General features: G+C 66.5%; 108 protein-coding genes, 2 tRNA genes and 3 pseudogenes (1 of these 113 only partly in view). 57 read left to right on the top strand and 56 right to left on the bottom strand.

Annotated features, from left to right (window positions below; all coding sequences use genetic code 11):
• Positions 1-803 carry the 5' portion of a CHASE3 domain-containing protein gene (locus AX767_RS05020; protein ID WP_082754827.1) on the bottom strand. 514 nt of this gene lie to the left of the window's left edge, so the window shows 803 of its 1317 coding nt (coding positions 1-803); its start codon is at positions 801-803; its stop codon lies beyond the left edge, outside the window.
• A gap of 131 nt (positions 804-934) precedes the next feature.
• Between AX767_RS05020 and AX767_RS05015 the strand changes: the two genes are divergently transcribed.
• Positions 935-1567: a response regulator gene (locus tag AX767_RS05015; protein ID WP_068633365.1), complete on the top strand. Its 633-nt coding sequence runs from the start codon at positions 935-937 to the stop codon at positions 1565-1567.
• Here the strand turns inward: AX767_RS05015 and AX767_RS05010 are convergent.
• Positions 1557-1961, bottom strand: a complete 405-nt coding sequence (locus AX767_RS05010; RefSeq protein ID WP_068629184.1) for a response regulator — start codon at positions 1959-1961, stop codon at positions 1557-1559. The two genes, AX767_RS05015 and AX767_RS05010, sit on opposite strands and share 11 nt — an antisense overlap.
• Positions 1962-2158: 197 nt before the next feature.
• Here AX767_RS05010 and AX767_RS05005 point away from each other — a divergent pair, with 197 nt between their 5' ends.
• The gene (locus tag AX767_RS05005; protein ID WP_068629182.1) at positions 2159-4201 is read left to right on the top strand and encodes an AsmA family protein; all 2043 of its coding nucleotides are present in this window, start codon (positions 2159-2161) and stop codon (positions 4199-4201) included.
• Here the strand turns inward: AX767_RS05005 and AX767_RS05000 are convergent, their stop codons facing one another.
• The 3 genes from AX767_RS05000 to gpmA all read right to left on the bottom strand — a co-directional run bounded on the left by AX767_RS05000 (position 4202) and on the right by gpmA (position 7268).
• Complete coding sequence (locus AX767_RS05000) at positions 4202-4957, bottom strand: HesA/MoeB/ThiF family protein (RefSeq protein ID WP_068629180.1); 756 nt, start codon at positions 4955-4957, stop codon at positions 4202-4204.
• A gap of 35 nt (positions 4958-4992) precedes the next feature.
• A complete protein-coding gene (locus AX767_RS04995) occupies positions 4993-6429 on the bottom strand; it encodes a S41 family peptidase (RefSeq protein WP_068629178.1) in 1437 nt (478 codons plus the stop codon).
• A 95-nt stretch (positions 6430-6524) separates the two neighbouring features.
• A complete protein-coding gene (gene gpmA, locus AX767_RS04990; RefSeq protein ID WP_068629175.1) occupies positions 6525-7268 on the bottom strand; it encodes a 2,3-diphosphoglycerate-dependent phosphoglycerate mutase in 744 nt (247 codons plus the stop codon).
• A 69-nt stretch (positions 7269-7337) separates the two neighbouring features.
• Here gpmA and AX767_RS04985 point away from each other — a divergent pair, with 69 nt between their 5' ends.
• From AX767_RS04985 to AX767_RS04965, 5 genes are all read left to right on the top strand, one after another.
• A complete protein-coding gene (locus AX767_RS04985) occupies positions 7338-7745 on the top strand; it encodes a rhodanese-like domain-containing protein (protein WP_068629173.1) in 408 nt (135 codons plus the stop codon).
• Positions 7746-7768: 23 nt separating this feature from the next.
• Entirely contained in the window at positions 7769-8029 is a 261-nt protein-coding gene (grxC, locus tag AX767_RS04980) for a glutaredoxin 3 (protein WP_068629171.1), read from the top strand.
• A 109-nt stretch (positions 8030-8138) separates the two neighbouring features.
• Positions 8139-8597, top strand: a complete 459-nt coding sequence (gene secB / locus AX767_RS04975) for a protein-export chaperone SecB (RefSeq protein WP_068629169.1) — start codon at positions 8139-8141, stop codon at positions 8595-8597.
• 25 nt (positions 8598-8622) lie between these two features.
• Complete coding sequence (locus AX767_RS04970; RefSeq protein ID WP_068629167.1) at positions 8623-9627, top strand: NAD(P)H-dependent glycerol-3-phosphate dehydrogenase; 1005 nt, start codon at positions 8623-8625, stop codon at positions 9625-9627.
• 65 nt (positions 9628-9692) lie between these two features.
• A complete protein-coding gene (locus AX767_RS04965) occupies positions 9693-10370 on the top strand; it encodes a hypothetical protein (protein ID WP_068633363.1) in 678 nt (225 codons plus the stop codon).
• Here AX767_RS04965 and AX767_RS04960 read toward each other — a convergent pair whose 3' ends face one another.
• Complete coding sequence (locus AX767_RS04960) at positions 10371-11171, bottom strand: segregation and condensation protein A (RefSeq protein WP_068633360.1); 801 nt, start codon at positions 11169-11171, stop codon at positions 10371-10373.
• 51 nt (positions 11172-11222) lie between these two features.
• Positions 11223-11429, bottom strand: coding sequence for a DUF3460 family protein (locus tag AX767_RS04955; protein WP_068629165.1), 207 nt, complete (start codon positions 11427-11429; stop codon positions 11223-11225).
• A 40-nt stretch (positions 11430-11469) separates the two neighbouring features.
• Here AX767_RS04955 and AX767_RS04950 point away from each other — a divergent pair, with 40 nt between their 5' ends.
• Positions 11470-11970 (top strand): hypothetical protein, encoded by a 501-nt coding sequence (locus AX767_RS04950; protein WP_068629163.1) that lies wholly within the window; start codon positions 11470-11472, stop codon positions 11968-11970.
• Positions 11971-12022: 52 nt separating this feature from the next.
• Here AX767_RS04950 and AX767_RS04945 read toward each other — a convergent pair whose 3' ends face one another.
• The 6 genes and pseudogenes from AX767_RS04945 to AX767_RS04925 all read right to left on the bottom strand — a co-directional run bounded on the left by AX767_RS04945 (position 12023) and on the right by AX767_RS04925 (position 16171).
• On the bottom strand, positions 12023-12400 hold the full coding sequence (locus AX767_RS04945; RefSeq protein WP_156480962.1) for a hypothetical protein: 378 nt from the start codon (positions 12398-12400) through the stop codon (positions 12023-12025).
• 137 nt (positions 12401-12537) lie between these two features.
• Positions 12538-12777: a hypothetical protein gene (locus tag AX767_RS04940; protein WP_068629159.1), complete on the bottom strand. Its 240-nt coding sequence runs from the start codon at positions 12775-12777 to the stop codon at positions 12538-12540.
• Between the two features lie 15 nt (positions 12778-12792).
• Positions 12793-13161 (bottom strand): 5-carboxymethyl-2-hydroxymuconate Delta-isomerase, encoded by a 369-nt coding sequence (locus AX767_RS04935; RefSeq protein WP_068629157.1) that lies wholly within the window; start codon positions 13159-13161, stop codon positions 12793-12795.
• Between the two features lie 25 nt (positions 13162-13186).
• A complete protein-coding gene (metG, locus tag AX767_RS04930) occupies positions 13187-15310 on the bottom strand; it encodes a methionine--tRNA ligase (protein WP_068629154.1) in 2124 nt (707 codons plus the stop codon).
• A gap of 236 nt (positions 15311-15546) precedes the next feature.
• Positions 15547-15678 (bottom strand): annotated as a pseudogene (locus AX767_RS21830) (IS3 family transposase); the annotation flags it as partial.
• A 43-nt stretch (positions 15679-15721) separates the two neighbouring features.
• Positions 15722-16171: a winged helix-turn-helix transcriptional regulator gene (locus AX767_RS04925; protein WP_068629153.1), complete on the bottom strand. Its 450-nt coding sequence runs from the start codon at positions 16169-16171 to the stop codon at positions 15722-15724.
• An 85-nt stretch (positions 16172-16256) separates the two neighbouring features.
• Between AX767_RS04925 and AX767_RS04920 the strand changes: the two genes are divergently transcribed.
• The 7 genes from AX767_RS04920 to AX767_RS04890 all read left to right on the top strand — a co-directional run bounded on the left by AX767_RS04920 (position 16257) and on the right by AX767_RS04890 (position 22496).
• A complete protein-coding gene (locus tag AX767_RS04920) occupies positions 16257-17804 on the top strand; it encodes a class I adenylate-forming enzyme family protein (protein WP_068629150.1) in 1548 nt (515 codons plus the stop codon).
• Complete coding sequence (locus AX767_RS04915; protein ID WP_068629148.1) at positions 17794-18546, top strand: SDR family NAD(P)-dependent oxidoreductase; 753 nt, start codon at positions 17794-17796, stop codon at positions 18544-18546. Before AX767_RS04920 ends, AX767_RS04915 begins: the two co-directional genes overlap by 11 nt.
• A 1-nt stretch (position 18547) precedes the next feature.
• Positions 18548-19174, top strand: coding sequence for a 2-hydroxychromene-2-carboxylate isomerase (locus AX767_RS04910; protein ID WP_068629146.1), 627 nt, complete (start codon positions 18548-18550; stop codon positions 19172-19174).
• 49 nt (positions 19175-19223) lie between these two features.
• A complete protein-coding gene (locus AX767_RS04905) occupies positions 19224-19814 on the top strand; it encodes a 2-hydroxychromene-2-carboxylate isomerase (RefSeq protein WP_068629143.1) in 591 nt (196 codons plus the stop codon).
• Entirely contained in the window at positions 19811-20512 is a 702-nt protein-coding gene (locus AX767_RS04900; RefSeq protein ID WP_068629141.1) for an SDR family NAD(P)-dependent oxidoreductase, read from the top strand. The genes AX767_RS04905 and AX767_RS04900 overlap by 4 nt, the downstream gene beginning before the upstream one ends.
• Positions 20513-20772: 260 nt before the next feature.
• Positions 20773-21804: an isocitrate/isopropylmalate dehydrogenase family protein gene (locus tag AX767_RS04895; protein WP_068629139.1), complete on the top strand. Its 1032-nt coding sequence runs from the start codon at positions 20773-20775 to the stop codon at positions 21802-21804.
• A gap of 5 nt (positions 21805-21809) precedes the next feature.
• Positions 21810-22496, top strand: a complete 687-nt coding sequence (locus AX767_RS04890) for a YceH family protein (protein ID WP_068629137.1) — start codon at positions 21810-21812, stop codon at positions 22494-22496.
• Between the two features lie 12 nt (positions 22497-22508).
• Here AX767_RS04890 and AX767_RS04885 read toward each other — a convergent pair whose 3' ends face one another.
• Positions 22509-23720: a patatin-like phospholipase family protein gene (locus AX767_RS04885; protein WP_068629135.1), complete on the bottom strand. Its 1212-nt coding sequence runs from the start codon at positions 23718-23720 to the stop codon at positions 22509-22511.
• Positions 23721-23761: 41 nt separating this feature from the next.
• Between AX767_RS04885 and apbC the strand changes: the two genes are divergently transcribed.
• From apbC to fdhD, 9 genes and pseudogenes are all read left to right on the top strand, one after another.
• Positions 23762-24853, top strand: coding sequence for an iron-sulfur cluster carrier protein ApbC (apbC, locus tag AX767_RS04880; RefSeq protein WP_068629133.1), 1092 nt, complete (start codon positions 23762-23764; stop codon positions 24851-24853).
• A gap of 16 nt (positions 24854-24869) precedes the next feature.
• The gene (locus tag AX767_RS04875) at positions 24870-25811 is read left to right on the top strand and encodes a LysR family transcriptional regulator (RefSeq protein ID WP_068629132.1); all 942 of its coding nucleotides are present in this window, start codon (positions 24870-24872) and stop codon (positions 25809-25811) included.
• Positions 25812-25949: 138 nt separating this feature from the next.
• Entirely contained in the window at positions 25950-27635 is a 1686-nt protein-coding gene (locus tag AX767_RS04870; RefSeq protein ID WP_068629130.1) for an OFA family MFS transporter, read from the top strand.
• Positions 27636-27774: 139 nt separating this feature from the next.
• On the top strand, positions 27775-30129 hold the full coding sequence (locus AX767_RS04865; RefSeq protein ID WP_068629128.1) for an FdhF/YdeP family oxidoreductase: 2355 nt from the start codon (positions 27775-27777) through the stop codon (positions 30127-30129).
• A 7-nt stretch (positions 30130-30136) separates the two neighbouring features.
• Positions 30137-30394, top strand: a complete 258-nt coding sequence (locus AX767_RS04860) for a hypothetical protein (protein ID WP_068629125.1) — start codon at positions 30137-30139, stop codon at positions 30392-30394.
• Between the two features lie 42 nt (positions 30395-30436).
• On the top strand, positions 30437-31243 hold the full coding sequence (locus AX767_RS04855; protein WP_068629123.1) for an SDR family NAD(P)-dependent oxidoreductase: 807 nt from the start codon (positions 30437-30439) through the stop codon (positions 31241-31243).
• 169 nt (positions 31244-31412) lie between these two features.
• The gene (locus tag AX767_RS04850; RefSeq protein WP_068629121.1) at positions 31413-32579 is read left to right on the top strand and encodes a serine hydrolase domain-containing protein; all 1167 of its coding nucleotides are present in this window, start codon (positions 31413-31415) and stop codon (positions 32577-32579) included.
• Positions 32580-32806: 227 nt separating this feature from the next.
• Positions 32807-33133: pseudogene (locus AX767_RS21825) on the top strand (HD domain-containing protein); the annotation flags it as partial.
• A gap of 246 nt (positions 33134-33379) precedes the next feature.
• Positions 33380-34243 carry a formate dehydrogenase accessory sulfurtransferase FdhD gene (gene fdhD, locus AX767_RS04845; protein WP_068633358.1) on the top strand — a complete coding sequence of 288 codons (864 nt, stop codon included), beginning with the start codon at positions 33380-33382 and terminating at the stop codon, positions 34241-34243.
• Positions 34244-34254: 11 nt separating this feature from the next.
• Here fdhD and mnmH read toward each other — a convergent pair whose 3' ends face one another.
• The 6 genes from mnmH to senA form a co-directional block, all read right to left on the bottom strand.
• Positions 34255-35328 carry a tRNA 2-selenouridine(34) synthase MnmH gene (gene mnmH, locus AX767_RS04840; RefSeq protein ID WP_068629119.1) on the bottom strand — a complete coding sequence of 358 codons (1074 nt, stop codon included), beginning with the start codon at positions 35326-35328 and terminating at the stop codon, positions 34255-34257.
• A complete protein-coding gene (gene phnE, locus AX767_RS04835; protein WP_068629117.1) occupies positions 35321-36115 on the bottom strand; it encodes a phosphonate ABC transporter, permease protein PhnE in 795 nt (264 codons plus the stop codon). Before phnE ends, mnmH begins: the two co-directional genes overlap by 8 nt.
• Entirely contained in the window at positions 36112-36936 is an 825-nt protein-coding gene (locus AX767_RS04830) for a PhnE/PtxC family ABC transporter permease (protein ID WP_068629115.1), read from the bottom strand. Before AX767_RS04830 ends, phnE begins: the two co-directional genes overlap by 4 nt.
• A complete protein-coding gene (locus tag AX767_RS04825) occupies positions 36933-37754 on the bottom strand; it encodes a phosphonate ABC transporter ATP-binding protein (protein WP_068629113.1) in 822 nt (273 codons plus the stop codon). Before AX767_RS04825 ends, AX767_RS04830 begins: the two co-directional genes overlap by 4 nt.
• Before the next feature lie 34 nt (positions 37755-37788).
• Complete coding sequence (locus AX767_RS04820) at positions 37789-38583, bottom strand: putative selenate ABC transporter substrate-binding protein (protein WP_237288625.1); 795 nt, start codon at positions 38581-38583, stop codon at positions 37789-37791.
• A gap of 155 nt (positions 38584-38738) precedes the next feature.
• On the bottom strand, positions 38739-39959 hold the full coding sequence (senA, locus tag AX767_RS04815) for a selenoneine synthase SenA (protein ID WP_168164803.1): 1221 nt from the start codon (positions 39957-39959) through the stop codon (positions 38739-38741).
• Positions 39960-40020: 61 nt separating this feature from the next.
• Here senA and senB point away from each other — a divergent pair, with 61 nt between their 5' ends.
• The 3 genes from senB to AX767_RS04800 all read left to right on the top strand — a co-directional run bounded on the left by senB (position 40021) and on the right by AX767_RS04800 (position 45145).
• Positions 40021-40995, top strand: coding sequence for a selenoneine biosynthesis selenosugar synthase SenB (gene senB, locus AX767_RS04810; protein ID WP_068629107.1), 975 nt, complete (start codon positions 40021-40023; stop codon positions 40993-40995).
• A complete protein-coding gene (gene selD, locus AX767_RS04805) occupies positions 40992-42065 on the top strand; it encodes a selenide, water dikinase SelD (protein WP_068629105.1) in 1074 nt (357 codons plus the stop codon). The genes senB and selD overlap by 4 nt, the downstream gene beginning before the upstream one ends.
• 257 nt (positions 42066-42322) lie before the next feature.
• Entirely contained in the window at positions 42323-45145 is a 2823-nt protein-coding gene (locus AX767_RS04800) for a YadA family autotransporter adhesin (protein ID WP_068629103.1), read from the top strand.
• Between the two features lie 21 nt (positions 45146-45166).
• On the opposite strand, the gene paoC is transcribed toward AX767_RS04800, so the two are convergent.
• Genes paoC through AX767_RS21520 form a run of 5 tightly spaced genes read right to left on the bottom strand, consistent with a single transcriptional unit; the run spans position 45167 to position 49520 of the window.
• On the bottom strand, positions 45167-47359 hold the full coding sequence (paoC, locus tag AX767_RS04795; RefSeq protein WP_068629101.1) for an aldehyde oxidoreductase molybdenum-binding subunit PaoC: 2193 nt from the start codon (positions 47357-47359) through the stop codon (positions 45167-45169).
• 4 nt (positions 47360-47363) lie between these two features.
• The gene (locus tag AX767_RS04790) at positions 47364-48308 is read right to left on the bottom strand and encodes an FAD binding domain-containing protein (RefSeq protein ID WP_068629099.1); all 945 of its coding nucleotides are present in this window, start codon (positions 48306-48308) and stop codon (positions 47364-47366) included.
• Positions 48305-48979 (bottom strand): aldehyde dehydrogenase iron-sulfur subunit PaoA, encoded by a 675-nt coding sequence (gene paoA / locus AX767_RS04785; RefSeq protein WP_068629097.1) that lies wholly within the window; start codon positions 48977-48979, stop codon positions 48305-48307. Before paoA ends, AX767_RS04790 begins: the two co-directional genes overlap by 4 nt.
• A gap of 32 nt (positions 48980-49011) precedes the next feature.
• Positions 49012-49209, bottom strand: a complete 198-nt coding sequence (locus AX767_RS04780; RefSeq protein WP_068629095.1) for a hypothetical protein — start codon at positions 49207-49209, stop codon at positions 49012-49014.
• Positions 49209-49520, bottom strand: coding sequence for a hypothetical protein (locus AX767_RS21520; protein ID WP_168164785.1), 312 nt, complete (start codon positions 49518-49520; stop codon positions 49209-49211). The genes AX767_RS04780 and AX767_RS21520 overlap by 1 nt, the downstream gene beginning before the upstream one ends.
• 33 nt (positions 49521-49553) lie before the next feature.
• Here AX767_RS21520 and AX767_RS04775 point away from each other — a divergent pair, with 33 nt between their 5' ends.
• Positions 49554-50069 carry a hypothetical protein gene (locus AX767_RS04775; protein WP_068629094.1) on the top strand — a complete coding sequence of 172 codons (516 nt, stop codon included), beginning with the start codon at positions 49554-49556 and terminating at the stop codon, positions 50067-50069.
• On the opposite strand, the gene AX767_RS20915 is transcribed toward AX767_RS04775, so the two are convergent.
• The 12 genes from AX767_RS20915 to AX767_RS04715 form a co-directional block, all read right to left on the bottom strand.
• Positions 50053-50289, bottom strand: coding sequence for a hypothetical protein (locus tag AX767_RS20915; protein WP_082754821.1), 237 nt, complete (start codon positions 50287-50289; stop codon positions 50053-50055). The genes AX767_RS04775 and AX767_RS20915 overlap by 17 nt on opposite strands.
• A 96-nt stretch (positions 50290-50385) precedes the next feature.
• Positions 50386-50478 (bottom strand) — tRNA-Sec (locus AX767_RS04770).
• A gap of 16 nt (positions 50479-50494) precedes the next feature.
• Positions 50495-52393 carry a selenocysteine-specific translation elongation factor gene (selB, locus tag AX767_RS04765; protein WP_068629092.1) on the bottom strand — a complete coding sequence of 633 codons (1899 nt, stop codon included), beginning with the start codon at positions 52391-52393 and terminating at the stop codon, positions 50495-50497.
• 16 nt (positions 52394-52409) lie between these two features.
• Positions 52410-53615: a ferritin-like domain-containing protein gene (locus AX767_RS04760; RefSeq protein WP_068629091.1), complete on the bottom strand. Its 1206-nt coding sequence runs from the start codon at positions 53613-53615 to the stop codon at positions 52410-52412.
• On the bottom strand, positions 53581-54444 hold the full coding sequence (locus AX767_RS04755) for a phosphate/phosphite/phosphonate ABC transporter substrate-binding protein (RefSeq protein ID WP_068629089.1): 864 nt from the start codon (positions 54442-54444) through the stop codon (positions 53581-53583). Before AX767_RS04755 ends, AX767_RS04760 begins: the two co-directional genes overlap by 35 nt.
• A 10-nt stretch (positions 54445-54454) precedes the next feature.
• The gene (locus AX767_RS04750) at positions 54455-55570 is read right to left on the bottom strand and encodes an acyl-CoA dehydrogenase family protein (protein WP_156480959.1); all 1116 of its coding nucleotides are present in this window, start codon (positions 55568-55570) and stop codon (positions 54455-54457) included.
• A 25-nt stretch (positions 55571-55595) separates the two neighbouring features.
• Positions 55596-57044, bottom strand: coding sequence for an L-seryl-tRNA(Sec) selenium transferase (gene selA / locus AX767_RS04745; protein WP_068629087.1), 1449 nt, complete (start codon positions 57042-57044; stop codon positions 55596-55598).
• Positions 57044-58075 carry a formate dehydrogenase accessory protein FdhE gene (fdhE, locus tag AX767_RS04740; protein WP_082754819.1) on the bottom strand — a complete coding sequence of 344 codons (1032 nt, stop codon included), beginning with the start codon at positions 58073-58075 and terminating at the stop codon, positions 57044-57046. The genes selA and fdhE overlap by 1 nt, the downstream gene beginning before the upstream one ends.
• A 10-nt stretch (positions 58076-58085) precedes the next feature.
• Positions 58086-58709: a formate dehydrogenase subunit gamma gene (locus tag AX767_RS04735; protein ID WP_068629083.1), complete on the bottom strand. Its 624-nt coding sequence runs from the start codon at positions 58707-58709 to the stop codon at positions 58086-58088.
• Positions 58706-59668: a formate dehydrogenase subunit beta gene (fdxH, locus tag AX767_RS04730; protein ID WP_068629081.1), complete on the bottom strand. Its 963-nt coding sequence runs from the start codon at positions 59666-59668 to the stop codon at positions 58706-58708. Before fdxH ends, AX767_RS04735 begins: the two co-directional genes overlap by 4 nt.
• Positions 59669-59671: 3 nt before the next feature.
• A complete protein-coding gene (gene fdnG, locus AX767_RS04725; protein WP_156480958.1) occupies positions 59672-62746 on the bottom strand; it encodes a formate dehydrogenase-N subunit alpha in 3075 nt (1024 codons plus the stop codon).
• Positions 62747-62842: 96 nt separating this feature from the next.
• Positions 62843-63196, bottom strand: coding sequence for a hypothetical protein (locus AX767_RS04715; protein ID WP_237288553.1), 354 nt, complete (start codon positions 63194-63196; stop codon positions 62843-62845).
• A gap of 98 nt (positions 63197-63294) precedes the next feature.
• Between AX767_RS04715 and AX767_RS04710 the strand changes: the two genes are divergently transcribed.
• The 6 genes from AX767_RS04710 to AX767_RS04685 are packed head-to-tail and all read left to right on the top strand — an operon-like array spanning position 63295 to position 69402.
• Positions 63295-65811 carry an ABC transporter permease gene (locus AX767_RS04710; protein WP_068629074.1) on the top strand — a complete coding sequence of 839 codons (2517 nt, stop codon included), beginning with the start codon at positions 63295-63297 and terminating at the stop codon, positions 65809-65811.
• A gap of 21 nt (positions 65812-65832) precedes the next feature.
• A complete protein-coding gene (locus tag AX767_RS04705; protein ID WP_068629072.1) occupies positions 65833-66252 on the top strand; it encodes a group II truncated hemoglobin in 420 nt (139 codons plus the stop codon).
• A 4-nt stretch (positions 66253-66256) separates the two neighbouring features.
• Positions 66257-67498, top strand: a complete 1242-nt coding sequence (locus tag AX767_RS04700) for an NAD(P)/FAD-dependent oxidoreductase (RefSeq protein ID WP_068629070.1) — start codon at positions 66257-66259, stop codon at positions 67496-67498.
• A complete protein-coding gene (locus AX767_RS04695) occupies positions 67495-68865 on the top strand; it encodes a hypothetical protein (protein WP_156480957.1) in 1371 nt (456 codons plus the stop codon). Before AX767_RS04700 ends, AX767_RS04695 begins: the two co-directional genes overlap by 4 nt.
• Positions 68866-68867: 2 nt before the next feature.
• A complete protein-coding gene (locus AX767_RS04690; protein ID WP_068629066.1) occupies positions 68868-69092 on the top strand; it encodes a hypothetical protein in 225 nt (74 codons plus the stop codon).
• Positions 69085-69402 carry a DNA methyltransferase gene (locus AX767_RS04685; RefSeq protein ID WP_068629064.1) on the top strand — a complete coding sequence of 106 codons (318 nt, stop codon included), beginning with the start codon at positions 69085-69087 and terminating at the stop codon, positions 69400-69402. Before AX767_RS04690 ends, AX767_RS04685 begins: the two co-directional genes overlap by 8 nt.
• A 26-nt stretch (positions 69403-69428) precedes the next feature.
• Here the strand turns inward: AX767_RS04685 and AX767_RS04680 are convergent, their stop codons facing one another.
• Both AX767_RS04680 and radC read right to left on the bottom strand, forming a co-directional pair.
• Complete coding sequence (locus AX767_RS04680) at positions 69429-70094, bottom strand: Smr/MutS family protein (protein WP_068629062.1); 666 nt, start codon at positions 70092-70094, stop codon at positions 69429-69431.
• Complete coding sequence (gene radC / locus AX767_RS04675; protein ID WP_068629060.1) at positions 70094-70771, bottom strand: RadC family protein; 678 nt, start codon at positions 70769-70771, stop codon at positions 70094-70096. The genes AX767_RS04680 and radC overlap by 1 nt, the downstream gene beginning before the upstream one ends.
• 89 nt (positions 70772-70860) lie before the next feature.
• On the opposite strand from radC, the gene AX767_RS04670 reads away from it, so the two are divergent.
• The 6 genes from AX767_RS04670 (at position 70861) to shkS (ending at position 76321) form a co-directional block, all read left to right on the top strand.
• A complete protein-coding gene (locus AX767_RS04670; RefSeq protein WP_443082767.1) occupies positions 70861-71319 on the top strand; it encodes an FKBP-type peptidyl-prolyl cis-trans isomerase in 459 nt (152 codons plus the stop codon).
• Entirely contained in the window at positions 71316-72293 is a 978-nt protein-coding gene (gene ispH / locus AX767_RS04665; protein WP_068629056.1) for a 4-hydroxy-3-methylbut-2-enyl diphosphate reductase, read from the top strand. Before AX767_RS04670 ends, ispH begins: the two co-directional genes overlap by 4 nt.
• 5 nt (positions 72294-72298) lie before the next feature.
• Complete coding sequence (locus tag AX767_RS04660) at positions 72299-73255, top strand: threonine/serine dehydratase (protein WP_443082776.1); 957 nt, start codon at positions 72299-72301, stop codon at positions 73253-73255.
• A gap of 71 nt (positions 73256-73326) precedes the next feature.
• Positions 73327-74658 (top strand): serine--tRNA ligase, encoded by a 1332-nt coding sequence (gene serS, locus AX767_RS04655; protein WP_068629054.1) that lies wholly within the window; start codon positions 73327-73329, stop codon positions 74656-74658.
• A 46-nt stretch (positions 74659-74704) separates the two neighbouring features.
• Positions 74705-74792 (top strand) — tRNA-Ser (locus AX767_RS04650).
• 92 nt (positions 74793-74884) lie between these two features.
• Positions 74885-76321, top strand: coding sequence for a surface-behavior sensor histidine kinase ShkS (gene shkS, locus AX767_RS04645; protein ID WP_237288552.1), 1437 nt, complete (start codon positions 74885-74887; stop codon positions 76319-76321).
• A gap of 20 nt (positions 76322-76341) precedes the next feature.
• Here shkS and AX767_RS04640 read toward each other — a convergent pair whose 3' ends face one another.
• The 7 genes from AX767_RS04640 to AX767_RS04610 all read right to left on the bottom strand — a co-directional run bounded on the left by AX767_RS04640 (position 76342) and on the right by AX767_RS04610 (position 82718).
• Positions 76342-76944 (bottom strand): response regulator transcription factor, encoded by a 603-nt coding sequence (locus AX767_RS04640; protein ID WP_068629052.1) that lies wholly within the window; start codon positions 76942-76944, stop codon positions 76342-76344.
• Between the two features lie 70 nt (positions 76945-77014).
• Entirely contained in the window at positions 77015-78343 is a 1329-nt protein-coding gene (locus AX767_RS04635) for a tryptophan--tRNA ligase (protein WP_068629050.1), read from the bottom strand.
• A 9-nt stretch (positions 78344-78352) separates the two neighbouring features.
• Positions 78353-79024, bottom strand: coding sequence for a site-2 protease family protein (locus AX767_RS04630; RefSeq protein ID WP_068629049.1), 672 nt, complete (start codon positions 79022-79024; stop codon positions 78353-78355).
• 51 nt (positions 79025-79075) lie between these two features.
• Complete coding sequence (locus AX767_RS04625) at positions 79076-79711, bottom strand: L-threonylcarbamoyladenylate synthase (protein WP_068629047.1); 636 nt, start codon at positions 79709-79711, stop codon at positions 79076-79078.
• Between the two features lie 13 nt (positions 79712-79724).
• Positions 79725-80654, bottom strand: coding sequence for a DMT family transporter (locus AX767_RS04620; protein WP_237288551.1), 930 nt, complete (start codon positions 80652-80654; stop codon positions 79725-79727).
• Positions 80651-81505, bottom strand: a complete 855-nt coding sequence (locus tag AX767_RS04615) for a 3',5'-nucleoside bisphosphate phosphatase (protein ID WP_068629042.1) — start codon at positions 81503-81505, stop codon at positions 80651-80653. The genes AX767_RS04620 and AX767_RS04615 overlap by 4 nt, the downstream gene beginning before the upstream one ends.
• Positions 81506-81605: 100 nt before the next feature.
• Entirely contained in the window at positions 81606-82718 is a 1113-nt protein-coding gene (locus AX767_RS04610; RefSeq protein WP_168164802.1) for a transporter, read from the bottom strand.
• Between the two features lie 8 nt (positions 82719-82726).
• On the opposite strand from AX767_RS04610, the gene ppk2 reads away from it, so the two are divergent.
• Positions 82727-83665 carry a polyphosphate kinase 2 gene (gene ppk2, locus AX767_RS04605; RefSeq protein WP_068629041.1) on the top strand — a complete coding sequence of 313 codons (939 nt, stop codon included), beginning with the start codon at positions 82727-82729 and terminating at the stop codon, positions 83663-83665.
• Positions 83666-83704: 39 nt separating this feature from the next.
• Complete coding sequence (locus AX767_RS04600; RefSeq protein ID WP_068629039.1) at positions 83705-84769, top strand: extracellular catalytic domain type 1 short-chain-length polyhydroxyalkanoate depolymerase; 1065 nt, start codon at positions 83705-83707, stop codon at positions 84767-84769.
• 62 nt (positions 84770-84831) lie between these two features.
• On the opposite strand, the gene AX767_RS04595 is transcribed toward AX767_RS04600, so the two are convergent.
• Positions 84832-85686: an endonuclease NucS domain-containing protein gene (locus AX767_RS04595; RefSeq protein WP_068629037.1), complete on the bottom strand. Its 855-nt coding sequence runs from the start codon at positions 85684-85686 to the stop codon at positions 84832-84834.
• 149 nt (positions 85687-85835) lie between these two features.
• On the opposite strand from AX767_RS04595, the gene urtA reads away from it, so the two are divergent.
• The 5 genes from urtA (at position 85836) to urtE (ending at position 92143) form a co-directional block, all read left to right on the top strand.
• Entirely contained in the window at positions 85836-87104 is a 1269-nt protein-coding gene (urtA, locus tag AX767_RS04590; RefSeq protein WP_068633346.1) for an urea ABC transporter substrate-binding protein, read from the top strand.
• Between the two features lie 216 nt (positions 87105-87320).
• A complete protein-coding gene (urtB, locus tag AX767_RS04585) occupies positions 87321-88862 on the top strand; it encodes an urea ABC transporter permease subunit UrtB (RefSeq protein WP_068633344.1) in 1542 nt (513 codons plus the stop codon).
• Positions 88859-90070, top strand: a complete 1212-nt coding sequence (urtC, locus tag AX767_RS04580) for an urea ABC transporter permease subunit UrtC (protein ID WP_068629035.1) — start codon at positions 88859-88861, stop codon at positions 90068-90070. Before urtB ends, urtC begins: the two co-directional genes overlap by 4 nt.
• The gene (gene urtD, locus AX767_RS04575) at positions 90067-90939 is read left to right on the top strand and encodes an urea ABC transporter ATP-binding protein UrtD (RefSeq protein WP_068629033.1); all 873 of its coding nucleotides are present in this window, start codon (positions 90067-90069) and stop codon (positions 90937-90939) included. Before urtC ends, urtD begins: the two co-directional genes overlap by 4 nt.
• Positions 90940-91450: 511 nt before the next feature.
• Positions 91451-92143 carry an urea ABC transporter ATP-binding subunit UrtE gene (gene urtE / locus AX767_RS04570; RefSeq protein ID WP_068629031.1) on the top strand — a complete coding sequence of 231 codons (693 nt, stop codon included), beginning with the start codon at positions 91451-91453 and terminating at the stop codon, positions 92141-92143.
• Between the two features lie 10 nt (positions 92144-92153).
• Here urtE and AX767_RS22110 read toward each other — a convergent pair whose 3' ends face one another.
• Entirely contained in the window at positions 92154-95120 is a 2967-nt protein-coding gene (locus tag AX767_RS22110; RefSeq protein WP_068629029.1) for an FAD-dependent oxidoreductase, read from the bottom strand.
• Positions 95121-95197: 77 nt separating this feature from the next.
• Here AX767_RS22110 and AX767_RS04560 point away from each other — a divergent pair, with 77 nt between their 5' ends.
• From AX767_RS04560 to AX767_RS04515, 9 genes are all read left to right on the top strand, one after another.
• Positions 95198-96094 (top strand): dihydrodipicolinate synthase family protein, encoded by an 897-nt coding sequence (locus AX767_RS04560; protein WP_068629027.1) that lies wholly within the window; start codon positions 95198-95200, stop codon positions 96092-96094.
• Between the two features lie 65 nt (positions 96095-96159).
• The gene (locus tag AX767_RS04555) at positions 96160-96990 is read left to right on the top strand and encodes an ABC transporter substrate-binding protein (protein ID WP_068629025.1); all 831 of its coding nucleotides are present in this window, start codon (positions 96160-96162) and stop codon (positions 96988-96990) included.
• Complete coding sequence (locus AX767_RS04550) at positions 96987-97703, top strand: amino acid ABC transporter permease (RefSeq protein ID WP_068629023.1); 717 nt, start codon at positions 96987-96989, stop codon at positions 97701-97703. Before AX767_RS04555 ends, AX767_RS04550 begins: the two co-directional genes overlap by 4 nt.
• A 22-nt stretch (positions 97704-97725) precedes the next feature.
• Positions 97726-99180: a dihydropyrimidinase gene (gene hydA, locus AX767_RS04545; RefSeq protein WP_068629021.1), complete on the top strand. Its 1455-nt coding sequence runs from the start codon at positions 97726-97728 to the stop codon at positions 99178-99180.
• A gap of 228 nt (positions 99181-99408) precedes the next feature.
• Positions 99409-99942, top strand: coding sequence for a GntR family transcriptional regulator (locus tag AX767_RS04540; RefSeq protein ID WP_237288550.1), 534 nt, complete (start codon positions 99409-99411; stop codon positions 99940-99942).
• Positions 99942-101126 (top strand): MFS transporter, encoded by a 1185-nt coding sequence (locus AX767_RS04535; RefSeq protein ID WP_082754809.1) that lies wholly within the window; start codon positions 99942-99944, stop codon positions 101124-101126. The genes AX767_RS04540 and AX767_RS04535 overlap by 1 nt, the downstream gene beginning before the upstream one ends.
• A 326-nt stretch (positions 101127-101452) precedes the next feature.
• Positions 101453-101896, top strand: a complete 444-nt coding sequence (locus AX767_RS04525; protein ID WP_068633343.1) for a CBS domain-containing protein — start codon at positions 101453-101455, stop codon at positions 101894-101896.
• Positions 101897-101961: 65 nt separating this feature from the next.
• Positions 101962-102396: an aldo/keto reductase gene (locus tag AX767_RS04520; RefSeq protein ID WP_237288549.1), complete on the top strand. Its 435-nt coding sequence runs from the start codon at positions 101962-101964 to the stop codon at positions 102394-102396.
• A 101-nt stretch (positions 102397-102497) separates the two neighbouring features.
• The gene (locus AX767_RS04515; protein ID WP_068629015.1) at positions 102498-102680 is read left to right on the top strand and encodes a hypothetical protein; all 183 of its coding nucleotides are present in this window, start codon (positions 102498-102500) and stop codon (positions 102678-102680) included.
• A 118-nt stretch (positions 102681-102798) separates the two neighbouring features.
• On the opposite strand, the gene AX767_RS04510 is transcribed toward AX767_RS04515, so the two are convergent.
• Positions 102799-103866 carry an NAD(P)-dependent alcohol dehydrogenase gene (locus AX767_RS04510; protein ID WP_068629012.1) on the bottom strand — a complete coding sequence of 356 codons (1068 nt, stop codon included), beginning with the start codon at positions 103864-103866 and terminating at the stop codon, positions 102799-102801.
• Between the two features lie 44 nt (positions 103867-103910).
• On the opposite strand from AX767_RS04510, the pseudogene AX767_RS20910 reads away from it, so the two are divergent.
• Positions 103911-104990: pseudogene (locus AX767_RS20910) on the top strand (MFS transporter); the annotation flags it as partial.
• A 189-nt stretch (positions 104991-105179) separates the two neighbouring features.
• On the opposite strand, the gene AX767_RS04495 reads toward AX767_RS20910, so the two are convergent.
• The 7 genes from AX767_RS04495 to AX767_RS04465 form a co-directional block, all read right to left on the bottom strand.
• The gene (locus AX767_RS04495; protein ID WP_068629004.1) at positions 105180-105770 is read right to left on the bottom strand and encodes an NADPH-dependent FMN reductase; all 591 of its coding nucleotides are present in this window, start codon (positions 105768-105770) and stop codon (positions 105180-105182) included.
• A 20-nt stretch (positions 105771-105790) separates the two neighbouring features.
• A complete protein-coding gene (locus AX767_RS04490; RefSeq protein WP_068629002.1) occupies positions 105791-106621 on the bottom strand; it encodes an urease accessory protein UreD in 831 nt (276 codons plus the stop codon).
• A gap of 175 nt (positions 106622-106796) precedes the next feature.
• Positions 106797-107732: an SMP-30/gluconolactonase/LRE family protein gene (locus tag AX767_RS04485; protein WP_068629001.1), complete on the bottom strand. Its 936-nt coding sequence runs from the start codon at positions 107730-107732 to the stop codon at positions 106797-106799.
• Between the two features lie 25 nt (positions 107733-107757).
• Positions 107758-108738 (bottom strand): ABC transporter permease, encoded by a 981-nt coding sequence (locus tag AX767_RS04480; protein WP_068628999.1) that lies wholly within the window; start codon positions 108736-108738, stop codon positions 107758-107760.
• The gene (locus AX767_RS04475; RefSeq protein WP_068628997.1) at positions 108735-109721 is read right to left on the bottom strand and encodes an ABC transporter permease; all 987 of its coding nucleotides are present in this window, start codon (positions 109719-109721) and stop codon (positions 108735-108737) included. Before AX767_RS04475 ends, AX767_RS04480 begins: the two co-directional genes overlap by 4 nt.
• The gene (locus tag AX767_RS04470) at positions 109718-111235 is read right to left on the bottom strand and encodes a sugar ABC transporter ATP-binding protein (protein ID WP_068628995.1); all 1518 of its coding nucleotides are present in this window, start codon (positions 111233-111235) and stop codon (positions 109718-109720) included. The genes AX767_RS04475 and AX767_RS04470 overlap by 4 nt, the downstream gene beginning before the upstream one ends.
• Positions 111236-111244: 9 nt before the next feature.
• A complete protein-coding gene (locus AX767_RS04465; protein ID WP_068628993.1) occupies positions 111245-112369 on the bottom strand; it encodes a sugar ABC transporter substrate-binding protein in 1125 nt (374 codons plus the stop codon).
• Between the last annotated feature and the right edge of the window lie 177 nt (positions 112370-112546).

The following is a 112546-nucleotide window of genomic DNA, read 5'->3' as shown; positions in this document are numbered from 1 at the left end:
AGGCGCGCCACGTCGAGCTTGGCCGCGGTGAGCAACGACCCCAGTTCGTCGTGCAGTTCGCGTGCGAGAAAACCGCGTTCGGTTTCACGCACGTTCTGCAAATGCGTGGCGAGCTCGGCGAGGGTCGTGGTGCGCTCCGTGACCTCGTCTTCAAGCGCGTTGCGCTCCCGCTGGAGCGTTTCCTGTTGGCGCTCGCCGACGATGCGCAGCGCGTGCGTCTGCCGCAGATAAAGATAGAAGGCAAGCAGCGCGGCCAGGGCAGTCACCGAAATGCCGATGCGCGCGGTTTGCAGCGAGCTGCCGATCTGCATCTGGCTGCGTTCCAATGCCGCGTTGCTCGTCTCGATCAACGCGCCGGTCTCGGTGCGGATGGCTTCCATTTCCTCGCGCCCGACATCGGTGGTCATGACGAACTTCCATGCCTCGTCGGCGCCGGTGGTGCGGAGCCGCACGCTCGTGTCCATCTCGCCTAGCTTGCGCGTCACGTGGCCAACGAGGCCGATCATGCGCTCCGACTGTGCGGGCTGGTCGCGGTAAAGGCGCTGCAACGCCTGTAGTTGGCCGTCGATTTTTTTGACTGCGGCGTCGTACGGTTCGCGGTAGCGCGCTTCGCCGGTCAGCAGATAGCCGCGCTGCCCGGTCTCGGCGTCCAGGACGGTTTGCAGGAGTTGGTTGAGAACCAGTCGCACCTGCTCCGCCTCGCCGATTTCGAACAGCGCCTTGTTCGACTGTCGGAAGCCGACTTCATTGATGCCGACCAGCACGCAGGCGGCAAGGGTTGCGAGTGTAAGACTCAACGCCATCTTCGGGAAAGCTGACCAACGCATGGGTTCTGTACGGAGTGATCCGGGGTTGATTTCGTCAATAATTGGTGCTGAACAGGGTTCGACACGCGGGGCGCATGGGCGCCGCGCTCTCAGCAAGAAAGTACAAGATGATCAAGATCGGGATTGTGGACGACCACGCCATCGTGCGCTCGGGTTTGCGCCAGTTCTTCTCGGAGCATGTCGATTTGCGGGTGGCCGGCGAAGCGGCCAGCGGTCGCGAAGCGATCGAGCTCGTGCGGACCACTGAGCTCGATGTGCTCGTGATGGATCTCTCCATGCCAGGGCAAAGCGGCATCGATGCCCTTGCGATGATTCGGGCCAAGGCACCCGATGTCGGCATCCTGATTTTGAGCGGCTACCCGGAAGAGCATTACGCGATGAATCTCATCCGTCAGGGCGCCAGCGGCTATCTCAACAAGGAATGCGATCCGATCGAGATCGTCAATGCGATCCGCACGGTCTCGCTTGGGCGCCGATACATCACGCCGGCTGTGGCCGAACTGCTCGCGCGCCAGCTCGACCGCAAGGACGACGCCGCCCCGCACGAGCAACTGTCCGAGCGCGAGTTCCAGGTGTTCTTGAAGCTTGCCAAGGGCGAGACGGCCGGCGACATCGCCAAGACGCTGTCGTTGTCGGTGAAGACGGTGAGCACCTATCGGACCCGCCTGATGGAAAAAATGAATCTGTCGTCCAACAGCGACCTCACGTACTACGCACTGAAGAACAAGCTCATCGATTGAACAAACGCGCTTGCTGGGCGGCGACCAGCGCGAGGCAGTAGTCGACAAGGCCTTCGATCTCGTTGGACTTGTCGAACACCACGTCTGCGCCCAGTCGCGCGCAGCGTTTGCGGATGTCGGGCGTGGCGTAGTTGGTCAGCACCACCACTTTTTGCGCCGGCTTCCGCGAAGACAGTGCCTGCACCACGCCCAGCCCGCTGCCTTGTCGCAGGAACAGGTCGACGATCGCGAGTTCCCATCCGTCGGGGTTTTTCGCGAACCAGGTGCGAGCGTCATCTTCGGTTTCTGCATGGCCGATGGCTGAAATGCGGGTGAGTTCTTCCAATGTCCCGACCAGGTTTTCGCGGATCGTGAGGTTGTCCTCGACGATGAAAGTCTTCAATCTGGCATCCATAGAAAAACTGCAGCTCCCTGCCGCCGAACTCTTCGGCGTCGGAGCGATGCTATTGGGCATGCAGCATTTTGTTTGCCAGCGTCGCGGGCGAACGGTCGTAGGCGTGCTCCCACGCGCCTCGGGCGTAGGCCTTGCCCCACGCAGACAGCGCCCGGCTGCCGACCTCCGCAACCTGTCGCGTTGCACTAACCTTTCGCATGATCAGTCGCCCCTCAGTCACAACGACCAGACGCCGTTCTCTATGGACGAAGTTGGGCATCGCACTCGCCGCGATGCTCGTGGTGCTGGTTCTCGTCGTCGTTCTCTTCCCGTGGGACGTCCTGCGCGAGCCGATCAATCGCTACGTCAGCGAAAAGACCGGGCGAAAGTTTGAAATCACCCGCCGGCTCGATGTCGGTCTGGGCCTGCGGACCGCCACCGTCAAGCTCGACGGCATCGAGTTCGCCAATCCGTCCTGGGCGCGCGACCCCTACCTGGTGAAAGCCGAGCGGGCCGAGTTCGATATTCGTCTCTGGCCATTGCTCACCAGCAAGATCGTGATTCCGCGCATCGCGCTGGTGTCACCGATCGTCGGCTTGCAGATGGAGGGCGATGGCCGCCGCACCTGGGCACTCGGCAAGGATTCCTCGGACGCCGGCACGGTGCCGACAATCGGCTCGGTGCAAATCGACAACGGGGCCATCGACTTCCTGGCGAGTTCTCTGGGCATCGACTTGCATGCCGACCTGACGTTCGACACGGCACGCGGCGACATGCCGCTCAGCTACAAGATCAAGGGCAAATACCAGAAGCAGCCGCTGGCCGCCGACGGGCGCGCCGGCAATGTGCTGCAGATCAACGCCGAGGGCCAACCGCCGTTCCCGCTTGAAATCAACGCGACCGCCGGCAACACGAAATTGACCGCGGCCGGCAGCGTCGCCGAACTCTCGACGCTCGACGGCGTCGATGCCAAGTTCAGCTTGAAAGGCCAGAACCTTGGCGACCTGTTTCCGTTGCTGGGCATCGCGCTGCCACAAACATCGCCCTATGCCCTGAGCGGCGAACTGCGCAAGAAATCCACGGTGTGGGAAGTGGCAGGCCTGAAAGGCAAGCTGGGTCTGTCGGACATCGGCGGCGACATGAAGTTCGACCAGGGCCAGAAAGTCCCGTTTCTCTCGGGCAGCCTGCGCTCGCGCGTGATGGACATGGACGACCTGGGTCCGTTGATCGGCCTGCCGCCCACGGCCCGCTCGGCCAATGCGGTGGAGGGCGTGGCACCGCCGCCGACCATCACCCAGGTCAAGAAGGCGAAGCGCGACCCGGGTACCAAGGTGTTGCCGACCGCGACGCTCGACTTCGAGCGTCTGCGCGCCATGAACGCCGACGTGACCTACGTTGCCGATCGCATCACCAACGTGCGCGAGCTGCCACTCGACCGGGGCAGCGTGCACGTGGTGCTGAAGGACAGCGTGCTGACGCTCGATCCGCTCGACCTCGGGATTGCGAGTGGCAAGGTTGCCGGCGCGATTCGCATCGATGCGGCGAGCAATCCCGCGGACATTCGCGCATCGCTCACCGTGCGTGCGATGCAGTTGAACCGACTCATTCCGAAGGTCGAAACCCTCAAGACCAGCTTCGGCAAGCTGGACGGGCGCGTGAATCTTTCCGGTCGCGGCAATTCGGTCGCGAGCTGGCTGGCAACGTCTTCCGGGGATGTCGCGGCCATGACGGGCCGCGGCGAATTCAGCAACCTGCTGCTCGAGTTCCTCGGGCTCGACGGCGGCGAGGTCATCAAGTTTCTCTTGAAGGGGGACCACAACGTGGTCTTGCGCTGCGGCGCCGTGGCCTTCGATGTGAACAAGGGACTGATGACGGGGCGCAGCGTGGTGTTCGACACCACGGACACGGTGTTCAATGCCACGGGCAACGCGAATCTGGCGAACGAGACACTCGACTTCGTGATCCGTGCGCAGCCCAAGGACGTGAGCATCCTGTCCTTGCGCACGCCACTCCTCGTGCGTGGCACATTCGGGTCGCCGTCGGCCGGCGTCGAAGTGGCCCCGCTCGCCACACGCGGCCTGGCGGCGTTGGCACTGAGCGCCATCAATCCGCTGCTCGCATTGGCCGCGACCATCGAAACCGGCCCGGGTCAGGATGCCGACTGCCGCGATGTGCTGGCGCAGGCAGAGAAGCCCAGCGCCGGTGCCGCGGCCGTCGGTGCAGCCAAGGCGAAAACGGCCAAGCAGCCGGTCACGAGGTAGTCAGTCGTCGCGACGACTGCACACAGGGCACTGCGGATCGCGCGCGATGTGCACGCGCTCGAAGCGCGTGTGTCGACCATCGAACATCAGCAACGTTCCGATGAGCGATGGTGAAATCCCCGAGAGCAGCTTGAGCGACTCGTGAGCCTGCAGCGTGCCGATGGTGCCGACCACGGGCGCGAAAACGCCCATCACCGCACAACGCGTTTCTTCGAAGACGGCGTTGGGCGGGAACACGCAGGCATAGCAAGGTGAATCGGCGTCGCGGGTGTCGTACACACTGAGCTGGCCGTCGAAGCGTATCGCCGCGCCCGCGACCAGCGGCTTGCGATGCGCCACGCAGGCGCGATTGACGGCTTGGCGCGTGGCGAAGTTGTCGCAGCAATCGATCACCAGATCCACGCCCGCGACCAGTTCCTGAAGCCGCGTACCGTCCAGCCGGAGACGGATCGGCTCGACGGTGACATCGGGGTTGATATCGCGCATCGCGATAGCTGCGGAATCGACTTTGAGTTGGCCGACGCGCGCCGTCGTGTGCGCGATTTGCCGGTGCAGGTTGGTGAGATCGACCTCGTCGTCGTCCACCAGCGTGAGGTGGCCGACACCGGCGGCGGCCAGGTACAGCGCCACTGGCGAGCCGAGACCGCCGACGCCGACTACGAGCACGCGGGCCGCGCTGACCCGCTCCTGCCCGTCGATGCCGAATTCTTCCAGCAGGATGTGCCGGGAATAGCGCAGCAGGTCGCCGTCGTCCATGGGCTGCGCAGACAAAAAGCCGGACCGCGTGTCGGTCAGTTTTCCTTCTTCTCTTCCTTGCGCTCGACCTGCGTCTTGCTCACCAGCACCGGCGTGCCTTTGAGCTGCGCCAGCGCCTGCATCAGCGGGAAGTCGTCGGCCGCACCGAACTCCGGCACCTTGCGGTCCTGCGGCGGCTTCTTTGCTTCTTCTTCGAGGCGCTTGCGGGCTTCGTCGCGGGCCTTCTCGCGTTCCGGATTCTTCGACTCGGGCCCTTGGCCGCTGGCCAGATGCTTCTCGAGGTCGGCTTCGCGGGTGCGCAGCGCGGCGTACGGGCTGCCTTCGGCGGTCTCGTCGACCAGCACGTTGGGCACGATGCCCTTGGCCTGAATCGACGTACCGCTCGGCGTGTAGTAGCGCGCAGTGGTGATCTTGAGGCCGGTGTCGGGGCCGAGCGGACGCACCGTTTGCACCGAACCCTTGCCGAAGGTCTGGCTGCCCATGATCGTGCCGCGCTTGTGGTCCTGCAAAGCGCCGGCCACAATTTCGCTGGCCGAGGCCGAGCCTTCGTTCACCAGCACCACCAGCGGGATCGACTTGAGGCTCGCGGGCAGGCCCTTGAGCGGGTCGCTGCCGGCACGGCGCTGGTAGAACTCCGGCGCCGCCTTGTAGATCGACTTGCTTTCGGCCAGTTGGCCGTCGGTCGTGACCACGGTGACGTTTTCAGGAAGGAAGGCGGCGGAGATCGCCACGGCCGCGTCGAGCAGGCCACCCGGGTCGTTGCGCAGGTCGAGCACCAGGCCCTTCATGTTCGGATCGGCCTTGTAGAGCTCTTCGACCTTCTTGACGAAATCGTCGACCGTGCGTTCCTGGAATTGCGACACGCGAATCCAGCCGTAGCCCGGATCGATGATCTTGCCGCGGACCGATTGCGTGCGGATTTCTTCGCGCGTGATCGTGACCGGGAAGGTGCGGTTCTCATCCTTGCGGAAGATGGTGAGCAGCACCTTGGTGCTGGCTTCTCCGCGCATGCGCTTCACGGCCTCGTTGAGACTCAGGCCGCGCACGGCGGTGTCGTCGATTTTGGTGATCAGGTCGTTGGGCTTCAGGCCCGCACGGAAAGCCGGGGAGCCTTCGATCGGCGAGACCACCTTGATGAGCCCGTCTTCCTGCGAGATCTCGATGCCGACACCGACGAAGCGACCCGTCGTGCCTTCGCGGAATTCCTTGAAAGACTTCTTGTCGAAGTACTGCGAATGCGGATCGAGCCCGGCGACCATGCCGGAGATCGCGTCGGAGATGAGTTTCTTCTCGTCGACAGGTTCGACGTAGTCGCTCTTCACCATGCCGAAAACGGCAGCGAGCTGTTGCAATTCTTCAAGCGGCAACGGGGCGAGAGAGCCCCGTGCGACCGTCTGCAGCGAGACGGTGGTCAAGACGCCGGCAACGGCGCCGGCGGCGACCCAGCCTGTGATCTTCAATTTGTGGCCCATGTGTTGTCCTTGTGGCTGGCTCAAACCAATATACACAGCTTGGAAGCAATTTGCCTGCCGGGGTTCCGCCCGTTTCGCAGTAAAGGGTTACTGATTCAACCCTTGCCCTGCGAGGCCACCGCAGCTGCTGCTTTGGCGGCCGCTTCGGGGTCGCCGAGGTAGTAGTGACGCAGCGGCTTCAGCGCGTCGTCCAGCTCGTAGACCAGCGGGATGCCGTTGGGGATGTTCAGCCCGACGATGTCGGAATCGGAAATGCCGTCGAGGTACTTGACCAGCGCCCGGATCGAGTTGCCGTGCGCCGCCACCACCAGGCGGCGGCCCGAGCGGATGGCCGGTGCCATCGACTCGTTCCAGAACGGCAGCACGCGAGCGACCGTGTCCTTCAGGCATTCGGTCAGCGGAATCTGCTCGGCGGCCAGCTTGGCGTAGCGCACGTCGCCGCGCTCGCTGCGCGGGTCGGTCGCTTCGAGCGGCGGCGGCGGCGTGTCGTAGCTGCGGCGCCAGACGAGCACCTGTTCATCGCCGTACTTCTTGGCGGTCTCCGCCTTGTTCAGGCCCTGCAAGCCGCCGTAGTGGCGTTCGTTCAGACGCCAGGAATGCACGACGGGCAGCCAGGTGCGGTCGAGCTCGTCGAGCGTGTGCCAGAGCGTGCGCGTCGCGCGCTTCAGCACGCTGGTGTAGGCCACGTCGAATTCGTAGCCTTCGGCCTTCAGTAGTCGGCCTGCCTGCTTGGCCTGTTCGACGCCGGTCGGCGTCAGGTCGACGTCGGTCCAGCCGGTGAAACGGTTTTCGAGATTCCAGGTTGATTCACCGTGGCGAATCAGTACCAGCTTGTGCATTTGGGGCCTTTGACGATCACTGCGAAACCCGACATTCTAAAATCCGGGGTTTGCCATTCAAGGAATACCGTGAAATTCATCGTCGACAACTGGATGCTGATCCTGATCGTGCTCAGCTCGGGTGCCATGCTCGCCTGGCCGTTGTTGCGCGGAGGCGGCGGTGGCGCGCTCACGGCGCAGGGCGCGGTGCAGCTCATCAACCGCCAGCGCGCGGTGGTGCTGGACGTGCGGGAACCCGAGGAGTTCGCGGCCGGCCACGCCACCGGTTCGCGCAACGTGCCGCTCGACCAGCTCGAGGCGAAGCTGCAGAGCACCATCAAGAACAAGACGCTGCCGGTGCTGATCATGTGCGCCACCGGCGCGCGCGCGCAGCGCGCCGTGGCCATCGCCAAGAAACTCGGTTACGAGCAGGCCCAAGCCGTGGCCGGCGGGCTCAAAGGCTGGAAAGACGCTAATCTGCCCATTGAAAAGGCCTGATCGGGTCTTCAGCTGGGAGCACCATGCAAGCCGTCAAGATGTACACCACTGCCGTTTGCCCTTACTGCATTCGCGCGAAGCAAATCCTCAAATCCAAGGGCGTCGAGCAGATCGAAGAGATCCGCATCGACACCGATCCGGCCGCCCGCGCGGCGATGATGGAAACAACGCAGCGCCGCACGGTGCCGCAGATCTTCATCGGCGACACCCATGTCGGTGGTTGCGACGAGCTGATGGCGCTCGACAGCCGCGGCGGTCTCGTGCCGCTGCTGCAAGCCGCCTGAGCGCCTGCAGGCCGACCCGCTTCACCGGCGATAATCGCCGGCTCCCTGAAGCCCGCCGCGGGACATCCTCCCTGGCGGGCATTGTTTTGATTTCCCCGAAAGTTCAGCCATGGCAGACATCCAAGAACCCGTGTTCCAGATCCAGCGCGTCTATCTCAAGGACCTGTCGCTCGAACAGCCCAATTCGCCCGGCATCCTGCTTGAGCAGGAGCAGCCGACCGTGGACATCCAGCTCGGCGTGGACGCCCAGCCCGTGACCGAAGGCATCTACGAGATCACCGTGTCGGCGACCGTGCAGACCAAGATCCAGGACAAGACCGTGTTCCTGGTCGAAGCCAAGCAGGCCGGCATCTTCGAGATCCGCAACCTGCCGGAAGACCAGATGGGTCCGATCCTCGGCATTGCCTGCCCGCAAATCGTGTATCCGTACCTGCGCGGCAACGTCGCCGACGTGATCCAGCGCGGCGGCTTCCCGCCGGTGCACCTCGCCGAAATCAATTTCCAGGCGATGTACGAGCAGCAGCAGGCGCAAGCCGCCGGCACTGCTGCACCGACCCTCGCGCAATAAGCGCAACCTCGCCGGGCTGCAGTTGATGAAGATCTGCGTGCTCGGCGCCGGTGCCTGGGGCACCGCGCTGGCCGTCAATGCGGCCGGGCGCCACAGCGTCACGCTGTGGGCGCGCGACGCCACCCAGGCGGCCGCCATGGCCGGTGCGCGTGAAAATGCGCGCTATCTCCCGGGCACTCCTTTCCCTCCCGCACTGACGATCGCCGATGGCAACGCGCAAGCGGCCGTCCATGGGGCCGATCTCGTCATCGTCGCGACGCCGATGGCCGCGCTGCGCCATCAACTCGAAGCGTTGCGCGGCACCACCGTCCCGGTGGCCTGGCTCTGCAAGGGCGTCGAGTCCGTGCAGCCGGGGAGCGCGGATGCGTTCGGACTGCTCGCACATGAAATCCAGGCCCACGTCGCGCCCGACCTCGTCTCGGGTGTGCTGAGCGGCCCCAGCTTTGCGCAGGAAGTCGCGCATCGGCAACCCACGGCGCTGGTCGCGGCCAGCACGCATCCGGTGGTGCGCGAAACTTTGGTCGATGCGTTCCATGGCCCGGCACTTCGCGTGTACGCCAATGACGACATCGTCGGCGTCGAGGTCGGCGGTGCGGTCAAGAACGTGCTGGCGATCGCGAACGGCCTGTGCGATGGCCTCGCGCTCGGCCTCAACGCGCGCGCGGCGCTCATCACGCGCGGACTCGCCGAGATGACGCGCTTCGGCCTGGCGCTGGGCGCACGCGCCGACACCTTCATGGGGCTGTCGGGCCTCGGCGACCTCGTGCTGACGGCCACCGGCGACCTGTCGCGCAACCGGAAGATCGGCTTGCTGCTCGCGCAAGGCCGCACGCTCGCGCAGGCCGTCGATTCGCTGGGCCACGTGGCCGAGGGCGTGTACTGCGCCCGCACAGTCGTCCAACGGGCGCGCCATCTCGGGATCGACATGCCGATCTCCGAAGGCGTGGTCGCACTGCTCGACGGGCAGCACAGCCCGGCCGAAGCCGTCGCCGCGCTGATGGAGCGCGAGCCGTCGGCCGAAACGGGCTGAACCGGATTGAAAAGCCTCGAGCGCCGGGTTACGGTAATGCTCCTTTTCTCATGCAGGAGCATTCCATGGCCCGTCGTCTCGTGTTCACCCTTGCCGCGGTGGCTGCCGCCACCCTCCTGATGACAGCCTGCAGCGCGATGGGTTCGTCCACGCCCGCGCGCGGCATGGGCTTCTTCGTGACCAGTGCGAATCCGGGCAAGGGCGCCGATTTCGGCGGTCTGGCCGGCGCTGATCGGTATTGCCAGGCGCTCGGCACCGCGGCCGGCGCCGGCGTGCGCAGCTGGCGCGCCTACCTGAGCACGACCGCTGCGGCCGGCCAGCCGGCGGTCAATGCGCGCGACCGCATCGGCAGCGGCCCGTGGACCAATTCGAAGGGCGTGATCGTCGCCAACAGCGTCGACCAGCTGCATGGCGCCAACATGCTCACCAAGCAGACCGCGCTCACCGAAAAAGGCGATGGCATCATGGGCCGCGGCGACGCGACCAACCTGCACGACATCCTGACCGGGTCGTCGCCCGACGGCCGCGCGGTGACGTCCGCGGACGGCAAGGACACCACCTGCGGCAACTGGACGAAGAGCGGCGACGGTTCTGCCATCGTCGGGCACCACGACAAGACGGGGCTCGACGAGTCGGCGCCCGCGAAGTCGTGGAATTCGTCGCACGCCACGCAGGGCTGCAGCCTGGAAGCGCTCAAGAAGACGGGTGGCGGCGGCTTGCTCTACTGCTTCGCCGCGAACTGATCAATCCGCTGGCGAATAGGCCAGCCGCACGTAGATCGGGGCAAACGCCTCGGCCTGCGTGATGTCGATCAGCGTTTCCTTGGCGAGCTCGAGCATCGCGATGAAGGTGACGATGAGCACCGGCGTGCCGCCCGTCACGTCGAACAGCTTCTCGAACTCGACGAAGCGCTGCCCCTGCAGGTGGCGCAGCACGATGCTCATGTGCTCCCGCACGCTCAATTCCTCGCGCGAGATCTTGTGGTGCTGCACGAGCTTGGCGCGCTTCAGGATGTCGGCCCACGCTTCGCGCAGGTCGACCACGTTCACGTCCGGAAAACGCGGCTTCAGCGACTGTTCGATGGCGACCTGCGCCCGCCAGAAATCGCGGCCGTACTGCGGCAGGGCGCTCAGGCTGGCAGCCTGCAACTTGGTCTGCTCGTATTCCATCAACCGGCGCACCAGCTCGGCGCGCGGGTCTTCGGCTTCCTCGCCGTCGGCCACCTTCTTGGGCGGCAGCAACATGCGCGACTTGATCTCGATCAGCATCGCGGCCATGAGCAAATACTCGGCCGCGAGCTCCAGGTTGGTCTGGCGGATTTCGTCGACGTAGGTGAGGTATTGCCGCGTCAGCCCCGCCATCGGGATGTCGAGGATGTTGAAGTTCTGCTTTCGGATCAGGTAAAGCAGCAGATCCAGCGGCCCCTCGAACGCTTCGAGGAACACCTGCAGCGCCTCGGGCGGGATGTACAGGTCCTTCGGCATCGCGAACAGCGGCTCGCCGTAGAGGCGAGCCAGTGCGACCTGGTCGACGACCTCCGGCATGGTCGCGACGAAATGCGCGCCTTCGTCGGGCGCTGAGGGCCGGATCTGCACTTACTTGACTTGCGTCTGGTACACGTAGGGTTGCTGCGGCGTGTGGCCTTCGGCGTACTCCACGGCCAGGCCGCGGTCGACGTTCTTGTCCCACAGCAAGGCGCGGCCGGCGCGTTGCTCGGCTTCGAGCGTGGGCTTCTTTGCCTTCAGCTCCTCGATGAAGTTCGTGACGTCGGAGGTGTAGTGGGGGCGATTGAAGATGGACATAGACTGGAACCTTGTTGGGCGAATTTTACGGGGGGATGCCATGCGCAAGCGAATTGGGGGCCAGCTTCTGGCCGCGGCCTGTCTCGGCACGCTGTTGTGGCTGACCGGTTGCGACAACCACGCCATCAGCGAGCTGGAAGAAGGCGTGTCGACCGAGGCCGATGTGCGGGCCCGTTTCGGCGAGCCTGAAAACGTGTGGGACGCGCCGAACGGGCGGGTGCTGGAGTTCAATCGGCAGCCCCAGGGACAGAAGAACTACATGATCACCATCGGCGCCGACGGCAAGATGAGCGCGTTGCGGCAGGTGCTCACGCCCGAGAACTTTGCCAGGGTGCAACCCGGCATGGCGATGGAAGACCTGCGCAAGCTGCTGGGCAAGCCCGCGAAAGTCACGCCCTACACGCTCAAGAACGAAACCGAATGGGACTGGCGCTGGATGCAGCCGCCGAATTCACCGATGGTGTTCACCGCCGTGCTGAACGACGACCAGCGCGTGGTGCGCAGCGGCTCGACGGCTGATCGCAGCGCTGAAAAGCAATAGTCCTCACCGGAGGTGCAGAGCCGTTGAGGTACAGCGGGTGCGACATCGGGTGTTATTCGGAAGGGCGCCGCGCCGGTGCGCGACAGGCGGTTGCCAGAAAAGCGATCTGCCATACCGACCAAAGCCCGATCCAGGCCCAGCCCGCGGCAAGCTCTCGCTGGAAAAACCGGACGCCTTGGCTGATCGTCGCGGCATAAAGTGCGAGATCAAGGCCGAGGGCCACGACCAGCATGAACAGGCTGCCGGCGCGCGCCCACTTTTTGCGGTTCGCCAGGTTGCAGAAGGCCAGCGGAAAGAGCGCCATTGACATGAGCCCAAAAGGCCATGCGGCCGTCCATCCTTCCCCAATCCCTCCCAGCACCAGACTTGCAATCGCGCACAAGGCGCCGAGACCCAGGCCGAGAACCACCAGAGCGATTTTGAGAAACATGCGGCCCCTCACGTTGTGGGACGCGCGCCGACAGCCAATGCAATCGTTGATGCGAACATGACGACTCCCTTTTCTTCAACGACTTTAACGCCGTCGCGCGGTGTGCCGTCGGCTGGCCCTGAGCGGGCCGAAAGGTGCTAATCGTTGCCCGGAAGCACCGCATCGGCCGCCGCGCCAACGGCCTTGCCGGTGATGCGTGCCGTGCCGATGACTGCGTCCGCGCCCAGGCCGACCACGCCGACCCCGACGCTCACGGCCGTGCTCGCCACACTGACCACGGCGCAGCCGCTGACGACGACGCTGGCGACCACGACGGCCGCCATGCGCGAGAGGGCCGTGGTTCGGACGCGACCCTTGGACCGATTTTTGTTCGGCATGGCGATGGCCGGCGCTCAGGCGAGCGGCAGCTTTTCCTTGACGTAGCTGCCACGGTCCATGTCGACCACTTCGACGCTGAGCTGCACCAGCATGCCGGCCGGGCGCGGCACGAACTGCCGCAGCACGACGGCGATGCGTTCGCTCAGGTCGTGCTTGGCCTCGGGCGTGCGGCCCGACAGCAGCCGCAACTGCGCATGCACGAAGCCGCGTGCACCGGCCTGATTGCCGACGCGAAACTGGTCGATCGTCACGAAGCGCGTTTTCAGGTCGGTCTCGTTCAGGATTTCCGGGCTGCCTGTCAGGCTTCGGTTGAGCGCCGGCAGCAGGTCGCCGAGCGGCAGCTCGCCCAGGTTGGCGGAATGTTCGACGATGAGATGGGGCATGAGGTGAGACTCCAGTGAAACGTGATCAACGCACCCGCATCCCCGGCGTCGCGCCCGGCCAGGGTTCGAGCACGTGGATGCCGGGGTTCGCCTTTTCATCGGCGTGGCTGGCCGCCAGCACCATGCCTTCGCTGATGCCGAACTTCATCTTGCGCGGCGCGAGGTTGGCGACCAGCACCGTGAGCTTGCCGACCAGTTGGTCCGGCTGGTAGGCCGAGGCGATGCCGCTGAAGACGTTGCGCTCGCGGCCTTCGCCGGCGTCGAGCGTCAGGCGCAGCAGCTTGGTCGAGCCTTCGACTTTTTCGCAGGCGACGATCTTCGCGAGGCGCAAATCGATCTTCACGAAATCATCGATCGTGATGGTGGGCGCGATCGCCTCGCCGCCAGGCAATGCGACGTCGGCAGTGGTCGGTTCGATGGCAGCTTGCGCAGCCAGTGCCGCCTCGCTCGGCTCGAACAATTGCGCGAGCACCTTGGGGTCGACGCGCTGCATCAGGTGCTTGTAGTCGCCGATCGTGTGGCCCGCGAAGAGGGCGGTGGCGGCATCGCTCCACTGGAGCGGCGCCACTTTCAGGAACGCCTCGACGTTCGCGGCCAGCACCGGCATCACCGGCTTCAGGTAGAGAGTGAGCAGGCGGAAGGCTTCGATGCACACGGTGCAGACATCGTGCAGCCGCGCTTCCATGCCCTCCTTCTTGGCGAGTTCCCACGGCTTGTTGGCATCGACGTACTCGTTCACGCGGTCGGCCAGCGCCATGGTTTCGCGCAGCGCGCGGGCGGTGTCGCGCGCTTCATACATCGCGCGAATGTTGTCGGCCTCGGCGCGCAGGTCGGCCAGCAGCGCAGCGCCGTCAGCCGTCACCGCACCGAGCTGGCCCGCGAAACGCTTGCCGATGAAGCCCGCTGCGCGGCTCGCGATGTTGATGTACTTGCCGACCAGGTCGCTGTTCACCCGCGCGACGAAATCGTCGGCGTTGAAGTCGATGTCCTCGTTCTTGCCGTTGAGCTTGGCGGCCAGGTAGTAGCGCAGCCATTCGGCATTGAGGCCGAGGCCGAGGTACTTGAGCGGGTCGAGGCCGGTGCCGCGGCTCTTGCTCATCTTCTCGCCATTGTTCACGGTGAGGAAGCCGTGCACGCAGATCTTGTCGGGCGTCTTTCGGCCGCTGAACTTGAGCATCGCGGGCCAGAACAGCGTGTGGAAGGTGACGATGTCCTTGCCGATGAAGTGCACCTGCTCCAATTCCGGGTCGGCCATGTACTCGGTGTACGAGATGCCATCGCCGCCCAGTTCGATGCAGCGCTTGTCCAGCAGGTTCTTGAGCGAGGCGAGGTAGCCCACCGGCGCATCGAGCCACACGTAGAAATACTTGCCCGGCGCATCGGGAATCTCGATGCCGAAGTAGGGCGCGTCACGGCTGATGTCCCAGTCGCCCAGGCCTTCGCTGGTGGTGCCGTCGGCGCTTTCGCGCGAGCCAAACCATTCCTTCACCTTGCGCGCCACCTCGGGCTGCACATGCTGGCCGTTCTGCGTCCACTCTTGCAGAAAACTCACGCAGCGCGGGTCCGACAGCTTGAAGAAAAAGTGCTCCGAGCTCTTCAGCACCGGCTGGGCGCCCGACAGCGCCGAGTAGGGGTTGATGAGGTCGGTCGGCGCGTAGACGGCGCCGCACACCTCGCAGTTGTCGCCGTACTGGTCCTTGCTGTGGCAGCGCGGGCACTGGCCCTTGATGAAGCGGTCGGGCAGGAACATCGACTTTTCAGGATCGAAGAACTGTTCGATCGTGCGCGTCTCGATCAGGTCGTTGGCCTTGAGGTCGCGGTAAATCTGCCGCGCCAGGTCGTGGTTCTCCGGTGCGTCGGTCGAATGCCAGTTGTCGAATGCGATGTGGAAGCCGTCGAGGTACGGCTTGCGGCCGGCGGCGATGTCCGCGACGAACTGCTGCGGCGTCTTGCCCGCTTTTTCGGCCGCGATCATGATCGGCGCGCCGTGCGCGTCGTCCGCGCCGACGAAGTTGACCTCCGCCCCGTTCATCCGCTGGAACCTCACCCAAATGTCGGCCTGGATGTATTCCATGATGTGGCCGATGTGGAAGTTGCCGTTGGCGTACGGCAGGGCGGTGGTGACGAAGAGCTTTCGCTGGGCGGACATGAGGAAGGGCGCTTTCAGGGAGAAGGGTCTCGCGGGCCGCGGGAAGGCGCGTGATCGGGCGAGCTGAAGGGCATTTTAGGTGGAGGAGGGCGCAGGCAACTGGCTGGGCGCAGGCCCGAATTCGATCCCTCTTGTGCATCCATCGCGGTTCGGCGCCGAAGAGAGGCTTGGCGAGCAGGCCATCTCGGCTTGCGGCGACTGCAGCAGTGACGGCACTGACTCGCGCGTCGACATGGGGTGCGGATGTAGGTGATGTCGGTCACCCAGTACGGATTGGGTCCGGCCACTGTGAACTGCTGCGGTAGGTGGTCGGGCGTGACGACGGCAGGCTTGCACACCCACGGGCGGTGTCGGTAGCGGGTCTGCGCACTCGTGTTGGGCCTCACCCGCCGCCAGCTTCTCTGCTGAGCGTTAGGCGCCCGGACCCCGCTCGACCTCTACATCCTTTGCCTTGACCGGCGCTAGGCATTCGGAGCAGACGGTGACGGGGTGGAAATGGTGGCCGCAGCCGACGTGCCTGTGCAGGAGCGGACGCCCCGACGTGCCCGCCATGTGAACGTCACCCCAGTGCACGACCGCCATCAAGATGGGGTGCAGGTCCATGCCCATCGGCGTCAAGCGGTACTCGTGGCGGGGCGGCGCATCCTGGTAGGCCACCTTCTTCAAAACACCGGCTTCGACCAGCTTGCGCAGCCGGTCTCCCAGCGTGGGCCGCGAGATGTCCAGCCGTTGCTGAAAGTCCTCGAAGCGCCGCACCCCGAGGAAGCAGTCGCGCAGCACCAGCAGCGTCCAACGGTCTCCGATGACTGACACGGTGCGTGCAACGGAGCAGCGCTCCTGATCCAGATCATTCCATTTCATACCGCGAATCTACTCTTGACGGGTTTAGATTTCAAACGTACTGTGGCGCCAGTCAGTTCAAATAATAAACTTAGGAGAGACCAGAATGCAGGCCCTTTCCGCAACCCTGGCCGATCGGATTCAATCCTTGCCGCCGCGCATGTCGCACGTGGTGCGCCCATGGGCGGATCGCACGCCGGACGCTCCCGCCCTGTTGGAAGGCGAACATTCCCTGACCTACGGAGAACTGGCGGAGGCGATCAGCGCCGTCGGTGAATGGCTGAGATCGCACGGCGTGCGCGCTGGCGACCGCGTCATGGTGGTCGGTGAGAACAGCATGGCGCTGGCCGTCCTGATCCTTTCGATCGGCGACATCGACGCCTGGCCCTTGGTGGCCAATGCACGGCTCAGCGCCCGCGAGGTCGATGCGATTCGTACGCACAGCGGTGCGCGCCTGCAGCTGTTCACCAGCGAGATCTCCGTCGAGGCCGCCGCGCATGCAGCGAGATGCGGCGCCTCAGTGCAGGGCCTGCCGTGGATCGGCACGCTGAGCGTCGGGCCGCTCGATGCCGATGCCAGCGTTGAGCCGGTATCCAGCGCCGGAACCCAACAGGTCGGCGCGCTGATCTACACCTCGGGCACGACCGGTGCACCGAAGGGGGTGATGCTGAGCCATCACAGCATCCTGTTCACGGCGGCCATCGGCGGCATGCTGCGAGATGTGCGTCCGGACGACCGGATCTATGGCGTGCTGCCCATGTCCCACATCGTCGGGTTCTCTTCCGTGCTGCTCGGCACCCTGATGTGCGGTGCCTCGCTGGATCTCGTTCCGCGGTTCGACGCGGCGGCCACACTGTCCGCGTTGAGCACGCGCGGCATCACCCGCCTGCAGGGGGTGCCCACGATGTACCAGCGCCTGCTGGAAGCATCGTCCGGGTCGGTGGCGTGCCCCGACCTGCGCACGATCGGCGTCGCCGGGGCGCCACTCGACGCCTCGTTGAAGACGGCGGTCGAAGCGGCCTTCGGCCTGCCGCTGGACAACGGTTATGGCATCACGGAATGCTCACCGACGATTGCCATCACGCGCTCCGACGATATTCGCCATGACACCACCGTGGGGCGGTGCATTCCAGGCGTCGAGGTTCGTCTTTGCGGACCCGATGGGACGCCGGTTGGCGACGATGGTGTCGGGGAGTTGCACGCGCGCGGACCGAACGTGATGCTGGGCTACTACAAAGCGCCGGAAATGACCGCCGCCGTGGTTGACGGCAGTGGCTGGTTCAACACCGGAGACCTGGCTCGCTTCGACGGACCCTACCTGCACATCGTCGGCCGGACGAAAGAACTGATCATCCGCTCCGGTTTCAACGTCTATCCCCCGGAGGTGGAAGCCGTCCTCACCTCGCACCCCGCCGTGGCCGTCTGTGCGGTCGTCGGCCGCAAGGTCCCCGGCAACGAGGAGGTCGTGGCCTTCGTGCAGTTGCGGGCGGGCGCAAGCGCGGGGGCGGACGACATCGCTGCCTTCGCCGCACAGCATCTGGCCCCCTACAAACGCCCCACCGAAGTCATCGTGCGGCAGACGCTGCCCGCGACATCGGCCGGAAAGATTCTCAAGCACCAACTCGCAAAGGAAGCCTCACACCATGAACAATGAAACAGGCGCTGCGGCGCACAAGGGCACCGTCGCCATCGTCGGCGCCGGCGACTACATCGGCGCGGCGATCGCACGCCGCTTCGCCGCAGGCGGCTACACGGTGGTCGCCGGGCGACGAAACGGCGAGAAGCTCGAGCCGCTGGTTCAGGAGATCGAGGCACGGGGCGGGCGCTGCATCGGCCGCTCGCTGGATGCTCGCAAGGAAGAAGATGTCACCGCCTTCCTGGCCGAGGCCGAGCGGATCGCCCCCCTGGCGGTCTGCGTCTTCAACATCGGTGCCAACGTCAACTTCCCGCTGCTCGAAACCAGCGAACGCGTGTTCCGCAAGGTCTGGGAGATGGCCTGCTACGCCGGATTCCTGACCACGCGAGAGGCGGCCCGGCTGATGGAGCCGCGGCAGCAGGGGGCCATCTTTCTCACTGGCGCGACGGCGGGACTGCGCGGCGGCGTGGGGTACTCGGCATTCGCCGCTGCCAAGTTCGGCCTGCGCGCCGTGGCCCAGAGCGCGGCCCGCGAACTGGGCCCGAAGAACATCCACGTCGCGCATCTGGTGATCGACTCCGGCGTCGATACCGAGTGGGTCCGGGCGCGTCGAAAGGAAAAAACCGGTGCCGAGGACTTCGCGCCCGACGACCTGATGCGGCCGGAGTCGATTGCCGAGACCTACTGGAATCTGCACTTGCAACCCCGCGACGCATGGACCCACGAGATGGACCTGCGCCCCTACGGCGAGAGGTGGTGACATGGCCCTGCGCGCAGAATTCCTTTTCGATTTCGGCAGCCCCAACGCCTATCTGAGCCACCGGGTGCTGCCACAGATCGAGCAAAGAACCGGCGTCCGCTTCGAGTACGTTCCCATCTTGCTGGGCGGACTCTTCAAGCTGGCCAACAACCGGTCCCCGGCCGAGGCCTTCGCCGGGATCGCCAACAAGCAGGCCTACGACGCGCTTGAAGTACGGCGCTTCATTGATCACCACGAACTGAGCCAGTTCCGTCGCAACCCGTACTTCCCGGTGAACACCTTGAAGATCATGCGCGGCGCCTGTGCCGCGCAGAAACTCGGTTGCTTCGCGCTCTATGTCGAAGCGGTTTACACGGGCATGTGGGAGCGCGAACTCGACATGGCCGACGACGCGGTCATTCACCACGTGCTGACCCAGGCGGGCCTTGATGCTGGGGGCTTGCTCGCTGCTTCCCAGGACGCGGAGATCAAGGCGCAACTGCTGACCCACACCCAGCACGCGTTTGAACGCGGTGCATTCGGGTCGCCAAGCTTCTTCATCGGGGATCAGTTGTTCTTCGGCAAGGACCGATTGGGCGCCGTCGAAGACGAGATCCTGCGTCAGCAAAAAGAAGGGCGCCAGGGATGACTCGCAACTTCGTTCGCAACCTTTTCTACGCCTCCAGAGACCCGCGCACATGACGCCATTCGACTTCTACTTTGACTACCGCAGTCCCTACAGCTACCTGGCCTTCACGCAGTTCCGTACTTTGGCGGGGCGCGCACGCTTCAAGCCATTCGACATCGTCGACGTGATGCAGCGCACAGGCAATGTGCCGACCTCGGTCGTCTGCGCCGCCAAGAACCGCTATGTGAGGACCGACCTGCTGCGCTGGGCGACACACTACCAAGTGCGGTTGGTACGCCATGCGCGGGCGGCCCACATCGACACGCGGCGCCTGCTGCGCGCCACCCTTGCAGCCGGTCTTGAGCGCGAACAAGGATCCGCGATCGCAGCTGAAGCCCTCTTCAACGCCTTCTGGCGCGACAACACGGCCCTTGAAGGGGTCGAGGATGTGGCAGCCGTGCTCGCGGCTGCAGGGCTCGACGGCCACGCCCTAGAGGGGCTGATGGACGACCCCGCCACCGATTCGGACTTGAATACACGCAGCGCCGAAGCGGCCGAGCTTGGCGTCTTCGGTGCACCTAGCTTCGTCGTTGGGGCAGCGATGTACTTCGGCAACGACCGGCTCGACTTCCTGCGTCAACACTTGGCGTCCAAGCCATGAGCAAGCCACTTGCAGTGATCACGGGCGTGGGCCCGGGAACAGGCACTGCGCTGGCGCACCGCTTCCACGCTGGGGGCTACAGGGTGGCCCTGCTCGCACGCAATGCCGAACGCCTGCGTGGCCTCGAAAAGGAGCTGCCGGCGTCTCTGGGCGTGCCGTGCGATGTGGCGGATCCGGCTGCGCTGGCTCAGGCGCTGGCAGACATCGAGGCGCGCGTGGGCATGCCTCAGGTGGTGATGCACAACGCCGTGGGCGGCGCATTCGGCAGTTTCCAGGACATAGACCCGACGGCTCTGCAACGCAACTTTCAGGTCAACGTCATGGCGTTCTTGCATCTGGCTAGGTGGGCCGCGCCGGGCATGGAGCGGGAAGGCAAGGGGACGATTCTGGCCACCGGCAACACGTCCGCGTTGCGCGGCAAGGCCAAGTTCGCGGGCTTCGCACCGACCAAGGCGGCGCAACGCATCCTGGCCGAGTCGATGGCGCGCGAGCTCGGCCCGAAGGGCGTGCACGTGGCCTATCTTCTGATCGACGCCGTCATCGATGTCCCTTGGACGCGTGAGCGCTATCCGCAAGCCAATGACAATTTCTTCATCCGCCCCCAGGACATCGCAGACGAGGCCTGGCACGTCGCCCATCAGCCGCGGTCGGCCTGGTCGTTCCTGACCGAGCTGCGCCCCTACGCCGAGAGCTGGTGAACGCCGCATGAAGCACGGTAGCGGCCGTCCTTTCCCCCTCGTTGCCGGACCGATCGGGTCATCAGCCTGAAGGAGAAGGCTCTGGACCTTCTCGAAGTCTTGGCCATCGATCCATTCCAGAATCCGCCCGCCTGCGAGAAACTCGAGGAGATCCCGCCAGAGGAAGAGCGACAAGGCGTTGCAGGCGCGGCGTATGCTTTCGGCTCCGGACGGCGCCACAAGCGCTGCGCCCCCTCGAAACCGACCACTCAAAGCTGCAGATGACCCCTCCCATTCCCGCAACCCTGATCCCCGGCGACGGCATCGGCCCCGAAATCGTCGACGCCACGCTGGCCGCGCTCGATGCACTGGAGGCGCCGTTCGAGTGGGATCGCAAGATCGCGGGGCTCGGCGGCGTGACGGCGTCGGGCGATCCGTTGCCGGCCGAAACGCTGGACAGCATTCGCCGCACGCGGCTCGCGCTGAAGGGTCCGCTCGAAACGCCATCGGGCGGAGGGTACCGGTCGTCGAACGTGCGGCTGCGCGAGGAATTCCAGCTCTACGCCAACCTGCGCCCGGCGCGCACGATCATTCCGGGCGGTCGCTTCGACAAGATCGACTTGATGATCGTGCGCGAGAACCTCGAAGGCCTCTACATCGGCCACGAGCACTACGTGCGCATCGACGACGATCCGCATGCCGTGGGCATGGCGACCGGCATCAACACGCGGCAGGGTTGCCGCCGCATCTGCGAATACGCGTTCGACACGGCGGTCGCGACCGGCCGCAAGAAGGTCACGCTGGTGCACAAGGCCAACATCATGAAGGTGCTGACCGGGCTGTTCCTGGAGACGGGCCTGCAGCTGTACGAAGAAAAGTACAAGGGCCAGTTCGAGCTGGACAGCATCATCGTGGACGCCTGCGCCATGAAGCTGGTGCTCAACCCCTGGCAGTTCGACATGCTGGTCACCACCAACCTGTTCGGCGACATCCTTTCGGACCTCGTGGCCGGCCTGGTCGGCGGGCTCGGCATGGCGCCCGGCGCCAACATCGGCACCGACGCCGCGATCTTCGAGGCCGTGCACGGCTCGGCGCCCGACATCGCGGGCAAGGGCATCGCCAACCCGATCGCGCTGATGCTCGCCGCGGCGCTGATGCTCGACCACGTCAAGCTGCAGGACAAGGCAACGCGCCTGCGCACCGCCATCGACCAGACGCTCAACCTCGACAAGGTGCGCACCGGCGATCTGGGCGGCACCGCGAACACCATGGCCTTCACCAAGGCACTGGTGAGCCGCATCCGGGGCGCCTGACCCGCATGAGCTTCGCCGCGCCGACGCTCCCCGCCCTGTCGCTGTTCGAAACCCGCGTGCTGGGCGTGCTGGCCGAAAAGCAGCGCACCGTGCCCGACAGCTATCCGCTGACGCTCAACGCGGTGGTGTCCGGCTGCAACCAGAAGACCAGCCGCTCGCCGGTGCTCGACGTGTCGGAGGCCGAGGCCCAGGCCGCGCTCGACAGCCTCAAGGGCTACAGCCTGGTCACCGAGAGCAGCGGCGGCCGTGCCTTTCGCTATGCGCACAACGCCGACCGCGTGCTGCATCTGCCCTCGCAATCGGTCATCCTGCTCACTGTGCTGATGCTGCGCGGCCCGCAAACCGCCGGCGAGCTGCGCATCGCCTGCGACCGCATGCACAACTTCGCGGACATCTCTTCGGTCGAAGGGTTCCTCAACGAAATGGCCGAGCGACCGGCGGGCGCGCTGGTGGTCCGTCTGGCGCGCCTTCCGGGCGCGCGCGAGAGCCGCTGGGCGCATCTGTTGAGCGGGGCGCCGGCCGAAGCGTTGGCGGGGCCCGACGCCGATGCACGCGGTGCCGACGTCTCGCTCGGCGAGGTGGCGGCGCTCAAGGCGAACTTGGCGCGACTCGAGGCGGAGGTTTCCGACCTGCGATCGCTGCTGGCGCGCGTGTGTTCGGAACTCGGCATCGTGCCCGCACAGGGCGGCTGAGAAGCTGGCAGCTCAGGCTGCAGGCCAACCGAAGAAGCGCAGCACCTCCGCGCGCCGGCTCAGCGTGTCGGCGCGTCCCAGTGCCATCAATTCGCGCGTGAAGCCGGTATCGAACAGCAGGTAGCTCGCGAACGCCGACGATTGCATCGCGCCCACCGCCGGCGCTGCGTGGCCGCCGAGCATGCGGCGCACCGCGCCCGGCAGCGCGCCGACGTGTCGCGACGCGATCACATCGATGCGCTCGGAGGGCGAAATCACCAGCAGCTCGACGGGCCGCAGATGCGTGTTGCGCAGCGCCTCGGGGGGTATCAGCGCCAGCGTCTGGTTGATGCGCCGCAGCCGCTCGACGTCGACGGCCAGCGCGTCCAGGAAGATGCTGGAGAGGGCGTGGCCGGCGATCTGCGCAAGGGTCGGGTAGCCCGTCAGCTTGTTCGGACCGGGCTCCGCGCGCGGTTCGCTCAGGCGCCCGGCGCCGACCACCAGCACCCGCGCAGCACCGAGATGGATGGCCGACGCGATCGGCGCGGACTGCCGCATCGAACCGTCGCCGAAGTATTCCGTGTGCGCGTTCATCGCGATGCCGGTCGCCGGGAACACGAAGGGAATGGCCGACGACGCGAGCAAATGGTCGTGGGTGATGCGGCCCGGCACCGCGATGCGTTGCGATCGCACCCACGGTTCCATCGGCAGGGCCGATTCGTAGAAAGTGAAGTGTTCGCCCGAGCTGTAGCTCGATGCGGTCACGGCCAAGGCCTGAACGTGGCCCGCGGCCATCAGGCCGGGCAGCCGGTCGAGCGGCACCAGGCGTTTCAGCAGGTCGGCGAGCGGGGCGTTGTCGAGCAGCGAGCGTGGCTGCTCGCGCCGCCATCGCGCAAAAAGGGATGCCAGGCCGAACAGCATGTGCCAGCGGCCGGGCGCGTCGAGGCGCGAGAGCGAATCGGCGCGGTAAACCTGATCGGTCCGGAAGCTTTGCCAGACGTCCGCGATGTCTCGCACGGTGGCATCGAAATCGTCGGCGCCGCAGGCCAGTGCGGCGGCGTTGATCGCGCCCGCCGAGGTGCCCGTGATGATGGGGAACGGATGGCCCTCGACGCCGGCGGCCCGTCGCAGATCGGCAATGGCTTCGAGCACGCCGACCTGGTAGGCGGCGCGGGCGCCACCGCCGGTGAGAAGCAGACCGGTCGGGCCTGTGGCGGGCAATGGGGCGGGGTCGACAGAGGACATGGGTGCCGCACTAGACTACCCGCGATTCAGGAGTTGTATCAATGGCAGTTACCCAAGAGGCCCTTCTCGCCGCGCTCGCGACGGTGCCGGACCCAAACACCGGCAAGGACTTCGTCGGCTCGAAGGCCATCCGGAACATCCACATCGCCGACGGCGACGTGGCCTTCGATCTCGAACTCGGCTACCCGGCGAAAAGCCAGCATCCGACGCTGCGCAAGGCGCTCGTCGCCGCCGCGAAAACGCTGCCGGGCGTGGAGAACGTGTCCGTCAACATCTCCACCAAGGTGGTGAGCCACGCGGTCCAGCGCGGCGTGCAATTGCTGCCCGGCGTGAAGAACATCGTGGCGATCGCTTCGGGCAAGGGCGGCGTGGGCAAGAGCACCACGGCCGTGAACCTGGCGCTCGCGCTGGCGTCGGAAGGCGCGACGGTCGGCATTCTCGACGCCGACATCTACGGCCCGAGCCAGCCCATGATGCTGGGCATCGAAGGCAAGCCGAAAAGCGCCGACGGCAAGACCATGGAGCCGATGGAAAACCACGGTGTGCAGGTGATGTCGATCGGCTTCCTGGTCGATGGCGATCAGGCCATGATCTGGCGCGGCCCGATGGTCACGCAGGCGCTCGAGCAGCTGCTGCGCCAGACCAACTGGCGTGAACTCGACTACCTCATCGTCGACATGCCGCCCGGCACCGGCGACATCCAGCTGACGCTGTCGCAGCGCGTGCCGGTCACCGGCGCGGTGATCGTCACCACGCCGCAGGACATCGCGCTGCTCGACGCGAAGAAGGGCATCAAGATGTTCGAGAAGGTCGGCGTGCCGATCCTCGGCATCGTCGAGAACATGGCGGTGCACATCTGCTCGAACTGCGGGCACGTGGAGCACATCTTCGGCGCCGACGGCGGCAAGAAGATGGCCGAGCAATACAACACGGACTACCTTGGGGCACTGCCGCTCGCGATGCAGATCCGCGAGCATGCCGACAGCGGCCAGCCGACCGTGGTCGCCGACCCGGACGGCGAGATCGCCGGCATCTACAAGGCGATCGCCCGGCGCGTGGCGGTGAGCATCGCCGAGAAGGCGAAGGACTTTTCCGCGAAGTTCCCGACCATCTCCATCAGCAAGAACACGTGACGCCGAGGCGCGCCGCATGAACCTGCTCGCGTCGATGCGCTACCTGGTCGCGCTCGACGAACACCGCCACTTCGGACGCGCCGCGCAGGCCTGCCACATCACGCAGCCGGCGCTCTCGAATGCGCTTCGTGCGCTGGAGCAGGAGTTCGGCGTCGTCATCGCCCGGCGCGGTCGTGCCTATGTAGGGCTCACGCAGGAAGGCGAGCGCGTGCTCGCAACTGCGCAGCGCATGCTGCGCGACAACGAGGTGCTGCAGCAGGACCTGCGCAGCGACATCGCCACCCCGCGCGGCAAGCTGCGCATGGCGGCGGTGCCGACGGCGATCCCGATGCTCGCGCGCTTCGCGGCCATGTTGCAGGAGCGGCATCCCGGCATCGTGCCGACCGTGCTGTCGATGAGTTCGCAGCAGCTCGAAACCGGGCTGGAGAACCTGTCGCTCGACCTCGCGCTGGGTTACACCGAGCGCATGGAACTGCGCGGCGTCAAGCTCACAGCCTGGCCGCAGAGCATCGAGCACTATTTCCTGCTGCGACGTGCGGCGCAGCCTGCCGATGCGTTGCAGATCGGCGCGCCGATGCGCTGGTCGCACGCCGGGGCGTTGCCGCTGTGTCTTCTCACGCCCGACATGCACAACCGCACGATCATCGATCAGGCCTTGGGCAGCGCCGGTGTGGCGGTCGCGCCCGCCATCGAAACCAATTCGGTGCTGGCGCTCGCACTCACAGTCATCGCAGGCCAGGTGTGCAGCGTGCTGCCTGGCGCCATGGTGGCTGCGGTGCGCGGGTACCGCGAGCTGGAAGCGCTGCCGCTCATCGAACCTGAAGTGCGAACCCCCATCGGCTTCATGACGCAGGCCGGCGTCCGGCCGTCGCGTGCACTGCAAGCGGGCCTCGACCTGCTGCAGACCTCCGAATGGACAACACAGGTCGACCTGCACAGCGGCGCGCTGGACGCCTAGCGCTTTCGATTTCATTTATTTTTTGAATCGATGCATGTGTCGATGCAATTGGACGCGTTTCTGAACAATTGTTCACACTCGCCGCGTTCAGGTGCCCATCAGGCCACCCCCGCTTTTTACTGAGGACTGAGGAGAAATATGTCGAACACCATCACCGGTACGCTGGAGGGCGTCGGTTCCGCGGGCGAGCGGCCAGGCTTCCTAGACAAGGAACGCATCATCGCGGGCCCCGGCTTCAATCGATGGCTCGTGCCACCGGCTGCGCTGGCCATTCACCTGTGCATCGGCATGGCCTACGGCTTTTCGGTGTTCTGGCTGCCGCTGTCGAAGATGCTGTCGGTCAACGGCACCGGCGCGCAGGCGTGTGCCAAGGACATGAGCTTTTTCGCCGAGCTGTTCGCGAGCGGCTGTGACTGGCGCATCGCCACGCTGGGCTGGATGTACACGCTCTTCTTCGTGTTCCTCGGCTGCTCGGCCGCGCTCTGGGGCGGCTGGCTCGAACGCGCCGGTCCGCGCAAGGCCGGCGTGGTCTCGGCCGTGTGCTGGTGTGGCGGCATGCTGATCTCGGCGCTGGGCATCTATCTGCACCAGTTCTGGCTGATGATCCTCGGTTCCGGCGTGATCGGCGGCATCGGCCTTGGGCTCGGCTACATCTCGCCGGTGTCGACGCTGATCAAGTGGTTCCCGGACCGCCGCGGCATGGCGACCGGCATGGCCATCATGGGCTTCGGTGGCGGCGCGCTGATCGGGTCGCCGCTGGCCGTCGAGCTCATGAAGAACTTCGCGACCCCCACGGATGTCGGCGTCATGCAGACCTTCGTCGTGATGGCGTTCGTCTATTTCGTCTTCATGATGGGCGGCGCACTCGGCTACCGCGTGCCGCCGACCGGCTGGAAGCCCGACGGCTGGACGCCCCTGGTGGCGAAAGCCGCCAACACCATGATCACGCAGCGCCACGTGCACGTGAAAAAGGTGTGGGGCATCCCGCAGTTCTGGCTCGTGTGGGTCGTGCTGTGCATGAACGTGTCGGCCGGCATCGGCGTGATCGGCATGGCCTCGCCCATGCTGCAGGAAGTGTTCGGCGGTGGCCTGATCGGCGTCGCCAAGAAGTTCGGCGAACTCGACAAGACCCAGCTGGCCGCCATCGCGGCCGTGGCCGGCGGTTTCACGGCGTTGCTGTCGCTCTTCAACATCGGTGGCCGCTTCGTGTGGGCCAGCCTGTCCGACAAGCTGGGCCGCAAGCTCACCTACACGATCTTCTTCGTGCTGGGTGGCCTGCTTTACGCGAGCCTGCCGGGCTCGGCCGCGGCCGGCAGCAAGCTGCTCTTCGTGGGTGCGGTCTGCCTCATCCTGTCGATGTACGGCGGCGGCTTCGCGACCGTGCCGGCCTACCTGGCCGACCTGTTCGGCACGCAGTTCGTCGGCGCCATCCACGGCCGCCTGCTCACCGCATGGGCCACGGCCGGTATCCTGGGTCCGGTCGTCGTGAACTACATGCGCGAATACCAGTTGGGCCTCGGCATCCCGCGTGAGCAGGTCTACAACCAGACGATGTACATCCTGGTCGGCATGCTGGTCATCGGCCTCATCGCCAACCTGATGGTGCGCCCGGTGGCCGACAAGCACTTCATGACCGATGCCGAACTGGCCGTCGAGAAGAAGCTGGCGCACGAGAAGGCCTCTGCGGCCGAAGTCGGCAGCGGTTCGGGCGGCGGCGGCACCGTGAGCCCGGCCGTGGTCGCCCTCGCGTGGCTGGCCGTCGGCCTGCCGCTGGCCTGGGGTGTCTACAAGACGCTGATCAGCGCGGCCAAGTTCTTCAACTGACGCACCGGGCTCGAGCCCGCGGACACGGCGCAGGTCCCCATGAAATTCATGGCGTCCTGCGCTTTTTCATTTCCGTTCCGAATCGGGCCATGCGCGAATGCAATTTGACCGCGGTGACCCGCACGACAACACTCACCCCATGACTGACCACCAGAAGATCGAGTTCTACAACGGCCCGGCGGGCGGCTGGGGCGCACTGCGCAGCGTGACGAACGCCTTGCTCAAGCAGGACATCGCCATCAAGGGCGCCAAGACCATGCTCTCGGCCAACCAGCCCGACGGCTTCGATTGCCCCGGCTGCGCCTGGCCCGACCGCAACCATGCCTCGACCTTCGAGTTCTGCGAGAACGGCGTGAAGGCGGTGGCCGCCGAAGCCACGGCACGCCGCGCCGGCCCCGAACTGTTCGCGAAGCACACGGTGGCCGAACTCGCGCAGCAAAGCGACTTCTGGCTCGAAGACCAGGGGCGCCTCACGCACCCGATGGTCTATGACGCGGCCAGCGATAAATATGTGCCGATCGAATGGGACGCGGCTTTCGCGCTGGTGGCCAGACACCTCAACGCGCTGCCAGACCCGAACCAGGCGATCTTCTACACCTCGGGTCGCGCCAGCAACGAGGCAGCCTTCCTGTACCAGCTCTTCGTACGCGAGTACGGCACCAACAATTTCCCCGACTGCTCGAACATGTGCCACGAGCCGAGTGGCAGCGGCATGCGGCCTCAGATCGGTGTGGGCAAGGGTACGGTCACGCTGGAAGACTTCGAGCTGGCCGATGCCATCTTCATCTTCGGCCAGAACCCCGGCACGAATCACCCGCGCATGCTGGGCGAGCTGCGCCAGGCGCACAAGCGCGGCGCGAAGATCGTGAGCTTCAATCCGCTGCGCGAGCGCGGGCTGGAGCGCTTTGCCGATCCGCAGGACAAACTGGAGATGGCGACGCTCAGCTCCACGCAGATCAGCACGCACTACTACCAGCTGCGTGTGGGTGGGGACTTGGCCTTGGTCAAGGGAATGATGAAGCACCTGCTTGAACGGCAGGACGCGGGCGAATCGTTGCTCGACCAGGCCTTCATCGCCGAGCACACCACCGGCTTCGATGCGCTCGCTGCCGATGTGCGCGCCGAATCGTGGGCGCTGCTGGTCGAAGAATCGGGCCTGCCCGAAGCGCAGATCCGTGCGGCGGCCGACGTGTATTGCGCATCGGAGCGCGCGATCTTCTGCTGGGGCATGGGCATCACGCAGCACCAGAACTCGGTCGCGACGATTCAGATGATGGTCAACCTGCTGCTGATGCGCGGAAACATCGGCCGGCCCGGCGCCGGCCCGTGCCCGGTGCGTGGCCACAGCAACGTGCAGGGCGACCGCACCATGGGCATCTGGGAGAAGCCGCCTGCGGCATTGCTCGACAGCCTGCGCGAAGTGTTCGGCTTCGAGCCACCGCGTGCCAACGGCTGGGACACCGTCGAGGCCATCCAGGCCATGATCGACGGCAAGGGCAAAGTGTTCTTCGCGCTCGGCGGCAACTTTGCTGCCGCCACGCCCGACACCTACGAAACCTGGAAGGGCCTGCGCCGCTGCGACCTCACGGTCCACGTCACCACCAAGCTCAACCGCAGCCACATCGTGCATGGGCGCGAGGCATTGATCCTGCCGTGCCTGGGCCGCACCGAGATCGACATCCAGGCCGAAGGGCCACAGGGCGTGACGGTCGAAGACTCGATGAGCATGGTGCACCTGTCGCACGGCATGAACGCACCGGCGTCCGAGCACCTGCTGTCGGAGCCCGCCATCGTCGCGCGGCTGGCCGAGGCCACCATCGGCGCTTCGGGCCGTGGCAGCAGCAAGACGCCCTGGCGCTGGTTGCTCGCCGACTACAACCGCATCCGCGACAAGATCGCCGCGGTGTTCGTCGACTTCAAGGATTTCAATCAGCGCGTAGCGGTGCCCGGCGGCTTCCGATTGCGCAACACGGCGAGCGAACGCGTGTGGAACACTGCGGCAAAGAAGGCCAGCTTCTACACGCACGCGGTGCCGGTTGACACGCCGTCGCACCGCGCCCGCGCGCGCTTCTCGAAGAAGACCGACACGGTCGTCTTCACGCTGTTGACCACGCGCTCGCACGACCAGTACAACACCACCATCTACGGCCACGACGACCGCTACCGCGGCGTGTTCGGCCAGCGCCGCGTGGTCTTCATCAACGCCGAGGACATCAAGACGCTCGGAATGAAGGACGGCGACTGGGTCGACATCAAGACCGTGTGGGACGACGGGCACGAGCGCCGCGCCGACAAGTTCAAGCTGGTCGCATACAACATCCCGCGCGGCAACCTCGCGGCCTACTACCCCGAGACGAATCCGCTGGTGCCGCTGGCGTCGGTGGCGCTGAACGCGGGCACGCCGGCATCGAAGTCGATCCCGGTGGTGCTAGTGCCGCATGCGCAGCCCACGACGGGTGCCGCAACGGCCGCGCCGGCGGCAGCGCTGGTTTGATCTTCGGATGACCGACACGCTGGCCGCAGCCATCCTGCGCGCGCTCGCAGCGGCGCCGGGCGAGGGCGGTGTCTCGCTGCCGCGCCTGGGCAAGCAACTGGGGCAGGGCGCGAGCGTGTTGATGCGCCAGCTCACGCTGATGGGCGATGCCGCGGTGGGCGGTGTCGCCGGGCCCGGCTGGGTGCGCGTGGTGCAGCTCGAAGACCGCTGGCTGGTGCACCTGACCGACGCCGGCCGCGCGGTGCTGGAAGATACGCAGCGCTGATCGGCGCTACGCTTCGTGCGCATCACACTGGAGCGCACCGTCATGACCTCAACTTTGTCCTCGTCCCTTCCCGTCGCCGTCGTGACGGGCGCCGCGCGCGGCATCGGCCTGGCCATCACGCACTGGTTTCTGGCCCACGGGCACCGCGTGCTCATGCTCGACGTCGACGAGGCCACGTTGACGGCCGCCGCCGCCGCGTTGAACGACGAAGCGCGCGTGCTGGCCTTGCCCTGCGACGTCTCGCAACCGGCGCAGGTGCAGGCAGTCGTCGATCGCGTGGTGCAGCAGTTCGGGCGCATCGACTGTCTCGTCAACAACGCGGGCATCGCGTCCTTCATGCCCATCGGCGCCACATCGTTCGAAGAGTGGCGGGCCGTCATGGCCGTCAACCTCGACGGCGCATTCCTGTGTTCGCAAGCCTGCGTGCCGGTGATGCTGAAAGCGGGCGGCGGCGCCATCGTGAACATCGCGTCCATCTCCGGCCTGCGCGCCAGCACGCTGCGCGTGGCCTACGGCACCAGCAAGGCGGCGCTGATCCATCTGACGCGCCAACAGGCGGTCGAGCTCGGCACCGTCGGCATCCGCGTCAACGCCATCGCGCCCGGCCCGGTCGAAACCGAGATGGCGAAGAAGGTGCATTCGGCCGCCATCCGCGCCGACTACCACGACGCCATTCCGCTCGGCCGCTACGGCACCATGGACGAAATCGCTTCGGCCGTCGGTTTCCTGTGCACCCCGGCGGCGAGCTATGTGAACGGGCAGGTGCTGGCGGTGGATGGGGGCTTCGAGGCGACGGGTGTGGGGCTGCCGACTTTGCGTCGGGATGCGGCACGGGGGGCTTCGGCGTGATGAGACCTCTTGCGTCGGCGGGACGGGCGCTGCAGACCGATTTGATCCAGATCGCTGGGCTGCGCTCCAGACGAGCCGAATCACGGCCACCTCGCATTCAGCAGCGCCACGGCAGATCCTCCGTATGTGCTGTTGGGCACGCCAAGGCTGCATGGCTACACTGACCCGGATGGAAACAACCCAGCACAACGGCTCGTCCCGCAGCGGGCGCTACCCCGAACTTTTCACACTGCCGAGCGATGCGCAGCGGCGTGCATTTGCCGACATGCGCGAGTTCTATCCCACTCGCACCATTGCCCGCGGCCCGCAGGTGCGCGAACTTCGTCTTGGCCAGCCCGTCGATTTTCATTACGAGGCTGACGGTCACAGCCTGGGCATCGACGATTTCATGAGGCGCGGCGGCAGCACCGGCCTGCTGATCCTCAAGCGGGGCCAAGTCGTCTGCGAGCGCTATGCGCACGGCCACACCGCGCAGACGCGCTGGCTCTCTTTTTCCATGGCCAAGTCAATCACGTCGACCCTGATCGGCGTCGCGATGCACGACGGCGTGATCGCCAGTCTCGAAGACCCGGTCACGCTCACCGTCCCGCAATTGATCGGTTCGGCCTATGACGGCGTGACGATTCGCCAAGTGCTTCAGATGACCTCGGGCGTGCGCTGGGTCGAAACCTATCTCGACCCCGAATCAGACCGCCGCAAGCTGATGGCCATCCAACAGCATGAAGAACCGGGCGGCGTGCTGAACTACCTGCGGACACTGCCGCGCGTCGCCGAGCCGGGCAGTCTCTTCAACTACAACACCGCGGAGACTTTCCTGCTCGGTGCGATCCTTCGAGGCGCGATCCAGCAACCCGTGAGCGACTACCTGTCGGCCAAGATCTGGCAACCGTGTGGCATGGAGAGCGACGCTTACTGGCAGCTGGAGAGCGAAGGCGGTCAGGAGTTCACCGGCAGCGGGCTGAACGCCACGCTGCGCGACTACGCGCGCTTCGGCGCCTTCGTGCTCGCCGATGGGGTGCTGGATGGCCAGCGCGTACTGCCCGAAGGCTGGATGGCGCAATCCACGGCGGTGGTCCCCGGGTCGATGCTGGAGCCGGGCCGTCTGACGGGTTTCGAGCCGCTGGGTTACGGCTACCAGTGGTGGACCTTTCCGTCGCGCGCAGGATCGCATGTTTTCGGTGCGCTGGGCATCTTCGGCCAGCAGATCTATGTCGATGTCGACGAACAACTGGTGATCGTGTTGCACAGCGTGTGGCCCGAGCCGGTGCACCTCGCGAGCCGGCTGGAGAGCTACAGTTTCTTCGCTGCCGCGACGCGTGCGCTGCAGAACGCTTGAGGCCAAGCTCGCAGAACCTAGCGTGCCCGAAATTCGTCAGCCCGTACCAACCCTGCGAATTCAGCCGATGGCATGGGCGTGCAGGCAAGTCGCCAATTGCGCAGGGCGTCGAGGATGGGTTGCTGGTTGCGCTTGGCGGCGGGGCTGGAGTGGAGCTCGGTCATGCCGTCCGGTAGCAGCGCGCAACGCCGCGCACGACCGCGCACCATGGGTCGCGCCCTTTGATAATGGGCGCCATGAACCCCACGCCGATGAACCCGACGGCCGCGCGCGACTACGCCATCGCCATGCACGGCGCGCAGCGCTACGGCGATCACCCTTACGTTCACCACCTCGACGCCGTCGTCGCGGTGCTCGCGCCCTTCGGTGCCGAGGCGCAGACCATCGGTTACCTGCACGACGTGGTGGAAGACACCGATGCCACGGTCGACGACGTGCGGCAGCGCTTCGGCGACTTGGCGGCTGCCTGCGTCGCGCTGCTCAGCGATGCGCCCGGTGCCACGCGCGAGGAGCGCAAGGCCAAGACGTACGCGACGCTCGCTGTCGTGTCGGGCCCCGAGGAACTGGCGCTGCTCGTGAAGGTGGCCGACCGGCTGTCGAACGTGCGCTCGTGCGTGGCCGATGGCATGGGCGACCTGTGGGAAACGTATCGGGGTGAACAGCAGGCGTTCAAGTCCGCGGCGTTTCGCGCGGGACAGTGCGACGCGCTGTGGTCGGAGCTCGACGGGTTGCTCGACGAGGCGCGTCGGCCGACCGATCGCGGCAATGACCTGACGATTCCCTCGCTGCAGCAGCGCACGGTGCGCGTGCTGGGCGAGCCCGACGCGCCACCAGAAGGACGGCTTCGCACCGACACCATGGCCGCCGAGGTGCCGGTGTCGCTCGTCTTCAACGGCATCGCGCACGCCGTGATGATGGCGACCCCGCAAGACCTGGAAGCCTTCGCGCTCGGCTTCGCGCTGAGCGAAGGCATCCTCGACGACGCGCGCGAGTGCTTCGACATCGAAGCGCGCACGCTGCGCGCGGCCGAGGCCGGGCTGCCCGAGGGTGTGGACGCCACCGAGGTCTCGCTGACGATTTCCACGCGCAGCTTCGAGCGCCTGAAGGGCCGTCGCCGCAACCTGTCGGGCCGCACCGGCTGCGGCGTGTGCGGCGTCGAAAGTTTCGCCGGGCTCGACCTCGACACGCCGCCCGTGCCCGCACGCGAGTGGATCGATCGCGTCGACCTGCCGACCGTGCTGCGCGCCTTCGAAGCGCTGCCCGCCCGCCAGCTGCTCAACGCCGAAGCCGGCGCCATCCACGCGGCGGGCTGGGCCACGCTCGACGGCGCGCTCACCGATGTGTTCGAAGACGTCGGCCGCCACAACGCGCTCGACAAGTTGATCGGCGCCATGGCGCGCGCAGGCCGTCTGGGCGAGCCCGGCTTCGTCGTGCTGACCAGCCGCGGCAGCCATGAGCTGGTGCGCAAGTGCGCGCGCCTCGGCATCGCCGCGCTGGCGACGATCTCGGCGCCGACCGCGATGGGCGTGCGCATGGCCGAGCTGGCCGGTGTGCGTTTCTGGGGGCTGTGCCGCGCACCGCGAGCGGTGCTTTATGCGCCGGGTGCCGCGCCATTTGCGCCCTCGAAAGAAGAGCTTTTTGAGCCAGCTGGACGGGCGCTCTAGCCCGATCCGGCTTAAATCGCGGGCCTGTGCGGCAGTGCGCGCACGGCGTCCGCCACCGCCTCGATCCCCGCGGCCGTCAGGTCCGCAGTCGGCACCGGTCGGCGCTGCGTCCATCCCTCGAAATGCTGTGCCTGCGAGCGCCCGTAATGCGGGTCGTAGTGCAGTGACATGAGTTCGGCGAAGAGTTGCCGCAGGTCGCCTTCGCGCGCCCACTGCTGCCAGCGTTGCACCGTCTCCTTGCCCTGCAACTCCTTGAGCTTGCCGAGCAGTTCAGCCAGCGCCTCGCGGTCGTCACCGAGGTAGGCGTAGTCGCGCAGCAGGTAGGCCAGCCGCGCATCGGCGCTGGCCTCGACCTCGATGCAGGGCGCGGCGCGCATGCGGGCCACCAGCGACAGCGGCAACGACAGGCGGCCGATGCGCGCGCTCTCGCCTTCGACGTAAAGCGGACGCGAAAGGTCGAACGTCTCCAGTTGTGTGGCGATGCTGGTCTCGAAATGCTTTTGCGAGGGCTGTGGCACGCCGGGCCAGGCGCCGAGCAGCGAACCCTTGTGCCGGGCCAGTTCTTCCAGGTCGAGCACCTGTTCGCCGCGCGCGGCCAGCGCCTGCAGCACGCGCGTCTTCGCGCTGCCGGTGGCGCCGCAGATCACCTGCAGTTGCAGTTGCGGCACCAGCACCTCGATCTGCGCGAGCACGTGATGGCGAAAGCTCTTGTAGCCGCCGGCGAGCTGTTGCGCGTCCCAGCCGACCAGCCGAAACCACTGCACCATCGAGCCGCTGCGCATGCCGCCGCGCCAGCAATACACGAGCGGTTTCCACTTGATCGGCTTGTCGGCCAGCGGGCCCTGAAGATGCTTCGCGAGGTTGGCCGCCACCATCGCGCCCCCGACGCGCCGGGCCTCGAAAGCGCCGGTCTGCTTGTAGATGGTGCCGACGATGCGGCGCTCGTCGTCGTCGAGCACCGGACAGTTGATCGCGCCCGGAATGTGGTCGAGTGCGAACTCGGCGGGCGAACGCGCGTCGATGATCGCGTCGAACGCGTGGCGGTCGCGCACGCGCGTCGGCGGGCGGTGTTTGTTGTCATGCATAGGCGGGCCCCATTGCTCGGCGCAGGCGCGCACTCGTGAGATCGACGAGCGCGACGAGGCCGAACATGGCGATCAGCACCGTCATGGCCTGCTGCTGCTGGAAGATCGAAAGGTGAAAGTAAAGGAGCTGGCCCAACCCGCCGCCACCGACGAAGCCAAGCACTGCCGCCATGCGGATGTTCATCTCCCAGCGGTACAGCGTGTAGGCCACCCACTGCGGCAGGGCAAGCGGCAGACTCGCGTAGCTGAAGGCCGTGATCGCGCCCGCACCCTGCAGCCGCAGCGCCTGTTCAGGCTCGCGCGGCGCGTTTTCCAGGCTTTCGGCGAAGAGTCGGCCGAGCACGCCGGTGGTGTGAAGTGCCAGCGCGAGCGCGCCTGCGAAGGGGCCGATGCCGGCGGCCAGGACCATCAGCGCCGCCCACACCAGTTCGGGCACGCTGCGCAGGAAGTTGAGGGCGAAGCGCGAGGCCTCGCGTGCCCATCCGCCGGCCCGGCCCGATGCGGGCAACGCCAACACCGCGCCGGCGGCCGCCGCCAGCAACGTGCCGAGGGCAGACACCGCCAGCGTCTGCAACGCACCCCAACCGGTCTTCGCGACGAAGTCGGGCGACAGGTCGGGCGGAAAGAATTCGGCGATGAACTTCGCCATGAAGCCCAGCGATTCGCCGGTGAAGAGTGCGCGGTAATCGATGGCCAGGTAGACGAAGCTCGCGACCACGGCGGCCAGCACGGCGGCGACGACCACCCAGCAGCGCACGCAGATCGAAGGGGCTTGCACGCCGGTCATTCCAGGAGCTTTCGGAGGGCATTGCTCAGCGCGTCGGCCAGCAAAACCAGCGCGAGGAACACCAGCAGGATGCTGCTGGCTTCGCCGCCGTTGAGCATCTTCATCGACTGGTCCATCAGCTGGCCGAGCCCGCCGGCGCCGACGAAGCCCATCACGACCGACGCGCGCACCGCGCATTCCCAGCGATACACGGTGTACGACGTGAGTTCCTGCGCGCAGTTGGGCAGCAAGCCGTAGAAGAGGGCGGCGACGCGGCCGCTGCCGGCCTCCAGCAGCGCGCGCGCGGGGCGGGTGTCGGTGGATTCGAGCACCTCCGCATACACCTTGCCGAGCATGCCTCCGTAGGTGATCGCGATCGCCAGCACGCCGGCAGCCGGCCCGAGCCCGAGGGCGCGCACGAACAGCAGCGCCCACACGATCTCGGGAATGGCGCGCAGCACCATCAGCAGCGAGCGGCTGGCCTGCCGAACGACCGAGCCCCGCATGTGGCCGGGTCCGGGGCCGATGCGCGACACCGACAGCGCGCGGGTAGTGACGAAACCCAGCGGCGCGCCGATCAGGAAGGCGAGTGCCGTTCCGGCGGTCGCCATCGCCAGCGTTTCGAGCGTGGCCTTGCCCAGCAGTGCGAGAAAGAACGCATCGGTGGCGGGCGGCCAGAAGCCGGCCAGGAAGCCGCCGATGACCGACAGGTTGCCCGGGGCGAACAGTGCCCACGGTTTGAATTCGGCCAGCTGCAGTATCGGCCAGGCGATCGCCAGTGCCGCCAGCGTCCACACCAGCCGGGCACGCGCATGCGGGTCGCGCAGGGCGGGTGCGGTCAATTGCAGCCCGGCCGGCGAGTGGGCGTGGCGTCGACCGTGGGCGACGGCGCGGATGCCGGGCCCTGCATCGGAAGATTGCCCTCGCTCGCGTACAGCGCGCCCAGCATCGATTCGGTCACGTCGCCGACGGCGGCATCGAACATCACTTCGCCCTGGCGCATGCCCACGATGCGGGGAAACCAGCGCAGCGCCAGGTCGACCGCATGCAGCGACGCGACGAAGGTGGCGCCGGTGCGCTCGCTCTGCGCCACCAGTTCGCCGAGCGCGGCGTCGGCCAGCGTCGGGTCGAGTGCCGACACCGGCTCGTCAGCCAGCAACAGCGCTGGGCGCTGGTACAGCGTGCGGGCGATGCCGACGCGCTGCAGCTGGCCACCCGAGAGACGGTCGCAGCGATCGAAAAGGCGGTCTTCCAGCGACAGCCGTGCAAGCACCGCGTGGGCGCCGGCCGTGTCGACCGGGCGCAGCAGCGATGCCAGCGCCCGTCCGGTCGACCATTCGCCGAGGCGTCCCGCCAGCACTGCCGTGACCACGCGCAGCCGCGGCGCGATCGGCGGCGACTGGTGCACGGTGCCGATGCGCGCACGCAGCTTGCGCAGCTGCGGAGCCGTCAGGCGCCAGGGCGACGCGCCGAGCGTTTGAACGTCGCCTTCACTGGGCTTCAGCGCTGCGCCGAGCACGCGCAGCATCGTGGTCTTGCCGGCGCCGGAGGGGCCGATGATGGCCAGCCGCTCGCCATCGCGCGCCGCCAGCGACACGGTCTGGAGCGCACGCTGGCCGTTGGGGTGGACCAGCCCGACGCGGTCGAGCAGAAAGCTCACCCGGCGAAACCTGCCGGTCGCAGGAACGCACGCATCATTTGATCAGGCCGGCCGACTTGCCTGCGGCTTCGATGCCGTCGTAGTTCGACGACTGGGTCGGGATGAACTTGCTGGCCCGCTGCAGCGCCATGATTTCCTTGTGCGCCGGGTTGGCCGGATCGAGCTTGAGGAAGGCGGCGGTCAGTTTTTTCTGCAAGGCCGGGTCCATGCCGGGGCGCACCGTCCAGTTGTAGTCGTAGTAGGTCGGCGTGGTCGCCAGCACGCGCACCTTGGCCGCGTTCGGGTTCTTCGACTCGACCAGCTTGTCCCAGACCGACGTGTTGAGCACGCCGGCTTCGGCGCGCGAGGCGGCCACGAAAGCGACGGTGGCGTCGTGCGCGCCCGAGAACGCGACCGTCTTGAAGTCTTTTTCAGGGTTGATGCCCGCCTGCAGCAGGAAGTAGCGCGGCATCAGGCTGCCCGAGGTGGAAGAGGGCGCGCCGAAGGCGAAGGTCTTGCCCTTCAGGTCGGCCAGCGTCTTGGCGGTGCTGTCGGTGGGGACGATGAACTTGCTGGTGAAGACTTCGTCCTCGGCCCGCTGCACGATTGGCACGGCACCGCCGTTGGTGCGGATGCGCGCCTGCACATAGGTGAAGCCACCGAGCCAGGCCATGTCGATCTTGTTCGTCGCCAGGCCTTCGACTACGGCGGCGTAGTCGGTCACGGGCGTGAATTGCACGTCCATGCCGGTTTCCTTCTTCAGGTAGTCGCCCAGCGGGGTGAACTTGCGCTGCAGCTCGGTCGGTGCCTCGTCGGGAATCGCGGAGACGCGCAACACCCCCTGGGCCATCGCGCCAGCGGCCGTGAAAGTCAGCGTGAGGGCGGCGGCCAGACGGCCGAAACGCGAAAGACGGGGAAATTGCAGCATCGAATGAGCCTCGGAATGGGGGGCAGGGAGAGGCCGCTATTGTAGAAAGCCACCGCGATCGGGCCGCGTTGCGAGGGCTATGGCGCGGCGCAGGACCGGAATCCCGCGAACACGTCGTTGCGCTCTGCCGTGAAGAAGTTGCGATAGCACGGATGCTTCAGGTAGGGCGCGGTCGCGAACGAGCCGCCGCGCAGGACGCGCCGGCCATCGAACCACGGCTGGGAGTAGTCGCGGTACGGATGCGCCTGAAAGCCGGGGTAGGGCGCGAAGGGGCTCGACGTCCACTCCCAGACTTCGCCCCATCTGAAGACCGAGTCGCCACGGGCTTGCGCATGCGCTGCGAGGTCTGCTGCGGTCTCCCATTCCATTTCCGTCGGCAGCCGGCGTCCCGCCCACCGGCACCAGGCGTCCGCTTCGTGCGCGGTCAGGTTCACAGCCGCTGCTGACGGATCGATGGGTGTCCAGCGACCGAACGCCGATTGCTCCCACTTCCCGTTTTCTCGTCGCAGATGCATCGGCCGGGTGGCGCGTGTGCGCTGCAGCCACTCGCGACCGGCCGCCGTCCAGACCGCCTCGTTGTCGTAGCCGCCGGCATCGGCAAAGGCAAGGAAGGCGGCCCATGTGACCGGCGCCGGGTCGATGCTGAAAGCAGGCACCTCGACTTCGTGCGGGCCCAGTTCGTTGTCGAACGCGAAGCCCGGACCGTCGAAGCCGATGCGCCGCAGTGCGCCGGGCACCCGCCACGCCGCTGCCGCGGGTGCATCGGTGGCTGGTGGCGCGGGCCTGCGCATCGCCGGGCCCAGGTCGATGCCCAGGCCCCGCGCCATGAAGTGCCAGGCCTCGCGGTGCATCGCCTCGTGGAACAGCACCAGCCGGAAGAAGTAGAGGTCGTCGTCGGTCGTGCCCCCGGCGTGCAGCAGCGCCAGCGTGGCCTGCCGCACTTCGGTCAAATAGGCGCGCGTCGCGTCAGCGTCGGGCAGCGCGAGTTGCCAGCGGCTGGCGTGCGCAACATTCGACGAGTCGTAGAGCGCATCGGCCCGGGGCAGCACCGAGGGCGTTCGCGGCAGGAGCGGATCGCACGTCGCGCCCACCGTCCGCCCCGGATGGCGCGACACCCAGAACTCCTCGAACCAGCCGATGTGGCCGAGTTCCCAGAGCGGCAGGTTCACGGCGGCGTCCTGCGCAATGCGCAGGCCATCGGGCCCGAGCGCGCGCTGGAATCCGTCGAACAGGCCGAACAGTTCGGCGCGACCGTCCGTCAGCGCCGCCTCGATCTGTGCCGGTCCGGCACGCCGCATCGACTCTCCAGGGGTGGCCTTGCCCGCACGGGGATCGGCGGACCCGGATATAAGCTCGTGCATGAGACGCCCTTCGATATGCATCGTGACGCCGGCGTTGGAAGATGCCAACAACGGCAACTGGCAGACGGCCAGCCGATGGTCGCAGATGCTGGGTGAGGATTATCGGATCGACCTCGTCGGTCGCTGGAACGGCGACCCTGCCGACGCGATGATCGCGTTGCACGCGCGGCGTTCGGCCGATTCGATTGCGCGCTGGAAAGCCGCCGCCGGGAAGGCGCCCGATCGTCCGCTCGCGGTCGTGCTGACCGGCACCGATCTCTACCGCGACATCGCCAGCGACCCCAGCGCCGAACGTTCGCTTGAACTGGCCGACCGGCTGGTCGTGCTCCACGAGCGGGCCATCGACGACGTGCCGGCCCTCTACCGCCACAAAGCCATCGCGTGCTTCCAGTCGACGCCTGCGCGCGCGGCCCGGCCGAAGTCGCAGCGGGGCCTCTGCGCACTCATGGTCGGCCACTTGCGCGCCGAGAAGGCGCCGCAAACCTATTTCGATGCCGCCCGGCAGCTCGCGGCGCGTGCCGACATCCTGCTCGACCACATCGGCGCAGCGCTCGACCCTGTGCTGGGTGCCCAGGCCAGGTCGCTTATGCAAGACTGCCCGTCGTACCGCTGGCTCGGCGCGCTGCCGCATGAGGAGGTGCTCCGCCGGATCGGCGAGTCCCACGTGCTGGTGCATTCCAGCGTCATGGAGGGTGGCGCCCATGTGGTGATGGAGGCGATCTGCAGCGGCACACCGGTGCTGGCCAGCCGCATCCCGGGAAATGTCGGCATGCTGGGCGCCGATTACGACGGCTACTTTGAACCGGGCGATGCCCAGGGTCTCGCGCGCCTCATCGCGCGTTGCCGCGACGACTCGACGATACTTTTCGGCCTCGCTGCGCAGTGCGCTGCGCGCGCCCCCTTGTTCGACCCTGCCCGTGAGCGCGCAACCCTGCTCGCCCTGATGGCCGAAATGCTGGAGACCAACCCATGAACACCCCCGTGACCCCACCCAACACCCAGAACGGCCCCCGCCTCACATCGCTCTCGCATGGTGGCGGCTGCGGCTGCAAGATCGCGCCTGGCGTGCTGTCGGAGATCCTGAAGAACAGCAGCGGCGGTGTCATTCCGCCCGAACTGATGGTCGGCATCGAGACCGCCGACGACGCTGCGGTCTACAGGCTGAACGACACGCAGGCGCTCATTGCCACCACAGATTTTTTCACGCCGATCGTCGATGACCCCTACGACTTCGGCCGCATTGCCGCCACCAACGCGATCAGCGACGTCTACGCGATGGGCGGCAAGCCGATCATGGCGCTCGCGCTGGTCGCGATGCCGATTGCGCAACTTTCGGTGGAAGTCATCGGCGAGATCGTGCGCGGCGGGCAAGACGTGTGCCGCGCCGCCGGCATCCCCATCGCGGGCGGCCACACCATCGATTCGGTCGAGCCGATCTACGGCCTGGTCGTGATGGGCCTGGTGCACCCCGACCGCGTGCGCCGGAACGCCGGCGCGAAGGTTGGCGACGTGCTCATCCTCGGCAAGCCGCTCGGGGTCGGTGTGCTGTCCGCTGCATTGAAGAAGGAGCAGTTGAGCGAAGTGGGCTATCGGCAACTCATCGACACCACCACCAAGCTCAACACGCCGGGCATCGCGCTGGCGCAACTGGACGGCGTGCATGCACTCACCGACGTGACCGGCTTCGGCCTGGCCGGCCACACGCTCGAACTGGCGCGCGGCGCCGGGCTCACGGCGGTGATCGAATGGTCGAAGGTGCCTTTGCTCGACGGCGTGGAGGCCATGGCGGCAGAAGGTTTCGTCACTGGCGCGTCGGGGCGCAATTGGCAGGGTTATGGGGCCGATGTCGAATTGGCCGTGGGGCTGCCTTTTACCGCGCAGAGTCTGTTGAGCGACCCGCAAACGTCGGGCGGCCTGTTGGTGAGCTGTGCACCAGAAGCTGTAGAGGCGGTGCTCGGTGCGTTCACGGCCGAAGGCATGGCGCATGCAGCCATCGTCGGCCGAATCGAAGCAGGCCCGCCCGGTCTCAAGGTCGCGGTCTGAGCCGTCGTTGTGGTTTTCGAGCATCGACCATCGGCTGGGTAGGGTATTTGCTATGTCAACCAATGGATTCATCGCGACCGAGCGGGGCAGTCAGGCATGAGCTGATCGAAAAACCAAACGACTAATGGCAGTTAGATGCGAAATTTTGAGTACGAAAGACTCATATTTCGATGAACGACAAATATTTACGATGGTTTCGGATTCGTTGCTGAACGGTTCCGAAATGCATCGTTGCCCCACGCGGGAAGGAGTCGTTCATGTCTTTGGTGTTTCAAGTTGGTTCCCGCCTCACCACAGGCCGATCGAAGTTCGGATCGCTCCCGATCCTGTCTGTCGCGATGCTCGCGGCCGGCCTGCTGGGCTCGGGGAGTGCCAGTGCCGCCGGCTTTCTGAATCCATGCACCGGCATCAGCCTGCCGCGCAGTTCCATCTTCAACTACCTCAATCCGGTGCTCGGGCCGATCGTCGGCTCGCCGCTGTTGAGCATCCTGGGACTTGGGACGATCTACAGCGGCTTGGCGACCGGACAACCCCTTTCGCTGAGCCTTCTGGACAACGACGGCGCGCTCCTGTCGCCGAGTGACGATTGCAAGCTTTCGACCGACGGGTACTCCCTGAACGTGGACCAAGGGGTTTCCATCGGCGGCAACGGCATCACCGGGCTCGGCACCAAGGGCGGTGCAGCCGCCTTGGCCGGGGCAAAAAACGCCATTGCGATCGGCGACGGCGCGACCACCGGCGCGTTGGCGCCCAATGCGCTGGCGCTGGGCAGCGGTGCCACCGTTGCCAACGTGGCGGTCGCCGCCGGCGCCGTGGCGCTGGGCGCGGGTTCACAGGCGACGGGCGTGCTCGCGGCGCCCTATGTCCCCGTCGGCGGCACTTACGCAGTCGCTGGCAATGGCGTGAACGCCAATCGGGAGTTGTCGATCGGCTCGGCAGGCAACGAGAGAAGAATCACCCACGTCGCGGCGGGCGGTGCGGACACCGATGCCGTCAACGTGAGCCAGCTCAAATCGGTGGTGAGCGCCGTGGGCGTGACGGCGGCGAACGCAGTGCAGTACGACGGCGCCGGCAAGACCGTCGTGACGCTGCAGGGCGCGACCTCGACCGATGGCGGTGCCACCAACGGCACCCGGATCGGCAACGTGGCGCAAGGCGCGCTGTCGGCGACCAGTGCGGATGCGGTGAATGGAGCGCAGCTCTTCGCCACCAACCAGAACGTCGGCACCAACACCACCAACCTCAACGCGCTGACCACCAATATCAACAACGGCACGGTCGGGCTGGTTCAGCAGGCGGGCGGTTCGCCAGGTGCAGGCGTGATTGCCGTCGGCGCTTCGACAGCCGGTACGTCGGTGAGCATCGCCGGCACGGGCGGCAATCGAGTGCTCGGCGGCGTCGCTGCTGGCACGGTGGCCACTGATGCAGTGAACCTCGGCCAACTGAACGCCGTCGGCGCGACCGCCGCCAACGCAGTGCAGTACGACGGCGCTGGCAAAGCGATCGTGACCTTGCAAGGCACGACATCGACCGACGGCGGCCTCACCAACGGCACCCGGATCGCCAACCTTTCTCAGGGCATGCTTGCGGCCACGAGCACCGACGCCGTGAACGGCGCGCAGCTCTTCGCCACCAACCAGAACGTCGGCACCAACACCACCAACCTCAACGCGCTCACCACAAACATCAACAACGGCAGCGTTGGACTGGTTCAGCAGGCGGGCGGCGCACCGGGCGCCGGCATCATCGCGGTCGGTGCATCGACGGGCGGCACGTCGGTGAGTTTGACCGGCACGGCCGGCGATCGGGTGCTCGGGGGCGTCGCGCCGGGCGTGCTCGCCAACGATGCGGTGAACGTGGGCCAGCTGACCGCCTTGGGCGCCGGCATCGCGAATGCGGTTTCCTACGACAGCGCCGCCCGCACGCAGATCACGCTGGGCGGGCCGCTGTCCACCGACGGCGGCGTCACGGGCGGCACGCGCATGGCGAATCTCTCGCGCGGCATTGTGTCGGCCACCAGCAGCCAGGCGGTGAACGGCGCACAGCTGTTCGCCACCAACCAGAACATTGCGTCGGTGGTCAATGTGTTCGGCGGGAACGCGATGATCAATTTCGACGGCACTGTCGTGGGGCCGACCTACACACTCTCGACCATCACGGCCGGCGGCGGCACCACGGTGGGCAACTACAGCACGGTCGGCGATGCGCTGAGCGCGTTGGGCAGCTCCGTGATCAATCTGAGCCAGACGGTCAGCAGCAACGCACCGGCGGGCAACGGCAGCAAATATGTCCAGGTCACCTCCGCGCTCGGCGGTGCGACCGCGACAGGCAACGACAGCACGGCGATCGGGCCGCAGGCCCTGGCCGCCGGTGCGTCGTCGATCGCGATCGGCACGACTGCGCAAGCAACAAGCACCGGCGCCGTGGCCCTCGGTGCCGGCGCGGTGGCATCGAGGGCCGGCATGGCGGGCCAGATCGAGGCGTTGTCGGGCGTGGCGGTCGCCTCGACGCAGGGCGCACTGTCGATCGGTGCGCCCGGGGCAGAGCGGCAGATCACGAACGTGGCGGGTGGCACGCAGGCGACCGATGCCGTGAATCTGCGCCAGCTGCAAGCGGTGCAGGCCGGCGGCGTGAACTACGCAACCGGCGCAGACGGCGTCGTCAACTACAACCAGATCACGTTAGGCAACGGCCAAGCGCCCGGTGGCACAGTGATTTCCAATGTGGCGCCTGGCGTGTCGCCTGCCGACGCCGTCAACGTGCAGCAGTTGAATTCGAGTGTTCAGGCAGCGCGGCAATACACCGACCTGCGCACGAACCAGCTGGTGCAGGGCATGCAAAACGTGGCGAGAAAGGCCTATGCCGGCGTGGCAGCAGCCATGGCCATGGAAAGCCCCCCCGTGGTGCCCGGCAAGCTGAGCTATTCCGCTGGGATGGGCTACTACGAAAGCGAAAGTGCCGTCGGCATTGCACTGCGACGCACCACCGTCAGTGGTCGCTGGAGCCTGAGCGGCGGTGTGTCCGCGACCGGCGCCGGCAGCGTCGCGGCGCGTGTGGGCGTCTCGGGATTCTTCGAATAGAACGCCGAGCGCTGCATTGCGCTAGGCCAACGACCGGATGATCTTGTCCAGCGTCAGCGGATAGTCCCGCACCCGCACGCCGCAGGCGTTGTAAACCGCATTGGCGATCGCTGCCGCACTGCCGCACAGGCCGAGCTCGCCGACGCCTTTGGCCTTCATGGGCGACGACTTGTCGTCCACTTCGTCCATGAAGAAAACGTCCTGCTTCGGCACGTCGGCATGCACGGGCACGTGGTATTCGGCCAGGTCGTGGTTCACGAAATAGCCGAAGCGCGTGTCGACGATCGACTCTTCCATCAATGCGGCGCCGAGGCCCATCGTCATCGCGCCGATCACCTGGCTGCGCGCGGTCTTCGGGTTCAGGATGCGGCCCGCCGCGAAGGCGCCGCTCATGCGCCGCACGCGCACCTCGCCGGTGGCCGAATCCACGCCGACTTCTGCGAAGTGCGCGCCGAAGGTGCCCTGCGCATAGGTCTTCGTGAGATCGCCGAACTCGATGCTGTCTTCCACCGTGATCCCCTGTCGACCTGCGACTTCCGCGAGCGTGAAGCTGCGGCTGCCCGAGATGACCTTGCCTTCGTCGAAACGCGCATCGCCCGCCATCAGGCCGGCCTTGCGTGCGATGGCTTCGCGCAGCTTCATGCACGCGGCATAGACGCCTGCCGTCGAACTGTTGCCGCCCCATTGGCCACCCGATCCGGCCGACACCGGAAAGTCGGAATCGCCGAGCCGCACGACCACCTGTTCGAGCGGCACGCCGAGCAACTCCGCGGCGGTCTGCGCAATGATGGTGTAGCTGCCCGTGCCGATGTCGGTCATGTCGGTCGAAATGGTGACCACGCCCTTGCCGTCGATCGACGCGCGCGCGCCCGATTTCATGGTGAGGTTGCCGCGGAACGCGCTGGCCATGCCCATGCCGACAAGCCAGCGCCCGTCGCGCACCTGGCCGGGCGTGGCGCGCCGCTGGTCCCAGCCGAAGCGCTGCGCACCGATGCTCAGGCAGCCGACGAAGTCGCGCTGCGAGAACGCGCGGCTCGGCTTCTCGGGATCGACCTGCGTGTCGTTGGCGATGCGCAGTGCGACCGGGTCCATCTTCAGGCTCTCGGCCAGTTCGTCCATCGCGATTTCGAGCGCCATCAGGCCCGGTGCCTCGCCGGGCGCGCGCATGGCGTTGCCCTCGGGCAGGTCGAGCGTGGCGAGCCGGTGGGAGGTGATCCGGTTCGCGCCGGCATAGAGCAGGCGCGTCTGCATGGCGGCGGTCTCGGGCTGACCGCCCGGCAGGTCGCCGGACCAGGTCTCGTGCGAGATGGCAGTCAGCTTGCCGTCGCTGCCGGCGCCCAGCCGGATGCGCTGGATCGTTGCCGGCCGATGGGTCGTGTTGTTGGCGATCTGTGGCCGCGCGAGTGCGACTTTCACCGGGCGACCGGCCACGCGCGAGGCCAGTGCGGCCATGACGGCATCGCTGCGAATCCACAGCTTCGAGCCGAAGCCGCCGCCGACATAGCTCGACACCACGCGGATGTTCGCGGGCTCGACGCCCAGCACTTCCGACAGGTCGCGCCTGGCCCAGGCGATCATCTGGTTGGAGGTCCACACGGTGAGCTTGCCGCCCTCCCACGACGCGATGGTCGCGAAAGGTTCCATCGCCGAATGGCTCTGGTTGGGCGTGGTGTAGGTCTGGTCGAGCTTGACCGCGGCCTTGGCAAATGCGTCGTCGAAGCTGCCGACGGCGGTGTCCGCCGGACCGTCCATCTTCGGCTTCACCGCCGAGGCTTTTTCTTTCGCGAGATCGAAGCGACCCTCTGCGCGGTCGTAGTCGACCGCGATGAGTTGCGCAGCGGCGCGCGCCTGCTCGAATGTCGCGGCCACCACGATGGCCACCGCCTGGTCGAAGTGATCGATGTTCGGCCCCGCCATCAGCTTGGCGGTGATGGCCTTGGCCTTGTTGACCGTGCCGGCGTTCTCGTGCGTGACCACGGCGATCACGCCGGGCGCGGCGCGGGCGGCGCTGGTGTCGAGGCGACGAATGCGTCCCTTGGCGATCGATGCGCCGAGGATGACGCCGTAGGCCTGGTTCGGCACCACGTCGTAACGCTCGTAGGCATAGGGCGCCTTGCCGCTGGTCTTCAACGGGCCGTCGATGCGGTCGTAGGGCTTGCCGACGACCTTCATGCGGTCGACCGGATTGCGCGTTGCGGGTTGATCGAACTTCATGGTGTCAGCTTCTCGATTCCGCCAGCACCGAAGCCAGCGTGCGTTCCACCAAAAGCGGCTTGAACGCGTTGTGTTCACTGGTGCGTGCACCGGCCAGCGTGACGCGCGCAATGGCCGCCGCGTCGGTCTGCGATTCGGCCGCTTCCACGCGCCACGGCTTGGGGGCCAGGCCGCCGTAGGCGAAGCGCCCGCGCCCGTCGGGCTGGACCACGGCCGCCACCGAAATCAGCGCGAAGGCATACGAGGCGCGGTCGCGCACCTTGCGGTAGATGTGCTTGCCGCCGAGCGGCGCGGGCAGCGTGACCGAAGTGATCATTTCGTCGCGCGCGAGCGCGTTCTCGACCTGCGGCGTGGTGCCGGGCGGCCGATGGAAATCGGCGATCGGGATCGCACGCTGCGAGCCGTCGGCGCGCACCGTTTCGACCGACGCGTCGAGCAGGCGCATGGCCACAGCCATGTCGCTCGGATGCGTGGCGATGCACTGGTCGCTGGTCGCCAGGATCGCCAGGTTGCGATCGAAGCCGCCGATCGCCGAGCAGCCCGTGCCGGACTGCCGCTTGTTGCAGGGTTTGGTCGTGTCGTAGAAGTAGGGGCAGCGCGTGCGTTGCAGCAGGTTGCCCGCGGTCGTCGCCTTGTTGCGCAGCTGGCCCGAGGCGCCCGACATCAGGGCCCGGCTCAGCACGGCGTAGTCGCTGCGCACGCGCGGATGCGCAGCGAGGTCGGTGTTGCGCACGAGGGCGCCGATGCGCAAGCCGCCGCCTTGCACGTCTTCGACCTGATTCAGGTTCAGCCGGTTGATATCGATGAGGTGCGTCGGCGTTTCGATCTGCAGCTTCATCAGGTCCAGCAGGTTGGTGCCGCCTGCGATCAGCTTGGCGCCCGGCGTGTGGGCCAGTGCAGCGGCAGCACCGGCGGGCGTCGTGGCCCGCTCGAAGGTGAACTGCTTCATGCCCTGTCTCCCGGAACGCCAGCGACTTCCTGGATGGCGTCGAGGATGTTGGCATAGGCGCCGCAGCGGCAGATGTTGCCGCTCATGCGCTCGCGGATTTCGTCCGGCGTGGCGCGCTGGATGGCCGTCACGTCGACACTCACATGACTGGGAATTCCGGCCTTGATTTCCTGTAGCGCGCCAACGGCGGAACAGATTTGCCCCGGCGTGCAGTAGCCGCACTGAAAGCCATCGTGCTTGACGAACGCCGCCTGCATCGGATGCAGCTGGTCCGGCGTGCCGAGGCCTTCGATCGTCGTGATCTCGTCGCCGTCGTGCAGCACCGCCAATGTGAGGCAGCTGTTGATGCGCCGTCCGTTGACCAGCACGGTGCAAGCACCGCACTGGCCGTGGTCGCACCCCTTCTTGGAGCCAGTCAACTGGATGTGCTCGCGCAGCGCGTCAAGCAAGGTCGTGCGTGTGTCGAGGTTCAGCGCGTGGGTGCGACCGTTGACCTTGAGCGCGACCGGCAGCATCGGCGTGGGGCCGGTGCCGCCGTTCGCAGGCGCGGTGGCGCCGGATGCCTGTGCGTGGCTGGACGCCGCTGGCAGAACGGTGCCTGCCGCGGTGGCCAGGCCACCGGCGAGCACGCCGCGTCGGCGGACTTCGAAAAAATTTGGGGGTGTCGACATCGTGGTTCCAGCGGTGGGGTCTGGTGGCTTGTTCAAGGCGCCTCTTCGGGCGCCTGTTCGGGGATCACGTCTTCGGGGCTCGGCGAGTTCTGGGCGCCTTCGGAGTTCACGGTGCCTTCTTCGGCATGCAGGGCGGCGATCTTTTCCTGGGCCTCGTGGCGCGCCTGTTCGATCAGCGCTTCGCTTTCCGGCCCTTCGGGCGCGGTGGGGGTCGTGGGCACGCTGGACATCAGGTGCCCTCGCCCTTGTCGTCGGCAGCGTCGTCCGCCTTTTCGCCGGAATGCTTGAGCGCCGGCTTCATGCCGGGCTGCGGTGCGTGTTCTGCGTCGGGTGCGACTTCCTCGCCGCGGTGTTTCTTCTCTTGTTGCACTTTCTTGTCGTGCGCGACATTTCTTGGATCGGTCATGCGCTCAGGTTGCATCGCCGCATTCCCGTCCCGCGTCGGACTGGACGCCGAGCGACCTGCCCGCAAAGCGCTACTGAAAATCAGAAAAATGGCCACATCCACCTGCGGTGTTGCCACGTAAACAATGCGGGTCACTTCCGCATCCCATTCATTTGCAGAGTCGTTTTCATGAACCCACCTTCACGCTCCGGCACCGCCAGAGCACTCACCGAGCGCGAGGCGTTTGCCGGCGTGCTCGCATCGCTGGTGCACCAGCGATGCATCGCCACGCAAACCCAGAAGACGTCGCGCACCGGGCTGCAATTGACGGTGCCGGTGAATGAGAGGCCCTACGTGCGCCGCGGCCTCGATGCGTTGATCGACCAAGGTGTGCTCGTGATGACCGGCGAAGACATCGGCTTCACGCCACAGGGCCATGTGCTGATGACCTTCATCGCCAACGTGCACGACCACCCGAACACCGTCGCAGAGGACGTCGCCGGGCATCCGGTGCTGACGCCACTCTTCAAGGCGATCGCACTGGACGAGCGACTGGAACCGCCCCGATCGATGGACGAAATCCGCACGCTGCCCGCGCGCCTCGAAAACTACCGCGGACGGCGCAAGACGAGCGGCGTGAAGCGCCTGGTGATGGTGCTCGGCGGTGCGGGCGTGGTGGCCGTCGGGTTCATGCTGATGCGTTGATGCCCGCGATGCGCCCGATGTCCTCGGCGCGTTTGTGAAGTCGCGGCAACAGGTCGAACAGATCGTTGTCGGCGGTATCGGCGCCGCGAAGCGACGCGATGGTGAGCACCGCGCGCGTGTGACCGCGCGCATGGCCCCCCGGCACGCTGAGGTCGCGTCCGCCGACGAAACGCGCGTTTTCCGCATCGCCCCAACCGTCGTCGCGCATCTTGGCGAGCATCGCCAGGTACGCACTGCGCTCGGTGGCGCTCTTGCGCTGGAATTCGGCGCGGCGCGAGAGCAGGTCGTCTATGTGAGCGCGCCCGCCGCGAAAGGGCGGAAGGGAGAGGGAGTCGAACCCTCCCGGCGACGCGTGGCGCCACCCACCGGGTTTGAAGCCCGGCCGCCCCACCAGGGACGATTCCCTCCCATGCATGCGTGCAAATTCATGGGAACAACACCGTGTCCGGCCGCAGCAGATGCTGGTCTTTCACGCGCCGCGTGAACCCGATGCGGTCGAAAAATTCCAGCAGCTGGATCGCGCGCTTGCGGCCGAGGCCGGTGGCGTCGCGAAAGCTCGCAGCCTGCAGCCCCTCGGGCTGCGCGACGCATTCGCGGGCCAGCGCGGCCAGCCGCGCGATCGTCACTGACGGATAGTACAAGTCCTTGACCACCTGCCAGGTCTGGCCGCGTCGCGCCAGGCTCGCGAGCGTCTGCCGCACCACGGGTTCGGTGGCACCGCTGCCCACGGCGAGATCGCGCACCCACGGCGGGTCGAAGCCGCCGTCGGCGAGCTGCGGCAAGAGCTTTTGCGCGAGCCGTTCTTCGGCGGCGCTCAGCACCGCGGCGTGGGCCGGCAGGTGCAGCCAGTGACCGCTTCGCGCGAGGGCGCCGGTGGCGAGGAGCGCCTCGACGGCGTGCTGCCACAGCGCATCGCCGACGCGCGGGCCGGCCAGGCGCTTGAGTCGCCGCAGATCGGGGCCGACCTCTTCGGGCGCGCTGCGATGAAAGGCGGTGAGCCGATCGGTGATCGACTGCTGCAACGCTGCCAGGTGCTGGCGCGCCACGGCGGCGTTGGCGAGGTGCACGGCGTCGGACGGCAACGGCAGCGCGGCGTCGGCGCGCAGCGCGAGCGCGCGGCGCGTGCGGTCTGTATCGAGGCCCAGCGGCGCGCCCACGAGCAGCGCTTCGAGGCGCGCGCTGCGGTCTTCCAATGCCCACGCCGCGCGAGCCTGCAGGCGCTCCGGCGTGCGGCGGTAGCGCGTGGGCGCGAAGGGGTCGAGCACGCGCACGCCGGCCAGCGTGCGCATGGCCGATGCGTCGCGCAGCACGCCGCGGTCGCCGTGCCAGGCGCTCAAGGACTCGCGCAGCACGAGTTGCGCGGGTGCGGTGTCGCCGGGTGCGAGCACGTTGCGGTCGAGCAGCGCGACCGACGCCATCACGTCGCTCGCGCCCAGGTGCGCGTGCACGGTGGTGCCGGAGCGCAGGGCGTTCGCCTCGCCGGGCCACAGCGTGAGTTGCACGTCGATGCGCGCCGTCGTCAGCGCAATGGTGGGTGCGCACAGCCACTGGCCGCGGTGCACGTCTTCCCTGGCGATGCCGGCGAGCGCCAAGGCGCAACGCTGGCCGGCTTCTGCCGACTCGGCCTGCTCGTTCTGCGCGTGGATGCCGCGCACGCGCACCTTGCGTTCGCCGGGCATGACGAGCAGTTCGTCGCCGATGCGGACGCTGCCGGCCATGACCGAGCCGGTGACGACCGTGCCCACGCCGGACAGGGTGAAGGCGCGATCGACCGGCAGGCGGAAGGCGAGCGCATCGTCGTAAAAACGCGCGGTGCGCGCTTCGGCGACGAGGTGATCGCGCAGCGCATCGACGCCTTCGCCGGTGGTGGCGGACACCGGAAAGACCGGCGCACCCGCGAGCGGCGTGCTGGCCAGCAGCGCATCGATCTCGGCCCGCACCTGCGCAATGCGGGCCGCGCGCTCGACCGTGTCGATGCGATCGACCTTGGTGATCGCGACGCTGCCGCGCTGCAGGCCCAGCAGCGCGACCACGGCGAGATGTTCGCGCGTCTGCGGCATCACGCCGTCGTCGGCGGCCACCACCAGCAGCGCGTGGTCGACGCCGGTGGCGCCGGCCAGCATGGTGTGCAACAGGCGCTCGTGGCCGGGCACGTCGACGAAGCCGAGCGAGGTGGCATCGGCCGCGCGAAGGTACGCGTAACCGAGCTCGATCGAGATGCCGCGGCGCTTCTCTTCAGGCAGCCGGTCGGTGTCGACGCCGGTGAGCGCGCGCACCAGCGTGGTCTTGCCGTGGTCGATGTGGCCGGCGGTGCCGATGATCATGGTCGCGGCTCCGGCCTCACATGAAGTTGCGCGTGTGCATGTCGGCCAGCCGGTCGGCTTCGGCACGTTCGAAGCCGAGGCGTCCCAGCCGGGCGCGGCGGCCGGACGCCATGTCGCGCTTGAGCTGTTGCACCGCCTCGTGTCCGCGCTTCACGGCGGGCAGCGTGAGCTCACCCGCGGCCAGCAGCACCAGCGCGTCGAACACCTCCTCGTTCAGGCCGGCGGTGTTGGCGAGCGCGTCGTAGCGCTGCTCGATCGCGTTGCGCAGGCGGATCTGATAGTCGGGTTCTTCGGCCAGCCGGTACTCGAGGTGCGCCATGCCGAAGGCGACATGCCGCGCCTCGTCGCGTGCTGCGAGTCGCGCGATCTGCCGCGTCACCGGATCGGGCGCATGCGCGTGCAGGAAGTTCAGCAGGTTGATGAAGCTGCCTTCGCCGAGCACCGACAGCAGGAAGGTGGCGATGGAGAAGTCGGGCGCGTCGAACAGCGATTGCAGGCTGGCCTGGCCGCCGGCGGTCGAGAGCGCCGGGCTCGCACCCCGCAGCGTCGCGCGGCGCGTGAACACCTCGATATGCCGTGCCTCGTCGGCGCATTGCAGCGCCAGCAGTTGCAGCACCTCGCGGTAGTGCGGATGCACCTGGCCGAGGTGGCGCGCCGGCACCAGCAGCGCAGCGTTCTCGTTCTCGATGAGGTAGGTCATGACCTGGACCACGGCGGCCTCGACCGGCGGCGGCAGGTCGAAGGGCGCGTTCCAGTCGACGGCGGTCGCCGGGTCCCACTGCGCGGCCGCGGCCTGCGCATAGAGCTCGCCGGCGGTGGCGGCCCAGAGTTCGTTGCGACGGTGCAGCGCGAAGGCGAAGGGCGGGCTGCCGGCTTCGACGGTCGCGCCGCGCGCGGCAAGGCCCCAGCCGGCGAGCGCGTCTTCGGCCGGGCCTTGCGCCGCATCGCCTGTCGTTTGCGCACCGTGCCAGCGACCTTCGGCGTGCAGCGCGCGCGTCAGGTGGGCTTGTGTCACGCCGGCTTCGCTGGTCGTGAAGCGCACGCCGTGGCCCTGCTGCCGGCACCACGCTTCGAGATGCAGATCCCACGCAGGCGCCGAGCCCTGCACGCACAGCGCACCGCCCGCGGGCTGTTCGGCCAGCGCGCGGCGGATGAGCAGCAGGGCGCCTTCTTCGAGGCCCAGCGACTCAATATCGATAGTCGGCGTTGAGGATGCGGCCATCGGGGCTGTAGAAACGTTCGTCGTCGACCGCGCGCTCGAGCTGCGCGTAGCCGCTGGTGCGGCCGGTGCGCCACTCGCGCAGGCCTTCGAGTTCGAGCAGCGGTCGCACGGCGGGATCGTCCCAGCGCATCGACAGCAGCAGCGTCACGAAGCGGTCGATGAGCCCTTCGGGCGCGCCGGGGCTGGTCGTGAAGTTGCAGTGGTCGAAGGGCGCGGTACTCGCGATGACGCGCGTGCTGCCGGCGGGCAGCGTGCCGTCGAGGCCGAAGGCCAAGTGGTTGCCGGCGATGAGGCAGCAGGCGTCGATCTCGCCGGCCATCAGCGCGCGGGCCGCATCGCGCTCGCCGCCGATGTGGTCGCCATGCTTGCCGCCGAGCACGTCGAAGTACTTCAGCGTGAAGTCGTCGCGCTGCACCAGGCCTTCTTCGGTGCGCAGGTGGTCCAGCGGAATCAGCGTGGCCTGCGGCGAATCGAGCGCGCCCGCGCCGACGGTCTTGCCGCGCAGGTCGGTGGGGATCTGGATGCCGCTGTCGGCGCGCACGACGATCACCGAGCGCAGGTCGATGTCGGTGTCGCGCATCGCGACCGAGTGCACCTGGAGACCCTTGCTGCGTGCGATGCGATCGGCGCGCACCCAGGCCAGCGGCGAGTTCCACGCAACGTGGATCGCGCCTTCGAACTGCGCCTCCACCTGGCGTTCGTAGTTCGAATACAGCACGTAGTCGAAGGGCAGGCCGTGCGCCACGAAGAAGGCCTTGAAGCCTTCCCAGATGGTGACGACCTTGGGCGCGTAGGCGACGGCGCCCATGATCAGTGTCGGTGGGGTCATGTGGTTTCTTTCAGAACAACGGCAGGCCGGTGATGGCCTTGCCGATGAAGTCGTAAAGCACGTCGGACGTGGGCGCCATCACGCTCGAGGCGCGCGCATCGCGGAACAGGCGCTCGATGCCGGCCTCCTTGCGGAAGGCCGCGCCGCCGCACACGCGCATCGCGATGTCGGTGACTTCGAGGGCAGTCTCGGCGGCGGCCGCCTTCACTTCGAGCACGCGCAGCAGGGTGTCGGGTCGACCGGCGCCGATGGCGGCAATGGTGTCGCCCAGCAGCGCCTGCGCCATGTCGGTCTTGATGCGTGCGCGGGCCAGGTAGGCGCGGATGGTCGGCAGGTCGGCCAGCGAACTGTCGAGGTGCACATGGCGCGTCTGGCCCACATGGCCGATCGCGCGCGACAGGGCGCCTTCCATCAGGCCGACCGAGCAGGCCGCGCTGAGCGTGGTGAACCACGGCAGCACCGTGCCCATCATCGTGTCGAAGCCCTTGCCGTCTTCGCACAGGCGATCGCCGGCCGCGACGCGCACGCCCTCGGCCGTGATCGGCGTCGACGCGTTGCCGCGCAGGCCGAGGCCGTCGAACTTGAAGGGTTGGGCCAGGCCCGTTGCCTTGGCGTCGACGAACCACAGCGTGCTCGTGCCTTCGGCGGCGAGCGGCTTGCTCGACCACACGTAGCTGTCTGCTTCGAAGGCCGAGGTGACCCAGCTCTTGCGTGCGTCGAGCACGACGCCGTCGCCTTCCGCGCGTGCGGTGCCGGTCGGCGCCCAGAAGTGGCTGCGCGAATCGGCTTCGGAGAAGGCGAGGGTGCTCAGGTGCCGGCCGCTCGCGATGGCCGTGCGCACGGCCTCGCTGCCCGACTGTTCGAGCACGGCGGTCGCGCAGTAGTGCATGCACACCACCATCGCCGTCGACGGGCAGCTCTGCGCGATGCCCGAGACGACCTGCGCCGCTTCGGCCAAGCCGTGGCCCATGCCGCCGACCGACGTTGCGGACACGAGCCCGAGCAGGCCGGCGTCGCCGAGGGCCTGGATCACCTCGCGCGGAAAGCGGCCCTCGGTGTCGGTGCGCTGGGCCAAGGGCGCCAGCGTGTCGGTCAGGAGGGGGGCGAGCAGATCGAGGTGGCGCATGGGCGTTTCCGAAGGAGGTAAAGAGTTATTGCAGGCGAGCGCGCAGCGCAGGCAGCTGGTCGACAAACGGCGCGCTGGCTTCGAGGCAGCGCAGGTCGAGCAGCAGACGATCATCCGCGATGCGGCCGATGACGGGCAGCGGCAGTTGGCGCAGCGCCGTCGCCAGCGCATCGAGCGCAGTGCCCAGCCCCTTTTTCGACGTGCCGGCCGGCACCAGCGCGAGGCCGGCCGACGGCAGGCGCTCGACGGGCAGCGAGCCCGAGCCGATCTGCCCGAGCAGCTCGACCACCTCGACCGTGAAGCGCGGCGCGACGGCTGCGGCCACCACCGGTTGCAGCGTGCGCGCGAGGTCGCGGATGGCGTTGGCCGGCCGCGTCAGCAGGCGCAGCGTCGGCAGGTCCTGCGCCAGGCGTTCCGGCCGCAGGTACAGCATCAGCGTGGCTTCCAGCGCAGCCAGCGGCAGCTTGCTCATCCGCAGCGCCCGCTTCATCGGGAATTGGCGGATGCGGCCGACGGCCGCCTTGCTGCCGACGATGAGGCCGGCCTGGGGGCCGCCCAGCAGCTTGTCGCCGGAAAAAGTGACCACGTCGCAACCGGCCGCGAGCATCTCCTGCGGCAGCGGCTCGCGCGGCAGGCCGTAGTGCGCCAGGTCGACCAGCGAGCCGCTGCCCAGGTCGGTGGCCAGCGGCACGCCGCGCGCATGGGCGATGCCGGCCAGCGTCTTCTCGTCGACCGCGGCGGTGAAGCCCTGCACCGCGTAGTTGCTGGTGTGCACCTTCATCACGAGGCCGGTGCGCTCGGTGATCGCGCGCTCGTAGTCGGCCGGGTGCGTGCGGTTGGTGGTGCCGACTTCGACCATGTGCGCGCCGGCACTGGCCATCACGTCGGGCATGCGGAAGGCGCCGCCGATCTCGACCAGCTCGCCGCGCGAGACGATCACCTCGCGGTCGCGTGCCAGCGCGGCGATGGTCAGCAGCACGGCGGCGGCGTTGTTGTTGACCACGGTCGCTGCCTCGGCGCCGGTGATCGTGCAGAGCAGGTCTTCGATGAGCGAATCGCGGTCGCCGCGGCCACCCGACACGAGGTCGTATTCGAGATTGTTCGGCGAGGTCATCACCGTGAGCAAGCGCTGCAGCGCCGCATCGGCCAGCACCGCACGGCCGAGATTGGTGTGGATGACGGTGCCCGTCAGGTTGAGCACGCCGCGCATGCGGGGCGCGAGGCGCTGGTCGATGCGCGATGCGAGTCCCGAGACGAGTGCGGCAACGTCCACCTCGGCCAGCGGCAAGGTGCCGGCGATCGCCCGTTGGCGCAAGCCGTCGAGCAACGCGCGCGCTTCGGTGACGACCAGCGTGCGACCGTGGGCGATGAGCAGGGTGGAGGCTGCGTCGCCGCGCAGCAGTTGATCGACAGAAGGCAGATCGGAGGGCCTTGCCGTCGAGCCGTGGACCACGGACTCTTCGGGCGCGGCCATCAGCCGCCTCCGCCGTCGTTGTCGGGTTCGGGGTCGCCGAACAGCAGCATCAGGTTGTGGCCGCTGCGGTCCATGCCGGCATCGGACACCAGCAGGTCGAGCGCCACGCTGGCGAGGTCGTCCGCCACCGGTTCGACCTCGGAATCTTTTTCCATCGACACCTGCTTGAGATAGTGGCTGCAGACGTCGCAGCACTCGGCCTTGATGGCGCCGGGGCGGGCGGCCGTGGCACGCGCTTCGGCATTGGCGTCGACGGGTGCCAGTTCCTCGAAGTGAATGCCCTTGGTGCTTTCGCAGTGCGTGCACTTGATGCGCACGTAGTGCCACTGCGTGCTGCACAGCGAGCAGTGCAGGTAGCGGAATCCGGCGTCTTCGGCGCCGATGCGCGTGATGCTCGCCGTCGGCACGCTGCCGCAGCAGGGACAGAGGGTGCCGGGTTCGGTGTGGCCGAACACGCGCTCGCCGTGGGCCGCCGCCGTGTGGATGGCCAACTGCGTCCAGTACACCTGCAGGCCGGCCGCGATCAGCGGTGCGGTCGCCAGGTCGAGGCCCAGCGTGATGCGGCGCGACAGCCGGTCGGCCTGGCTGTCGATCCAGTCGTCCGGCGCGGCGCGCAGGCGGTCGACGGTGTCCTTGACGGGGCCCGCCGCGAGCGTCGCGCCGAAGGTGTCGAGCAGCCGGCGCAGCTCGGCACGCCACACCGGGTCGCGCGACCAGCCGAATGCCGGGGTCGGCGGCTTCAGCGCCTTGGCTGCAGCCATGCACGCAGTCGGATCGGGAATGGCGATGTCCGGACAGTCCTTCAGCACGAGGTGCTGCGCAGCGGCCAGGTCGGCGACGAACAGCAGGTAGTCGCGCATCGGATGCGATGCGGCGAGCTGCCGCAGACGCAGCTGTCGATCGGAGAAAACGGCGGCGCGCACCGGCAGCCGCACAAACGGCATCTGCCGCCCGGCCTGCATGGCAATTTCTTCTGCCGAAAGAACGCGTGTGGTGCGAAGCGGCGCGGTGGTGTCGGGGCTGGGTGTCATCGAGCGCGCATTATTCACCGCGCGTCATTTTTTTGTGCCACAGCGGGTGGTTGAGCTTGGCCCAGCCTTCGGTCACGGTGCCGCGCGTCATGGCGCGAATGCTGCCCTTGACCCACAGCGCCGCGTAGATGTGCGTGATGACCGAGAGGATCAGCACCACCGCCGACGCGGCATGCACCACCACCGCGATGCGGCGCAACAGGATCGGGAAGAAGCCCACGAACCACGGGCTCCAGAACATGAAGCCGGTCACGAGCAGCAGCACCAGGCTGATGGCGAAGGCCCAGAACACGAGTTTCTGACCGGCGTTGTACTTGCCGACCGGCGGCATGTGCGACTTGTCGCCCTTGAGCATGGCCGGCGCGTTCGCGATCCAGTCCCGGTCGCTGCGGTCGAGCACGTTCTCCCGCCACATCGTGAAGAACAGGAAGGCGAAGCCGAGCACCATCGCCACGCCGAGGAACGGGTGCAGGATGCGCGTCCACGGACCGCCGCCGAACAGCGCGCTGAAAAAGAACAGCGACGGGTGGAAGAACGCGAGGCCGGAAAGCGCCGCAGCGAAGAACAGGATCGCCACGAACCAGTGGTTCAGGCGGGTGCTGTCGCGGTAGCGTCGAAGCAGTCTGGCAGTCATCGCGGTGTCTCCTTCGGTGCCTCGTGGGTCTGCGGCGGTTCTTCGATGATCACGGTGTTGCCATCGCCGTCGCCGTGTTCTCGGGGGTCGACTTCTTCCTTGGCCTCGATCGGGCCGACCTTCATGTAGTGGAAGAAGCTGCCCACGACCGCGCCCACCATCGCAAGCACCGCCAGTGGTTTGGCCGCGCCCTTCCAGAGCGAGACCAGCGGACTGATGTGCGGGTCTTTCGGGAGGTTGCTGTAGAGGCCGGGACGATCGGCATGCTGCAGCACGTACATCACGTGCGTGCCGCCGACGCCGGCCGGGTCGTACACGCCGGCATTCGCGAAGCCGCGTTCCTTCAGGTCGACGATGCGCTCCGAGGCGTACTCGTGCATGTCTTCCTTGGTGCCGAAGTGGATGGCGCCGGTCGGGCAGGCCTTGACGCAGGCCGGCTCCAGGCCCACGCCCACGCGGTCGGAGCACAACGAGCACTTGTAGGCCTTGTTGTCGCCCTGGCTGATGCGTGGCACGTCGAACGGGCAGCCGGTCACGCAGTTGCCGCAACCGACGCAGTGCTCGCTGATGAAGTCGACGATGCCGTTGCTGTACTTGACGATGGCGCCCGGCGCCGGGCATGCCTTCAGGCAGCCGGGGTCCTCGCAGTGCATGCAGCCGTCCTTGCGGATCAGCCATTCGAGCTTGCCAGGCTCGGGTTCGACCTCGGCGAAACGCATCACGGTCCAGGAGTCGGGCGTGAGGTCGTTCGGGTTGTTGTAGCTTCCGCCCACGTCACCGATCTCGTCGCGCAGATCGTTCCATTGCATGCACGCCACCTGGCATGCCTTGCAGCCGATGCAGGTCGATACGTCGATGAGCTTGGCGACCTGCTGCACCTGCGGGCGGTGCCGGATGTCGGGCGACGGCGTGGTGGTGGCCGAACGCGCCGCGATGTCGAGTGTTTGAAGGGATGACATCGCTCAGGCCTTTTCGATGTTGACGGTGAACGACTTGTATTCGGGCGTCTGCGTATTCGCATCCCCGACGAAAGGCGTCAGCGTGTTGACCAGATAGCCCGGCTTCGCGAGACCGATGAAGCCCCAGTGGTTCGGCAGGCCGACCGTGTGCACCGTGCGACCGTCGACCTGCAGCGCGTTGATGCGCTTGCTCACCAGCGCCACCGCCTTGATGAAGCCGCGCTTGCTGCTCACCTTGACCCAGCCGCCGTTCTCGATGCCCTTTTCCTTCGCCAGCTCTTCGCCGATTTCGACGAACTGCTGCGGTTGGATGATGGCCGAGGTGCGCACGTTCTTGGTCCAGTAATGGAAGTGCTCGGTGAGACGGTAGCTGGTCGCCACGTACGGAAAGTCTTTGGGCACGCCGAGTCGTTCGAGGTCGCCCTTGAAGATGCGCGCCGCGGGGTTGGCGCGTGCCACCTCGCTCTTCGGGTGCATCAGGTTGTTGACCAGCGGCGACTCGAAAGGCTCGTAGTGCTCGGGCAGCGGCCCCTCGGCCATGCCGGTCGGCGCGAACAGGCGCGCAACGCCTTCGGCCGTCATGATGAACGGCCGCACCGCGTCGGGGTCCATCGGATTGGCGTCGGGCCGGATGTCCGGAACGTCGGAGCCGATCCATGCCTTGCCGTCCCACTTGACCAGCGTGCGCTTGGGGATCCACGGTTGCCCGGTGGTCGGATTGACCGAGGCGCCGTTGTAGATGATCCGGCGGTTCGCCGGCCATGCCCAACTCCAGTTCAGGGCCTGGCCGATGCCGTACGGATCGGCGTTGTCGCGCCGCGCCATCTGGTTGCCGGCCTGCGTCCAGGCGCCGCTGTAGATCCAGCAGCCCGAGGCGGTGCTGCCGTCGTCGCGCAAGAGGCCGAAGCCCGACAACTGCTCGCCCGCCTTGGCGAGCACTTTGGTCGGATCTTTCGGATCGACCAGGTCGGCGAGCGCTTTCCCGCTGTATTCCATCGCCAGCTCCTGGGCCGACGGTGCATGCGGAATCTTGTAGGGCCAGGTGAGCTGGGTGATCGGTTCGGGGAACGCACCGCCTTCCTTCAGGTAGGCCGCACGGATGCGCGAGAAGATGCCCGCGACGATCTCGATGTCGCCCATCGCCTCGCCCGGGGGCTCCGCGCCCTTCCAGTGCCACTGCAGCCAGCGGCTGGAGTTGGTCAGCGAGCCCTCTTCCTCGGCGAAGCAAGTCGACGGCAGGCGGAACACGGTGGTCTGGATGTCCGCCGTCTTCACGTCGTTGAAGGCGCCGTAGTTCTTCCAGAACTCGCTGGTTTCGGTGACGAGCGGATCGATGGTGACCAGAAACTTTAGCTTGGAGAGGCCGTCGACGATCTTCTTCTTGTCGGGGAAGGATCCGACCGGGTTGAAGCCCTGGCAGATGTAGCCGTTGATCGCGCCCTTGTTCATGAGCTCGAACGCCTGCAGCACGTCGTACAGCTTGTCGATCTTGGGCAGGTAGTGAAAGGCCCACTCGTTCTCTGCGGTGGCCGCATTGCCCCACCACGACTTCTGCATGCTGACGAAGAACTTCGGGTAGTTCTGCCAGTAGCTCATCTGGTTCGGACGCAGCGGCTTGAGCGCGCGGGTCTTGTAGTACACGTCGAGCGACTGCTCGCCATCGCGCGCCAGCGACATGTAGCCCGGCAGCGAATTCGAGAGCAGGCCGAGGTCGGTCAGGCCCTGGATGTTGCTGTGCCCGCGCAGCGCGTTCATGCCGCCGCCGGCCACGCCGATGTTGCCCAGCAGCAGCTGCATGATGGCTGCGGTCCGGATCATCTGCGAGCCCGTGCTGTGCTGCGTCCAGCCGAGCGCATACATCACCGTCATCGTGCGGTTCGGCACGCTGGTGCTGGCGATGTAGTCGCAGACCTTCAGGAACTTGTCCTGCGGCGTGCCGGTGATGCGGCTCACCAGTTCCGGCGTGTAGCGCGAGAAGTGCCGCTTCATGACCTGCAGCACGCACTGCGGATCCTGCATGGTCATGTCGACCTTGGCCATGCCGGCGTCGTCGAGTGCGTAGCCCCACGACTTGGGGTCGTAGTTGCGCTTCTCGGCGTTGTAGCCGCTGAAGAGACCGTCTTCGAACTTGTAGTCAGGCCCGACGATGAACGGCGCGTTGGTGTAGTGGCGCACGTACTCGGTCTGGATCTTGTCGTTGCTCAGCAGGTAATTGAGCACACCCGACAGGAACGCGATGTCCGACCCTGCACGCACCGGCGCGTAGTAGTCGGCCATGGCGGCCGAGCGCGTGAAGCGCGGGTCGACCACCACCAGGCGGGCCTTGTTCTGCTTCTTGGCCTCGATCACCCACTTGAAACCGCACGGATGCGCTTCCGCGGCGTTGCCTCCCATGATCAGCACGACATCCGCGTTCTGGATGTCCTGCCAATGGTTGGTCATTGCGCCTCTGCCGAACGTCGGGGCCAGACTGGCCACCGTCGGTCCGTGTCAAACGCGTGCCTGGTTGTCGAAGACCAGCATCCCCATCGAGCGGAATGCCTTGTGGGTGATGTAGCCGGTCTCGTTGGACGATGCCGACGCGCACAACATGCCCGTGCTGGTCCAGCGATTGACCGTGGCACCGGCCGCGTTCGTGCGCTGGAAGTTGGCGTCGCGGTCGGCCTTCATGAGCTTGGCGATGCGGTCGAGTGCGCTGTCCCAGCTGATGCGCTTCCACTCATCGGTGCCCGCTTCGCGGACTTCGGGGTACTTGAGCCGGTTGGGGCTGTGCACGAAGTCCAGCAGTCCTGCCCCCTTCGGGCACAGCGTACCGCGGTTGACCGGATGGTCCGCGTCGCCCTCGATGTGGAGGATGGACGACACCACGTTCTTCGCCTTGTCGCCGAGGCTGTACATGATGACGCCGCAGCCTACCGAGCAGTACGGGCAGGTGTTGCGCGTCTCGGTGGTGCGGGCCAGCTTGAAGTTGCGCGTTTCCGCCAGCGCAGCGGTCGGCGAGAAGCCGAGCACGACCATGCTGGAGCCGACCAGGCCGGCACCGCTCACGCGGAAGAACTGACGGCGGCTCACGTCCATGACGGAACCTCCTGCGCGGTAAGAGTGGATTGTTTCATCGTGGTGGTTTTTTTAAGGGAGAACGAAACGGGTGATGCAGCGACGCGCCGGTTGCGCCTACTGCGACTGCGACGACGTCTTGCCATCGCCAGCCGTCGGCGCCGCAGCCCCGCCTGCGGGCGGCGCGCCGCCGGACTGCCCGGCGCTCATGCCGCCCACGGCCGCGCCGCCTTCGGAGGGGCCGCTGCTCGGCGTGGCGGAAGTGATGACGGTGTCGCCGGAGGCGGCGGGCTTGATCCCGGCCGGATAGGCGGAGGAGGGCGGTCCGCCCGAAGCGGCGGTCGGGCCTTCGCTGGACCCTGCCTTCGGTGTGGGCATCGACGGCTTGGCGTCGCACCCGAGCAGCACGGCCGAGACGAACAGCAGGCCTGCGAGGGGCACCGCGAGGAAGCGTGGGGATCGCGGGATCATGCTCGACTCCTTTGTGCGAAACAGTCTAGCAACGGAATGTGGGGCGTGCATCGGTGGCTGTCCTACGTGGAGGCGAATCGTCGGCTATCGTTTGCCCCATGAACGCATCCATTCGCCTCGGTTGGCGCACCCTCTGGCGCGACCTGCGCGCCGGCGAGCTCCGGCTTCTCATCGTCGCCGTCCTGCTGGCCGTCGCCGCACTCACCGCGGTCGGTTTCTTCGCCGACCGGCTCAAGGGTGGCCTGCAGCGCGATGCGCGCCAGCTGCTGGGCGGCGACGCCGTGATCGCCAGCGACAACCCGACGCCGCCGATGTTCGTGGAACGCGCGAAGGCGCTCGGCTTGCAGGCCGCCGGCACTTTCGGTTTTCCGACGATGGCGCGCGCGAGCGATGCGCAAGGCGGCGCCACCAAGCTCGTGGCGCTCAAAGCCGTCGAGACCGGCTACCCGCTGCGCGGCAGCGTGCTGACGGCGCCGGATTCGGAGACACCCGGCCAGATCACGCGCGACATCCCGAAGCCCGGCGAGGTCTGGGTCGATGGCCCGTTGCTCGAGTCGCTGGCGCTCAAAGTCGGAGACGCGCTTCTTCTCGGGGACACGAGTTTGCGCATCGGCCGCGTGATCACGCTGGAACCCGACCGCGGCGCCGGCTTCATGAGCTTCGCGCCGCGCGTGATGATGAACCAGGCCGACGTCGCACGCACGGCGCTCGTGCAGCCCGCCAGCCGCATCAACTACCGCTTCGCCGTGGCCGGCGAGGCGCCCGCCGTGAAGGCCTTCAGCGACTTCGCCGAAGCCACGCTCAAGAAGGGCGACGTGCGCGGCGCACGGCTCGATTCCTTCGAGACCGGCCGACCCGAAATGCGCCAGACGCTCGACCGTGCCGAGAAATTCCTGAACCTCGTCGCGCTGTTGTCGGCTTTGCTGAGCGCGGTCGCCGTCGCGCTCGCGGCGCGTGGATTCGCGGCCAGCCACCTCGACGACTGCGCGATGTTGCGCGTGCTCGGCCAGAGCCAGCGCACCATCGCGATGGCCTACGCCTTCGAGTTCGCGGTGATCGGTTTGGTGGCGAGCGGCATCGGGGTCGCCATCGGCTATGCGGTGCATTACGTCTTCGTGTTGCTGCTCGCCGGGCTGGTGGAAACCGCGCTGCCGGCCGCCACCTTGTGGCCGGTGGCCTTCGGTTTCGGCATGGGCCTCACGCTGCTGTTCGCCTTCGGTCTGCCGCCGGTGCTGCAACTCGCCAAGGTCCCGCCATTGCGCGTGATTCGGCGCGATGTCGGCGGACTCAAGCCGGCGTCCGTCGCGGTGCTCGCGCTGGGTGTTGCCGGCTTCGCGGCCTTGCTGCTCGCGGCCAGCAGCGACCTCAAGCTGGGGCTGATCGCAGTCGGTGGTTTTGCCGGCGCGGTCGCCGTGTTTGCGCTGCTGAGCTGGCTCGCGGTAAAGGTGCTGCGACGCAGCGTCAACGAGAGCACCGCGCCGCGTTGGCTGGTGCTCGCGACGCGGCAGATTTCCGCACGACCGATCTACGCCGTGGTGCAGGTCAGTGCGCTCGCGGTCGGCCTGCTCGCGCTCATCCTGCTGGTGCTGTTGCGCACCGACCTCGTCGCGAGCTGGCGCAAGGCCACGCCGCCCGATGCACCGAACCGCTTCGTCATCAACGTGATGCCCGACCAGAACACCGCCTTCCAGAAAACGCTGCGCGACGCGGGCGTCGGCAAGTTCGACTGGTACCCGATGATCCGCGGCCGACTGGTCGCGATCAACGGCAAGACCGTGTCGCCCGACGACTACGAAGAAGACCGCGCCAAGCGCTTGGTCGATCGCGAGTTCAACCTGAGCAACAGCGCCGAAGCGCCGCCGCACAACGTCGTCACGGCCGGGGCCTGGAAGCCGGATGCGGCTGGCGAGGTGAGCGTGGAAGAGGGCCTGGCCGAGACGCTGGGCCTGAAACTCGGTGACAGCCTGCGCTTCGACATCGGCGGTATCCCGACCGACGCGCGCATGACCTCGCTGCGCAAGGTCGACTGGGGTTCGCTGCACGCCAACTTCTTCGTGATGTACACGGTGGCGACGCTCGCCGACGTGCCGGTCACTTACATGGGCGCGTTCCGCGCGCCGGAGGTCAAGGGCTTCGACAACGCGCTGGTGCGCGCTTACCCCAACGTGACGAATGTCGACATGAGCGCGACCATCGCGCAAGTGCAGCGCGTGCTCGACCAGGTGATCCGCGCGGTTGAGTTCCTGTTCGGCTTCACCCTGGCCGCGGGGCTGGTGGTGCTGTTCGCCTCGGTGACGGCCACGCGCGAGGAGCGCGCCCGCGAGTTCGCGATCATGCGGGCAGTCGGCGCACGCGCGAGCCTATTGCGGCAGGTGCAGCGCGCCGAGCTCGTCGGCGTCGGCCTGCTGGCGGGATTGCTCGCGAGCCTCGTCGCGTCGGCCATTGGCTGGGCCCTGGCGCGCTACGTGTTCGAGTTCACCTGGACCGCGTCGCCGCTGGTGCCGATCGGCGGGGCGCTGGCCGGCGCGGTGCTGGCGCTCGCGGCGGGATGGTGGGGCCTGCGCGAGGTGCTGAACCGGCCGGTGGTCGACACCCTGCGGCGTGCCGCGGAATAACCGGCCCGTGCCGACAGCCTCATGCAGATTCAGGACAAACCCGCGTTCGACACGCCCTTCGAGTGGATCGGCGGCGAAGACAAGGTCCGCGCGCTGGTCGACCGCTTCTACGACCTGATGGAACTCGAGCCCGCGTATGCCGTGCTGCGTGCGGTGCACGGCAACACGCTCGAGAACGCGCGCCAACGACTCTTCTGGTTCCTGTGCGGCTGGCTCGGCGGACCGTCGTACTACACCGATCGCTTTGGCAACCCGATGCTGCGCGCGCGGCACCTGCCGCAAAGCATCGGTGGCCACAGCATTGGCATCCGGGAACGCGACCAGTGGCTGGCCTGCATGGACCAGGCGATGGGCGAGACCGGCGTGGACGAAGCGCTGCGCGCGCGTCTGCGCGATTCCTTTTTCAAAACAGCCGACTGGATGCGCAACCGCGGCGAATGACCCCATGAGCAACACCCACAACCATATCGTCATCATCGGCGGCGGCCATGCCGCAGCCCAGCTCTGCGTGGGCCTGGCCGAAGCCGGGCAGGGCGCGCGCGTGCACCTGGTGTGCGAAGAAGCTTGCGAGCCTTATCACCGACCGCCGCTGTCGAAGGCGTTCCTGAAGAATGCGGAGGAAGCCGCGCAGCCGCACAAGGCCGCCGACTGGTACCGCGAGGCCGGCATCACGCTGCATTTGGGCGATGCCGCGACCGCGATCGATCGCGCGGCGCGAACGGTCACGCTGCGCTCCGGCGCCGTGCTGCCCTACGAACGGCTGGTGCTGGCCACCGGCACCCGCGCGCGTCGTCTCGCAGGGTTGCCCGACGGCCTGGACAACGTCGCCATGTTGCGTGCCGCCGACGAGGCGCAGCGGCTGCGTGCCCGACTCATCGCCGCGCAGAACGTCACCGTATTGGGTGGTGGATTCATCGGACTCGAAGTGGCTGCGACCGCGCAGGCGCTCGGCAAGACGGTGCGCGTGATCGAGAGCGCTCCGCGCCTGCTGGGCCGCGCGGTGTCGCCCGAACTGTCGGCGCATGTGCTGGCGACGCACCGTGCGGCCGGCATTGACGTGGTGCTCGGCGCCCGGGTCGGCGCGTTCGAGATCGCGGGCGACCGGCTCGTGTCGATGGAAGTCGACGGCGTCGCGCAGCCGGTCGACCTGCTGTTGCTCGGCATCGGCGCCGTGCCGGAGACCGCGCTTGCAGAAGCGGCCGGACTCGAATGCGCCGACGGCATCGTGGTCGACCCGCACATGCAGACGAGCGATGCCGCGGTGCTGGCCATCGGCGATTGCACGCGCTTCACCGATCGTCGGGCCGCCGCGCCGCTGCGACTGGAGTCGGTGCAGAACGCCAACGACCAGGCCCGCACCGCGGTCGCCACGCTCACCGGTGCACCGAAGCCGCACGACGCGCTGCCGTGGTTCTGGTCGGAGCAGGGCGCGATGCGCCTGCAGATGGCGGGGCTGGTGCCGGCCGAAGGCACGCCGGCGCATGTCGTCGTGCGGCGCGCGGGGCCGGGCGCGAATCCCAACGCGTTCTCGCTGTTCCACTACGTCGCGGGTCAGCTGGTGTGCGTCGAATCGGCCAACGCACCCGTCGATCACATGATGAGCCGCAAGCTGTTGGAAGCAGGACGCAGCCCCGATGCGGCTGCGGTGGCCGACGTGGGGATGCCGCTGAAGAACCATCTCGCGTGAGCGCCGGGCCGTCGTCGATGTCGATCCAGATCAAGGGGCTCGTTTGCCCCCAGTGCGGCGCCACCGGCTCCAGCAAAGTCACAGGGACGCCCAACCTTTACGCCTGCAAGAATTGCCAGGCCGAATTCGTGCTGAGCGACAGCAACGCGCCCAAGAGCGTCCATGTGGTGCACAGCATGGCGCACGACCAGTTCGAGAAGCTGCGCAAGTTCAAGCTGGGGCTGGCGGTGGGCGCCGGAGTGTTCATGGTGCTGTTGCTGACACCCTTCCTCTTGGACCGCTTCAAGAAAGCGGGACCGCCGCCCGAACAACCAGGCCGGCTCGAGGCCTCGACCGTCTATGTCCCGGAAGGCGGCAAGACCGGCTTTGTGCGCGTGCTGGAGACCGGCGACGATCGCAGCGACCGCTACCGCATCGTTATCACCGATCTGGCTTCGGGCAAGAGCCTGGCGGAGCCGCAGACCATCGACTTTCAGCGCAACACCGGATCGAGACGGCCGGCGATCAAGCATTTTTCGGATGGCAGTATTTACCTGGTCCTCAACGCTCAGCGGCTGATGCGGCTGGAGCCTGCCGGCCCCCGTTTCGTCGACATGAACGAGGCGTTGATCAACCGCTATCCCCAGCAACTCGGCGTGGGCGTCGCCAAGCTGGAGCTCGCGATCAGTGCCTACCCCGACCTGCTCAAGGTGACCACCAACAGCGGCGAGAACTACAACGTCTACTGGCTGACCGGTGAGATCCTGCGAGAGGGCGAAAGCTACGACGATCTGCGCAAGCGCCCCTATGCCAGTTACACGGACACGGTCAAGCGCATTGCGGTCGCCAGCGCGAGCTCGGACCGCGACCGCGGGAGCAGCAACGACCCCGGCCTGCTGGTCAGTTACGAGCAAAAGGTCCGCCCGGGCGAGTACACGAATCGGCCCTACCTCGAGTTGCTCGATGCGGAGAATTCGGGACTGCGTTCGATGCCAGAACGCTATGCCGCAGTGACGCCGGAATGGATGGTCAACGCGCTCCGGCTGAAGGAGCTCGGCATCGTCAACCTGACGCTGCTGCCACCAGGACAAAAACGCTTTCGGGCCAACGTGCTGGCCGAGAACGCCACACGCGTACTGGTGGCCTACGCACCGACGCCCGTCACCGAGCAGGGCCGCATCCTCCAACTGATCGACAAGCTGACCCACGCAGTGGTGTGGAGCCGAACGGTGGACCAATTGCCGCAGATCACGCGCAACGGCACGTACTTGAGCGCCGATCCGCTGCCTTCGGGCTTCTACGTCACGTCGGACTCTTCCACCCCGTCGGTCCTGCTCGACAACAACGGGAACATCGCACACGACTTCCGGCCGTCGAAGCGGGACTAACCGTGCCAGACAATCGCCGCGACCCGGGCAAGAGCGCCGGGCCGACCGATCTGATCTTCATCGACCCGCCGCACAACACCGGCGACGAAGGCTCGCTCTACAGCGACGGCGTCAACTCGCCGACCATGAAAGAGTGGCTGAGCAGCAACCCGGTCGATGCCGAAGACATGCGTGCGCCACGCCAAATGGCTTTGCATGATGTGGCCGCGGCGGGTGTCATTGCGTGAACGACTGCTGCGCAAACTGCTGAGCGAGCGCGGCTCGCTCTGGATCACGCGGGATGGCAACGAGGTGCACCGGGCGCGGAGGGTGCTGGATGAGATTTTTGGGGAGGACGCGTTCATTGCAAACGTGGTTTGGCAGAAGAACTATTCGCCAAAGAATAGCGCTCAGTTCTTTAGTGAACACCACGACGACGTGATCGTGATTGCCAAAGATAAATCGCTGTGGCGCCCGAAATTGCTTGACCGTACCGAGCTGATGGAAGCGCGCTATACCAACGTGGACAGCGATTCGCGGGGCCTTGGAAGCCGGTAGACGTGTTCGCGGCGTCGTAGCGCCTCTCAACGCCCCACCGGCGCCAGCAGCACGACGAGCGCGCCCGCGCCGCCTTCGGCCGGCTTCGCCTGCACGAAGGCGAGCACCTCTTTTTTCTGGATCAACCAGCGCTGTGTCTTGGTCTTGAGCACCGGCAACTTGCCGGGGGATCCCAGCCCCTTGCCGTGCACCACGCGCACGCAGCGCACGCCCTGTTTGTGCGAGGTGCGAATGAAGGCGCCGAGCGCCTCGCGCGCTTCGTCGCTGCGCAGGCCGTGCAGGTCGACCTGCCGCTGGATCGACCACTCGCCCGCGCGCAGCTTGCGCGTCACGTCGGTGCCGATGCCGGGGCGGCGAAAGCTCATGGCATCGTCGACGTCGAGCAACGTCGTCACGTCGAACTCGTCGCTGATCGATTCGCGCAGAACGCGTTGTTCGTCCAGTTGATGCTGGAACGGGATGGGCGCCGGCGGCTCGGGCGCGAGCGGCACGGCGGCCACGCGGCGCAGTGGCTGCGTGGCGCCGATGGCGCGGCTGAACAGGTCTTTTTCGGCCAGCCGCTTTTTCTCCGCCGCGAGACGCGCGGCGGCTTCCGCGGCCTCTCGCGTGCGGGTGTCGGCCAGCGTTTTCTGGACGCTCTTCAAGTCGGCGAGCGACTTCAGGCCAGCAGGCTTTTTCGGTGTCGCGGCCATCAAACCAATCCTTTTTCGGCCATCGACAGCGTCTGGCCGGCGGCAACGATCACATGGTCGAGCACGCGCACGTCGACCAGCGCAAGCGCCGCCTTGAGCGTCTGCGTGAGCGATTCGTCGGCGCGCGACGGCTCGACGCCGCCGCTCGGGTGGTTGTGCGCCAGCACGACCGCGGCCGCGTGGTGGTGCAGTGCGCGGATCACGACTTCGCGCGGGTACACGCTGGTCTGGGTAAGCGTGCCGCGGAACAGTTCTTCGAGCGCGATCAGCCGGTGCTGCGCATCCAGGAACAGCGCTGCGAACACCTCGTGCGGGCGCGAGGCGATGTGCAACTGCAGGTAGTGCTTGACGGCCTCCGGCGAGTCGAAGATCGCGCGCTCCTTGAGGCGCTCGGCCATGGCCCGGCGAGCGAGTTCGAGCACGGCGGTGAGCTCGGCGCGCTTGGCGGTGCCGCCCAGCCCCTTGATCTTCTTCAGGTCGTCGACGCTGGTGTTCAGGAGGCCGGCGATGCCGCCGAAGGTGTCGAGCAGCTCCTGCGACATCTGCAGCACGTTCTTGCCTGCCACGCCGGTGCGCAGCAGCAGCGCAAGCAGTTCGGCGTCGCCGAGCGCGCTGGCGCCGCGCGCGATGAGTTTTTCGCGCGGACGGGCGTCGGCGGGGAGGTCCTTGAAGGCCATGGCGGGGAGATAAGACCCTGATCGGGCGGCGCAAACGAGGGGAAAGCGCCGCTCCTTAAAATGAGGCTCAGTTTATCGGGACCCCCATCTTGTCTTTGCCCACACCCGCCGCCGTCGTTTCGGCTGGCTCCTTCCTGACCCTGCACTACCGGCTTGCCGGGCCTGCGGGTGACATCATCAATACTTTCGCCGACAAGCCGGCGACGCTGTCGCTCGGCACGGGCGAGCTGTCGCCGGCCATGGAGCAGCGCCTCATCGGGCTCGAAGAAGGCACGCATACCACCTTCGAACTGCCGACCGGCGAGGCCTTCGGCGACCGCAATGCCGAGATGCTTCAGTGGGTGGCCAAGACGCTGCTCGCGAAGCTGGGCGACCCGGACGAGAAATACGCCGTCGGCGACGTGGTGCAGTTCCCGACGCCCGATGGCGCCGGCAGCTACGCCGGCGCGGTGACCGAGTCGAACGACACGGCGGTGCGTTTCGACTTCAACCATCCGCTCGCGGGCCAGCCCGTGACCTTCGAAGTGCAACTGATCGGCGTGCTGTGACGGCTGTCGTCAAAACGCTCGACGAAATCATCCTCGCGGAACCGCGTGGTTTCTGCGCCGGTGTGGATCGCGCCATCGAGATCGTCGAGCGCGCGCTGGCAAAGTTCGGCGCGCCGATCTACGTGCGCCACGAGATCGTGCACAACACCTACGTGGTGAACGAACTCAAGTCCAAGGGCGCGATCTTCATCGAAGAGCTCTCCGACGTGCCGCCCGGCGCCACGCTGGTGTTCAGCGCACATGGCGTGAGCAAGGCGATCCAGCAGGAAGCGCGCGCCCGCGGCTTCGACATTTTCGACGCGACCTGCCCGCTGGTGACCAAGGTGCATGTCGAGGTCGCGAAGCTCGCCAAAGAAGGCTACGAATTCATCATGATCGGCCACAAGGGTCACCCGGAAGTCGAAGGCACGATGGGCCAGCTTTCCAGCGGCATCCATCTGGTCGAGGACGTCGCGGACGTCGCCACGGTGCAACCCGCGCAGACCGACAAGCTCGCCGTCGTCACGCAGACCACGCTGAGCGTCGACGACGCCGCCGAAATCTCGGCGGCCGTGCGCGCGCGCTTCCCGAAAGTGCGAGAGCCCAAGCAACAGGACATCTGCTACGCCACGCAGAACCGCCAGGACGCGGTCAAGATCATGAGCCCGCAGGTCGACCTCGTGATTGTGGTGGGCAGCCCGACCAGTTCCAACAGCAACCGTCTGCGCGAACTCGCGCAGCGCCTGGGCACCGAAAGCTACATGGTCGATTCGGCCGCCGAGTTGCAACCGGCGTGGTTCGAAGGCAAAAGCCGCATTGGCCTCACCGCCGGTGCGTCGGCGCCGGAGGTGCTGGTGCGCGAGGTGATCGACCGCATCCGCGCGCTCGGTGCGGTGTCGGTACGCAAGATGGACGGCATCGAAGAGACCATCAAATTCCCGTTGCCCAAGGGCCTGAAGCTCGACGATATGGCGCCGCCGGGGCACATCTCGTGAGCGCCGTGCCCATTGACTGGCGCGATGAAATCGATCGCGCCGCACGCCGGCTCGACGGACATTCCGGGCATTTCATTCTCGAAACGCCGCTCTGGAAACTGCCCGCTGCCGCGCTCGGCCTGAACCTCGCCGATGGCGTCGAGGTCTGGCTCAAGCTCGAGCATCTGCAAACCGGCGGCAGCTTCAAGGCGCGCGGCATGATGAACCGCCTGCTGGCGAATCACATTCCCGCCAGTGGCGTGATCGTCGCGTCGGGCGGCAACGCAGGCATCGCCACGGCTGAGGCGGCACGTTCGCTTGGCGTGCGTTGCGAAGTGTTCCTGCCCGGCGCCTCACCCGAAGCCAAGCGCGCCAAGCTGCGCGCGTTGGGCGCCGAAGTGGTCGTGGTCGGCGACGCTTATTCGGATGCGCTGGCCGCGTGTCTTGCACGGCAGCAAGAGACCGGCGCGCTGCTCACGCACGCCTACGACCAGCCGGAAGTGGTGGCTGGCGCCGGCACGCTCGGGCGCGAGATCGAAGCGCAGGGCGGCTTGCCCGATGCCGTGCTCGTGAGCGTGGGCGGTGGCGGCCTCGTGGGTGGGTTGGCGGCGTGGTTCGAACAGCGCAGCCGGGTTGTCGCACTCGAGCCCGAGCGTGCGCCAACCCTGTTTCGCGCGCGCGAAGCAGGCGAGCCGGTCGATGTCGAGGTGGGCGGGGTGGCCGCCGATTCGCTCGGTGCCAAACGCATCGGTGCGCTCGCGTGGGGGATCACGCAGCAGCAGGTACGCGATGCGTTGCTGCTGCCGGACGAGGCGATCCGCGCCGCGCAACTTTGGCTGTGGAAAGCGCTGAAGCTCGCCGTCGAACCGGCGGCCGCCTTGCCGCTCGCGGCGCTGCAGACCGGCGTTTACGCACCTCGCCCCGGGGAGAGGGTGTGCCTGATCGTTTGCGGCGCGAACGTCGACCCGTCGACGCTGAATTGATCGTCGCGCGAAGCGACACGAAGCGCACGAAGGCGGGTGGCGAGCGCAGTCCCGCCGCCTAAAATCGGCTGATGCTCGATATCACCCTGTTACGCAAGGACCTGGCTTCGGCCGTGGCGCGTCTTGAAACACGCAAGAAAAACCAGACTTTCCTCGATGTGGAGGTCTTCAGCGCGCTCGAGGCGGAGCGCAAGACCTTGCAGACCCGCACCGAAGAATTGCAGGCGCGTCGCAACGCACTCAACAAGCAGATCGGCCCACTGAAGGCCAAAGGTGAATCCGCCGAGGCACTCATGACGGAGGTCAACGCGCTCAAGGCCGAGCAGGAAACGTCGGCCAAACGGCTGGAAGCCATCCAGCCCGAACTGCACGCGATGTTGCTCGCGGTGCCCAACCTCCCGCATGCCAGCGTGCCGGTCGGCGAAGACGAGCACGCGAACGTCGAAGTGCGCCGTTGGGCACCGGTCGGTGGCGCCGGTGCTGCTGCCACGCCGCTGGGCTTCGCGCCGAAAGACCATGTCGATCTCGGCGCGCCGCTCGGGCTCGATTTCGAGATGGGCGTCAAGCTGTCGGGCTCGCGCTTCAGCGTGATGAAGGGCCCGATCGCACGCCTGCATCGCGCGCTCGCGCAGTTCATGGTCGATCTGCAGACCGAGCAGCACGGCTACACCGAGTGCTACGTCCCCTACATCGTCAACGCGGCCTCGCTCAGCGGCACCGGCCAGTTGCCCAAGTTCGAGGGCGACCTGTTCGCCGCGAAGAAGGGCGGCCAGGACGGCGAGCCCGCACCCGATCATTCGGCGCTGTACCTCATCCCGACCAGTGAAGTGCCGCTCACGAACTTCGTGCGCGACGAGGTCGTGCCGGAAGCGGCCTTGCCGATCAAGCTCACCGCGCACACGCCATGCTTTCGCTCGGAGGCGGGCAGCGCCGGTCGCGACACGCGCGGCATGATTCGCCAGCATCAGTTCGACAAGGTCGAGATGGTGCAGATCACGCATCCTGACAAAAGCTATGACGCGCTCGAAGCCATGACGGGCCACGCCGAGGCCGTGTTGCAGGCGCTGGAGTTGCCGTATCGCGTGGTGCTGCTGTGCACCGGCGACATGGGTTTCGGTTCGACGAAAACCTACGACCTCGAGGTGTGGCTGCCGGCGCAGGACACCTACCGCGAGATCAGCTCCGTCTCGAATTGCGAAGCGTTCCAGGCACGTCGGCTGCAGGCGCGCTTCAAGAATGCACAAGGCAAGAACGAACTGGTGCACACGCTCAACGGATCGGGACTGGCCGTCGGCCGGGCGCTGGTCGCGGTGCTCGAAAATCACCAGAACGAAGACGGATCGGTCCGCGTGCCCGCCGCGCTTCGGCGCTACCTGGGCGGCATGGAAGTGCTGAAGGCGTGAAAAAACGCGTCCAGCCTCTGCTAGAATCTGAGGCTCGACAGCGACCGGAGAGGTGGCAGAGTGGTCGAATGTACCTGACTCGAAATCAGGCGTACGGTAACGTACCGAGGGTTCGAATCCCTCCCTCTCCTCCAGTGACGTTTTTCAGCGCGGCCTCGTGCCGCCTCCAGGGGCCCCTTTCGAGGGGCTTTTTTGTTGGCCTGTTCAGTGGGGTCCGATCAGTGCAATGAAGGGCAACTCTTCCTTCGCCGGCCTGGGCAACTCGTCCTTTGCCAGCCTGACGCCCGCCCCGGCTTCGGCCGACGAGGCCGAGCCGTGGGTTCGCGGCGAGCTCATCCGAAGTTTGATGCGCGCCTCGCGCGGCTCGCACCTGCTGGCCGCCGCGCTCATGCCGGCGATGGTGGGGCTGAGCTGGGGACACGTCCCGCTCTGGCAACTGATGGTGTGGCTGAGCGTCGGAATTTCCGCCACGGGCTGCCGCATCTGGGGCGAACGGCTCTACGCCCGCCGTTATGCCGACCGCGATTCGGAAGGCCAGCAACGCTTCGTCCAGAAATATTCCTACCTCTGGAGCGCCAGTGCCTTCGCATGGGGGATTTCGATCCTGATCTTTTTCGAGCGCGCGCCGCTCATCAACCAGTTCATGAGCTGGCTGATCGTGGCCGGCGTCGCGACGTTTCCGCTGAACGGACTGGCACTGCACCCGCCGTTGCTCAAGCGCTACGTCAACACGCTGTTCATCGCGATGCTTTCGTCGGTGCTGTTTCGCCTCACCGAGTTGGGCTTTTCCGAGTCGCACTTCAACGTCGGCTTCCTGTTGCTGCCGATGCTCCATTGGTGGCTTCTGCTGCGGGCCGGCCGGCGCATCCACGAGACGGCGCGCAACAGTTTCGAGCTGCTGTTCCATAACCACATCCTGATCGCGTCGCTCACGCAACAGCGCCAGGCGGCGGTGTCGGCGGTGGCCATGAAGAACCGCTTCCTGGCGAGCGCCGCGCACGACATGCGGCAACCGGTGCTCGCGCTGTCGCTCTACGCCGACTGGCTGCGCAACGAGCCGGAACTGGTCCAGGAAATCGCACCCAAGATCGTGCGAGCCACGCACGCCGTCAACGCGTTGTTCGACTCGCTGTTCGACCTCGCGCGCATCGATTCGGGACAGGTGCGCCTGCACATCGAACGGGTCGATGTGGGCCAGCTGCTGCACGACCTCGAGCTGCAATATCGGCCGGTCGCAGAAGCCAAGGGCCTCAAATTCAGCGTGCACCTCACGCGCGGAACCGTGCTGACCGACCCGATCCGGGTGCGTCGCATGATCGGCAACCTGCTCGCCAACGCCATCAAGTACACCACCGAAGGCGGCGTGCTGTTGGCCTCACGTCAAACGAAGGACGGCTTGCGTGTCGAGGTGTGGGACACGGGCATCGGCATCGCGCGGGAGCATTTGCGCGATGTGTTCCTCGAGTTCTACAAGGTGGCCGACCATGCGGGCACGTCGGATGGCTTCGGTCTCGGCCTGGCCATCGTGGCGCGGTTGTCGCATGCGCTTGGACATCCCGTGAGCGTCCGGTCGCGGCTGGGCAAGGGGAGCGTCTTCCGGGTGTTGCTGCACGATGCCGACGAATCCCAGGCGCAGGCACGCGTGAGTTCTGCCGTCGGCTGACAGCGCCCGGGGCGCCGGACTCAGCTGTTGGTCGAGAGCAGTCCGTTGGTGCGCGCGTAGTGCAACGCCTGGGTGCGGCTCTTGACGGCGAGGCGTCGGAACAGGCGCCACAGATGCACCTTGACCGTGTGCTCGCTGATCTCCAGCTCGGTCGCGATGTCGCGATTGCTCATGCCCTTGTCCAGCATGGCGATGAGCTGGGTCTGGCGCTTCGACAGCTTGCTGTTGCTGGCCAGGGCGGGCTCTTCGACGTCCGAATCGGCCATGAGCAAGCCGCGCAATGCGGCCGTCAGCTCAGCCGAGCTGGCCGATTTCTCAATGTAGGTGTCGGCACCTGCCTCGATGCACGCCTCTTCCATGTCGCTGGCGGGCGAGGCGGAATACACCGCGATGGGCACGGCCGGGTAGGCCTGTTTCACCGCCATGACGCCGGAACAGCCGGTGGTGTCCGGCAATTTCAGGTCCAGGCAGAAAAGGTCGGGTGCCCCATGCTGCTTCACTGCGCCGGCCAGCTTGTCGAGCCTTTCGAGCTCCACGATGTTTTCGGCGGGCCGAAGGCGTCGCAGCACCATCACGATGGCGTCGCGCATCAGGGGGTGGTCGTCGATTACGTAAATGCTCATGTCTTGCTTTAATGTTGCGCCGTAGTGCTTTTTACAGAGATTGCCGCTGTTTTGCTGGCAAATCTGTCTTTTACCTACCAGTGTCTGACTCGGCAAAGGTGCCAAGGGCTTCGGTCAGGGCGTCGAGCGCCACATTGTCGACCGGTTCGAGCTGATGCGCGAGTGCCGCCAGGGCCTCGCCCTGTTGCTGCTGGAGCGCCGCGATGGCGCGTCCCGCATCTTGCGGTGACTGGAAACCGCGACTCTGCAGCAGCGTCGCGTTGCCCCCGTCGAGCAGCTTGAAATAGAAGAGACCGTCGCGTTCGCGGTATTGCTTGAAGCTGGGCTTGGCGGATTTCACGGCTTTTCGACCGGCTGCCGCCTTGTGGCTGCCGAGGTCGGCGAGGCTGCGCAGGCCCACCGCCTGGCGCAGCGTCGCCATGAACGGACGCGAGGTCGCACGCGCCTTCTCGGCGCCGGCCAGCAGGATGCGTTCGATCTGCGCAGGGTCGTTGACGAGTGCTTCGTAGCGCTCGCGCAAAGGGCCGATCTCGCGGTCGATGCGTTCGAACACGCGTTGCTTGGCATCGCCCCAGCCGATCCCTTCGGCAAACGCCTGGCGCAGGTCCGCGGTCTCGTCGATATCGGCGAAGGCCTGGAAGATCTGGAACAGCGCGGAGCCCTCGGTGTTCTTGGGTTCGCCGGGGGCGCGCGAGTCGGTCAGGATGCCCCCAATCAGCTTTTGCAACTGCGCGCGTGGCGAGAAGAGCGGGATCGTGTTGTCGTAGCTCTTGCTCATCTTGCGGCCATCCAGGCCGGGCAGGGTTGCCACCGCGTCGTCGATGTCGGCTTCAGGCAGGAGGAAGTGATCGCCGTAGAGGTGGTTGAAGCGCTGCGCCATGTCGCGCGCCATCTCGATGTGCTGGATCTGGTCGCGCCCGACCGGCACCTTGTGGGCGTTGAACAGCAGGATGTCCGCACCCATCAGCACCGGATACATGAAAAGGCCGGCCGTCACATCGGCGTCGGGCTCTTCGTTCTTCGCGAGATTCTTGTCGAGCTGAGCCTTGTACGCATGGGCGCGGTTCAGGACGCCCTTGCCGGTCACGCAGGTCAGGAACCAGGTGAGCTCGGCGATCTCCGGGATGTCCGACTGCCGGTAGAAAGTGACGCGCTCCGGATCAAGGCCGCAGGCCAGCCAGCTCGCCGCGATCTCGAGCGTCGAGCGCTGGATCCGCGCCGGGTCGTCGATCTTGATCAGCGCGTGGTAATCGGCCAGGAAATAGAAGCTCTGCACCTCCGCGCGCTGGCTGGCACGCACCGAAGGTCGCACCGAACCGACGTAGTTGCCGAGGTGGGGCGTGCCGGAGGTCGTGATGCCGGTGAGGAAGCGCGTTGGCGCAGGCGAGGTGGAAGCCATGTCGGGGTCTCAGCGCAAGAGCGCCAGAAGGGGGGTGATCAGCAGGTTGATGCCCTGGTAGCCGAGCGCCATCAGCGGGCTCAGCCAATACTTGCTGACGATGCCCGCCAGCACGAGGGCCATGACGATGAAGAAGCCATAAGGCTCGATGCGCGCCAGGAAGGATTGCGCCGCGCCACGCGGCAGCAGGCCGGCGAGCACGCGCCCGCCGTCGAGCGGCGGCAGCGGGAACAGGTTGAAGGCCCACATGACGAGGTTCACCAGCACGCCACCTTGCGCCATCTTCAGGAAGAAGGTTTCGGTGACGTTGCCCGCCACCAGTGCGACGAACAGCAGCGCCCACAGGATGGCCTGGATGAAGTTCGAGGCCGGGCCCGCGAGCGCGACCCAGATCATGTCGCGCTTCGGATTGCGAAGCTGATTGAAGTTGACCGGCACCGGCTTGGCATAGCCGAACAGGAAGGCGCCCGAGGTGGCGAAGTACAGCATCAAAGGCATCAGGATCGTGCCGACCGGATCGATGTGCTTGATGGGGTTGAGCGTCACGCGGCCGAGCGTGTAGGCGGTGTTGTCGCCGAAGTGCCGCGCCACGTAGCCGTGGGCTGCTTCGTGCACGGTGATCGCGAAGACCACGGGCAGTGCGTAAATCAGGACGGTTTGAATCAGGTTGGAGAAATCCACTGGCTGGATTGTCTCAGACGGGCTGCCACTTCCGTGAGGAATACCAATGGCTTAAAGCCCCAGCAAGGCGAGTCCGCCGCGGCCCTGGCGCACCACCACCGGGTCGTCGCCTGCACCCATTGGCGTGAGGTCGACCACCGTCGTCGGCTCCGACGGACAGGCGCCCGCATCGATCACGGCGCCGATGAGCTTCTCGAAGCGTTCGCGAATTTCTTGCGCGTCGTTCATCGGCTCGGTTTCGCCGGGCGGGATCAACGTCGTCGCGAGCAGCGGTTCGCCGTGCAGCATCAGCAGTTCGTTGAGCACCTTGTGATCGGGCACGCGCAGGCCGATGGTCTTGCGCTGCGGATGGCTCACGCGGCGCGGCACCTCCTTCGTGGCCTCGAGCAGGAAGGTGTAAGGCCCCGGCGTCGCGGTCTTCAGCAAGCGGTACTGCTTGTTGTCGACGCGCGCGTAGTTCGCGAGCTCGCTCAGGTCGCGGCACAGCAGCGTGAGGTGGTGCTTGTCGTCGACCTGGCGGATGCGGCGCAACTGGTCGACTGCATCCTTGTCGTCGAGATGGCAAGCCAACGCGTAGCTGGAATCGGTCGGAACCGCGACGATCTGGCCGCGGCCGAGCAGTGCAACAGCCTGCTTGAGCAGGCGCTGCTGCGGGTTCTCGGGATGAACTTCGAAATACTGGGCCATAGGGTGTCTCCAATCAGGATTCTGCGGGTTCGATCGGCAAGCGGCGCTCGCGCACCGTGAGCCAGGCACCGGCCGCGCCGCACACCGCGATCAGCCCCATGCCGACCAGCGACACCGTGTCGGGCACATGCGAGAACATGAGCCAGCCGCCGAGCATCGCGAAGGCAATCTGCGCGTAGAGGAAGGGCGTGAGCGTGGAAGCGGGCGCGCGCTGGTACGCCAGGATCAGCATGAAATGGCCGACCGTGCCCATCGCGCCCATCAGGCACAGCAAGGCCCACGAATGCCACGACGGCAGCGTGGTCCACACGAAAGGCAGTGCACATGCCGCGAGCAGTGCGCCGACCCAGCCCGTGTAGAAATGCATCGTCAGCGGGTTCTCGGTTTGCGCCAGCTTGCTCGTGAGCACCTGGAACCACGCGTTGGTCATCACCAAGCCGATCGGCAGCAGGATCGCCCAGCTGAAGGCGCTGCCGCCCGGCCGCAGGATGACCAGCGTGCCGACGAAGCCGCCCGCCACCAGCGACCAGCGCAAGGCCGACACACGCTCCTTGAGCACCGTGGCCGCGAACAGCGTGATCACCAGGGGCGCAATCAGCACGACCGCGGTGAATTCGGCGAGCGGCATGTAGCGCAGGCTGAAGAACGCGAAAAGACTCGTCGTCAGCAGCAGGGCGCCGCGCAGCGCATGGAACTTCGGGTGCGCGGTGCGCAGGATCGACAGCCCCCGCGTTGGCAACAGCACCGCCGTGGTCGCGACCGCCTGGAACGCGTAGCGGAACCACACGCCCATAACGATGGGCACGGTGCTGACCGAAATCTTGGTGGCCGTGTCGAGCGTCGCGAAGCACGCGACGGCAAGGAGCACGAGGCCGATGCCGGCCAGGATGCGCTCGGACTCGAGGTCGCGTGCCCCGCGCGGCGGCGCCTGGACCTCGCTCACTGGATGCGGTGTTCGAGCAGTTCCCAGACCGGGGTGAGCTTGCCGGGCAGCAAGGGCAGCTTGCCGAGGTCCATGTGGCTCTCGTCGGGGCTGTGGAAGTCGCTGCCGCGCGACCCGGCAAAGCCGAACTCGATCGCCTTGTCCGCGTACTCGACATATTCGGCGGGCGTGTGGCTGCCGGTGACCACTTCGATCGCCCGGCCGCCGTGCGCCTGGAATTCAAGGAAGAGCGCGTACTCCTCGTTCGCGGTGAACTTGTAGCGGCCGGGATGCGCGATCACCGCGATGCCTTTGGCTTCGGTGATCCACTGGACCGCACTCTTGAGCGAGGCCCAGCGGTGCGGCACGTAACCCGGCTTGCCTTCGGTGAGGTACTTGCGAAACACCTCGTAGGTGTCCTTGCACACGCCGCTCTCCACCAGAAAGCGTGCGAAGTGCGTGCGCGAAATCAGTTCGGGATTACCGACAAACTTGAGTGCGCCTTCGTATGCGCCCGTGATGCCGACCTTCGCCAGACCTTCGGCCATTTCCTGCGCACGCTTGCCGCGGCCGCCACGCGTGTCGTAGAGGCCTTGCGTCATGGCGGCGTCGTCGGGATCGAAGCCGAGGCCGACGATGTGCACGGTTTCGTTCGCGAAGGTCACCGAGATTTCGGTGCCGGTGAGGTAGCGCATGCCGTTCTCGCGGGCTGCGGCGGCGGCGCGGTGCTGGCCGCCGACCTCGTCGTGATCGGTGAGCGCCCAGAGCTCGACGCCGTTGCCGGCAGCCCGCGCGGCGAGCGCTTCGGGCGTCAGGGTGCCGTCGGAAACCACGGAATGGCAGTGCAGGTCGGCGTTGAGATAGGTGGTCACGCCGCCATTCTATTTCGGATCGAATCCGCTTGCAGGGCGCGTGGATGCTGCGCGAGACGCTATTGATTCGATAGCAAAGAAGCGACGCCGGCCGGCCGCTTCAGCGCTTCTTGCGAAATGCAACCCACGCGGCCACGCCGGTGAACGTCGCGATGATCGCGACCACGATCCAGAAGCCGTGCTTGTGCTCCGCGAGCGGAATGCCACCGACGTTCATGCCGAACAGGCCGGCCAGGATGTTGATCGGCAAGGCCAGCACCGTCACCACCGTCAGCACGAACAGGCTGCGGTTGTTGTCTTCGTTGACGTTGGCGGCGACCTCTTCCTGCAGCAGCTTGATGCGCTCCTGCAGCGACTGCATGTCGCGCAGCACCACGGAGAACTCCTCGCTCGCGCTGCGCAGCGCCAGCGCGTCGTGCTCGGCCATCCACGCCGGCGGGCTTTGCAGCAGGCGAAAAAGGGCGGCAGGCTCTGGCGCGAGCAGGCGCTGCAAGCGAACCAGCAGCCGCCGCAGTGCGCCGAGCCGCGCGCGTTTGTGGTCGAGCCGGCCGGCCAGCAGTTCGTCCTCGATGCCGTCGATGCGCGCGGTGGCGTCGCGCACAATCGCCACCAGCACATCGGCCTGCGTGCGCAGCAGATGCTCCAGCAGTTCAGTGCTCGAACGCGGCGCATCGCCTGCGCGCACAGCGGTGCGCAGCGCATCGACCGAGCGCAGCGGCTTGGTGCGCGCCGTCACCACGAGGCGCGGGCCCACGTTGATCCACAGCGTGGAGATGTCTGACGGCTCGAAGCGGAACTCGAAATGCAGGTCGTTGATCACCGCGACCAGCGCATCGTCGGCACGCTCGATGCGCGTGGAATGCAGCTCGTCGCGCAGCACTTCGTAGAACGTGTCGGACAGCGCGGCATGGCGCAGCAGCCAGCGCTCGGCCTGCGTGTGGCTCAGGTTGAAGTGCAGCCACAGATAGGCGCCGCCGCCGGCCGGTGCCGCCGGGGTATCGGCCAGCCATGCCGCCGCCGCGGCAGAATCGACCGCGCACACGGGCGCCGGCGCCGTGGCGTCGAAAAGGTAGCCGCAGATGAGGCCGGCTTCGTCGCCACCGTAGGCGCCGGCAAGGAGTTCGGGTGCAAGAGGCAAGCCAGCGATGCTGCCGCGCGCACATGACAACGGCGTGACGGCCGTCACACAGCGGTCATGCAGCGGCGGCAGCATCCCGCCTCATGACGACCACGACCACGACCACGACCACTACGCTTCCCGGCCAGGACGACCTGATGCAACGCATTGCCCGCGACCTGATGGACAGCTACGACGAAGAGATCGAGCTGGAGATCGAGGACCGCATCATCGACGGCGAAGCCGGCGCTTCGCCCGTCGTCGGCGACAAGGCGGCGCGCCAGGCGTACTTCACCGAACTCTTCCGGCTGCAGGGCGAACTCGTCAAATTGCAGGACTGGGTGCAACACAGCAAGCAGAAGGTCGTCATTCTTTTCGAGGGGCGCGACGCGGCCGGCAAGGGCGGCGTCATCAAGCGCATCACGCAGCGCCTGAACCCGCGCGTGGCCCGGGTGGCCGCACTGCCGGCGCCCAATGACCGCGAACGCACGCAGTGGTATTTCCAGCGCTACATCTCGCACCTGCCGGCGGCCGGCGAGATGGTGCTGTTCGATCGCAGTTGGTACAACCGTGCCGGCGTCGAACGCGTCATGGGTTTTTGCACGGATGAGGAATACGACGAGTTCTTCCGCACGGTGCCGGAATTCGAAAAGATGCTGGTGCGCTCGGGCATCAAGCTCATCAAATACTGGTTCTCTATCACCGACGACGAGCAGCACATGCGCTTTCTCGGTCGCATCCACGATCCGCTCAAGCAGTGGAAGCTGAGTCCGATGGACCTGGAGAGCCGCCGCCGTTGGGAGGAGTACACCAAGGCGAAAGAGATCATGCTCGACCGCACCCACATCGCGGAGGCGCCGTGGTGGGTGGTGCAGGCGGACGACAAGAAGAAGGCGCGCCTGAACTGCATCGCGCACCTGCTTGACCAACTGCCGTACCACGAGGTGCCGCATGCACCCATCGCCTTGCCGGCACGCGAGCGGCACGCGGACTACTTGCGCCGGCCGGTGCCGGACACGATGGTGGTGCCCGAGCGCTATTGAGTTTTTTGCAGGTCCGTGGCTTCGGGTTCACACTGCACCATGGCCCGCCGCACCTCCACCTCTGCGCTCACACGCGCTTACCAGCGTGGCCTGAAGGCGCTGACCAAGGCGACGCTTACGACCACGAAGCGCATCACGGGCCAGGTCACCCGGCAGGTCACACGCGCCGCCGCCGAGCAACGCAAGCCGCCGCCGGGCGCGGGCGAGTGGATCGGCGGCATCGCGATCGGTCCCGGCGGCGCGCGCGGTTATCACCTCTACCGGCCACCGGGGCTGGTGCTGGCCGCCGGCGAAAAGCTGCCACTGTTGCTGATGCTGCACGGCTGCGGACAGACGGGTCGCGACTTCGCCGCCAGCACGCGCATGAACCGCATTGCCGCGCGCGAACGGTTCATGGTGCTCTACCCGGAGCAGGACCGCCTGCACCATCCGCAAGGTTGCTGGAACTGGTACGAGACGCGCTCCGGCAAGGCCGACCGCGAAGCCGCCACGTTGATGGCGGCGCTTGATCAGGTCATCGCGCTTTATCCGGTCGACCGCGCGCGCGTGGCCGTCGCCGGCCTCTCGGCCGGTGCCGGCATGGCGGCGCTGCTCGCCACCCGCTATGCGAACCGCTTCGCCGCCGTGGCCATGCATTCCGGCGTGGCACCCGGCGCTGCGCAGTCGACCGCGAGTGCGCTCGGGGCGATGGCCGGCCGGCGCGCGCCGGCGATGCCGACGACCGCGGTCGGCAAGGCGATCGGGGCCGCCGCGCTCGGCACCGTGCTGCCACCGTTGCTGGTGCTGCACGGCGATGCCGACACCGTGGTGGCGTCGAGCAATGCGGCGAGCGCCGCAGCGGTGTGGGCCGCCGCCACGGGAGCGCGTGCCGGCACCGAGCGCGTGGTGCAGCGCGGCCAGCGGCACCCGATGCGCGTGACCGATTTCAAGCGCGCCGGGCGCGTGCACGTCACGCTGGGGCAGATCGGTGGGCTCGGGCATGCTTGGAGCGGTGGCGCGGCGCGTTTCGCCTACACCGACGCCGCCGGGCCGGACGCGTCGAAGCTGGTGTGGGCCTTCGTCGCAAGGGCATTCAAGCTGGATGATGCGGCGCAGCGGAACTGACATGGGTTCACATCAACGCAGCCCTTGGCGAACCGCCTGGAGCCTGCAGGCAGTCGAAATTTTCAAGTTCCTGTGTTGGTGTCCGGCGCGAGTTGCCTCGATAGGCGGAGCGCAACCTTGAGGTCATATTCCATGAGAAAGATCCCTGTTGTCACGGACGCCGCATAGCGCAGCTTGTCCGAAATTTCGGCTGCGATGACCACACCATACACAGACTGATTGCCGGCTAGCTTGTGCTTTATCCATCCCATATAGCGAAGCGTCTGGCCTAGCGCTGCATCGGGACCGCGGCCGAGTTTGAGTTCGATCACGTACCAAGCGTCGTCGTGGCCTCGCGCCAAGATGTCGATGATCCCGACATCTGTGCGGTATTCGACGCCAGGCACCCCCGCGCCATCGGTGTACAGCGACAGGTGAGACGGCAGCCCGGCAATGCTCGCCAGATTCTGTGCAAGGTAGTCGCGAAGGTGCGCTTCGAGCGCAAAGCGGCCGCCACCCTCGCCGCTTGCTTCTGCGCTTGGTGTACCCGCAACCTCGCCCGATGGATCTGCGGCTGAAGTGACAGGCATGTCGGTTGCCTGTCGCACGCTGCGATTACCGTTCGCGTCTTGCGCCACTTCCCAAACACCATGGACCAGTGGGTCGTAGAACTCATAACTGCCGTCGCCACGACGAAATAATTTGTCGTAGCGATTGCCGGCGTCGGTTCGTCTGGCTTGCTTGCCACTGGCGTGGTGGATACGCGAATGTGCATTGACGGTCAACAGCGTCGCGTCGGGGCCGACATTGCTGATCTTTCGATCTGGAAAGTGCTCGCGGAAGTACGCCTCCAATTCGCATTGTGATGCACGCCCGCCCAACGCTTGCATAGCCTGGAGCACAAGTTGCCAGTTGGGTAGCGAAAGATCTTGGGTCATTTCGGATTTGGATTGGTGACGTCGGCGGCATCGTAGTGCCCCGTACGCCACCCGGCGTATTTGTCTGGCCGCGCGTCGTCCGCACACTCCGTCCATCGTCAGAAAAAGCGCTGACGACGGATTTCAACTACCACCGGAGAAGGATGCACATGCAACGTCGTTTCACACTCAAGGCGCTTACCGCCAGCGTCGCGCTTGCCGCCCTCGGCACCGCGCCCGCATTCGCTGCCGACACCATCAAGGTCGGCGTGCTGCACTCGCTCTCGGGCACCATGGCGATCTCGGAAACCGTGTTGAAAGACACCGTGCTGATGGCCATCGAGGACATCAACAAAAAGGGTGGCGTGATGGGCAAGCAGCTCGAGCCCGTGATCGTCGACCCGGCCTCCAACTGGCCGCTGTTCGCTGAAAAGACCAAGCAGCTGCTGGGCCAGGACAAGGTCTCGGTGATCTTCGGCTGCTGGACCTCGGTGTCGCGCAAGTCGGTGCTGCCGGTGGTCGAGGAAATGAACGGCCTGCTCTTCTACCCCGTGCAGTACGAAGGTGAAGAGCTGTCGAAGAACGTGTTCTACACGGGCGCAGCACCCAACCAGCAAGCCATTCCGGCGGTCGACTACCTGATGAGCAAGGAAGGCGGCGGCGCCAAGCGCTGGGTGCTGCTGGGCACCGACTACGTGTACCCGCGCACCACCAACAAGATCCTGCGCGCCTACCTCAAGAGCAAGGGCGTGGCCGACAAGGACATCGACGAGAAGTACACGCCCTTCGGCCACAGCGACTACCAGACCATCGTCGCCGACGTCAAGAAGTTCTCGGCCGGCGGCAAGACCGCCGTGGTGTCGACCATCAACGGCGACTCCAACGTGCCCTTCTACAAGGAACTGGGCAACGCGGGCCTGAAGGCGAAGGACGTGCCGGTCGTCGCCTTCTCGGTGGGCGAGGAAGAACTGCGCGGCGTGGACACCAAGCCGCTGGTGGGTCACCTGGCCGCATGGAACTACTTCATGTCGATCAAGAACCCGACCAACACCGCCTTCATCAAGCAGTGGAGCGATTACGCCAAGGCCAAGAAGATCCCGGGCCACATGGACAAGCCGCTGACCAACGACCCGATGGAAGCCACCTGGATCGGCATCCACATGTGGAAGCAGGCCGTCGAGAAGGCCAAGTCGACCGACACCGACAAGGTGATCGCCGCCATGGCCGGCCAGACCTTCAACGCACCGTCGGGCATCGTCTCGAAGATGGACGAGAAGAACCACCACCTGCACAAGAGCGTGTTCATCGGCGAGATCAAGGCCGACGGCCAGTTCAACGTGGTCTGGAAGACGCCGGGTCCGGTCAAGGCCAAGCCGTGGAGCCCGTACATCGAAGGCAACGACAAGAAGCCCGACCAGCCCGCCGGCAAGTCGATGTAACTTGGCTCGCCCCCAGGATGCGGCGCACTGCGTGTCGCCTTCTCCCACCCCCTACCGGGGGCAACACCAGCGGCCGGGCAAAGCCCGTTCCGCGGTGTTCAGCGATTTCTCAGGCCCGATCCTTGCTGGTCTCGATCGGGCCTTTCTTTTGCCGAGGATGATGTGAACAAGCACCTGCGCCGAACTTTCCATGCTGCGTTCGCCGCACTCTGTCTGATGGGGGCGTCGGCCCATGCACTGACGGCCGACGAAGCCCGGTCCATCGCCGCCGGCGACACCGAAGCGCGTGTCGCTGCACTGAACAAGGCGGTGCTCACCGCCGACGACAAGACCTCCGCGTTCATCCAGGCGATGTCCGACGACGCGGTCAAGGTCGCCGAAGACAAGGTCTTCGTGATGAAAGACGACAAGGGTTTCGACCCCGTCACCGGCGCCGAGCTGAAGGTGCCCGACACGGCCGAAGACGTGGTCAACAACAACCTCATGCGCGGCGCGCTCGATGCCGCGCAATCCGTGCTCAAGCTCACGAGCAGCAAGGACGAAGCGGTGCGCCTCGAAGCCGCCAACGCGCTCTTGAAGAACCCCGACGAGTCCCGCATCCCGCTGATCGAAAAAGCACTTGCTGCCGAGACCAGCGCCGGCATCAAGGTCCGGCTCGAACTCGTGCGTGCTGCGTCGTTGCTCAATAGCGGCGACTCCGCCAAACGCATCGCCGCGGCGAAGGCACTGGGCGAAAACAAGAGCCCCGACACCAAGCTGCTCCTGAACGAGCGCCTCACTGAAGAAACCGATGCGTCCGTCAAGACGGCGCTGGTCGCCGCGATCGCCAGCATCGACGGCGCGCTGGTGTGGGGCGACCGCATCAACGCGATCTTCAGCGGCATCAGCCTCGGTTCGGTGCTGCTGCTCGCCGCGCTCGGCCTGGCGATCACCTACGGCCTCATGGGCGTGATCAACATGGCGCACGGCGAGCTCATGATGATCGGCGCCTACGCCACCTACATGATGCAGGGGCTGTTCCAGCGCTACCTGCCCGAGTCGTGGTTCGGCGGCTACCTGATCGCTGCGATTCCGGTGTCGTTCCTCGCGTCAGCGCTGGTCGGCGCGATCCTCGAACGCGGCGTGATCCGCTTTCTCTACGGCCGGCCGCTCGAAACGCTGCTCGCCACCTGGGGCATCAGCCTGATGCTGCAACAACTGGTGCGCTCGCTGTTCGGTGCGCAGAACGTCGGCGTCGAAAACCCGGCCTGGATGAGCGGCGGTTTCACGATGCTCGGCAACGTCGCGCTGCCCTGGAACCGCATCGCCATCATCGTGTTCGCGGTGCTCGTGCTGCTGGCAATGGGCTGGCTGATCGGTCGCACGCGCCTTGGCCTCTTCGTGCGCGGTGTCACGCAGAACCGCCCGATCGCCTCGTGCATGGGCGTGAACACCGCGCGCATCGACACCTACGCCTTCGCGCTCGGTTCGGGCATTGCCGGCCTCGCGGGTTGCGCGCTGAGCCAGATCGGCAACGTCGGGCCCGACCTCGGCCAGAGCTACATCGTCGACTCGTTCATGGTGGTGGTGATGGGCGGCGTCGGCCAGCTCGCCGGCACGGTGTACGCGGCGCTCGGCCTCGGCATCCTGAACAAATTCATCGAAGGATGGGCCGGCGCCGTGCTCGCGAAGATCGCGGTGCTGGTGCTCCTCATCGTCTTCATCCAGAAGCGGCCGCAAGGCATCTTCGCCATCAAGGGCCGGAGTGCAGAAGCATGAGCAAAGTCGTACTTCCAACAAAGGGACCGCTGCTGAGCGGCAAGGGCTGGACCGTTTTCTTCGTCGCGCTGATCGTGGTGTGCGGGCTCGCGCCGGTGCTCAACATCGCGGTGCCGGCGGGCAGCCCGCTGCACATGAGCGACTACGCGGTGGCGCTGGTCGGCAAGATCATGTGCTACGCGATCTGCGCGCTGGCGATGGACCTCATCTGGGGCTACACCGGCATCCTGTCGCTCGGGCACGGACTCTTCTTCGCGCTGGGCGGCTACATGATGGGCATGTACCTCATGCGCCAGATCGGCCGCGACGGCAACTACAAGAGCGACCTGCCAGACTTCATGGTGTTCCTCGACTGGAAGACGCTGCCCTGGCACTGGACCTTCAGCGACAGCTTCATCGCGACGCTGGCGCTCATCGTCGCGGTGCCGGGCCTGATCGCTTTCGTGTTCGGCTATTTCGCCTTCCGATCGCGCATCAAGGGCGTGTATTTTTCCATCATCACGCAGGCCATGACCTTTGCGGCGCTGCTTCTGTTCTTCCGCAACGAGACGGGCTTCGGCGGCAACAACGGCTTCACCGACTTCAAGCGCATCCTGGGCATCCCGATCGCCACGCAAGAGATGCGCATGACGATCTTCGCGATGACGGGCGTCACGCTGCTGCTCTTCTTCCTGTTCGCCAAATGGCTCATCGGCAGCAAGTTCGGCCGCGTGCTGCAGGCCATCCGCGATGCCGAAACCCGCGTGATGTTCTCGGGCTACAACCCACTGCCGTACAAGCTCACGATCTGGGTCATCTCGGCCGTGATGTGCGGCGTGGCGGGCGCGCTGTACGTGCCGCAGGTCGGCATCATCAACCCCGGCGAAATGAGCACGGCCAACTCGATCGAGATCGCGATCTGGGCGGCGGTCGGTGGCCGCGCGACGTTGATCGGGCCGATCATCGGCGCCTTCATCGTGAACGGCGCGAAGAGCTGGCTCACGGTGGCGTACCCGGAATACTGGCTGTACTTTCTCGGCGCGATCTTCATCGCCGTCACGCTGTTCCTGCCGGACGGCATCGTCGGCCTGGTCAGGAAACTGCTGAAGCGCGATGGCGCGCCGACCGAAGGCCGCCTCGAGGCGCAACGCTCGCTGGCCGCGTCGGAAGGTGTGGAGCCCGCTGCACTGCCGCCCCTGGGCGCTGAAACCGGAGGCGCCCGCGCATGACACCCGATCTGATGGAAGAGGGCGCGCACCGCGCCGCCAAGCTGCATGGCATCGAGCCGGGCATGACCGAGTCCGGCGGCCGCGAGGCCGGCTACGGCCGCGTCGGCACGCCGGGCGAAGTGGACGTGACGCACGGCCGCATCCTGTACCTGGAAGACGTGAGCGTGAGCTTCGACGGCTTCAAGGCGATCAACAAGCTGAGCCTGGACATCGCGCCCGGCGAGCTGCGCTGCATCATCGGCCCGAACGGTGCCGGCAAGACGACGATGATGGACATCATCACCGGCAAGACGCGGCCCGATTCGGGCACCGTTTTCTTCGGCAGCACCATCGACTTGCTGCGCCACAAGGAAGCCGACATCGCGCAGCTGGGCATCGGCCGCAAGTTCCAGAAACCGACGGTGTTCGAACACCTCACCGTGTTCGAGAACCTCGAGCTCGCGCTGAAGACGAACAAGGGCGTGAAGCACTCGATGTTCTTCAAGCTCGACTCGGCACAGAGCGATCGCCTCGCCGAAATCCTCGAGACGATCCACCTGTCCGACAGCGTGAGCCGCATGGCCGGCAACCTGAGCCACGGCCAGAAGCAGTGGCTGGAGATCGGCATGTTGCTGATGCAGGACCCGAAGCTGCTGCTGCTCGACGAGCCCGTCGCCGGCATGACCGACGAGGAAACCGCGCGCACCGCCGAGCTGTTCCTCACGCTCAAGGGCAAGCATTCGCTGATGGTGGTCGAGCACGACATGAGCTTTATCCGCACCATCTCCGAGATCGTCACGGTGCTGTGCGACGGCTCGGTGCTGGCGCAGGGCACGCTCGATGAAGTGCAGGCGGATGAGCGGGTCATCGAGGTTTATCTTGGGCGCTGAGTCTCACTCGTTTGGGGTGGCGTCGGCGGGTGGCAAGCCTGCGGGCGGCTGGCGCCTGCGGTCCTTCGGACTTCGCTGCTGCTCCTCGCGAAAGACGGGGTCCGCGCAAACTCGCTGCGCTCAAACACGCGCGGCCCTGATCCGCCTTTCGCTGCGGTGCTCGCCGCAGGCTGACGCTCGCCCGCAGGCTTGCCACCCGCCGACGCTGGACGCGAACGTTGGGCATTCGGCCCTCACCCCGGCCCTCTCCCACGGGGAGAGGGAGAAGGAACACCCCCGAGCCCGGCATGCGGTGCGGGCTGGGCGGTTCCCCTGTGCGCGGCTGAGGAACGCAGTGCAGGGCGGATCAGGGCTGCAGCTGTTTGAGCGAAGCGAGTTCTGCAGACCCCGCCCGGAGCGAGTACCGCAAGGAAGCCCGAAGGGCCCGCGCAGTGGGGTCGCACAGACTGCACCGCATGCCGGGCGGCCCGTCGAGAGCCAACGTAACCAGAGCTGACCAGAGGCCACAAAAATGCTCACAGTCAAAAACATCCATCAGTACTACGGCGGCTCCCACATCCTGCGCGACGTCAGCTTCACCGCCACGCTGGGCAAAGTCACCGTGCTGCTGGGCCGCAACGGCGTGGGCAAAACCACGTTGCTCAAGAGTCTGATGGGCCTCGTGCCGATCAAGAGCGGCAGCATCGAGTTCGACGGCAAGGCCATCCACAAGCAGACGCCCTACGAACGCGCCCGCGCCGGCATGGGCTTCGTGCCGCAGGGCCGCGAGATCTTCGCGCGGCTCACGGTCGAGGAAAACCTGCGCATGGGCTTGGCCTACAAGAGCGGCAGCACGCCGATTCCGGCCGAGTTGTTCGAGCTGTTCCCGATCCTGAAGCAGTTCATGAATCGCCGCGGCGGCGACCTGTCGGGCGGGCAGCAGCAGCAGCTCGCCATCGCGCGGGCGCTGGCGCCGGGCCCCAAACTGCTCATCCTCGACGAGCCGACCGAAGGCATCCAGCCGTCGATCATCAAGGACATCGGCCGCGTCATCCGCATGCTGGCCGACCGCGGCGACATGGCGATCGTGCTGTGCGAGCAGTACTACGACTTCGCGCAGGAACTGGCCGACGACTACCTCGTGATGGAGCGCGGCGAAGTCATCGCGCGCGGACTCGGCAAGGACATGGAAGCCAACGGCGTGCGTCAGCTCGTCGCGATCTGACGACGCGCCACTACATGAAGCGGTCGATGCGGAACGGCGTGATGTCCACGTCGGTGCGGCCACGCACGAGAAGGTCGGTCACCAGCTTTGCGGCGATCGGCGCCAGCGTGTAGCCGTTCGACGTCACGGCGTTGAAGAATCCCGGCACGCCGGGCACGTCGCCGAGGATCGGCGCGCCGTCGATGTTCACGTTCATGCCGGCCCAGCAGCGCACCATGTGCAGTCCGCTCACCGCCGGCAGCGTGCGGCGCGCCACCCAGAGGCTGCCCTCGATGCTGGCGCGCTCGACGCGGTTCAGGCGCATGCCTTCGTGAAACGCCGCGGTCCAGCCGCCGCCGATGATGAGACCGCCGGTCGCGGCCTGCTTCAGGCTCAGGTGCCGGTCGGCATGCGCGATCAGGTGATCGACCAGCGGCGGTGCGGGTTCGGTCACGATCATCTGCAGCGGCGCGCCCTTGACCGGGATGCGCACGCCGAGCATGTCGCCCACGGTGCTCGACCAGGCGCCGCTCGCGTTGACGATGCGGCCGGCGCGGATCACGCCGCGCGAGGTGTGCACGAGAAAGCCCGCGCCGTCGCCGGGCAGCCGTTCGATGGCGCTCACGTTGCAGCCGCGCAGGAAGCGGGCGCCTTGTTGCGTCGCGCGTGCCGCCACGGCGTAGGTGGCGCGCAGCGGGTTGATCTTGCCTTCCATCGGGCACAGCTCGGCGCCGAGCAGGTCGGGAGACAGGGCAGGGGAGAGGCGGCGCAGCTCGGCGCCGTCGATCACCTGTGCATCGACGCCGTGGCGGCGTTCCAGTGCGGCCTTGGCTTCGATGAAACGCATGCCCGCTTCGCTGTCGGCCACCATCAGGCCGCCAGTGATCTTGATCTCCATGTCTTCGCCGCACGCGGCTTCGAGTTCCTGCCAGAGCCGCACCGACATCGGGCCGAGCGGCAGCGTGGCGGCTGCCGGGCCACCGCCGGCCTCCGCCTTGGCACCGAAGTCGAAGGACAGCAGCTGCACGTGCAGGCTGCCCGCATTGGCGCCCGAGGCCTGCAGGTTGAGGTCGTCGCGGTCGACCACCATCACGTCCTGGCCGGCCAGCGAGAGGTAGTAGGCCAGGCACGCACCGAGCACGCCGGCGCCGATCACCAGCACGTCGGCCTGCATCGGCGGCAGCGTGTCGTGCGCGACCGGTCGCGCCAGGTTGGGCGTGATGGCGGGCTTGTGACCGCCCCATTCGGGTTTCTCGAAACCGAGGGCGCCGGCCGGCACTGGCTTGGCCGGCAGGCGCGGCGCGAAGTACTGCTCGGGTTCGGCCGCGCGGCCCGTCGTTTCCTTGACCAGACGCGCCGCCGTGTTGGCGCAGTAGCGGCCCTGGCAGCGGCCCATGCCGAGCCGCGTGTTGCGCTTGAGCGCGGCGAGCGTGTCGCGGCCGGCGCGGATCTGCGCGCGCACCGAGCCGAAGGTGATTTCTTCGCAGCGGCACAGCACCGTGTCGTCGCTTACCGAGGCCAGCGACACGGGCGGCGCGGCGTAGAGCGACCACAGTGCCTGCTGGAATTGCAATGCGCGTTCGAGTTGTCGCTGCGTGTCTTCCGGAACCTGGGGTGACAGCCCGAGTCGGCGTGCCGCCGCAGCACCGGCGAGCGCGCCGCGCGCGAGCGCCACGCGGGAGCCGCCCAGGTCGGCGCCGTCGCCCACCACGAACACGCCCGGCACGCTGGTCGCGCCGTCTTCGGCGGTGACGGTCGCCAGGTAGCCGAGGTGCCGATCGACCAGGCGGTGTTCGCAACCCAGCATGCGCGCCAGTTCGGTGGAGGGCACGAAGCCGTAGCCGAGGCACAGCGTGTCGGCGTCGAAAAACACCGCGCCGTCGGGGCCTGACGCGGCGATGCGTCGAACGCGCGGGGCGCCTTGATCGCCTTCCGCGGCGGTGACCGTGTGCTGCCACAGCACCGGCACCTGGTGGCGGCGCAGTTGGCGCAGGTAGCGCGCGCCTTGCCAGAGCAGATCGGGCGCTGTGCGGGCTGCGCGCCACAGCGACCGGGCCTGCGCCAGCGACGGCTTGGCCGCGGACTCGAGCACGGCCACCACCGTCGCGCCACCGGCCAGCAGTTCGGCGGCCAGCTGCAGGTTCAACGGGCCGTTGCCCGCGATCAGCACGCGCTGCCCCGGCGCGACGCGGTAGGCGCGCGCCAGCGTCTGCGCCGCGCCGGTGGTCATCACGCCGGGCAAGGTCCAGCCCGGGAAAGGGGCGGGGCGTTCGTAGGCACCGGGCGCGATCACCAATTGCTTGCAGGTGACCACGGTCGAGCGCCCATCGATGAGCGCGCCGACCTCGGTGGCCGAGAAAGCGGCCCACACCTGCGCGCCCTGATGCACCTCGACGCCGGCCGCCTGCACGGCGTGCGTCAAGGCCAGGCCGTCGGCGAACTGGCGATCCGGGGCGGACACGGCCGCGTGCGACGGCGCCAGCGGCTTGTAGAACTGGCCGCCGCTCTGGGGCCGCTCGTCGAGCAGCAGCACGCTGGCGCCGGCCTTGCGTGCGGCCAGCGCGGCACGCAGACCGGCCGGTCCGCCGCCGATCACGAGCACGTCGGTGCTGAGCTGTACAGGCTCGGCGCCGGGTTCGGGTGCCAGCGGCTGCAAGGGGTCGTCCGGTGTGCCGGCTGGCATCGCGGAGCGCACCTGCTGGCCGTCGGCTGCCTTGGTCAGGCAGGCGCGCTGGCTGGCCTGGCCATCGACTGTCACGAGGCAATCGAAGCAGGCGCCCATGCCGCAATAGAGACCGCGCGGCTGGCCGCTGCGCGTCTGGCGCAGCGCGGCGATGCCCGCGGCGGACAACGCCGCGGCGATCGTTTCGCCTTCGAGGCCGTCCACTGGCTGGCCGTCGTACCAGAAGCGGATCGGCTGGCCGGCGGATTGGATGGCGGGGTGCGAGAGGCGGTTTGCTCGCGAGGCGAGGTCGACAGGAAAAAGGCGATCGGTCACAGTTGACTTTGTATTCGGTATACGTATACTAATCGTATACCGAATACTTTGCACCGTTTTTCAGCCCAAGGACCGACATGACCGCGTTTCGAGGCACCTATACGGTGCTCATCACCCCCTTCACCGCCGATGGCAAATCGGTGGATGTGCCGGCCCTGAAGAAGCTCGTGAACTGGCAGATCGAAGAGGGGATTCACGGGCTGATCCCGCTCGGCAGCACGGGTGAATTCCTGTCCATGACGCCCGATGAGCGGCAGCTCGTCATCGAGACCTGCATCGACACTGCAGCAAAACGCGTGCCCGTGCTGATCGGCACCGGCGCCGAATGGACCGACGAGTGCGTCCGCCTCAGCCGCGAGGCCGAAACGATGGGCGCCGATGGCGTGATGATCATTCCGCCGTTCTACAGCTCGCCGACCGACGACGAGCTCTTCACGCACTACAAGAAGGTGGGCGAGTCGATCGGCATTCCGATCATGGTCTACAACAATCCGGCCACGGCCAACGTCGACCTGAAGCCCGAACTGGTGGCGCGCCTCTCGCGCATCGACAACTGCCGCTACATCAAGGAATCGACGCTGGAGGTCACGCGGGTGCGCGACATCATCGAGCTGTGCGGCGACCGCATGACGGTGTTCGCCGGCATCCTGGGCTACGAGTCGTTCTGGCTCGGTGCCCAGGGGTGGGTGGCCGTGTGCTCCAACCTGATTCCGAGGAAGTCGGCGCAACTCTTCGAACTGGTCGCCGACAAGCAAGACATGCCGGCCGCGCTCGCGCTCTACAAGGAGATCCTGGAGATCGTGCGCTGGGTCGGCGGTCATCGCTACGTCGCTGCCTCGAAGGACGGCCTCGGGATGATGGGCCTGCCCGTGGGCCAGCCGCGCGCGCCGCGCCTGCCGTTGCCCGAAGCCGATGCACGCGACCTGCGCGTCGCACTCGACAAGCTCGGCCTGCTCGATTCGATCCCGGTCTGAACGCCACCCGTTTTCTTCCTTTCTCTTCCTCGTTTCGTCCATTCACCTTCTCGAAGGATTGCCCCGTGAAATTGCTTCCCGCCATTGCTTCCGTCGCCGCGCTCTTCGTTTTCTGCACCGCCGGCGCGCACGCCCAGGCCTGCAAGTCGCCGGTGCCCGATTCGGCGCTGGTCAAGAAAGGCACGCTCACCATGTCGGTCAACCCGACGTTGCCGCCGATGCAGTTCGTGGATTCGACCGGCACGCTCAAGGGCATGCGCGTCGAGCTGGGCGAGATGATCGCCAAGCGCCTGTGCCTCACGCCCGAGTACGTGCGCATCGAGTTCTCCGCCATGATCCCGGGCCTGCAGGCGGGCCGCTGGGACGTCATCAACACCGGCATCTTCTATACCGAAGAGCGCGCCAAGCTCATGCAGATGCTGCAGTACGAAGACCAGGCCATCAGCATCAGCACCGCCAAGGGCAACCCGCTCAAGATCGCCAAGCCCGAAGACCTGTCGGGCAAGACGATCGGCGTGGAAATCGGCGGCTTCGAGGAGCGCAAGACGCGCGAGCTCGACAAGCAGCTCACCGACAAGGGCATGAAGGGCATGAACATCCGCACCTTCGAGAACTTCGCGATGTCGTTCCAGTCGCTGCGCGCGGGCCAGGTCGAGGTCGCGCTGTCGATCGACTCCACCGCCGCCGAATACCAGAAGCGCGGCGACTTCGAGCGCGTGCTGAACGGCCTGTTCCCGACGCCGGTCGCCTTCGCTGCCAAGAACAAGGACCTGGCCGCCGCCATGGCCAAGGCGCTCAATGACATGAAGGCCGACGGCAGCTTCCAGAAGTTGTTCGACCAGTACGGCGTGAAGCCGATCGACGGCGCGGTCACGGTCAAGGGGCCAGCGGCTTGAGCGGGGCGGGCTTTCTCGAATACCTGTTCAACCCGTACATCCTGGGCGGCGCGCTCACCACGCTGTGGCTGACGCTGGCGGCCATCGCGGGCGGGTTGGTGGTGGGGTGCGCACTGGCGTTTGCGCGGCTGTCGCCCCTGCGCTGGCTGTCGGGCCCGGCGCACCTCTACATCTGGGTGTTCCGCGGCACGCCGCTGCTGGTGCAGCTCATCATCATCTACACCGGGTTGCCGCAGCTGGGCATCAAGTTGTCGGTGATCGAATCGGCGTTGCTCGGGCTCATCCTCAACGAAGCGGCCTACCTCGCCGAGATCGTGCGCGGCGGCATCCAGTCGATCTCGGTCGGGCAGACCAACGCGGCGCGCGCGATGGGCTTCACCGCCCCGCAGGCGATGCGCTATGTCGTCATGCCGCAGGTGATGCGGATGATCGTCCCGACGCTCGGCAACAGCGTCAACGGGCTGCTCAAGACCACCTCGGTGACCTCCGTGATCTCGATGGAAGAACTGCTGCGGCGCACGCAGGTGCTGATCCAGGAAAAGTTCATGGTGCTCGAGCTCTTTCTCGTGGCCGCCCTCTACTACCTGCTGATGACCACGGCGTGGGACTTCATCCAGCGGCGCATCGAACGCCACTACGCCCGTGCCTACAGCCCCGGTGGCAGCGGCAAGACGACGGCGCCGCCACCTGACATCGCGCTCGAGCAGCGCTAGCCAACTCTTCCCGACCCATGCCATGACCCACTACGACCTGATCCTGCGCAACGCCGACATCGCCACCGTGGGCGACCGCTACACGGCCGACATCGGCGTGCGCGGCGGCCGCATCGTCGCCATCGCACAGGCGCTGGAAGGCGAGGCGAGCGAGACCCTTGATGCGGCGGGCCGGCTGGTCACGCCCGGCGGCGTCGACGGCCATGTGCACCTCGACCAGCCCACCAGCGACGGATCGAAATTCGCCGACGATTTCTTTACCGGCACCCGCTCCGCAGCCTGCGGCGGAACGACCACCGTGCTGCCCTTCGCGCTGCAGTTCAAGGGCCACAGCCTGCAGGAAGCGGTCGACGACTACCACCGGCGCGCCGAGGGCAAGGCGGTGATCGACTACGCCTTCCACCTGATCGTGTCCGACCCGACCAAGGACGTGACGCAACGCGAACTGCCCGCGCTGATCGAGCAGGGCTACACCTCGATCAAGGTCTACATGACCTACGACGACCTGAAGCTCGGCGACCGCCAGATCATCGAAGTGCTGGCGGCGGCGCGCAAGCACGGCGCCATGACCATGATCCACGCCGAGAACAGCGACTGCATCGCCTGGCTCACCGAGCAGCTGCTCGAAGCCGGCCTCACGGCGCCGCGCTATCACTCGTCGTCGCGCCCGATGGCGGTGGAGCGCGAAGCCACGCACCGCGCCATCGCGCTGGCGGAACTGCTCGACACGCCGATCCTGATCGTCCACGTGTCGGGCCGCGAAGCCATCGAGCAGATCCACTGGGCGCGCGGGCGCGGCCTGCCGGTGTTCGCCGAGACCTGTCCGCAGTACCTGTTCCTGAGCGCCGAAGACCTCGGCATCGACCCGGACCACCCGATGAAGGGCGCGGGCTGCATTTGCAGCCCGCCACCGCGCGACAAGGCGAACCAGCAGTTCGTGTGGAACGGGCTGTCGAGCGGTCTCTTCACCATCGTCTCGTCCGACCATGCGCCGTTCTCGATGGGCGGCGAGGGCGGCAAGCTCGCGGGCGGCGAGGAAGCGTCGTTCGACCGCATCCCCAACGGCGTGCCCGGCATCGAGACCCGGCTGCCGCTCCTGATGAGCGAAGGCGTACTCGCAGGGCGCATCGACATCCACCGCTTCGTCGAGCTCACGAGCACGCATCCGGCGCGCCTGTACGGGCTGTATCCGCGCAAGGGCACCATCGCGGTGGGCAGCGATGCCGACCTGGTGGTGTGGGACGTGTTCGAGCCCGGCCAGGCGCGCACGCTCACCAACACCATGCTGCACCACGCGGTCGACTACACGCCGTACGAAGGCATGCAGCTGCGCGCGTGGCCGGCGATCACGCTGTCGCGCGGGCGCACCGTGTGGGCGAACGGCGTCTTCGATGCGGCGCCGGGCTCGGGCGAGTTCCTGCCGTGCCTGCGGCCGCAAGTGCCGCGCAATGCGAGCCCGATCGGCAAATGGCTGTGAGCACGCAACGATGCAGGGTGTGCGCCTGCTAAGCTTTTTGCTTCCTCTCGCGCCACCGCTCCTCCGCATGCCCAGCCTCCCCAGTCCGGCCCAACCCGCCACCATCACCATCGCGCCGCTGGAGGTCCGTTCGGCCAGCCTGGCCGAACAAGCCTACGAGCGACTCCGTGGCCTTATCCTCGATCGCAAGATTCCGGCGGCAGCCCGCTGCAGGAAGGCAAGCTGGCCGTGGACCTGGGCATCTCTCGCACGCCGATGCGCGAGGCGCTCGTGCGGCTCGCCGGCGAAGGCCTGCTGGTGCGACGCACGCGACGCGCGCTCCTACGCGGTGCGCGCGCTCGCACGCGCGAGTATTTCGACTGCATGCGCGCACGCGAGGTGATCGAGTGCGAAGCCATCGCGCTGGCCGCCCCGAAGATCAGCGAAAGCGATCTCGACGCGCTGGCCGCCGAGATCGAGGCGCTCAACACCGGCGAACACGACGAACTCGAACACTGGCATTTCGACGACAAGCTGCACGTGATGATCGCCGCCGCCAGCGGCAACGTGGTGTTCCCGCGGCTGGTGGAAGAACTGCGCGTCAACGCGCGCCTGTTCCGGCTGCACAGCCCGCTTCATCGCAAGCAGGAAAACCACGACGAGCACGGCGAGATCGTGCGCGCGCTGCGTGCGCGCGATCCGGGCGCCGCCAGCAGCGCGATGCGCGAGCACCTGCGCCGGCTGCAGGACGACGTGAAGCGCTCGATCATGGGAGGCGAGTGATGGCGCCCGTGAACTTTCGCCGCGCGATGCTCGCGCTCGGCGTGGGCGGCTTCGCCATCGGCACCGGCGAGTTCGTGATCATGGGCTTGCTGCCCGAGGTCGCGAACGACATCGCCGTGAGCATTCCGCAGGCGGGCCACGTGATCAGCGCGTACGCACTCGGTGTTGTCATCGGCGCGCCGGTGCTCGCGGTGCTGGCCGCGGGCTGGCATCGTCGCGCGCTGCTCGTCGCGCTGATGGCCGTGTTCGCGACGGGCAACTTCGCGAGCGCGCTGGCGCCGGGCTATCTGTCGTTGAACGTGTTGCGCTTCATGACCGGGCTGCCGCATGGCACCTACTTCGGCGTGGCGGCGCTGGTCGCAGCCGCGCTGGCGCCGCCCGATCGGCGGGCGCGGGCCGTGGGGCTGGTCATGCTCGGGCTCACCGGCGCCACGCTCGTCGGCGTGCCGATCGCGGCATGGCTCGGCCAGCTCTTCGGCTGGCGCGCGGCCTTCGTCTTCGTCGGTGTCATCGCGCTGATCGCGGTCGTGCTGCTTCGGCGCGACATCCCCGACATGCCGGCCGCCGCCGGTGCCAGCCCGTGGCGCGAGCTCGGCGCGCTCAAGCGCAAGCAGGTGTGGTTCACGCTCGGCATCGGTGCCATCGGTTTCGGCGGCATGTTCTCGGTGTTCAGCTACATCAAGCCCACCTTGATCGAGGTGGCGGGCCTGCCGATCGGCGGCGTGCCGATCGTGCTGGCGCTGTTCGGCGTCGGCATGGTGGCGGGCAATCTGGTCGGCGCGCGCCTGGCCGACAAGTCGCTGACGCGCACGATCGGCGGGTTGCTCGTGTGGTCGATGCTGGTGCTGTCGGTGTTCACGTTCGCGGCGCACCACATCGTCACCGCGGCGATCAACGTGTTTCTCATCGGCACCATCGTCGCCATCGCGCCGGCGTTGCAGATTCGCCTGATGGACGTGGCGGGCGATGCGCAGACACTCGCCGCCGCACTCAACCATTCGGCCTTCAACATGGCCAACGCGCTGGGCGCCTGGCTCGGCGGTGTCGCGATCAGCGCGGGCCTCGGCTGGACGTCGACCGGCTGGGTCGGCGCGTTGCTCGCGATCGCGGGGCTCGGCGTGTTCGGCGCCTCGTTGCTGAGTGCGCGGGCCGATGCCAGCGCGCGGCGCGGCGCCATTGCATGACGGCCGACGGTCGCTCGCCCCACTGGCTTGGGGGCTGCCGCATCGGCGCGCGGGCGAGTGGGCGAGGAGGGCATGCCGATCTTCGCGCGCGCACGCACCTGGTCAGGGAAGCCGCGATCCGCGCGGGCAGTGCGGCCGGGCAGGTCGACCCGGAACGTTTCGACGCGGTCTTGCGGGCGAAGGGCTTGCCGGTGTGAGACTGCGGGCACGTTTCGCCAGCGCTGACTAAGATGGCCCGCTCACCCACAGCGAGCCTTCTTCATGACCATCCCAACCACCCGTCTGGCCGCACCGGCCTCACCGTGTCGAGGCTCGCACTCGGCACCATGACCTTCAAGGGCAACACCCTTTTCACCGTCACGCCCGATGAGCCTTTGTCGACCGCGGTGTCGGCCATGGCCGAAAAAGACATCGGCTCGCTCGTCGTCATGGAGCATGGCGACCTCGTTGGCATGCTGACTTTTCGCGAGGTGATCCTGGCGATCGTCGCCAACGGCGGCCAGCTCGGCGGTACCCAGGTGCGCAAGGCGATGGACGATGCGCCGGTCACCTGCACCGTCGAAACCGAGCTCGACGAAATCCGCCGCATCATGCTCGCGCGCCACGCCCGCTACATGCCGGTGATGGACCAGCGGATGTTGATGGGCGTGATCAGTTTCTACGACGTCGCCAAGGCGGTGGTCGACAGCCAGAATTTCGAGAACAAGATGCTCAAGGCCTACATCCGCGACTGGCCGGCCGAAGAAGAAGACACACCCGGCAAGAAGTAGCGACAGCGAAATCGAAAAAAAGGGCGCCGAACGGCGCCCTTTTCGCGTTCAGAGCGCCAGCAAGCTTGCTGTTCCGCGAGATCGAGCGCGAGCTGTTGCCGCTGGCCGATGAAGAGGGGCTCGGTGTGATTCCGTACAACCCGCTGGCCGGCGGCCTGCTGACCGGCAAGTACGCGGCCGGCGCGAAGCCCGAAGACAACACGCGCTTCACGCTCGGCACCGCCGGCAACATGTACCAGGACCGCTACTGGAACGACCGCAGCTTCGCCACCGTGACGCAGCTGCACAAGCTGGCCGACGAGGCCGGCGTGCCGCTCGCCACGCTGGCGGTCGCATGGGTCATGGCCAATCCGCTGATCACCGCGCCGCTGCTCGGCGCGAGCCGTCCCGAGCAACTCGACGCGACGCTGGCCGCCGCCGACTACACGCTCGATGCCGATCTGAAGAAACAGCTCGACGAGCTCACCGCCGAGTACCGCAAGGGTGACGCGCCGCGCTGAGGGCGCGCGTGGGCGTGCGCTGACAGGGCCTTGCGCCCTTTGCCGTACAGCGCGGCGAACGGCTCCGGCCACGCTGCAGGCAACCACAGGAGGCCTCGACCATGAACAGCAACCCCACCACTCCCGCGCCGTCGCAAGACGGCCGTGCCCAGGACGAGCCCGACATCACGCGCGAGGAATCCGTGCCGTCCGACGGCCAGGATCATGACGGCGAAAAAATGATGGAAGAGCTGGGCCGCGACAAGCCGGGCCAGCCCCTCGCGCCCATCGATGAGAAAGGTTGACGCCATGGCCACGCAACCTTCAGCCCCGCCAGAGCCCGTCGATCCGCTCAATCCGCCGCCCGTGCCGGTGACCGATCCGTCACCGGCACCGCTGCCGATGCGTTGAGCGGGCGGGCGCTCAGGCGGAGTGCGCCGCCTTCAGCGTCCCCATGTCGATCACGAAGCGGTACTTCACGTCGCTCTTCAACATGCGCTCATACGCGGTTTCGATCTGGTCGATCGCGATGGTTTCGATGTCCGCGAGGATCTGGTGCTCGGCGCAGAAGTCGAGCATTTCCTGCGTCTCTGCGATACCGCCGATGAGCGATCCGGCGAGGCGGCGGCGCTTCATGATGAGACCGAACACTGTCGGTGAGGGGTGCGGCGAAGCCGGCGCGCCGACGAGTGTCATGGTGCCGTCGAGCTTCAGCAGTTGCAGAAACGGATCGAGGTTGTGCGGCGCGGCCACGGTGTTGAGGATGAAGTCGAAGCTGTTGCGATGCGCTTTCATCTCGTCCGGGTTCTTCGAAACGACGACTTCCTTCGCGCCGAGCTTGAGCGCGTCGTCGCGCTTGCCCGGCGAGGTGGTGAAGAGCACCACGTGCGCGCCCATCGCGGCGGCGATCTTCACGCCCATGTGGCCCAGGCCGCCGAGCCCGACCACGCCGACCTTCTGGCCCGGACCCACGTCCCACTGGCGAAACGGCGAGTAGGTGGTGATGCCCGCACACAGCAGCGGCGCGACGGCAGCGAGGTCGGCCTCGGCGTGCGACACGCGCAGCACGAACTTCTCGTGCACCACGATGTGGTCGGAATAGCCGCCGAGGGTGTTGGCCTTGCCTTGCTGCTCGCGGCCGTTGTAGGTGTCGGTCATGCCGTTGTCGCAGTATTGCTCCAGGCCGTCGGCGCAGGGTTGGCAATGCTGGCAGCTGTCGACCATGCAGCCGACGCCGACGAAGTCGCCCACCTTGAACTTCGACACGCCGTCGCCGATGGCCGTGACGCGCCCGACGATCTCGTGGCCCGGCACGCAGGGGAACACCGTGTGGCCCCATTCGCCGCGCGCGGTGTGCAGGTCGGAGTGGCACACGCCGCAATGCAGGATGTCGATGGCCACGTCGCGCGCGAGTGGCGCGCGGCGTTCGAACGTGAAGGGCACCAGTGGTGTGGTGGCGGAATGGGCGGCGTAGGCGCGGGCCTGAGTCATGGCGGGTTCCCCTGTGAAAGCATGAATGAGGTCCACATGCTAAGGTGCCCGCGGCTCGGGTCGACCCGCACGCCCTTGCGAACGCCCTGTTCGCCTCACCCGAGACGCCTGCCGTGCCCCTTCCCCAAGCTCCTTCTCCCCGTGGCCTGACCACGGGCCTCACGCTCGTCTTCGCCGTGGCCTGCGGCCTGTGCGTCGCCAACATCTATTACGCGCAGCCGCTGATCGGTCCGATTTCTGCCGAACTCGGGCTGCACGCCGGCCTGGCCGGCTTGATCATGACTTTGACGCAGCTCGGCTACGGCGCTGGGCTGCTCCTGCTCGTGCCACTGGCCGACGTGGTGGAGAACCGGCGGCTGGTGGTCGGCGCGCTGGTCGGTGCGGTGTTGGGGCTGGTGGGCATCGCGCTCTCCGGGTCGGCCGTCACCTTCATGGCAGCCTCGTTCGTGGTGGGTCTGTGCGCCGTCGCGGCGCAGGTGCTGGTGCCCTTTGCGTCCCACCTGGCGCCGGAGGCGACGCGGGGCAAGGTGGTCGGCAACATCATGGCCGGGCTGGTCGGCGGGATCATGCTGGCGCGGCCGTTCTCGAGCCTCGTCGCGGCCGGCCTCGGCTGGCGCGCGGTGTTCTGGATTTCGGCGCTGATCATGGCCAGCCTGATCGTCGTGCTGTGGCGTGCCTTGCCGGACCGTCAGCCACACGGCTCCATCGGCTACGTGCGCACCATGGCTTCGTTGCCGGGGATGGTCTGGCGCACGCCTGTGCTGCGCCGCCGCGCGTTCTATCAGGGCACGATGTTCGCGGGCTTTCAGGCTTTCTGGACAGCGGTGCCGCTCGCGCTGGTGCACGAGTTCGGCTTGGGCCAGGGCGGCATCGCCGTGTTTGCGCTCGCGGGCGCCGCCGGTGCGTTGGCCGCGCCCTGGGCCGGCCGGCTGGCCGACCGCGGCCTCACGCGGCCCGCGACCGGCGCGGCGATGGTGATCGCCATCCTGTCGTTCGCGATCGGCGCGGTGTCGGTGCACTTCCACTCGCTGGCCGGCCTGGTGGTCGCGGGTGTGTTGCTCGATGCCGCGGTGCAGCTGGGCCAGGTGCTGAGCATCCGCAGCCTCTTCATGCTGGCGCCCGAACTGCGCGGCCGGCTGAACGGGCTCTACATGACCTTCGTGTTCCTCTGCGCAGCCGTAGCGTCTGGCCTGGCCGCGCGGTGTACGCGTTTCACGGATGGACCGCCCTCAGCTTGCTGGGCGGCGGCTTCATCGCGCTTGGCTTGCTGCTGTACTCACCGAATTTCGCGGGCGCACGGCGCTCGCGGCCGCTCAGTAGGGCGGTGCCCGGCGCGCGCGTTGGGCGCGTGCGGCTTCGGTCCACCAGGCCAGGTCGTCGGCGAATCGGCCGAACGACTTGTCGAGCGATTGGCCCGGTGCGCCGACCGGCTGCGCCTGGTCGTCGAGCGTTTGCGAAATCGGGCCGACCGCGAGGGTGCTCGACACCACGACCATGCCCATCTCCGAAAGGATCGAATGCCACGCCGTGCCGGAGCGCACGCCCGAGAAACGGCCTGCGGAATAGCTGGCGATCGCGGCGGGCCGCCAGAACCACTCTTCGAGAAAGTGGTCGGTCAGGTTCTTCAGGCCCGGTTGCGGTCCCCAGTTGTATTCCCCGGTGATGAAGACGAACGCGTCGGCACCGATGATTTTTTGCGCCAACGCCTCCATCGCCGCGGGCGCGGTGCCCTTGGGATATTCCTTGTACATGCGGTCGAGCATCGGCAGGTCGACGGCCTTGGCGTCGACCAGTTCCGCCTCGGCGCCGCGCGCCTTCAGGCCCGCGACGACGTAGTCGGCGAGCCGCACGCCCATCCGGTCGGACCGGTACGAGCCGTAGAAAACCAGAATCTTGTCGCTCATGTTTGTTCCTTTGCTTTGATCTACATGGCCCAGATGCGCGGTGGCGCCGCGCTCAGTGACCACAGTTCGGCACGCCATGCGGTCCACACCTGCCGCAGCAACTGCATCGCGGGCTCGACCACGGGCGCCAGCACGCGCAGCACGATCACTTCGGGTTGCGGACTGGTCGCGCCTGCGCTCTCGCACAGCGCGTGCGCTTCGAGCAAGCCACGCGCGATGTCGAGCAGTGCATCGCGCCGCGCCTTTGCGATCGGCGAGCCCGCCACGAAGAAGAGCGACGCAATGCAGCGTTGGCCCGCCAGACCGATCGGGCTTTGCAGCAAACGATGGTCGGCGGCGTCGATGCGTCCGCGCTCCAGCCACACGCCCGGCACCTCGATGTGCTGCAGCAGCGTGCCGCGCTCGAAGGGCAGGTTGGCGTTGGGCAGACCCAGCGCCGTGATGTCCCAGCCGATGAGTTCGGCGCCGGGCTCGGCGTGGACCGTGATGCGGTTCTCGGCCAGACATCCGCTGTAGCAGATGGCTTCGAGCGGCAGCCACTCGAGCCGCGCACCGGCCGCCAGCCGGATCTTCGTGCGCTGCAGCGCGAGTTCGCCTTCGGAGCGATAGAAGCGCGAGGCGCCGGGCGTCGTGACGAGGCCATGGCTTCCGGCGGCGGCTTCGATGGCGATGTCGAGCGTGTCGCCGCCGACCAGGCCGCCCGGCGGATGCACCAGCACGTTGTGGCAGACCGCATCGCCCTCGGGATAAAGGCTCTGCAGGATGCGCAGCGGCCCGTCGTGCTTGAAGCGTGCGACGGTGCGGTCGGATTCGTTTTGATAGGCGAGGTGAAGGCGTGCGTGCCAGGGCATTCTGCAAGTGTAAGGACTGAGTCACCCCGGGATTCGAGGATGCCGCCTGGTTCAAGTCATGCCGCCGTCGTGGCGGACTGACTGGCGAATTGCCGCTAAGCGGTTGCCTCAGCTTCTCCAGGCGGGATGGAGTCGATGGGTTTGAGCGGTGCGATTCGACAACTCGTTTGGCCGATCACATGAACCGGGATCGGGAAGCTGCGCGTGCATTGAGATACACCGAATAGAGCGACGTCGTCGCACAGATGAACAGGCGGTTGCTCTTCGCTCCCCCGAAACAAACATTCGCGGCGGCCTCGGGTAAGAGAATCTTTCCAATCAATCGCCCCTGGGGAGTCACGCAGTGGACGCCATCTCCGGCACTCGTCCAGATATTGCCCGACGCGTCAATGCGAAATCCGTCGAACAAGCCGTTGCTGGACTCGACAAAGACTTCTCCACCATCGAGTCCGCGTCCATCGGCTCGAACGTTGAATCTGCGGATATGCCGCGGGCCGTTGGGCACGTGAGTCGCGCCGGTATCGGCCACGTAGAGCAATTGCTCGTCCGGGGAGAACGCCAAGCCGTTGGGTTGTATGAAGCCGTCGGCCACCAAGGCGACATGGCTGTTTTCGGGATCGATCCGATACAGGCATCGCGCATAGATCTCAGTGGGAGCAGCATCGCCTTCGTAGTCGCTATCGATGCCGTAGCTGGGGTCGGTGAACCAGATGCTTCCGTCGGATTTGACCACCACATCGTTTGGTGAGTTGAGTCGTTTGCCGTCGTAGTGCGAAGCCAGGATGGTGCGGCTGCCATCGTGCTCGGTACGCGATACGCACCGTCCGCGATGCTCGCACGACACCAGCCGACCCTGCAGATCGACCGTGTTCCCGTTGGCATTCAGCGCGGGCTGTCGAAAGACCGACACCGACCCGTCCGTTTCGTCCCAGCGCAAGATGCGATCGTTCGGTATATCCGACCACACCAGATATCGCCCCGCCGCGAACCACGCCGGCCCTTCGGCCCACCGGCAGCCCGTATAGAGCTTCTCTACATTGACATTCGGAAAGACCAGGCCACGAAAAATTGGATCGATTACCTCGAAAGAAGATGTCAGTTGCAGCGTCATCCCATGCTCCGGTTGTCTGATGCGTTCATGCCGAGTGGTGCCGATCGCGACCGTAGACGAGCAACATTGCAATGATCACCACGCCGTAGGTGACTTGGCGTCCCATCTCCGAGATCTGCATGACCGAGAGGATCGATTGCAGCAGTGTGATCATGACGACACCCACCACAGTCCCCAGATAGGCTCCCTTCCCGCCGAGGATGCGCGTACCTCCCAATACCACGGCCGCGATCGCAGGAAGCTGATATGCGTCGCCCATGGCTTGGTAAGCCTTGGTGGAATAGCCAGTGAGCAGAACGCCTGCGGCGGCCGAGCAGGCGCCGGCAATCACGAAGCAAAGCAACGTGATCCGTCGCGTATCGACACCGGACAGATAAGCGGCGCGCTCACGGTTGCCGATGGCGTACACCGAACGTCCGAACGTGGTGCGGTGCAGCAGGAAGAAAGTCGCTGCACCGATCGCCGCCCAGACCCACAGTGCATTCGGTATGCCGAACACGGCACGGCCGGTTGCCAGCAAATGCATTGCGGGCGTCGCCCGGTCCTGCGGCGCAAAACCGCCAGTCTGGAGAACGATCAATCCCTGCGCGACGGCGTTGATTCCTAGCGTAAAGATCATGGACGGCACGCGAAGATAAGCCACGCCGATGCCATTCACAAGGCCCAGCGCAGCGCCACAAAGGATGCCAAAGGGAATTGCGAACCATGCGCCAGTTTCGCCCCACCATCCGGCAGCAGCAGCAGACATCATGCCGCCGACAGTGACAAGCCAGGGCACCGAGAGATCGATGGCTCCGAGCAGGATGACGAGCATGGCGCCCGTTGCAATCACGCCGAGGAACGAGGCGATCTGCAACTGCATGAGCAGGTAGTCGGCGGAGAGAAAGTTTTTCGAATAGAGACTGCCGACCAGAAGCATCGCTACCGTGCAGACTGCACCTGCCGCGACCGGGAAGTGGTCCGAACTCCGCAGCCGACTTGAAAGGGTTGTCACGGCGGCGGTCATTTGTAGATCTCCAGGCGATTGCGCAGTTTGAACAGCCCGAACGCGCCGAAGCTGACGGCGGCCAGCAGGACCAGGCCCTGGAATAGCGGTTGCCAAAGAGGTTCGAGGTCGAAGACGAACAGAAGGTCGCCAATGGTGCGCAGCGCGAAGGCGCCGAAGATCGAACCTACAGCGCTGCCGCTGCCGCCCGCCAGAACCGCGCCTCCAATGACCACGGCTGCGATGGAATTCAACGTGTAGACGCTGCCGATCGCTGATGATGCTTCGCCTGAGTACGTCACGAAAGTCAGCAGCACGCCACCCGTCGCGGCCAACAGTCCTGCCAGCGAATAGGTCACGATTCTGGTACGTCCGACAGAGACGCCCGACATGTATGTCGCGGCCTCCGATGAGCCGACGGCGAGCGCCGACCGACCCAGTGCCGATCTTCGATACGGCACCCAGACCACGAGCACGACGACAAGCAGCACGACCAGCATGGAAGGCACCCCACCTGGAAGCGTGCCTGTGAGTGCATCGGCGACGTCAGGTTGAACTTCGCCGCCCGGTACCGGCCGCAGTCCGAGCGCCAGACCGTAGTAGATGCTGCCGGTGGCAAGCGTGGCGATGATGGGCTGCAGTCGTCCGTAAACGATGATCGCACCATTGATGAATCCGCACAGCGCACCCATCATCAGCACACCCACCGCGCCAAGCGCAGCCTGCGCCGGTGTTCCCACGACCCAGTGCGATGACAGGCAGTTCGCAAGAACGAACACCATGCCCACCGAGAGGTCGATGCCGCCCGTCAGAACGACCAGTGTCTGTGCCATCGCCACAACCGCGAGCAACACGCCTTTGTTCGCGGCGGTCGTGAGGACCGCCGAAGTCCATCCCATCTGGTGCTTGCCGATATAGATTGCAAAGATGACAACGAAGAGACCCGCGGCCACCAACGTCGCGCGATGCTCTCTCAGCAAGTAGTACGCATCACTCTGTTTCATACGGTTTCCTCGGAAAGGTTGAGGGCGCTTGACACGAGCGCCCGCTCGGTCAGTTGCTCGCCCGCGAGCCAGCGCACTACGCGCCCATCGAAGAACACGGCGACACGGTCGCAGCAGCCGATCAGTTCGGCATAGTCGGTCGAATACAAAAGGATGGCGGTGCCCGCGTCGGCAAGTTGACGCAGCAGCAGATAGATCTCCTGCTTGGTGCCGACGTCGATGCCGCGTGTAGGGTCACTCAATAACAGGACACGCGGCGCGTTCAGAAGCCACTTTCCGATCACGACCTTCTGCTGGTTTCCTCCCGACAGCGTGCCGACGGGTACCGAGGAATTCGACACCTTGATCGATAGTCGCTTCACCATCGTGGCCACGGCTGCGGATTCCTTGTCGCGGTCCAACACGCCCCTCCGGCTGAACCGCTTCAGCGATGCATAGCCCAGGTTGTCACCCACCGACATGGGGAGCATCAGGCCGTCGGTTTTGCGATCTTCCGGCACGAGAGCGATGGCAAGTTCATCGCATTTCGCGTGCCCCGGATTGCGAATGGAAACCGGCTTCCCGTCCACGAGAATCTGGCCCTCCACGCCACGCAGAACACCGAACAACGCCAGAAAAAACTCACGCTGCCCTTGACCGTCGAGGCCGCCCAGGCCCACGATCTCGCCCGGACTGACCGAAAGATCGACGCCGTGAAGCCGATTGTTCCAGCTGAGGCCGCGCGTTTCGAGTGCGGGCCGGCGCAGCGCATCGGGCGTCGGCGTGGTCTTGGGCGGATACACATGCTTGATGTCGCGGCCAATCATCATCTCTACCATCTGCGCGTTGCTGCACGTCCCGGCTTCAAAAGTCGCGACATGACTTCCATTGCGAAATACCGAACAGTCGTCGGCCAGTTCCGCGATTTCATTCATGCGGTGCGAGATGTAGACGATGGCCATGCCTTCATTGCGAAGTCGCTTGAGCAACTCGAAGACGCGCAATACGTCGGCCGCAGTCAGTGCCGATGTCGCTTCGTCGAGGATCAGGATCTTGGGCTTTCGCGCCAACGCCTTCGCGATCTCCACCATCTGCCGCCGCGACAACGTCAGGTCCCCGACCGGCGCCATGGGGTGAATGTCCTCCGCCCCAGCTCGCGCGAGCGCCTCTTCGGCAATCCGCCGTTGCGCGACGCGATCGACAAGCCCGAACCGTGTCGGTGGATCGGTGATGCAGATGTTGTCGGCGACGCTCAAACTCGGCATCAACGAAAGCTCCTGAAATATGCAGGCGATACCTGCTGCCACCGCTTCCTTGGGATGGCCAAACTGGCGGTCACGGCCTTCCAGCACGATACGACCGGCGTCTGGCTGCACCACGCCGGTCATGATCTTGATCAGCGTGGACTTGCCGGCCCCGTTTTCTCCGAGCAGTGCATGGATGCGACCCGCCGCGCAGGAGAACTGAGCGCGCTCCAGCGCGCGGACGCCCCCGTATTTCTTGGCAATATCGACGAGTTGAAGGATGGGTGACATGCCGCCCTTTCAATTGTTCTTCTCGTCCTTGGACATGATGTCCTTGGCCGTCAGGGTCACGTCACAGGCCGGAAATTCGTTGGCGGTGAAGAAGTTGTCGGTCAGATCAGGGTAGTAGTTCTCGCCTGCCTTGAAGTTCGGGTGACTGACCTGGGGAATCGGCACCGAGATCATCTGCGGCATCACCTTGCCCTGCAGTGCAGAAATGGCGGCCTTCATCGAAATGGCAACCAGTCCCGGCGACTGACCGATCGAAGCACAAAGCAGTCCGTCCTTGGCGTTGGCAACGCAGAGCTTTCGGAAACCGTTCTCATCGGCTCCGGCGACTGGAATCATCGGGTGCTTGGCATCGATCAGCGCACGCACGGCGCCGGTCGAACCCGCCTGGACGAACATGCCATCGAATTTCTTGTGCACCGAGACGGCATCGGCCACCGCCTTTTGCGCGGTTCCGTCGTCCCAGTTGCCGACGACCTCCACGACTTCGAACTTGTTGCCCGGTGCCTCCACCACTGTGCGGAATCCATCGTGTCGATCCCGATCCACCGAGTTGCCCGCGAGTCCACGCACCTCCAGAAGCTTGCCGCTCTTGCCCTTGAGGTTATTCGTCAACCACTCCCCTGACAGTGTGCCGATGCGGTGCTGGTCTTCGTTGACCATCATGACCTGATCCGTGTCGAGCACGTTGTCGAAAGGCACAACCACGATGCCGGCTGCGTTGGCGCGCCGGATGACTGGCGCGAAAGCAGCGGGATTGACGGCCAGCGTGACGATCGCGTCGTAGCCCGAATTGATGAAGTTGTCCATCGCAGCGATTTGTGCGGCCACGTCGGTACCCGTCGAGACGATCTTGAACTCCTTGATCTGGGACTTCATCTCGGGAGTTGCTGCATAGGCTTTGGCCATTTTGATCATCTGGATGCGCCAGGTGTTTCCAACGAAGCCATTGGCAAGTGCAATGCGATACGGACCTTTTTTGGCCGGCCACTGAAAGTATTTGGTCTTGGCGTCCCAGGGCTTGAAGCAGCCCGGGTTTTCGCCGGGACCGTTGACGACTGCGGGACCGGCGGCATGTACTGCGAATGAACTCGCAAGGGCGATAGCGGCTGCAGCGATGTGGAAATGACGGGTCATGATGTCTCCTGGTTTGAATTGATTCTGAGAAAGTCACTACGAGAAGGGGTCTTGCTAACCGCGCCTTACCCCTGCATCAGGCGCATGTGGTTGTTGCAGGTCGCGATCGCACATTGACCTTTGGTGCGTGCATCCGTTTTGAGCTTGCTGATCGGGTGGGAGACTGCTTGTGTTGTC

Origin of the sequence: Variovorax sp. PAMC 28711 (genome assembly GCF_001577265.1) — a bacterium.
Classification (GTDB): Bacteria; Pseudomonadota; Gammaproteobacteria; order Burkholderiales; family Burkholderiaceae_C; genus Variovorax.
The sequence above is the reverse complement of the archived record's forward strand: the minus strand, read 5'-3'. Positions and strand labels throughout refer to the sequence as shown.

What these genes read in the sequence shown, in the direction of transcription:
- AX767_RS05015 (WP_068633365.1), top strand. Translation starts at nt 935, where the DNA reads ATGATCAAGATCGGGATTGTGGACGACCACGCCATCGTGCGCTCGGGT.
- AX767_RS05010 (WP_068629184.1), bottom strand. Translation starts at nt 1,961, where the DNA reads ATGGATGCCAGATTGAAGACTTTCATCGTCGAGGACAACCTCACGATC.
- AX767_RS05005 (WP_068629182.1), top strand. Translation starts at nt 2,159, where the DNA reads ATGATCAGTCGCCCCTCAGTCACAACGACCAGACGCCGTTCTCTATGG.
- AX767_RS05000 (WP_068629180.1), bottom strand. Translation starts at nt 4,957, where the DNA reads ATGGACGACGGCGACCTGCTGCGCTATTCCCGGCACATCCTGCTGGAA.
- AX767_RS04995 (WP_068629178.1), bottom strand. Translation starts at nt 6,429, where the DNA reads ATGGGCCACAAATTGAAGATCACAGGCTGGGTCGCCGCCGGCGCCGTT.
- gpmA (WP_068629175.1), bottom strand. Translation starts at nt 7,268, where the DNA reads ATGCACAAGCTGGTACTGATTCGCCACGGTGAATCAACCTGGAATCTC.
- grxC (WP_068629171.1), top strand. Translation starts at nt 7,769, where the DNA reads ATGCAAGCCGTCAAGATGTACACCACTGCCGTTTGCCCTTACTGCATT.
- secB (WP_068629169.1), top strand. Translation starts at nt 8,139, where the DNA reads ATGGCAGACATCCAAGAACCCGTGTTCCAGATCCAGCGCGTCTATCTC.
- AX767_RS04970 (WP_068629167.1), top strand. Translation starts at nt 8,623, where the DNA reads ATGAAGATCTGCGTGCTCGGCGCCGGTGCCTGGGGCACCGCGCTGGCC.
- AX767_RS04965 (WP_068633363.1), top strand. Translation starts at nt 9,693, where the DNA reads ATGGCCCGTCGTCTCGTGTTCACCCTTGCCGCGGTGGCTGCCGCCACC.
- AX767_RS04960 (WP_068633360.1), bottom strand. Translation starts at nt 11,171, where the DNA reads ATGCCGGAGGTCGTCGACCAGGTCGCACTGGCTCGCCTCTACGGCGAG.
- AX767_RS04955 (WP_068629165.1), bottom strand. Translation starts at nt 11,429, where the DNA reads ATGTCCATCTTCAATCGCCCCCACTACACCTCCGACGTCACGAACTTC.
- AX767_RS04950 (WP_068629163.1), top strand. Translation starts at nt 11,470, where the DNA reads ATGCGCAAGCGAATTGGGGGCCAGCTTCTGGCCGCGGCCTGTCTCGGC.
- AX767_RS04945 (WP_156480962.1), bottom strand. Translation starts at nt 12,400, where the DNA reads ATGTTTCTCAAAATCGCTCTGGTGGTTCTCGGCCTGGGTCTCGGCGCC.
- AX767_RS04940 (WP_068629159.1), bottom strand. Translation starts at nt 12,777, where the DNA reads ATGCCGAACAAAAATCGGTCCAAGGGTCGCGTCCGAACCACGGCCCTC.
- AX767_RS04935 (WP_068629157.1), bottom strand. Translation starts at nt 13,161, where the DNA reads ATGCCCCATCTCATCGTCGAACATTCCGCCAACCTGGGCGAGCTGCCG.
- metG (WP_068629154.1), bottom strand. Translation starts at nt 15,310, where the DNA reads ATGTCCGCCCAGCGAAAGCTCTTCGTCACCACCGCCCTGCCGTACGCC.
- AX767_RS04925 (WP_068629153.1), bottom strand. Translation starts at nt 16,171, where the DNA reads ATGAAATGGAATGATCTGGATCAGGAGCGCTGCTCCGTTGCACGCACC.
- AX767_RS04920 (WP_068629150.1), top strand. Translation starts at nt 16,257, where the DNA reads ATGCAGGCCCTTTCCGCAACCCTGGCCGATCGGATTCAATCCTTGCCG.
- AX767_RS04915 (WP_068629148.1), top strand. Translation starts at nt 17,794, where the DNA reads ATGAACAATGAAACAGGCGCTGCGGCGCACAAGGGCACCGTCGCCATC.
- AX767_RS04910 (WP_068629146.1), top strand. Translation starts at nt 18,548, where the DNA reads ATGGCCCTGCGCGCAGAATTCCTTTTCGATTTCGGCAGCCCCAACGCC.
- AX767_RS04905 (WP_068629143.1), top strand. Translation starts at nt 19,224, where the DNA reads ATGACGCCATTCGACTTCTACTTTGACTACCGCAGTCCCTACAGCTAC.
- AX767_RS04900 (WP_068629141.1), top strand. Translation starts at nt 19,811, where the DNA reads ATGAGCAAGCCACTTGCAGTGATCACGGGCGTGGGCCCGGGAACAGGC.
- AX767_RS04895 (WP_068629139.1), top strand. Translation starts at nt 20,773, where the DNA reads ATGACCCCTCCCATTCCCGCAACCCTGATCCCCGGCGACGGCATCGGC.
- AX767_RS04890 (WP_068629137.1), top strand. Translation starts at nt 21,810, where the DNA reads ATGAGCTTCGCCGCGCCGACGCTCCCCGCCCTGTCGCTGTTCGAAACC.
- AX767_RS04885 (WP_068629135.1), bottom strand. Translation starts at nt 23,720, where the DNA reads ATGTCCTCTGTCGACCCCGCCCCATTGCCCGCCACAGGCCCGACCGGT.
- apbC (WP_068629133.1), top strand. Translation starts at nt 23,762, where the DNA reads ATGGCAGTTACCCAAGAGGCCCTTCTCGCCGCGCTCGCGACGGTGCCG.
- AX767_RS04875 (WP_068629132.1), top strand. Translation starts at nt 24,870, where the DNA reads ATGAACCTGCTCGCGTCGATGCGCTACCTGGTCGCGCTCGACGAACAC.
- AX767_RS04870 (WP_068629130.1), top strand. Translation starts at nt 25,950, where the DNA reads ATGTCGAACACCATCACCGGTACGCTGGAGGGCGTCGGTTCCGCGGGC.
- AX767_RS04865 (WP_068629128.1), top strand. Translation starts at nt 27,775, where the DNA reads ATGACTGACCACCAGAAGATCGAGTTCTACAACGGCCCGGCGGGCGGC.
- AX767_RS04860 (WP_068629125.1), top strand. Translation starts at nt 30,137, where the DNA reads ATGACCGACACGCTGGCCGCAGCCATCCTGCGCGCGCTCGCAGCGGCG.
- AX767_RS04855 (WP_068629123.1), top strand. Translation starts at nt 30,437, where the DNA reads ATGACCTCAACTTTGTCCTCGTCCCTTCCCGTCGCCGTCGTGACGGGC.
- AX767_RS04850 (WP_068629121.1), top strand. Translation starts at nt 31,413, where the DNA reads ATGGAAACAACCCAGCACAACGGCTCGTCCCGCAGCGGGCGCTACCCC.
- mnmH (WP_068629119.1), bottom strand. Translation starts at nt 35,328, where the DNA reads ATGCATGACAACAAACACCGCCCGCCGACGCGCGTGCGCGACCGCCAC.
- phnE (WP_068629117.1), bottom strand. Translation starts at nt 36,115, where the DNA reads ATGACCGGCGTGCAAGCCCCTTCGATCTGCGTGCGCTGCTGGGTGGTC.
- AX767_RS04820 (WP_237288625.1), bottom strand. Translation starts at nt 38,583, where the DNA reads ATGGCCCAGGGGGTGTTGCGCGTCTCCGCGATTCCCGACGAGGCACCG.
- senA (WP_168164803.1), bottom strand. Translation starts at nt 39,959, where the DNA reads ATGCGGCGTGCCGGACCGGCACAGATCGAGGCGGCGCTGACGGACGGT.
- senB (WP_068629107.1), top strand. Translation starts at nt 40,021, where the DNA reads ATGAGACGCCCTTCGATATGCATCGTGACGCCGGCGTTGGAAGATGCC.
- selD (WP_068629105.1), top strand. Translation starts at nt 40,992, where the DNA reads ATGAACACCCCCGTGACCCCACCCAACACCCAGAACGGCCCCCGCCTC.
- AX767_RS04800 (WP_068629103.1), top strand. Translation starts at nt 42,323, where the DNA reads ATGTCTTTGGTGTTTCAAGTTGGTTCCCGCCTCACCACAGGCCGATCG.
- paoC (WP_068629101.1), bottom strand. Translation starts at nt 47,359, where the DNA reads ATGAAGTTCGATCAACCCGCAACGCGCAATCCGGTCGACCGCATGAAG.
- AX767_RS04790 (WP_068629099.1), bottom strand. Translation starts at nt 48,308, where the DNA reads ATGAAGCAGTTCACCTTCGAGCGGGCCACGACGCCCGCCGGTGCTGCC.
- paoA (WP_068629097.1), bottom strand. Translation starts at nt 48,979, where the DNA reads ATGTCGACACCCCCAAATTTTTTCGAAGTCCGCCGACGCGGCGTGCTC.
- AX767_RS04780 (WP_068629095.1), bottom strand. Translation starts at nt 49,209, where the DNA reads ATGTCCAGCGTGCCCACGACCCCCACCGCGCCCGAAGGGCCGGAAAGC.
- AX767_RS04775 (WP_068629094.1), top strand. Translation starts at nt 49,554, where the DNA reads ATGAACCCACCTTCACGCTCCGGCACCGCCAGAGCACTCACCGAGCGC.
- AX767_RS20915 (WP_082754821.1), bottom strand. Translation starts at nt 50,289, where the DNA reads ATGCTCGCCAAGATGCGCGACGACGGTTGGGGCGATGCGGAAAACGCG.
- selB (WP_068629092.1), bottom strand. Translation starts at nt 52,393, where the DNA reads ATGATCATCGGCACCGCCGGCCACATCGACCACGGCAAGACCACGCTG.
- AX767_RS04760 (WP_068629091.1), bottom strand. Translation starts at nt 53,615, where the DNA reads ATGGCCGCATCCTCAACGCCGACTATCGATATTGAGTCGCTGGGCCTC.
- AX767_RS04755 (WP_068629089.1), bottom strand. Translation starts at nt 54,444, where the DNA reads ATGACCCCACCGACACTGATCATGGGCGCCGTCGCCTACGCGCCCAAG.
- AX767_RS04750 (WP_156480959.1), bottom strand. Translation starts at nt 55,570, where the DNA reads ATGCGCCACCTCGATCTGCTCGCCCCCCTCCTGACCGACACGCTGGCG.
- selA (WP_068629087.1), bottom strand. Translation starts at nt 57,044, where the DNA reads ATGGCCGCGCCCGAAGAGTCCGTGGTCCACGGCTCGACGGCAAGGCCC.
- fdhE (WP_082754819.1), bottom strand. Translation starts at nt 58,075, where the DNA reads ATGACACCCAGCCCCGACACCACCGCGCCGCTTCGCACCACACGCGTT.
- AX767_RS04735 (WP_068629083.1), bottom strand. Translation starts at nt 58,709, where the DNA reads ATGACTGCCAGACTGCTTCGACGCTACCGCGACAGCACCCGCCTGAAC.
- fdxH (WP_068629081.1), bottom strand. Translation starts at nt 59,668, where the DNA reads ATGTCATCCCTTCAAACACTCGACATCGCGGCGCGTTCGGCCACCACC.
- AX767_RS04715 (WP_237288553.1), bottom strand. Translation starts at nt 63,196, where the DNA reads ATGATCCCGCGATCCCCACGCTTCCTCGCGGTGCCCCTCGCAGGCCTG.
- AX767_RS04710 (WP_068629074.1), top strand. Translation starts at nt 63,295, where the DNA reads ATGAACGCATCCATTCGCCTCGGTTGGCGCACCCTCTGGCGCGACCTG.
- AX767_RS04705 (WP_068629072.1), top strand. Translation starts at nt 65,833, where the DNA reads ATGCAGATTCAGGACAAACCCGCGTTCGACACGCCCTTCGAGTGGATC.
- AX767_RS04700 (WP_068629070.1), top strand. Translation starts at nt 66,257, where the DNA reads ATGAGCAACACCCACAACCATATCGTCATCATCGGCGGCGGCCATGCC.
- AX767_RS04680 (WP_068629062.1), bottom strand. Translation starts at nt 70,094, where the DNA reads ATGGCCGCGACACCGAAAAAGCCTGCTGGCCTGAAGTCGCTCGCCGAC.
- radC (WP_068629060.1), bottom strand. Translation starts at nt 70,771, where the DNA reads ATGGCCTTCAAGGACCTCCCCGCCGACGCCCGTCCGCGCGAAAAACTC.
- serS (WP_068629054.1), top strand. Translation starts at nt 73,327, where the DNA reads ATGCTCGATATCACCCTGTTACGCAAGGACCTGGCTTCGGCCGTGGCG.
- shkS (WP_237288552.1), top strand. Translation starts at nt 74,885, where the DNA reads ATGAAGGGCAACTCTTCCTTCGCCGGCCTGGGCAACTCGTCCTTTGCC.
- AX767_RS04640 (WP_068629052.1), bottom strand. Translation starts at nt 76,944, where the DNA reads ATGAGCATTTACGTAATCGACGACCACCCCCTGATGCGCGACGCCATC.
- AX767_RS04635 (WP_068629050.1), bottom strand. Translation starts at nt 78,343, where the DNA reads ATGGCTTCCACCTCGCCTGCGCCAACGCGCTTCCTCACCGGCATCACG.
- AX767_RS04625 (WP_068629047.1), bottom strand. Translation starts at nt 79,711, where the DNA reads ATGGCCCAGTATTTCGAAGTTCATCCCGAGAACCCGCAGCAGCGCCTG.
- AX767_RS04610 (WP_168164802.1), bottom strand. Translation starts at nt 82,718, where the DNA reads ATGCTGCCGCCGCTGCATGACCGCTGTGTGACGGCCGTCACGCCGTTG.
- ppk2 (WP_068629041.1), top strand. Translation starts at nt 82,727, where the DNA reads ATGACGACCACGACCACGACCACGACCACTACGCTTCCCGGCCAGGAC.
- AX767_RS04600 (WP_068629039.1), top strand. Translation starts at nt 83,705, where the DNA reads ATGGCCCGCCGCACCTCCACCTCTGCGCTCACACGCGCTTACCAGCGT.
- AX767_RS04595 (WP_068629037.1), bottom strand. Translation starts at nt 85,686, where the DNA reads ATGACCCAAGATCTTTCGCTACCCAACTGGCAACTTGTGCTCCAGGCT.
- urtA (WP_068633346.1), top strand. Translation starts at nt 85,836, where the DNA reads ATGCAACGTCGTTTCACACTCAAGGCGCTTACCGCCAGCGTCGCGCTT.
- urtB (WP_068633344.1), top strand. Translation starts at nt 87,321, where the DNA reads ATGGGGGCGTCGGCCCATGCACTGACGGCCGACGAAGCCCGGTCCATC.
- urtC (WP_068629035.1), top strand. Translation starts at nt 88,859, where the DNA reads ATGAGCAAAGTCGTACTTCCAACAAAGGGACCGCTGCTGAGCGGCAAG.
- urtD (WP_068629033.1), top strand. Translation starts at nt 90,067, where the DNA reads ATGACACCCGATCTGATGGAAGAGGGCGCGCACCGCGCCGCCAAGCTG.
- urtE (WP_068629031.1), top strand. Translation starts at nt 91,451, where the DNA reads ATGCTCACAGTCAAAAACATCCATCAGTACTACGGCGGCTCCCACATC.
- AX767_RS04560 (WP_068629027.1), top strand. Translation starts at nt 95,198, where the DNA reads ATGACCGCGTTTCGAGGCACCTATACGGTGCTCATCACCCCCTTCACC.
- hydA (WP_068629021.1), top strand. Translation starts at nt 97,726, where the DNA reads ATGACCCACTACGACCTGATCCTGCGCAACGCCGACATCGCCACCGTG.
- AX767_RS04535 (WP_082754809.1), top strand. Translation starts at nt 99,942, where the DNA reads ATGGCGCCCGTGAACTTTCGCCGCGCGATGCTCGCGCTCGGCGTGGGC.
- AX767_RS04525 (WP_068633343.1), top strand. Translation starts at nt 101,453, where the DNA reads ATGACCTTCAAGGGCAACACCCTTTTCACCGTCACGCCCGATGAGCCT.
- AX767_RS04515 (WP_068629015.1), top strand. Translation starts at nt 102,498, where the DNA reads ATGAACAGCAACCCCACCACTCCCGCGCCGTCGCAAGACGGCCGTGCC.
- AX767_RS04510 (WP_068629012.1), bottom strand. Translation starts at nt 103,866, where the DNA reads ATGACTCAGGCCCGCGCCTACGCCGCCCATTCCGCCACCACACCACTG.
- AX767_RS04495 (WP_068629004.1), bottom strand. Translation starts at nt 105,770, where the DNA reads ATGAGCGACAAGATTCTGGTTTTCTACGGCTCGTACCGGTCCGACCGG.
- AX767_RS04490 (WP_068629002.1), bottom strand. Translation starts at nt 106,621, where the DNA reads ATGCCCTGGCACGCACGCCTTCACCTCGCCTATCAAAACGAATCCGAC.
- AX767_RS04485 (WP_068629001.1), bottom strand. Translation starts at nt 107,732, where the DNA reads ATGACGCTGCAACTGACATCTTCTTTCGAGGTAATCGATCCAATTTTT.
- AX767_RS04480 (WP_068628999.1), bottom strand. Translation starts at nt 108,738, where the DNA reads ATGACCGCCGCCGTGACAACCCTTTCAAGTCGGCTGCGGAGTTCGGAC.
- AX767_RS04475 (WP_068628997.1), bottom strand. Translation starts at nt 109,721, where the DNA reads ATGAAACAGAGTGATGCGTACTACTTGCTGAGAGAGCATCGCGCGACG.
- AX767_RS04470 (WP_068628995.1), bottom strand. Translation starts at nt 111,235, where the DNA reads ATGTCACCCATCCTTCAACTCGTCGATATTGCCAAGAAATACGGGGGC.
- AX767_RS04465 (WP_068628993.1), bottom strand. Translation starts at nt 112,369, where the DNA reads ATGACCCGTCATTTCCACATCGCTGCAGCCGCTATCGCCCTTGCGAGT.